Source organism: Marinomonas sp. A3A (assembly GCF_018336955.1).
GTDB classification, from domain to species: Bacteria; Pseudomonadota; Gammaproteobacteria; order Pseudomonadales; family Marinomonadaceae; genus Marinomonas; species Marinomonas lutimaris.
This window is the reverse complement of sequence record NZ_CP025532.1, coordinates 1,920,371-2,035,713: the sequence shown is the minus strand read 5'-3', so window position 1 is coordinate 2,035,713 and position 115,343 is coordinate 1,920,371. Positions and strand designations below refer to the sequence as shown.

The window sequence follows — 115,343 nt, the reverse complement described above, 5'->3', positions numbered from 1 at the left end:
AACCGAAGGGACTCCAACACCCGAACAGAATAAAAAAATTCGAACAATTATTTGATTTCTTTCTGGTGCAAGTTTAGAACCATAAGATGTTCCGATTAATACCGAAGCTACGCTTACAACAAACACCAATGACAACAATTTAATATGCCATATAATAGCCAAGAGCTACGAACCAAAACACAATTAGCATTAGATCTATTAACGCACTATCTCCAGTTTTTGTTTCCCTACCATTCGATTCTGCAACTACTCTGTTACCAACACCAAAGATCACGCCGATAATAAACATCAAGATTAAGGTGGCCGCAAAATGTGTTTTTTCATCCATGGTTGATATTCCCATACTTAGCTAACATTGAAATAGTGCACATGTGCGTTCAGTCTTTTATCTACAGCCTGTTATTTCTAAGCTGTAAACCCTTATTCCTTGATACTAAGAACTTTCAAACCTTCTGCCAACAAAAAGCCTCAAACCACTTCACTTGCAACAACGGAACACCGATACCCTGCTTTGCTGTCGCCTCGTGCGCTGACTTTGTAGATGTATCAGCTGTGACTAGAGCTCTCGCACACTTCCACCACTTGCTGAGTTGTTAACATTTATGTATGGCATCAACTCAGACTGCACCCACACATTTGCATTAGATCCGGTTAATTTCAGATTAATTTTCTGGCCACGGCTAACATAAATGGTGCTTTCAGCATTTGCGCTACTAACTTGACCTCCTGAAAAAGGAGCATCATCAGGTCCTATTAATATTTTTACTTCTGCATTAGCACCAGAAACAAACAAGGTTGGAGTATTATTCATTTTTTCAGGTAAAGCTTCTGTATGACTCTGGATGGATTCACTTGTTGGAAAGAGGGACTGAATTGGGGAGTTGACTATATTTACAGATGAATTTCCATTGTTCACTATGTTTGTGGTAACAACACTTGAATTAACAACGTTATGTGAACCATAAACTACATTTTGTGCTGAATTCATATTACTTGATGAATTCACCGGAAAACGCCAAGCTCCAAATTCAATGACAAGACCTGCTAGTGTAAAAACAAGACCTGTAAGGGTAATCCAAATTTTTGCGTTTTTTTCCACTCTATTCTCCATGAGTTATGTCACTTTTTATTTATTAATATTAACCCTTCACTGATCCCCTTCCAACAACAAAACACCTAAACCACCTCACTCGCGACAACGGTACACCGATACCCTGCTTTGCTGTCGCCGTGTGCGGTGACTTTGTCGATGGACCAGTTGCCTTTCATTTCGGGTGGGAAGGTGTCGTTTAGGGTGAGGATGCCTTCTGCGACGAGTTGGGTTGCCCGTACCTAGTCAATAAGAGCGTCGAGTGTGACGCTGGTACCTTGGCGTTGGCTTTTGATAAGGTCGTCTTGGCAGGCTTGTTGGGCGGTGGTTGGGTTGTCGTAACTTTGGCGTCGTTTATTATACGGTGCGGTGCCGACGTGTACCGTGTGTTCTTCCCCTGTGTTGTTTGTCCAGTTGGCTTTTACGCCGGTGATGGCGCGGCGGCTGGGTCGGTCGAGTTGGCAGTTGATGAATTGCCCTAGTTGGCTTGGTGAATTCTGGCTCATTCCTTTTAATCAATTAGCGTAATTTTTAGTTTGCAGCCAAAAACGCCTAACAACTTAGTGATTGTTTCGAGCTTTGTCATTTATTTAAATTATCATATCGAATTTTTTAAAGAATCAGGCAAGAAAAACAGAGGAATGAGATAACCGTTTGCTAAAAAACACGCGAAGATATCAAGTTAAAATAGGGCTATACAGCCCTATTAAAGTCTTGACCATGAAATCAAAAAAAGGACTCACTTATCATAAAGTCTAAATTTCTAGCTATTAGGATCACGATAGTTTTAAGTTTGTCGGTGCTTGTCGGCAGCTACTTCATATTGCGTCCTGCAGTGTCTTTTGCCGAAGAAAATGCGGTGACATTCCCCGCTCTTGATCAGCTTGAGCATTATACAACGGTTAAACGCGGCATTACTCGAGAGCATATGCTAACCAATCCGGCAGCGCTTACTGCAATAAAAGCAGGAAAACCTGTTCCTGTAGGAACACATGTTGTTCTCGTCGATTATCAAGATGACGTTTTAACTCGCTACCTAGTCGCTGAAAAAATGAATGAAGGCATCGATGATTGGGAATATCAATGGTTCTGGCCAGACAAGTCAGTCAAGACCAGCGAAAATATTGGGCAATGCTACGCTTGTCATCAGCGTTCACGCCGTGATGAACAGTTTATGTTTACTTACCGAGACGCACAGCGATTCGAGCAATGATAAGAAAAATTAGATGAATAGGAAACTGAAGATGAAACAATCAACAGCAATTAAACGTCTTGCATTACCTTCTGCCATGTTGATTTTCCTACTACTATCTTTGGCTTATTGGTGGCTTAACAATATTTCACACGAGCTGTTCGGCAGCATCCTTTTTGCATTCTTATCATGGCACATTGTCAGCAATAGACTTTGGTTTAAGAACATATTCAAAGGACGATACAACTTACGGCGTTCGCTTTCTACCTTGTTGCACCTACTACTAATAGCCAACATGACCGTGTTATTTGTTACCAGCGTCGCTGTATCAAAATCCATTTTTGCCTTTTTTGCGGTATCAGGCACCACCACGATGCAAACAATTCACTTATTTTCAGCGTATTGGGTGATGATAACTGTTGGAATCCATGTAGGACTACACTGGAAACGAGTTATCTCTGGGTTATGTCTCTTGTTGAAATTACCTAAGCCCAATATGATCAGCGCATGGATACTTCGTTTAGCTGCTGCGTTTATTTTTATTTTGGGTATCAATAGTTTAACACCCATTGATATCTGGAATAAATTAACCTTCACATACAGTCTGGCATTCTGGGATTTTACCGATTCAGTATCACCATTCTTCGGACATTGGATCGCAATAATTAGCCTTCCCGCCATAGCAACACACTATGCTATGCTTTTGATAGGGAAATCATCGAGCTTAATTGCCTATTCCAAACAGTTACGAAATTGACTCTTCGAACATTGCAGATGGTTCCTTAGCTTTTAAAGTTTGGTCTGTTTCACGCAACGCTTTTATATCTTTTAATGGGGATTCACCAAAAAAACGACGATATTCTCGACTAAACTGAGAAGGACTTTCGTAGCCTACTTTAAACGTAGTCTCTGTCGCATCTAGATTTTCGGTCAACATGAGGCGACGAGCTTCGTTAAGGCGTAGCTTTTTCTGAAACTGCAGAGGCGTCATAGAAGTCACTAAACGGAAATGTGTATAAAATGCAGATAGACTCATTCCACTGTAAGTCGCCAGCTCACTAACAATGAGCGGTTTAAAAAAATTATTTTTAAGCCATTCAATTGCCTTTGAAACTTGATAGCTACGACTCTCAGCCGTGACAATTTGATGAAGTAAAACACCTTGTTCTGTTGTTAAAAGGCGATAAAGAATTTCTCTCTGGATAATTGGAGCAAGGATTTTGACATTATCGTGTTCGTCTAATAATCCCAGCAGTCGAGTAAACGCATCTAGCAACGACTCAGAAAGGAGACCGACGGCGATTCCCTTTGACGTTTTTATGTTATGACTAAAAAGATGCTTACTCTCTACAATCAACTCAGAAATTACTTGTAAATCTAGTTCCATGATCAAGCCTAGATAAGGTGTATCTGGAGTGGCTTCTATTATGTTAGCAATGATGGGCAGATCTACAGATGATACAAGAAAATGACTCGCATCATAAACGTAACTTTCTTCCCCCAAAAGAACCCGTTTTTTCCCCTGAGCAATCAAACAAATACTAGGATTGTGGGTATAGCTCGTCGGCGGTGTAATCGATTCCCATCGGGTTAACCTAAGACCAGGAATCTCCGTATCAACTTGATTAGCGCCGTTCTCTATCCACTTATTAATCTGCTGAGCGAGTTTTTCTGCTGCAAGAGTTTTGCTTTTTAAGCTACCCATAATCACCCTATTGACGACGTTAGTAATCTTTATTGATTCCGTCATTATTCTACACAACCCAAGTCATAAAAGAATATTAGGCAAATACAAATATCATAAGATTAATCGAGAAACAAAAAATAACCTTACAAAAACAATAGTTTAAATTTTATTTATGCAATATTAAATCAGCCCTCTCTTTCATCTCTAGTGATGAAACTATAGAGCCGAGAGGATTAGGCAATTTTTAAATAATATCAGGCTAACGAGTATCATCGTTAAAGCACTAAACTAAATCCAGATCCTAACGACACCCTAACAACTATTAAGAGGTCACATTCACATAAAACAGTTAATAAATCAGAGGAGCTAAACAGCGAAAACTAGCGGTAGATTGTTCATATCAAGCAACCAAAAGAACACTTAAATGACTAATTTTCAATACTTTTCGAAAGCCTTCTCTTTTCTAATCATCAACTTAGTGGGGACCTTTTTTATGACGACTGCCTCAGCTGCGAACACTCTAAATACTAAAGATCAAGCCATCATCCCAATTGCGGCATTTACTGCAAACGGAGACATCAACAAACTTAAAAAAAGCTTAAATAAAGGCCTAAATGCAGGCCTAACAATCAACGAAATTAAAGAAATTCTGGTTCAAATGTATGCCTACGCAGGCTTCCCTCGTAGCTTAAATGGTCTCTCTGCATTTATGACAGTATTGGATGAACGACAAACAAAGGGTATTACAGATGTTGTGGGGCATGAATCCAAGCCTTTACCGCCAGACCGTACCAGCCTCGAATTCGGTACAGATAACCAAACCAAGCTAATTGGTACGGAAGTAAAAGGTCCATTATTTGAGTTCTCTCCCGAAATTGACACCTACCTGAAAGCGCATTTATTCGGCGATATTTTCGAACGAGATACCTTGAGCTGGAGGCAAAGAGAAATTGCCACCATAGCCGCTTTAGCAAGCTTAGAAGGAGTCAACAATCAGTTAAGTGCTCACTACAATATTAGTATGAATAACAATATATCCATCAGTGAACTTAAGACATTCATTCGTATTATTGAAACGCATTTCGGTACTCAGGTTGCCGAAAACGCTCAACAAGCACTCGAAACGGTACTTGAAAACAAGTAAGAAATATTATGTCAGCACCCACTTCTTTGATGATGTTTCCATAACGTAACTAGGAGCTAATATCATGAAAAAAAATATATCTTCGACTTTAAAGGCCACATTACTATCAAGTATAACAGCGGTTTCAGCAACAAGTATTGAAGCCGAAACCAAAACAGAACAGCAAGTTTATAGAACTGGTGATCTTCAGTCTTTTGAAGGCCCTGACAACCTTTTTACTGGCAACGTTAACGTTAGCATCTTGTTTCCAGAAAATGATGTTGCGAATTACAGTGCTGCGTATGTCACCTTCCAACCAATGGCGCGAACAGCTTGGCATACCCATCCCGCGGGACAGCATATGATAGTAACAAAAGGAGTTGCTATGACTGGAACTCGTGACGGTAAAGTCATTCATTTTCATGAAGGTGAAAGCGTCTGGTGTCCGCCGGGAATAGATCATTGGCATGGCGCTACACCTGATGCTGCAATGACACATCTTGTTATTACAGCGTCAAAAAATGGTGAGAATGTCATTTGGAAAGATAAAGTCACTGACGAGCAATACGAAGCAGCAAGCAAATAAGAAAGCCATCTTAATTTTAAAACTAGACACATTAAGGATTCAAAATGAGTAATAGTATAGGAAACAAAATTATCGTAATAACAGGTGCCTCTAGTGGTATGGGCGAAGCAGCTGCTCGTCATCTTGCCGCTATGGGAGCGAAAGTGGTTCTCGGTGCACGCCGTACAGATCGCATTGAAAAATTGGTTGCTGAGATTAAAGAAAATGGTGGTGAAGCGCTGGCGTTAGCGACTGACGTTACCAATAAAAACGATGTTAAAAACTTAGTTGATACGGCGATTAATACCTATGGACGCATTGACGTTCTGATCAATAACGCAGGAATAATGCCTCTTTCTATGCTGGAAAGTATCAAAGTGGATGAATGGGACCAGATGATTGATGTCAATATCAAAGGCGTTCTATACGGTATCGCTGCTGCATTACCGAAGATGATAGAACAGAAAGCTGGACATATTATTAATACAGCATCTGTAGCAGCTCACCTTATTTTTCCAGCCTCATCAGTATACTCAGCCACTAAATTTGCGGTTCGTACACTAACCAATGGTTTAAGAGAGGAAGTAACGCCATACAACATCCGTACCACATTAATTAGCCCTGGAGCAGTTACAACAGAATTACTTGATCATATTAGTGATAAAGACGTTCAAAGCGCCAACCAAGACTATGTAGGTCAAGTTGGGATACCAGCTTCTAGCTTTGCAGATATGGTTGCCTTTGCAATTAGTCAGCCAGAGAATGTTGATGTGAATGAGATAATTTTCCGACCAACAGCGCAAGCATTGTAATACAAGGGTTACGCACCTTTTCGTAATGCTTCGATATGTCGCTTTGGCGATTGCCCAAAAAGACGAGTATATTCGCGGCTGAAATGAGAAGGACTTTCGTAACCTACTTTAAATGCAGCGCTTGAAGCATCAAGACTATCATTCAGCATCAAGCGCTGTGCTTCATTTAGTCGTAACCATTTCTGATACTGCAAAGGACTCATCGCTGTGTGTTCACGAAAATGATGGTACAAAGTGGTGCTACTCATTTGAACATAAGCAGCCAACTCTTCAATCTGAAAGGATTTTGCATAATGTGCTCTAAGCCAAGTGACGGCTCTTGAAATTCTGTGGGCCTGGCTACCTGTGGAAGCAATCTGCCAAAGCCGACCCGCTAGATCACTATTCAAAAGACGATAATGAATTTCTCTGACAATGAGTGGAGAGAGCGTTGCAACAGCATCTGGTTCATCAAGTAAAGCCAATAAACGAGTAAAAGGCTCCAATAAAGATGTTGTAACCGTTCCTATTGCCGAGCTTCCACTAATAGAACCTTCATAGGGAGGAGGCATGCCATTTTGAGAGATAATATCCGCCATAAGTAGCATATCGAGCTTGAGCATTAGCCCTAAACAAGGACTCTCTGTACTGGCGTCTAGAACTTGCGAACTCGCTGGTAAATCAAGTGAATTCAATAAGAAATGCTGAGTATCATAAATAAAGCCTTGTTCCCCAACCAACAGCTGCTTAGTGCCTTGAACGACAAATAGAACACTTGCCTCAATCGTGCAAGGACAAGGTTCTGTTATTGCTTCTCGTCGAAAAAAAGATAATCCGTCGATTAACGTAGGACAATCTTCCTGCCCTATTGTTTTTTCTTCGATTGTCTTAGCCAAATCATTTTGTATGCTGCTGATATCTCTATTCATGTATTTGCTTCTAATAATGGAAATGCGTTTGCTTGTACGGAATATCTTCAAAAGATAATTTTTTAATAATAGTTTGAGCCAAATCCTAGGTCACGAGAAATTCTGCCATTCAGGAGTATCAGGCAAGAATCAAGCAGGATCCTGCTACCCCCAAATACCCAGAGCTGTAAAACTAGATACTAATGAATACTTTCAGAAAGACGATGCTTAATAACTCTTTGTGATCGACAACTGGTTTGACTAACTTACTTATCTGGAGAATGACCATGGATAAACATACTGAAATTACAAATAATGTGACTCAACAAGATGTTCCTGATGAAGGCCGTCGCAATATGATGAAATTAACAGGGGCAGGCATGGTGGCACTAGGCGTTGCCTCGCTAACCACAGGTAAAGCCTTTGCTTCGTCCATAAAACTAAATAATGACTGGGACAAAAAATTCGCTAAAAGTGACAAGGTTGATCATAAAAAAATAACGTTCAAGAACCGCTATGGTATTACCCTTGCCGCTGATCTTTACCAACCCAAAAATGCGTCTGGCAAACTACCAGCCATTGTCGTTGGTGGCCCTTTCGGTGCGGTGAAAGAGCAATCTTCTGGTCTGTATGCTCAAATTATGGCAGAGCGTGGCTTCGTCACTCTTGCTTTTGATCCATCTTATACAGGTGAAAGTGGTGGTGAGCCTCGTAACATAGCTTCACCAGACATCAACACAGAAGACTTTAGCGCGGCGGTGGATTGTATTGGCATGCAAGCCAATGTGGATCGTGAACGTATCGGGATGATCGGCATTTGTGGTTGGGGTGGAATGGCATTAAATGCTGTCGCGGTCGATAAACGTGTCAAAGCAGTAGTAGCAAGCACTATGTATGATATGACTCGTGTCATGTCAAAAGGCTATAACGACAGTGTCACCTTAGCTCAACGTACACAAGGATTAGAACAACTAAGCCAACAACGTTGGGAAGATGCAGGTAACGCTGCTCCAGCTTACCAAGCCCCCTACAACGTATTAAAAGGTGGCGAGCCGCAATTCATGGTCGATTATCATGATTACTATATGACACCTCGTGGCTATCACCCGCGCGCGGTCAACTCTGGTAACGCTTGGTCACAGACGACACTACTATCCTTTATGAACATGCCTTTACTGACCTATATCTCTGAAATTTCTCCTCGTCCAGTTTTGTTCATCCATGGCGAAAAGGCACATTCTCTTTATATGGGCAAAACAGCCTATGAAAATGCGGCTGAACCAAAAGAGATGATGATCATTCCAGGGGCAAGCCATGTTGATTTATATGATCAAGTGGATGTCATCCCATTCGACAAGCTAACAAGCTTCTTTAAGCAACACCTAGCATAACCGTAATCAGAATAGTTGAAGTAACTTCTGTACCATGCGCGCTCTTTGAGCTCGCGTGGTGCTTTTTTGTAAAAATCGAGGCGTAACAAAAAACTATGGCACTCACAACATCTGATACTCATGATGGAACATCAACAGACAAGACTAATAACACGGCTCATTGGAGTGGCGTTTTTGCCATGTCGCTATGCGTATTTACGCTAATAGCGTCCGAATTTATGCCGGTTAGTCTGCTAACGCCCATTGCCAACGACTTACAAATTACAGAAGGAATGGCAGGGCAAGGTATTGCGATTTCTGGCGCCTTTGCCGTATTAACTAGCCTTTTATTGCCTATGCTAATTGGCACTATGGACCGTAAAAAATTAATGCTAATACTGACAATCTTGATGGGGATCTCTGGAAGCATTGTCGCGCTGGCTCCAAACTACCCAGCTTATATGATTGGTCGTGCGCTCATCGGTGTGGTTATCGGTGGATTTTGGTCAATGTCAGCCGCCATGGCGATTCGGTTAGTTCCATCTAACAAAGTTCCTAAAGCTTTGGCTATTTTTAATGGCGGTAACGCACTAGCAACGGTAGTTGCCGCGCCATTAGGAAGTTATTTAGGTTCTATTATAGGGTGGCGAGGTGCATTTTTAGCCATCATACCTATCGCACTAATCACCTTAATTTGGCAGTGGATCGCATTACCCTCTATGAAGGGAAAGGCACGCGAACCAGGTTCAGGCAATATTCTCAAGGCGCTAAAAAGCCGTGCCGTTGCCTATGGTATGGCTGGATGCGGTGCCTTCTTTATGGGCCAGTTTGCCCTATTTACCTATCTACGCCCTTTCCTTGAAACCGTTACGCAGACTAGCGTATCAACACTATCTCTTCTATTGCTCACCATTGGGTTTTCAGGATTTATCGGTACGTTAATCATCAGTTCAATTCTAAAACGCACGCTATATGGCCTACTTATTGGCATCCCAGTTTTTATGGCTGCCATTGCTCTTATACTTATTCCTGCTGGTAGCTATATTGCACCGGTTGTACTATTGCTCGCAATGTGGGGATTGGTCGCTACGGCTGCGCCTGTGGCTTGGTGGACTTGGCTGGCGAAAGCGATGCCACACAACGCTGAAGCTGGCGGCGGCCTGATGGTTGCCGTGGTTCAATTATCCATTGCATTGGGCTCGACAATAGGCGGCATACTCTTCGATGCAGATGGCTACCAAAGCACCTTTATTGCCAGTGCGGCCGTCTTACTCATTAGTGCCTTTCTGACGCTTCAAGCTTATCGTATGCAGACAAAGTAAAGTATCTATCCATATGCAAAATAAAATAATGAGGTCCCTATTATGAATAAAATTTTTCATATCAACACAGATAACGTAAACACCTTACTCTTAATAGCAGGCCATCAGAAAGCACAAGTCCTGAAGCAAACTTTCCTTTCGTTACTGCTTTTACTAACGCTCGCTAACAGCTATGCAGCGCAGTCAACAACAGAGCCCGCTTCTACTCAACAAGCATCCATAAACTCGGAGGAATCACGTATGTGGATAACCATTGGAGAACGTCGCTTCGCCGCCACCTTAGCCGACACTGATGCGGCACGTGAATTTGCAGCTATGTTACCACTGACTTTAGACATGAATGATCTGAATAGTAACGAGAAGGAAGCCGATTTACCCAAGGCACTGACGACGGATACCTATCGACCTGCTACGATTAAAAATGGCGATCTAATGTTGTGGGGGTCACGCACTATGGTTATGTTTTACAAAACGTTTAATACCTCATACTCATATACCCGTATTGGGCATATAGAAGAGGCAGCAGATCTGCCACAAAAATTGATACGGAGAAGAGTACAAGTAACATTCTCCAGAGATTAATCGTAAAAAGATAAAAAAAGAGCCTCATCTGAGGCTCTTAGTACAAAAGTTGTGCAGCAGCACCCTATCAGAACCAGAAAATGCTTATTTGCGGCTTAAAAATTATCAGTCGTCGTTTGAATCGTCCCAGAAATCGTCGCTGTCATCTAGGTCGCCATAGTATGGTTCGCCATCATCTTCGTCGTCAAACTCATCAAATTCGTCGTATTCATCACTTAGAGAATAATGACTAGCAGTGGCTGGCTCTGAGATAAAGAAAATACTTGGTAGTGTTATGGTTTGTGTAGTTTGTAGATACATTAGACAGCCCTCCATTCTCAGGCTAATCAAACAGGAATCCTAAGCTTAGCAGGGAATATCTGATTTGGTAAAAGCAAATAATCTGAATTAATATTTCTACAAGCTATAGTGATTATTTTAAAATTGATGCCCTCTCAAAGGCCTTTAGAAGGCTTGTTATAGAAGTCTACGGTGTGACAAACAAGGCATTTTTTGTCGACAATCTCTTAATGCTGTCTTTGTTATATTAAATACAAAATAATCAGGCTCTTCTTGCAAATTGGCTAGACTTTCACCAAAGGGCGAGTACAAAACACTATGCCCGTAGGTTTGTCTAGTTTCGTTATGCCAACCACATTGACCAACACCTAGAACGTAACACTGGTTCTCGATGGCTCGTGCCGCCAAAAGAATATCCCAGTGAGCCTTGCCAGTCACATAGGTAAATGCCGCAGGCACTAGCAATACTTCAGCACCTAACTTAGTTAGTTCTCTGTATAGCTCAGGAAAACGCAAGTCGTAACAAATGCTTAAGCCGACTTTAAAACCATCTACGTCGATTACCTTTAAGGCTAACTCACCTGGCTCGATCACATCTGACTCTTTGTACGATGCGGCCTTGTCATCGACAGTGACATCAAACAAATGAATTTTGTCATAGCGCTCAAGTAAAAGACCATCTGGCCCAAACACCCAGCATGTCTGCCTCACTCGCTTATCAGCAACCAGATCACCATTTGGCCTTAATAGTGAAGGATGGGATCCGACCACTAGATAAATTGAGTGTTCTTTAGCGAGTGCTGAGATTTCTATAAATATAACGCTCTGATCATCAGACTCCGCTAAACCTCGCATTCTTTTACCATGAAATAAAAATACATTTTCTGGTAATACAACCAAACGAGCACCATCTTTTACTGCTGAAGCAACAAGACACCTCACTTCATGCAAATTGTCTTGCCAACTGATCGTGCTAGTTAATTGAAGGGCTGCAACACACAAAGCACTCATTATTTCGATTTCTCTAATGGTTGATAGCGGATCGGCGTCATAACAGGATCATTAAATGAGCCTTCTATTTTATATTGAACACTGGTTACTTTAGATAGCTGATCACCGATTAGTTTATCGGTAATAAACAGCAAGCCAGCTAATTGCGGTGTGCCCCATAACAACCCTGCTAATGGCAGTGTTCCACTTATAGGGAAAGTTGCAGTAAGCTTTTCATTTAGGGTTTCCGTCACAATATTGGCTTCCCCCGTAACAACGAGCTCAGCCGAAGGTGCAATAATTGAAATAGGCGATACAGTTTTTAAGACGCCTTTATCAAGAGAAAGCGCACCACTAAATTTGTCATAGGTTAGCCCTGGTTTATATACATCAGAAAAGTCTAACAACAAACGCCTGCTGAGTGCTCCAATATTAAAAATACCTAATGCCTTTAAGAATGCTGGAAGCTCATCCATATTTTTGAAATTACCGTCATTAGCAGAAAAAGCAATACGACCAGAAACAGACTCACGATCAAAGTAGAACGGATGCCCTTTCCAGCTTAAGCCGACATCAATTTTGTAGTTCTTCGAAGAGACAATCGCCTCGTTAGAAAACTTTTTCGTCAATTCAGTGAGATCAGCACCAGTTGCCGAAAGAACTAATTCAACGCTGGAGTTATTGCCTTTGTCTTGCCAAAACAAACTGCCTTTTAGATTACCTGTTTTTAATTTAGACGAAATAGGATCTATCCGGACCACATCGTTATCTCGGGAAATAGCTAACTGCCAGTCACCATAAGGCTTTTCATTAAAATAAAGCTGGTCAACAGACAACATCATATTGGGGATTTGTTTCGCTGAAATTGGCGATGCCTTTGAGACTGGTTCAGAAGGGTCGGATTGTGGCGTATTCCAGCTCAAAAAGCCAAAGTGGAGATTTGGGTTACCATTTTCCTCAGTAAGTAAGGAAAAGTTCATTTCATCGGAGCTGACAAAAAGGGATTTATTTGCAGCCGAGTTATAAGCCACTTTAAAATTATGCCAAGTATTACTAGGATTAACGATTACCTCATCTACAATAAGGTCTACTTTACTTAACCATTTAGGAAGCTCTGGAACTTCTGCACCTTCTGAAGAGGCTGATGTACCACCTGATAAATCAGAAAAAGTAGATTGCCAATCCTGAACATAGAAGCGATCAAAGTCACCGGTCAGAACCAGCCCTTTGGGAATATTTGCACTTAACGTTTGGTTTTTGTTAGGGTTCAGCATCAACTCACCACCAACAAATTCACTATTTTGTAGTAAAAATCTTGCCTTAGATAAGGCCGCATAATCAACATCAATTACAATGTCTTTCTCGTGCTGCATCACTTTTATTCGCAAAGCATTAGCTTCTTGAGCACCTTTTCCAATAGGGGCTGGCAAGTTGAGAGCAACTCCTAATAATTCGCTATCAATCGCTAAATCAACTTGGCCATTCTGGGACTGATTGACCGATAAACGCCCAGTATAAGATGTCTTGCCAGATACTTTTTTAATCGCAGCCTCTGGCAATTTCTTCCACGCAGCAACCTGTTTTATATCCACATCACCAGAAAAATCACCTAAAACCGCAAGTCCGCCATTAGGTGCTACGGCAGAAGACAATTTTAGATGCGATAAACCACCCAAAACTTGAACATCAAATTCTGAGTTAGTTATTCCCTTATCTGAACTGTAGTTTAGATGCCCATTTTTAACCTGAGTAGAAAGATCAATATCATTAATCGTTAAGGGGTTATCTTTAAAATCAAGATCCAATTGAACTTTTGGCTCAACACCTTCTTTAAAAGGGAGCGCGACATCAAAACGCCCTTTGGCTTTGCCATCTAGCTGCCAGTTCGCGAACGGTTGCAGCACAGAGTCAGCTAATGGCGTTGCTCTCAAAGTTGCTAAAATAAGCGGCGCGTTATTGCTAACCTCTCCTTTTAGGTTTAACCAATCCGTAGCCCCATTAGTGATAGGGACTGTTAGCAGTAAATTACTAACGGGTAAATCGAGCAACTTACCAGACTTAACCTGAACAGAAATACCCGTTTTATCAAACTCAAATAGACCATTTACATTGGTTGCTGTAGGCCAGTTCTTATCAAATGTCACATCCGCATCGCTTACAGCTAACTGCACACGAACATGCGGTTCAGCGCCATCAGATAATTCGCTTTGCACTAATACATCGACACTATCAACTTTACCTTTATCTGCGAACGCCTCTTTTATCCAAGACATGATATCGCCACTAAGAGCTTTGGGAGGAAGGTAAGTTAAACGATCAGTAACCGATAAATTACGACCATGTAAATCTAGTGCAATCCAATCAGGCTGGTCTTCTCGCACTTCTAGCCGGAAGCCTCCATTTACATTAGCACCATTACGTTGAATAGCTAGATCACGCCCTTCAACCAAGAAAGTATCTTGCTGTTGCTGCCAGCTCACATAACCTGACAGAAAGTCTGTACGCCAAGACTCATCGTATATAGTGTCAAAGGCTATCTCGCTATCTCTTCCACGAAAGTCAACGTAACCACTTTCATTAGACAGGCTGAATACCGCATTAATATTACTCGCCTTAGGAATGCCGTTATAACCTTTGATAGAAGCAGACTGTAAATTACTTAGAAACTGAAAAGACAACTCATCATTTTCACGCCATAAGCTAACAGAGCCATTTTTGGCCATGCCGCTAGGATCAAGTCCGTTTAAAATTTTTGACGCATTTGTTTCTTCAGGCAAAAAATGAGCCGCTATTTTATGGGCTAATCCTAAATCTGCTCGATCAAAGCGCACATTAGAACGATTTGTCACCGACGACCAATCAAACGATAAATCGGTTGTTGGGTATGTTAAACCATCTTTATCTTTGACGAGTATATTGTGAACATCCATTCGTACACTCGGATGCTTTTGAGAGTAACGAAGTTTAACAGAGGACGTCACCTCATATTGATGACCATCATCAAATGCTACATCTAGCTGCGTTGCTTGTGTTCTTATTTCCAATTCCTTACCAACTAATGCATCCAGCCAGATATCACCTCCCAGCTCAACAGAAGAAAGTAAATATGGATTCTCTGGAAACATATCAGCTAATGGAATAGAAATACGAGGTGCTTTAATAGACGCTTTAACTCGATAACTACCAAACAAACTAAGAGCTTCCTCGATACGAGCACTTATTTGAATCGGAGATTCGTACTCGTCTAAATAAAGTTCTGAGGTTAATAAAGACTCAAATGATTTTTGGAATATATAAACATGAGGAATGCGAACAGAATGCTGGCCAAATTGATCACTATCAATCTGTAATTTGGCATCAAAAATAGAAAAATTTCGTTGTGCGGACAAATAGTCCAGAACACGTTCAACGCCTACGTCATTGCCAACATTACGAGAAGGCTTAGCGCCATTCAATCGCCACTGCCCATCGCTTTCTTGTAAGGCAATTGAAGGACGTACAAAACGAAAATAAGTAAATTGAGGACTCAAACTAAGAATGGATTTAACCGTATCAAGACGCACGCGCATTTCATCAACGCTAATCGAGGTTTTACCATTAGCAAGTAATTTAAAGCCACTAACCGATACCGTCGGATCGACACCTTCAAGGCGTCCATCAATTCCTTCTAACGTAACGGGATAACCCGTAATTTGCTGAAGGTTTCGCTCTATCTGAGGGCGGTAATGATCCATATAAGGAAGAAGCTGCCCTACACTGACCGCAAAAATAGCAAGCAATACTGAGAAAGCAATCGCTGCCCAGAAAGTAAAAAGGATCAGTTTACGCAACAACCAACGCATTTTAAGTCCTTTTTTTGCTAACGCAATACAACATCATATTGATCTTGCGTATAGACAGAGTCCACTTGAAAACGAATCGTTTTGCCAATAAAAGCCTCTAATTCAGCAACAGCAGCACTTTCTTCATCATGAAAGCGTTCTACTACAGTACTTGCAGCCAATACGGTATATGTTTGCGAATTATAGGCACGATCCGCTCTTAAAATTTCGCGAAATACTTCATAACAAACCGTTTCTGGTGTTTTTACTAGGCCACTTCCACGACAAGAGCGACAAGGCTCACATAACGTCTGACCAAGACTCTCACGAGTTCTTTTACGAGTCATCTCGACTAGACCAAGTTCAGAAACACCGGTGATTTTGGTTTTGGCATGATCGGCATCTAATATTTTTTCGAGCATTCGCAGCACTTGACGCTTATGTTCTTCATCTTCCATATCAATAAAGTCGATAATAATAATACCGCCAAGGTTTCTTAATCTAAGCTGCCTTCCTATTGCCGTTGCGGCTTCCAAATTCGTCTTATAGATAGTCTCTTCAAGATTTCGGCTGCCGACAAATGCACCTGTGTTGACATCTATTGTGGTCATTGATTCAGTTTGCTCAACCAACAAATAACCACCAGATTTCAACTGCACCTTACGGTCTAATGCTTTGTGAATCTCATCTTCAACACTGTACAGGTCAAAAATCGGACGCTCACCTGGATAATACTCAATACGATCTCTCAACTCAGGTATAAAGTCTTCGGCAAATGCCCGAAGCTTAGCGTAGTTTTCTTTAGAATCTATGCGAATTTTTTCCGTTGTTAACCCTACTAAGTCGCGCATAGTACGCAAATGCAAAGGAAGATCCTCATAAATAATAGAAGGTGCTTTTGCATTTTGCATTCGACGTTTAACAGACTGCCATAAGCGTGTCAGAAACTTAATATCAGCAAGTATTTCTTCTTCACCTGCGCGCTCTGCCGCTGTTCGCAATATATAACCACTGTTTTCATCAGCATCGGTTAAGGCTTCAGATACCAGCGACTTAAGACGTTCACGCTCAACTTCGTCTTCAATTCTTTGACTAACGCCTACATGTGCCTGATCAGGCATGTAAACCAAATAACGAGAAGGGATAGACAGATGAGTAGTTAAACGTGCCCCCTTAGAACTAATAGGATCTTTCGTCACTTGAACCACAAGCGATTGCCCTTCACGCAAATAATCACCAATCTGATCACTTGGGTTAACAGCATCACGGCTCACTACTTCCGACACATGAATAAACGCGGCTCTTTCAAGACCGATGTCCACAAAAGCGGCTTGCATGCCAGGAAGCACACGAACGACCTTTCCTTGATAAATATTGCCGACAATTCCCTTACGACTTGAGCGCTCAATGTAGACCTCTTGTAATACACCGTTTTCAACTAGAGCGACACGAATCTCCATAGGAGTAACATTAATGAGTACATCTTCACTCATGAGACATTTCCTCTAGCGAATGAATTCCAAATTGGGCTAATAATTGCGCTGTTTCATAAAGAGGTAAACCGACGACTGCAGAGTAAGATCCTGAAATAGAGCGAACAAACACAGAACCTAGCCCTTGGATACCATAAGAGCCAGCTTTGTCTTTGGGCTCATGGGTTTTCCAATATTGTTCTATTTCGACATCTGAAATTTCACGAAACAACACATCACTAATAACACATTGAGTTGCGACATGCTCATGTTCTAAATTACAAAGGCATAACGAGGTAATAACTTGATGGGAGCGGCCGGAAAGAAGCCTTAACATAGATCTGGAATCTTCAAGAGAATCTGGTTTACCTAGGATACAACCATCAACCACGACACTAGTGTCTGAAGCCAAAAAAATAGCAGTCGCATTAAAGTTAGCCTGCTGTTGATATTTTAATGAAGCCGCTTTGGCTTTTTCAACCGCCATACGAACAACATAGTCTTCAGCCTTTTCTTGATGATTTGGAGTCTCATCTATATCGGCAGGCAATACCTCAAATTCTTTCACCAGAAGGCTAAGTAGCTCTTTTCTTCTCGGCGAAGCTGAAGCCAAAACAAGCATAAACTTTCCCTAAAAACGGCCTAACGGATAGCATAAATACGTCGTACGCTACGCAAAATAATAAATGACCAAGGCCACAATAGCCCTGTAATAACCGCAGGCATAAAGATCATTAAAGTTGGCTCAGCATGACCAAGATAATGATCGATCCAGAAATCAAGCAGCTGATTAATACTGACTAGCATGCAGATAAAAAAGCCCTGTTGCCAGCGATGATACATTCGTAATCGCTTGTAAAATACAGCACAGGTATAAGCAATAATGACATAGGTTAACGAGTGTTGGCCTATTATCCCACCTTGCAATAAATCTACCATTAAACCTAGGAACCAAGCCATGCCCACACCAACACGAAATGGCAAAGCAATAACCCAATAAAGGATGACCAGCAAAGCCCATTCTGGACGGAACCAAACGAGCTCTTCTGGAAAAGGCATCGCCTCAAGCATTAATGCTGTTAACAGAGTAATACAAAAAACAAAAATCGGTTTCATTCTCGCCCTGCCTTCGGCTTTTCAATGAGCATGACATGACGGCTACGCCCCAATTGAGCTAAAGGAACAACGTCAACATCCGCATAAGCCTTACCTTGCGTGTACTTAACGCCTCTGACCACACCAACAGGGTAGCCACTAGGGAAACGCTTATCCAAGCCTGAGGTGGTTAATATATCGCCTTTCTTAATATCGACAGAACGAGGAACACTCATCAACTCTAAGCGTTTTAAGTCTCCTGTCCCTCTCAAAATCCCCCTAAACCCTGTTCGAGTAAGCTGCACAGGAACAAAATGACTTGCATCAGCAATCAGTAAAACTCGACTGCTGTATGCTGCTGTTTCCACCACCTGCCCCAGAACACCCGTTGCATCTAATACAGGCTGACCAACGTAGGCTCCCGAAGAGAAACCTTTGTCTATCATTAACTTATGACTGTATGCATTTTGATCAAAGCCAATAACTTCCGCCATGACAATTTTCTCATCTACTCGTTGAGAAGCATCTAGCAACTCGCGTAAACGAACATTTTCTGCCTGGAGGGAATCAAGACGCTGCTGGCGACTGCGCAGTAATAAAATTTCTGACTGCAGGGACTGATTCTCTTTAACCAACCCTTCTCTACTTGCAAGATGTTCACCAGCCCAATTGAGCATTTTCTGAGGTGTGTTCACCACAATCTGAATAGGCGTGACAAGTAAGGTCAAATATGGCCTTACTTGTGCGAACACAGAGTAACGAACATCTGCAGTGATCATCGCCATAGACAAAATAACCAGCACAACAAAACGCGCGCTAGAAACTTTGCCACTATACTGAAGCGAATTTTTAATGGTGCGCTCCTAACTTTTACTCATTGTCCGCAGTAAAAAGCTCAGATGCGTGCTTATCCATTAATTCTAAGGCCATACCGCCACCACGAGCCACACAGGTTAGTGGATCATCAGCAATAATAACGGGCAAGCCAGTTTCTTCACTGATTAAACGGTCGATTTCACGCAATAAAGCACCACCGCCAGTTAACACCAAACCAGTTTCACCAATATCTGCCGCCAATTCTGGTGGAGACTGCTCAAGAACGCCTTTAATAGCCTGAACAATTTGTGCCAAAGGTTCTTGTAGTGCTTCTAGGATTTCAGTACTGCTCAAAACGAACGAGCGTGGAATACCTTCTGCTAAGTTACGACCACGAACATCGATCTGTAACTCTTCACCAGTGTGGTAAGCCATACCGATTTCAGTTTTGATTCGTTCTGCAGTTGCATCACCAATCAAACTGCCATATTGACGACGAACATAAGTTGTAATGGCTTCATCGAAGCGATCACCACCAACTCGAATGGATTCAGATGTCACGATACCATTCAAGGAAATGATAGCGATTTCAGTAGTACCACCACCGATATCAATCACCATAGAACCTGATGCTTCCGCAACAGGAAGACCAGCACCAATCGCCGCAGCCATTGGTTCTTCAATAATGTAAACTTCACGAGCACCTGCGCCTAACGCTGATTCTTTGATAGCTCGACGCTCAACCTGTGTAGATTTGCAAGGTACACAAACCAAAACACGCGGACTTGGTTTTAAAAAGCTATTTTCGTGAACTTTGGAAATAAAATACTGAAGCATTTTTTCTGTAACATGAAAATCAGCGATAACGCCATCTTTCATCGGGCGAATAGCCGTAATATTGCCTGGAGTACGGCCTAGCATACGCTTCGCATCGGTACCAACTGATGCTACTGTTTTCTGATTTCCATTGTGACGAATGGCAACAACTGATGGCTCATCAAGCACAATTCCACGGCCACGAACGTAAATAAGGGTATTTGCCGTTCCTAAGTCAATGGACAAATCGCTTGAAAACATTCCCCTGATTTTCTTAAACATGAATTCTTACACCCTGATAATACGATACGAACAGCGTCAAAATGTAACAACCACGGGGCCAATGGGCAAGTTGATTCAGTGTAAAACTGAAAAAAGTTCCCATGTATTTCATTGTTTACTAAAAAATTTTTAATAAATAAAAAATAAGCCCTGTTTTTACCCCTCTTTGCTTTATAGCAATACAACTAAGAGATACAATGGCGGCCATTTACGATAATCAAAACATCAGGTGGAACATGTCCATAGACAAACAAGACGTGCAAAAAATTGCACACTTGGCACGCCTCGCGCTTACTGAGGCAGATGCCGATCAATACCAACTATCGCTTTCTAGCGTTTTATCACTTGTTGAAGAAATGCAATCTGTTAATACCGATGGCGTTGAACCGTTATCCAATCCGCTTGAAATGACTCAACGATTGAGAGAAGACGTAGTCACCGAAGAAAATCGCCGTGACGCATTCTTAGCGAACGCACCGCAGACCGAAGCCGGCCTTTTCCTAGTACCGAAAGTGATCGATTAAGAGAGACAAGCATGTTCGAACAAAGCATCTCGACATTAGCACAGAAATTACGCAACAAAGACATCTCCAGTGTTGAGCTAACCCGCCTTTTCCTAGCGCGCATAGCCAAACTTGACCCTCAACTAAATAGCTTCATCACCGTTAGCGAACAACGCGCCTTAGAACAAGCTGCGGCAGCCGATGCACTTCTTCAAAGCGGAAAAGGCACCAGTTTGACAGGCATCCCTGTCGCCCATAAAGATCTGTTCTGCACAGAAGGCACATTAACAACTTGTGGCTCTAGAATGCTGAATAACTTTATCCCTCCTTACGAATCCACCGTCACCAGCCGCATTCAACAAGCTGGCGCTGTCATGTTGGGCAAAACCAACATGGACGAATTCGCCATGGGCTCTTCTAATGAAAACAGCTTTTATGGTGCGGTAAAAAACCCTTGGAATTTAGACATGGTTCCTGGTGGGTCATCTGGCGGCTCAGCTGCAGCTATTGCCGCGGGATTGGCTGTTGCCGCAACAGGTACCGACACTGGCGGATCAATTCGCCAACCAGCTTCTTTCTGTGGTATCACAGGCCTTAAACCGACTTACGGTCGTGTTTCTCGTTTTGGTATGATTGCGTACGCATCAAGCCTCGACCAAGGCGGCCCAATGGCAAAAAGCGCCGAAGATTGCGCACATTTAATGCAAGCTATGGCAGGATTTGACGAAAAAGACTCTACATCTGCCGATCAACAAGTCGATGATTATGTAGCGAATTTGAATACCCCGTTGACTGGCTTGAAAATCGGTCTTCCAAAAGAATACTTCGGTGAAGGACTAGACTCTAAGGTTGCTGACGTCATTATGGCGGCCGTCAAAGAGTTTGAAAAACTAGGCGCGACAGTAAAAGAGATTTCACTACCAAATCTACAGCTTAGCATTCCAGCTTACTATGTCATTGCACCTTCTGAAGCCTCTTCAAATTTATCCCGCTTTGACGGTGTTCGATTTGGCCATCGCTGTGACGACCCAAAAGATTTGCTCGATATGTACACGCGCTCTCGCGCTGAAGGCTTCGGTACAGAAGTACAAAAGCGCATCATGGTTGGTACTTACGCATTATCAGAAGGCTACTACGACGCTTATTACTTGAAAGCACAAAAAATTCGTCGCCTTATTAAAGAAGACTTTGTCAAAGCATTTGAAGAAGTGGATGTCATCATGGGCCCTGTTGCACCAACCACCGCGTTTGGTCTTGGTAGTAAAACCAGCGATCCTGTTGCTATGTATCTAGAAGACATCTACACCTTATCCGTTAACCTTGCTGGCATCCCTGCCATGTCTGTTCCTGCAGGCTTTGCTGATGGCATGCCTGTCGGACTTCAAGTAATGGGTAACTATTTTGCCGAAGCCAAGCTATTAAACATAGCGCATCAGTATCAACAACACACTGATTGGCATTTACAAACACCAACTATGGCAAAAGGAGCATAAGCATGAATTGGGAAGTTGTTATTGGCCTTGAGATTCATACTCAGCTCTCTACAAAATCAAAATTGTTTTCTGGCGCAGTGGTTGGCTTTGGTGCTGAGCCAAACACTCAAACCACACTTGTCGATTTAGGCATGCCTGGCGCATTACCTGTTTTCAACAAGGAAGCCTTGCGCATGGCCGTGATGTTTGGCCACGCTATCAATGCTGAAATTGGCATGACATCGATTTTTGCTCGCAAAAACTACTTTTATCCAGATCTTCCAAAAGGCTACCAAACCAGCCAAATGGATCATCCTATTGTTGGTAAAGGCTACCTAGACGTAATGCTAGAAGACGGCACCACTTCTCGTGTTGGCATCACTCGCGCCCACCTTGAAGAAGACGCCGGCAAATCTTTGCATGAAGATTTCCAAGGCATGACAGGCATAGATTTAAACCGCTCCAGCACACCATTGCTAGAAATTGTGTCTGAGCCAGACATTCGCTCTGCAAAAGAAGCCGTAGCTTACGTAAAGATGATTCACTCTATTGTGACTTACCTTGGCATTTGCGATGGCAACATGGCAGAAGGCTCAATGCGTTGTGACATCAACTTGTCACTGCGCCCTAAAGACCAAAAAGAATACGGTACACGCACCGAAATCAAAAACGTCAACTCGTTCCGCTTTATCGAAAAAGCAATCTACACGGAGATCGAGCGTCAAGCAGACATTTTAGAAGACGGTGGACGCATCATTCAGGAAACTCGCCTTTACGATCCAGAGAAGAACGAAACTCGCAGCATGCGTTCTAAAGAAGACGCAAACGACTATCGCTACTTCCCATGCCCAGACCTACTTCCTATTGTGTTAACACAAGAATATGTTGACGGTATCAAGGCAACCTTACCTGAGCTACCAAGCCAAAAAGCCGCTCGCTTCCAAAGTGAACACGGTTTAAGCGAATACGACGCAAACGTTCTATCATCCTCTCGTGCTATGGCTGATTTCTTTGAAAATGCCAACAATGTAGTGAAAGATCCAAAACTAACCGCAAACTGGGTAATGGGTGAACTAAGCAAGCTCCTTAACCAAGAGCAGCTAGACATCGAAAACTCTCCAGTCAGTGCGCAGACATTTGGGGAATTATTGGTTCGCATCAAAGACAACACCATCAATGGCAAAACAGCGAAAGACGTTTTACAAGCGATGTGGGATGGTGAAGGATCAGCAGACGCAATAATCGAAGCAAAAGGCTTGAAACAAGTAACGGATACTGGTGCAATTGAAGCCATGATCCAAACTATTTTAGACGCCAATGCCACACAGGTTGAGCAATACCGTGCCGCTGACGACGACAAGCAGAAGAAAATGATCGGCTTCTTTGTTGGACAAGTTATGAAAGCATCGCAAGGCAAAGCCAACCCAGGCTTAGTGAATCCAATTCTTGTGAAAATGCTAAAAGGCTAACCACCTCAACTAGCTCACTTTACTTATAAGCAAAAACAAAAATCCCGCGCATTTCTTGCGCGGGATTTTTTATTGCAAAACAAACACTATTGACCAACAACAGCTAGCCTTGATGAGCAACCACCCTATCTCGGCCTAATTTTTTCGCCACATCTAAATTCAGCTCTGCCTCTCGAATCAACTCTTCAAGAGAATTCATTGGCCGACAACAAACCCCAACACTACATGTTAGCGATATTTTAGCCTCTGTAAGTTCTTTTTGGCGCAAGCGACTTAAAAAGACCTCTAGCCTTTCGATCAAATCCTGCCCATCAGTTTTAGCCATGATACAAAACTCTTCACCACCAAAGCGACACACCTGCATATCTGGAAAAGCATTACTAATCTCTCGCCCTATAACTTCCAATAAGCTATCACCAACAATGTGACCATACAAGTCATTAACACTTTTAAAACGATCAAGATCAATAATAGCCAACACGACATCAGATGGATCATTACGAAACAAAAGCTCCCATTGATCAAATAAAAAACGTCTATTTTTGAGCTTAGTAAGCGGGTCAATGTTTGCCAAATCACGAATGGTTTCAAGCATTTCTTGCGCCTCTAAACTATGAACCACACGACAATGAAACTCTTCATGGTAAAACGGCTTTTTTAGAAAATCATTCGCGCCCGCCTTAATGAACTTGGCAGACAAAGCATTATCCCCTTCCGCAGACAAGCCGATAATAACCAAATCCTGAAAACGAGAGTTAAATCTAAGCATACGAACCAAATCATACCCATTCACCAAAGGCATATTATGATCAGTAATCAGCATCCTAATTTCTACATCTTCCTCAAGCTTGGCCAATGCTTCTTGACCATTTTCAGCCTCTACAACATTGAAGCGATACTGCTCTAGCAAAATCCGGATAAACAAGCGACTCGTAGACGAATCTTCCGCCACTAACACCTTAATTCCTTGGTTCTTACTTAGACGCTCAATCACTTTAATAACATGATTAAAAGAATATCGACTATCCTTGGTGATGTAATCCAAAACACCTTTATTAAGAAGACTGAGGCGCAATTTATCATCAAAATTCCCAGTTAATACAACGCATGGAATTTTGTTAAATAATACAAGATCAACAATCTCTCCGTTTTTTGCGTCCGGTAAATTTAAATCGACAATAGCGGCGAAAAACTCAGACTCAGAGTCTTTTAGTTTATCTTCTGCTTCTTTATAACAAGCACACAATACTGGCGTAAAAACAGGATTCTGAGACAGCAAATGATGAAGGACCTTCAACACCACAGGACTATCCTCAACCACCAATATTTTTTTCTCTAGCATCATTTGTAAAACCCTATCCTAAAAAGCGATATCTGTACTTTTTAACTATATTTTTTGATTATCCCCTATGACCTACGATTACGATACTCTAAAATGATCATCAAGATGCTGTTTTGTAAATAACCAGCAAAGTTAATAACATAAAGATTACACTTATTCATTCCAAGCAAGGTTGTTTATTATGCAATGTCGGTCAGGTTGTGGTGCATGCTGCACAGCACCTTCCATCACCTCTCCAATCCCTGGAATGCCCAATGGAAAAGCGGCAGGAGAACCTTGCATACAACTGTTAGATGACTATCGCTGCGCTATATTTGGCGATCCCTCAAGACCAAAAGTATGCGCAGACTTTACTGCGGTAGAATACGCATGCGGTAGCAATAGAGAAGAAGCCATCAGCATATTGTCGCATTTAGAAGATGCAACAAGCCCAACAAATACCAGTTCATTAAAAAGGAAATATCAATGACCTCAGCGAAACAGCTACTCTCTTTACTCTGCGTCAGCTTGTTGCTTAGCGCCTGCTCTTCATCTGGCTCAAAAAAACAGTTTGTTGTCGTTCCACCAAGCGAATCACAAATAGAAAGCAGCGTAAAAGATCAAGTATCACTAACGCTGAACGCATTTACACCCGTAGCCGGTCAAGCACTACCCAATCAAAGTGTACTTGAGGCTTACGAAAATCGTGGTTATGACCCAATTTGGATAAAAGATAAAAAAATCAATATGTCGATATACAAACTGGTCGACATACTTGAGCAATCTTATACACACGGTCTAAATCCAATTCACTACCATACAGGCATTATCAAAGAGTATTTAGCACTTAAGCAGCCAACACCTCAGCAATTGGCCGAAATGGACGTTATAAGCACAATCGCATTAACGAGTTACGCTCATGACCTAAGCAATGGCCGCTATGAGCCACAGCTAATTGACCCTAATTGGCAGCTAGACGCACCCAACAACAACTGGAAAGACTTGCTGTATCTAGATTCAGCAACAGACATGGTCAATTCATTGCCATTATTAGCACCTCGCAGCCCACAATACCAAATCTTACAAAAGTGGTTAGTGTATTACCAAGATCTAGCAGCGAAAGAAAAAGACATTTTTGTTAACGCAGGTGTTCCTTTATCTGCAGGCGACGAAGGTCCACGTGTTGCCCAACTAAGAGCAAGACTTGTGCAACTCGGAGACATTCGCTTCTCAACTCGCAAGGTAAACGAAGAGCAGTTCGATACACGCTTAAAAGAAGCCCTTATTCGCTTTCAACAGCGCCACCATCTTACCGCAGACGGAGCCGCAGGCTCGAAAACCATTGAAATGCTCAACATTCCATTAGAAGCCCGCGCAAAACAAATTGCTTACAACTTAGAAAGATGGCGCTGGCTACCAAGCGAACTAGAAGCTAACCGCATATGGGTTGACCTAACAAATTATACAGTGGACATGCACCTAAACGGTGAACTCACCTCGATGAAAGCCGTCATCGGTAAGCCCGATAGAAAAACGCCGGTATTTAAAGGCCTGATGACTTACATGGTAACCAATCCTACATGGCGCGTACCTCACCGCATTGCCAGAGAGAATTTATTGCCTAAGCTACAAGCCGATCCAAACTATCTGGTTAAGCATGGCTACAAGGTTTACTCAAGCTGGAGCATTGGCGCGAAAGAACTAGATTCCACCAAAATCAACTGGAAAAGCATTAGCGAAGACAAGTTAGCATTCCGTTTCGAACAAGAACCAGATGAAGGCAACGCACTTGGCCAATACAAGTTCATGTTCCCTAACAAAAATGAAATTTACTTGCATGACACACCTGCAAAACATCTATTTCGTGAAGAAGACAGAGCTTTTAGTTCTGGCTGCGTTCGCCTAGAAAACCCTACAGAGTTTGCTAAAGAAATAACAAAAGGCAGCAAACAATTTAATGACATGAACAAATCACTAAAAACAGGCAGCAATACGGTTATCACATTGCCAACCTATATTCCTGTATATTTGGTTTACTTTACTGTTGTACCAAATGCCAATGGCATGCTGGAATTCCGTAACGACATTTACGAAAGAGATGCTCTGATGGAAGAAGCAATGGGCTATTCTGCTTTTGGCCCTAGAGATTCAATTTAATCACTTCTATTAGCACTTAAATGCAAAACATAAAAAGCCCCATAAACACAGTTTATGGGGCTTTTTAATAGATCAAGATCAAATGATACTTAAGGCAATTTCATTATTTAACCATAATACAAACAGTCACTTCTTCTCGATCATGATAAAGATGCTTCACTTGATACTGATAACTTACTCCTGCCTTTCTCAACAAATCCTCTATGGTCTGCAAGCATAAAGTCACTTCTTGATAACGCTTTTTCATTGGCAGCTTTAGGTTAAAAATAGCTCTTCTTGTCCAGCTACTCGCCAGCCATTTAGCCATTAACTCTGCGACTTTTATTGGGCGCTCAACCATATCGCAAACCAACCAGTCCACGGTGTAAGGTGGCTCGTATTTAAAACCATCAGCCTTTTCGTGCTCAACCAAACCAGTAGACATCAATTCTTTTTGCATTGGCCCATTATCGATAGCGATAACATGAATGCCTTTTTTAACAAATTGATACGTCCAGCCACCTGGCGCTGCACCAAGATCAACTGCCGTCATCCCTTCAGTCAAATCAGCGTCACGCGATCGCTCAGGAACAAACTGCAAAAAAGCCTCTTCCAACTTAAGTGTTGAACGGCTCGGGCCAGCTGCTGGAAAACGTAAGCGACGAATTCCCATTGGAAACTCACTACGACATGCAGCATAAGACACACCTAAATAAGCAGCTTCACCATCCAACATAAATACATGGTGACGAACACCTACCGCCTTATTTCGCAATACACCAGATTTTTTCCAACCCTCTCGCAAAGGCTTTTCCAGCTTTTTAATCAAGCCAGACAGAGCTTTGGCCTCATTGGTATCAGCCGTTTCAATCCAAATTTCTTCCGCTAACGGCAACTCACGAGCCGCTTCAAGCAATGACTCCACTCTACCGCCTTGCTCTAATTCAATTACATCGTTAACAGCAATAATCTGGCGAGCAAAAATGAGACGATTAAAATCCAACTGCTGGATCAATGTTTCACCAGCGTCCGGCTGATCAAAGTTATACACAACGTAACCTGCATCAGGAACTACCTTAGCGTAGCCATAAAACCCTTTACTACTAGCCACCTCGGATAGCTCTGCCACACAATCTTTTTCGAAGCCTTGACGGCAGTAAACCAAAACATTTTTCATTCAAATTCCTTCTCAGTCAGACATAGCATCTACTGAGTTATATTAATTACTTTTTAGAGGGCCATTTTAATAAAGACTCATCAAATTGAGTCGCAACAAAATCAGATAACTCAGATGAAAAACGCTCCCCTGACTTAGGAAGACTGACGTAACTCTTCACTTCACCCTGCCACTGAAACCGCAAAGAGTAAGCATGTAAATACCCTCTGTCTGCCTCTTCTCCACTGTACCTAAGATCCCCTAAAATAGGCGACCCTAAACTCTTTAATGCAACACGTATTTGGTGCGTTTTACCCGTTAAAGGCCTAACCATAAATACCCTAAGCCCTTGAAATGAGGCAGAAAAAAACTGCGTGACAGCTAGGTTTTGATTGTCTTGAGTCAGCTTCCACTGGCCTCTTCGGCTTGGCACCATACCACCAGCTATGGTCCCTTGTTTCTTTTTAGGCTTTTTTGTAGACAAAGCTAAATAGCGCTTTTCCATCTCATGATTTTCAAACATCTTCCCAAACACGGCAGCTGCCGCTGCGTGACAAGCAACTATCAACAGACCTGATGTCATTTTATCTAAACGATGAACAGGGTAAAAATCCTGGTGCGGATAAGTAATAGCCAGAGCCTGCATCACTCCCAACTCTTCTGACTCCGCATGAAAACTCATACCAGCAGGCTTTTCAATAATCCAATAATCAACAGAGCAAAATAGTATCTGGAGCAAATGAGCCTCATCACGAAAAATAAAGGAAAAATTGATTAGCCAACAAGTTTATCCACAGAGAAAGTGGACAACTCATATGTCAATACAGATAAGTAAATATATTCTAACTTTGATAGTCTGATTGCACAGAAATGCGATTCCGACCACTGCGTTTAGCCTCATACAAACCTTTATCAGCTTGCGCTAGAATTTCTTCATAGCGTGAAACACTTGGAGCAATAGAAGCAACACCAACACTAACGGTTACAGGGATAACAATACCATGCTCAGTCTCGATCAGCATGTTTTCGACCGCCAACCTCATTTGCTCCATAACCACTTCAGCATCCTTCAAAAAAGTACTAGGCATAATGACAATAAACTCTTCACCACCATAACGACCTATTTCATCTTGGGGACGTATAACCGACGCCATCATGGCAGACACTTTTGCCAGAACCAAATCTCCCGCCTCATGCCCAAAGGTATCATTGATTTTTTTAAAGTGATCTAAATCGACAATAGCAAAAACACACGACTCTCTATTGATAACAGAATCGGCAAAAATATTAACCGCATCAGCCAAAACTTTTCTTCGGTTTGAAAGCCCAGTCAACTCATCTATTTCAGCCAAGGTCCGCAGGTGACTATTCACCGACTTCAATCGATTCATCACCAAATTAATAACCATGGCAAAATTGAACGAAAGCCCAAGGAACACCAAAATAATCACGACACTTTGATCGAACGAAGTAAGATAAATTCCTCGTGTACTTAAAAGCTCACACACCAAGAACATCACAATAGACACAACAACTATCCAACACTTGGCAAAACGCTGATCGGCCCTAAAAACGACAAAGGAATAAGCAATAACATTGACAAAAAACCAATGAAATCCGCTATTAGTACCAAAATAAAATAAGCTAAGAATGGATATTTGAGAAATTTTAAGAATAGGCATTAATAATTGAGCACGAGAGAAATACCCAATGTAGTTGTAACGCAAACCAACCAAACCGATCAACAAGCCAATCAAAGAAAAAATAGCAACCGAAGACATCTGACGCAGCGAAAACACAACAAGCATGAACACACAGCTTATGCAGAACATCATGTAGGAAAAATTCACCACATGCTTCTGATTGAGGTCATTCCCAAACTCGTCCTCAAAGCCGATATTTAATAGTTTATATATGATTTTTTTTATCGATGAGAACACAGTACCCTACACTTATTGTCTACATTAAAAGCAATCAAGCTTGAATCGCTATATTTCCCATAAAATATGGTTTCTAGAATGCTGAGGCTAAACGCTACATTCTACAGAATATCAATCACTTTTCATACAAATTCAAACAATGAGAAACATCTTTAAACCCAAAGGTTAAATACTTCAATTCCCTACCATAAAATACCCTTGAATAAAGACAAGCACTTTAAATTTCCGTATTCTAAGCAGGCACAATCAAGCACTTCATTGGCATGAATATTGATTAAATAAACTCATACATCACTAAGACAATCAAAAACATTAACTAATCGGTCAAATATCCTAAATCATCAGCAACATTGCACAAAATTGGTGCGCAGAAGAACCCAAAAAAGCGCACGGTGATTTGTTTTTTTGAAGTGGAACAAAAGAAAGAATAAAAAAGATCGAAAAATGAGCGGCCTCACTTACCCAATCTCTATAAAAAGGTGCTGGAACATTGAAAAAACATAATTTGGTATCACGCCTTGAGCTTGTGAACCTTACCAAACAATACCCTGGCTGCCTTGCCAACGACAACATCAGCATAACGCTGATGCCAGGAGAAATTCATGCACTATTAGGGGAAAACGGTGCAGGAAAAAGCACTTTAGTTAAAACCATTTATGGTGTCGTCGCTCCAGATAAGGGCGATATAATCTGGGATGGCAAAGAAGTTGATATTAAATCGCCATCAATTGCGCGTGATTTAGGCATTGGCATGGTATTTCAGCACTTTTCTTTATTCGAAACACTTACCGTTAGTCAGAATATCGAATTGTGCTTAAGTAAAACGCAATTAAATAAAATTGGCGATTTAGCAAAAAAAATTACTCAACTTTCTGAAGAGTATGGTTTAAACGTTAATCCAAGCCGCTACGTACATTCACTTTCTATTGGAGAAAGACAACGTGTTGAAATCATGCGCTGTCTCGTTCAATCGGTAAAACTGCTGATATTAGATGAACCCACTTCAGTTCTTACGCCGCAAGAAGTAGCTGGGCTATTTGGCGTTTTACGAACATTATCTAAAGAAGGCTGCAGTATTTTATTTATCAGCCACAAACTCCATGAAGTGACAGAAATTTGCCATAAAGCAACTATCTTACGTGGCGGAAAAGTAGTCGACACCTGCGTACCAAATGAAGAAACACCAGCTTCTATTGCCAAAATGATGGTCGGTGACCTTGCAGAACAAGATGCTGGATACGCTAAGAGAGAAGGCAATGAACGAGTCTTTCATGTTGAAAACTTATCTCTTCCAGCCAAACAGCCTTTTGGTACATCTCTGAAGAATATCAATTTCGAATTAAAGTCTGGTGAGATTCTCGGCATTGCAGGGGTTGCCGGTAATGGTCAAGACGAGTTAATGGCGATTATCAGTGGCGAAGACGAACGTAATGTAAAACACAGCCTCTCACTCGACAATCTAGACATAGGCCATTTACATGCCGGTGAGCGCCGTAAACTTGGTATGGCATACGTTCCTGAGGAACGATTAGGACGAGGTGCTGTTCCAGATATGAGCTTAACGGAAAATACCTTATTGACTCACAGCGATGGCTTCTTAAAAAACGGTCTAGTGGAATGGCAAAATGTCAAAGAGTATACCTCTGCCCTAATCGCTAAATATAAAGTGAAATGCCACGGCGAATTTTCAGAAGCCAAAAGTTTGAGCGGTGGTAACTTGCAAAAGTTCATTATGGGGCGAGAAATAGGCCAAAACCCAAAAGTACTTATCTGTGCTCATCCTACCTGGGGCGTGGATGTTGGTGCGGCACTTGCCATTCATCAAGCTTTATTAGAACTTCGTGATCAAGGTGCGGCCATTCTTCTTGTGTCAGAAGACATAGACGAATTATTTTTACTAGCAGATCGCATGGCTGCAGTTTGTGATGGCTACTTATCGCCCGTGGTAAGAACCGAAGTGACCAATATAGACCAAATAGGACAATGGATGGCAGGAACCTTCATTAATAACACATCGAATCGCACCCAAGAGGCCAAGGCATGATCCGCATTCAAGCTCGTACTGAGCCAAGTTCCATCATGAAAGTAGTCTCGCCATTACTTGCTATTACATTAACCCTAATTTTCGGCTGCATTCTCTTTTCGGCTATTGGCAAATCTCCGACTCAAGCCTTACATGTGCTACTAATTGCACCTTTGGCAGACAGCTATAACATCGGTGAAATGTTCGTCAAAATGGGACCTCTGTTACTTTGCGCCGTCGGTTTATCTTTATGTTATCGAGCCAACATGTGGAATATCGGCGCGGAAGGACAATTACTGGCAGGCGCATTAGGCGGTTCTGCGATGGCACTTTATTTTATCGACTCAGAGTCTGCCTTTGCCCTTCCCATTACCTTATTGGCCGGCATTATATCAGGCATGCTTTGGGCGGCTATTCCGACTTTTTTAAAGCTACGCTTTAACTCAAACTTAATTTTAACCACCATCATGTTTAACTACATCGCCTTGTATCTTCTTATTTGGGCCGTACACGGACCTTTACGAGATCCACAAGGTTTTGGCTTCCCTGAATCAGCTATGTTTGCTGACTCAACACTCTTGCCAACACTATTTGAAAGCAGCCGGATTCATCTCGGAATTATTTTCGCCATTGTGTCTGCTTTCATTGCTTGGTTTATATTAAGTAAATCACACCTTGGCTTTCAAATTAGAGTTTTTGGCTCTGATGAACCAGCAGCAAGATACGCAGGTTTCAGTAGTAAAAAATTAAGCTGGTTTGTGATGCTATTTGCAGGCGCCTTAGCTGGGCTGGCCGGTGTCAGTGAAACAACGGGGCCGATTGGGCAATTAGTGCCAAACGTATCTCCAGGCTACGGCTATTCAGCGATTATTGTCGCTTACCTGGGAAGGTTACATCCTCTTGGCGCCATCCTAGCGGCGGTTTTCATGGCAGTGCTTTATATGGGCGGAGACCTAGCCCAAATTGAAATGGGCATTCCCGTTGCCGTAGTCAGCATGTTTCAAGGCGTTTTATTGTTCTTTCTTTTGGCTTGTGACTTTTTTATCAATAATCGTCTCGCCTTTTCGAATCAAGCGACAAACTAGGAGCCTATTTTGGACTCAGATCTAATTGTACAAATATTGTTTGCCGCCGTTAAAACCGGCACACCACTACTGTTCATCGCCTTAGGCGAAGTAATTTGCGAAAAGTCCGGTGTATTAAATCTCGGCCAAGAAGGCATGATGCTCATGGGTGCAGTAGTTGGGTTTCTAGCCGCTTACGGCACAGGGAGCGCGGGTTTAGGCGTGCTTGCTGCTATGCTAATGGGCTGCGTAATGAGCCTTATTTTTGCAGTTCTTGTACTTCATCTTGGCGCAAACCAAGTCGCAACAGGGCTGGCCTTAACCATCTTTGGTACAGGTTTGAGCGCTTTTATCGGCTCAGGTGTAGTTGGCCAAACCATAAAAGGCTTCCAACCCATTGCCGTCCCATTACTATCCGACATTCCTTTTATCGGCAAGATTTTGTTTAGCCATGACATATTGGTTTATTCCTCTTTTGTGATGACTTTTGTGCTCATGTTTGTGGTGAATAAAACTCGTATAGGCCTAACTCTTAAAGCGGTTGGCGAAAACCCACATGCAGCCAATGCTATTGGTATAAAAGTACTAAGAGTTCGCTATTTAGCCGTTATGTTCGGTGGTGTAATGGCTGGTATTTCTGGTGCTTACATGTCCTTAGTTTATACGCCAATGTGGGTAGAAAATATGACAGCAGGACGCGGCTGGATAGCACTCGCTTTGGTTGTTTTCGCTTCATGGCGTGTTGGACGAATCATGCTAGGCGCTTACCTATTTGGTTTGGCAAGTATTATGCATTTGGTCTTACAAGGCTTGGGCTGGTCTATTTCACCAAACCTATTAGCCATGCTGCCTTATGTCGCTACCGTTGTAGTGATGGTGATCATCAGTGCCGATAAATTTAAAGAGAAGCTACTTGCACCTCGATCATTAGGTAAAACCTTTGACCCAAGGCAAATGGCCTAAAAGAGCATAAAAATCACAAGAAATCGTTTTGAAGCATTATTTTTTAGATAATACGTTTTAGGCAATACTTTTTAGACTATATAAAAAAGCCTTCGGGCACAAAGGAGCAAGCAATGAAACTTAAAAGTTTACTGGTGGGGTTAGGTCTTTTAGCTGGAGCAAGTATTGCTCAATCAGCAGAGCCATTGAAGGTCGGTTTTGTCTATGTGGGACCCGTTGGTGATTTGGGTTGGAGTTACGAGCATGACATGGGCCGTAAAGGTTTAGAAGAATATTTTGGCGACAAAGTAAAAACAACTTACGTTGAAAACGTGCCAGAAGGCGCTGATGCTGAACGAGTTATAACTCAACTAGCCAAAGCAGGCAATGACCTGATCTTCACCACCTCTTTTGGTTTCATGAACCCAACAGTGAAAGTGGCAAAACGCTTTCCTAAAGTGAAATTTGAACACGCGACGGGTTACAAGCTTGATAAAAACTTAGGCACTTATGTTCTTCGTACTTATGAAGGTCGTTACATTTCTGGCGTAACAGCAGGTATGATGACAAAAACCAATACTATTGGTTATATCGGCTCTTTCCCAATCCCAGAAGTTATTCGTGACATCAACGCCGCATATATGGGCGCAAAAAGTGTTAACCCTGATGTGAAAATGAAAATTGTTTGGGCCAACACTTGGTACGATCCAGGTAAAGAAACGGACGCTGCAAATGCTCTAATGGACCAAGGTGTAGACGTAATGCTACAGCACACAGATAGTCCTGCTCCACTGATTGCGGCAGAAAAACGCGGTTTACGTGCTATCGGCCAAGCTTCAGATCAAAGCAAGTTTGCCCCTAGCGCGCATATCTTCTCAGTTCGAGACAACTGGACACCTTATTACATCAAAGAAGTTCAGGCTGTTATGGATGGCACTTGGAAATCTCAAGATTTCTGGGGTGGATTCCACGATGACATGCTAACACTAGCATCGATTAATCCGAATCTTCCTAAAGATGTTCGCGCTAAAGTTGATACAACATTAGCATCAATCAAGTCGGGCGAATTCAAACCATTCACAGGACCAATCAAAGATAACAAAGGCAATATAGCGGTTCCTGCTAACCACTCGTTAACAGATCAAGAGCTTGCTCAAGTTAACTGGTATGTTGAAGGCATCACAGACGAAATTCCTCACTAACCCCTGTATTCCTATACTTTTTTATATACGGCCAGCTCTGCTGGCTGTATATTCTCCTGCTTTTTTAAACGACCACTCCACAAACACTGCCGCCCATTCTTTTTCATCTTCGTTTTTATCGTTATATTTAAGAATCCAAGGCAAGCATCAAAAGGTAAAACTATGGAAACACTGATCGAACTATCAAAGAAAATGCCCAAAACTGAGCTTCACCTACACATTGAAGGCACCTTTGAGCCAGAACAGATGTTTGCCATAGCACAGCGCAATCAGGTCGCCTTAAAATACAACACTGTCGATGACCTAAAAGCGGCGTATCAATTTACCAATCTACAAGATTTTCTAGACCTTTATTACCAAGGCATGTCAGTACTTCTTCATGAAGCCGATTTCTATGACCTTACCATGGCGTATTTGAAAAAAGTGCGCAGTGAAAATGTTGTCCACGTAGAGATCTTCTTTGACCCTCAAGGTCATTTGTCTCGCGGTGTCAGTTTTGATGTTCAAATCCAAGGTATTTACAACGCCCTTCAAGACGCGGAGAAAAAATGGGGCATGACATCAAAACTCATTATGTCTTTTCTAAGGCACCTAAGTGAAGAAAGTGCATTTGAAACCCTCGAACTGGCAAAGCCTCATCTAAAATGGATCGATGGCGTTGGGTTAGACAGTTCGGAAGTAGGACACCCGCCGGAAAAGTTCTTACGTGTTTTTGAAGCATGCAAAAACCTCGGATTAAAAGTCACGGCACATGCTGGCGAAGAAGGACCACCAGAATACGTTTGGCAAGCCATCGATCAAATCGGTGTTGATCGAATTGATCATGGCAATAGAGCTTTGGAAGATGACAAGCTAATTGAAGCGATCAAGCAACGCAATTTAACACTAACAGTTTGCCCTCTTTCTAATTTAAAACTTTGTGTCGTTAATGACATGAAAGATCATCCAATTAGAAATATGTTAACACTTGGCCTAAATGCAACGGTTAATTCAGATGATCCAGCCTATTTCGGCGGCTATATGAACGACAACTACGCCTCGTTAATTAATGGCACTAGAATTAGTAAAGAAGAATTATTTCAACTAGCCAAAAATGGCATCACTGGCAGTTGGATGGAAGACCATCACAAAGAACAGCATTTAAAACAACTAAACATCTTGTTCAAATAAGCTGTTTTTTTATCTGCCACATTGATTAAGAAAGATTGAATTAATCACTCTTTTGGTCAATGTGGTAAGATGCCATTTTTTATCTTACCGAATTGAGCCAATCCAATGTCGAATCCAATCCTTCTTGATGATACTTTCTACCGCTTACCTAGTAGCGAACGCTATGACCATGTTTTGAACTTGGTAAAAAAAGGCACCTCTGTATGGACACTTGCTGACGCTGAAGGCTGTTTGATCATAGATCTTGGTAGCGACAAAGTATTACCAATTTGGCCAGCTGAAACCTTAGCAACCACTTGGGGTGAGAAAGATTATCAAGGCTTTAATAGCTTAGAAATTAACGCCGCAGACTGGGCTGAAAAATGGCTACCAGGTATGCAAGGGGATGGTTTTTCTGTCGGTGTAGCACCAAATCTAGCTGGTGAATGTATTGTTTCTTCGGCAGAAGAACATGCCGCTGATCTTAAAAGCTAGTCGCTATTGCTGATAGCAAAGACAAGCACAGTGTACTTTCAATCAAAAAGCTCTCAACTCAAGAGCCATCGAAATAAACTCACACAGTTCGCTGTGTGTGTTTGCTTGTTTGCTGTTTTTCTTATTTATTTTGGTCCGCTGTTCTCACAAATAAGCAATGCACTTTCGTCCCAGCCAACCATGGCGCCAATGTCTATGGAAAACATGGAGATGGAAGCCATGGGTATGCCAGGGCACGACCATGCCAAAATGCTTTCCGAGCAAGCGAACAGCAAGCAAAAACGAGTAAGCTCTGCACATATTAGTCACCACGGGCATCACGCGCACGGTGAAAGCGCTAATTTATTAGAAGCCTGCGGTTATTGTTCCCTGCTCTTTCATCTAAACTGGATGGACGCCAAAACCTTTGAACTTGTTCCACTAACACAAAGCCGTTACCCAAACATGGTAACGACGACTATTTCGCACAAATATAATGTGCCCTTCACCTCCATTCTCCCCAGAGCACCACCTGTAATTTCGGTCTAATTAGTACCATAATTTATATAAAAAAAACGACGCAGCCCTATTCAGATTCAACACTGAACAGATATTTATGTGCGCGTCTTTCATGATGATAGAAAAGTGAGATTGTCACTCAGAGGCGTTATTTTGCCCTTTTCTATAAGACGAGAAATTACAATGTCGACAAAAACGAATAACAAGGCATCCGAATCTTCTTCAAATGCGATACTACTTTTAATTACACGACTGCATTTTTATATTGGCCTTTTCATAGGCCCATTCATCTTTGTAGCGGCTCTCACGGGAACTATCTATGTGATTACGCCACAAATTGAAAACGCCATCTATAAAGATGTTCTAACAACACAAAGCGTGGGCGAGAATAAGCCTCTCTCCCAACAAATTGCAGTAGCGAAATCTCAGCTAACAAAAGATCTGACCCTATTCGCTGTTCGCCCAGCACCAGAAAAAGGTGATACAACACGCGTGATGTTTCTTGATAAAGAGGCTGAGCTATCTGGTGCTAGAGCAATATTTATTGATCCAGTCACACTTGAAGTGACAGGCAACTTACCTGTTTACGGTACAAGCGGTGTATTACCCTTTAGAACGACCATAGACTTTATGCATCGCCAATTGCTCTTGGGAGAGTTCGGTCGATATTACAGTGAGCTTGCCGCATCTTGGCTTTGGATTGCAGCGCTTGGTGGACTTTTCCTTTGGTATAAGGGGGGCAAGAAAAACAAAGCAGAATTCGCGAGCAAAACAGAACATCTGCGTAAGCGCCGCCGCCATTATCAAGTTGGTCTTTGTCTTTTTGTTGGCCTGATCTTTGTTTCTATTACGGGGTTAACTTGGTCAAAATGGGCTGGCGATAACATCAGTACTTTGCGCAATAGCATTGGCTGGATAACACCTTCAGTCTCACAAGACCTGACAACTATAGATCACAATATGATGATGTCAGATGAGCATGCAGATCATCTCAATCATTCAAGTCATCACAACATGCAGACAAAGAAGCAAACGGCGGAAAAATTTGAAAATGTTGATGCTCTGTTTGATGGTGTACTCAAGGCAGCAAGAGACGCAGGAATTGATGCCAATAAGCTAGAAATAAGACCTTCATCAACAAAAGACAAAGCATGGCGAGTAAGTGAGATCGATCGATCTTGGCCGACTCAAGTAGACAGTGTTGCCGTTGATGCTAGTACTATGACTATCACCAGTCGTGCCGATTTTGCCACTTTCCCTATTGTTGCCAAGCTGATTCGCTGGGGCATTGATGCTCACATGGGTGTTTTGTTTGGTGTTGTAAACCAAATAATACTGACGGCATTTGGATTATCCCTATGCTTTATGATTATTTGGGGGTACAGAATGTGGTGGATTCGCCGCCCACAGGCCGGATCAACGTCTAAACCATTATTGCAAGCATGGGCAAGACTGACTGGTCCACAAAAAATAATCACCGTACTAATCGCTATTGCAATGGGTATAAGTATGCCAGTTATGGGCGTTAGCTTACTCGCCTTTTTGTTAATTGATATTTATCGCTGGAAGCGTCAATAATTCTATTTCTAACAACTCAATATTCATCGAGCCAACCACTGGCTCGATGAATATTTTCTACCGAAACACCGAATATCTTCCTTCTGAACACCTTATTTTGGCTTTTTCTGGCCTCTTGGCTTGTTATCAGTAAAATACGTGCTCTTATTTCATCACCATCAGAATACTTATTTTATGGACACGCAGTCACTCGCAACACTTACTGAACACGTTTTGCTTAAGCTAGCCCAACTTCCACAAGGTGCTCAACGACTATTTCATGGGCGAGGACGCTGTTTTCCAGGTTTAGAACAGATCACAGTAGACTGGCTTGAAGGGCAAATCTTGGTAGCTCTATTTAAAGAGCCAACATTCGATGAACTAGACAAACTGAATGAAGAAATCATCAATTGGACAAATAAACCAGAATGGAATGGTAGCAAAGCACAATCGCTATTACTTCAGCACCGAAGCCGTGAACGAAGCCCGACTGAATGCCTCTGGGGGAATTATCAAGAGCAACAGATCGTTAACGAAGAAGGCCTACTTTTTCAGCTCGATCTAGGTAAGAATCAGAACTCTGGTCTTTTTCTAGATATGCGATACGGACGACGCTGGGTAAAAGAAAACAGCCAACACAAACGCGTACTCAATCTATTTGCTTATACCTGCGGCTTCTCTGTAGCTGCCATAACGGGTGGTGCAGATTTCGTGGTTAATCTAGACATGGCTAAAGCGGTTCTGAGCCGTGGCAGAGAAAACCACCGCCTCAATCAACATGATTTAAACTGTGTGAAATTCTTCGCCCATGATATTTTCAAATCTTGGGGCAAAATCAAAAAATATGGCGAATATGATCTTATCATTATAGATCCGCCTACATTCCAGCGTGGCAGCTTTGCTTTAACTAAAGATTATCAAAAAATATTGCGCCGCTTACCTGAGTTATTAACCGAAAATGGTCAAGTACTTGCCTGTGTCAACGACCCAAGCATTCCTGCGCAATTTTTAATTGATGGCATGCGCGAAGAAGCACCAAACTTAGAATATCAATATCGACTCACTAACCCTCCAGAGTTTTTAGATATCGATATCGAAAGCGGACTAAAAGCACTTATATTTCAGAAAAAATCTGATGAAAAGTTAACTAATTAAGGAAGCAACAATGTCTAAAACAACTGTCACATTCGAATACGAGAAAGAAACTAAAAACAGCGTGCGTTATCAAGAAGTACCTGAAGAAGGAAAAGCCCCAATTATGGGGTCGCTTTATGTACAGAAGTGGTTTGCGGGCAACAGCAAGACGCTAGAAATCACCATAGAGAAAAAAGACTAAGCAAAAATTCCTACTCTTAACTATGCAAACCCACTCGCCTTTCAGCCTTTCTACTATCTTATTTTAATGCGATTGAAGAAAGGCTGCTCTCCCTATTATCTCTACCCTAGACGAAAATCCATTTTTTCTCAAAAACACACTCAATATATGAAAAAAATATAAAAAAACCACAGCAAAAAACAAAAAACACACTAAAAATACTTTTTAATCCACAAAAGAAAAGTTGCTATAAAAAAAATAGAAACTAAGCTTATGCTTACTGTTAATTTAGCAAAAAGTGGCAATCTCAGATGAACTTAAAATTAGAATCATTATCAAAAATCAATAAAAAATCCTATTTTCAATTGTCCATATTGATTGCTTTATATTATGCTTTAATTATAAACATTCCATTCTATATCAAGCTATACGATATTTTAGAAAAATCTAATTCTATGAATATTGGTCTTTTTTTATCCATGCCAATTTTTATATTTGCTATTACCAATATTTTATTCAATCTGATTAGTTGGCCCTATATTGCTAAACCAATTTTTATTTTCCTGATTTTAACCTCCAGCATAGTCAGTTATGTGATATATAATTATGGTATATCTGTCGATTATGGAATGATTCAGAACACCTTTGAGACTGATATTGGTGAAGCCAAGTCTTACTTAAGTGTTCACTCTATATTTTGGGTTACTATTACCGGTATCATTCCATCATTAGTGGTGGCTTTTGTGAAGATAAAAAAACGAGTTAGTATAATAAAAAAACTAGTATCAATCTTTATTTCTATTCTTATCATTCTTCTTATCGCTTTTTTTTACTTTAAAGATTTAAGCTATATTGGTCGGAAAAACAGTGAATTGAAAGAAATGATCGTTCCAACCTACTACCTTTCAAGCTCTTATAAATACATAAGAAGCACCTATTTTTCGATCCCAGTGGTTTACAAAAAGATCGGTGAAGATGCAAAGCAAATCTCTAGCAACACGTCAAAAAAGCCAACGCTATTTTTCTTTGTTCTGGGCGAAACAGCACGTTCACAAAACTATCAATTGAACGGCTACCCAAGACCAACCAATGAGTACACTAGCAAACAAAATGTTATTTCATTTAAAGATGTCGCCTCTTGTGGCACAGCAACCGCCGTATCTGTACCTTGTATGTTTTCCGCTCTAACAAGAGAGGAATACCAGGAATCTATCGCCAAGCACCAAGATAATGCTATCGACATTCTTAAAAGGGCAGGTATTTCATTACTTTGGAAAGAAAATGATGGCGGTGATAAAGATGTCGCTGACAATATAACTAAAACAACATTAAATCGTGAAGAAATAAGTGAATTCTGTAATGGCAACAACTGCTACGATATGGCTCTATTGGAAAACTTAGATTCCGACATTAAAAATATGCAAGGCAATAGAATTATCTTTATACATTTGATGGGAAGCCATGGACCAAATTATTTTAAACGCTATCCAGATAATCAAAAAAAGTTCGCACCGGATTGTCAGAGAAATGATGTTGAAAATTGTTCTTCAGAAAGCATTATAAATTCTTATGATAATACTATTCATTATACCGATTTTGTCATTAGCAAACTTATTGACAAACTTAAAGGCGTTAGCGACCAGTATAATACTGGGCTTTTATATCTTTCAGATCATGGTGAGTCACTAGGGGAAAATGGCGTATTTTTGCACGGCCTTCCCTACTCATTTGCCCCAATTTACCAACGCAGAGTTCCGCTCATGCTATGGATGTCTGACGACTTCGAAAAAACTAAAAATATAGATCAAGCTTGCCTAAAAAATGAAGCTCAAAATAGTAGCATATCGCAAGATTACATCTTCCACTCTCTGCTTGGCATAATGGATGTAACAACATCCGTCTATAAGCCAGAGCTGGATCTTTACAAAAAATGCCGAGAAATCAAGTAAAAAATATACGCCATTTTTACCTTTTTTTTACTTTATCTACTATAAATTAGTCACATATAATAATTTATAGAGATAAGATATGCCAAAAGAAAAAAGCTCGATATTACGTGCTCTGTCTCCTCTCAGACCGTATTTGTTTTTTTTAGCTCTCACCCTGCTTTGCTTGTCCCTAAGCCGTTTGTTACTGATGATCTGGAAATATGATCGAATCGATAGTATTGCCGATTGGATCACATTGCTTGGTTTCGGCTTACGTATCGATATCGCGTCCATCTCATACATCATTGGCATACCAGCGGTTATCAGCTTACTTATCTCTGGCATACCCTATATCAATCGTATTTGGGATTTTCTTACTCGAGTCTGGTTAACCTGTACCTTTGTTCTACTCATTTTCATGGAAGCTTCGACTCCAGCTTTTATTGAAGAATACAGTCTAAGACCTAACCGCCTTTTCGTAGAATATTTGCTCTACCCGAAAGAAGTATTTTCTATGCTTATTGAAGGCCATAAGCTCACTTTACTTCTAACCTCATTAATTACCACTATCACTGTTATTTTGGCCTACCAGTTTTTCCGAAAACAGAGCATAACCAACCGTCCGCAACCTAAATGGTTCGAGCGCCCCGTGTTAGTTGCGATCATTTTTTGCCTTGCTTTTCTTGGCGCTCGTTCCAGTCTACAACACCGACCAATCAACCCAAGCTATACCGCATTTACTAATGACCCTCTAGTCAACAGCTTAACGCTTAACTCGACCTATTCACTTATGTATGCGGTGAGTCAAATGGCCGATGAAGTAAGCTCATTTGAACTATACCCAAAAATGAATCAGGACAAGGTGATTACTGAAATTCATAAGGCTATGGGGCTAGAAAAAGATCAGTTTACATCAGAAGAATTTCCGACTTTGCACACACAACAAGCAACGTTACATTTTGATCGCCCAAAAAACCTCGTTATCATTCTTGAAGAAAGCTTAGGGGCACAATTCGTTGGCAGTCTGGGTGGACTTCCTTTAACACCTGAATACGATAAATTAGTGCCTGAAGCTTGGTCATTCAACAATTTATATGCGACAGGAACTCGCTCAGTACGCGGCATAGAAGCAGTTATCACTGGCTTTGTTCCTACTCCAGCGCGAAGCACAGTAAAACTCCCTAATTCACAAACTAACTTTTTCACGATCGCCAAGTTACTTGGTAAGCAAGGTTATGACACCAATTTCATTTATGGTGGTGGGGCTCATTTTGATAATATGAAAACTTTTTTCTTAGGCAATGGCTTCAACTCCATTATCGAAGAGAAAGACTTTGTAAACCCAGAATTTGTAGGCTCTTGGGGAGTAAGCGATGAAGACCTTTTCACGAAAGCCAATCAAGACTTTGTCGCAAAATCAAAGACAGGAAAACCTTTTTTCAGCTTGGTCTTTAGCTCCTCAAACCACGACCCATTTGAATTCCCTGACAACAAAATTGAGCTTTACAATTCACCAAAAGCGACTCGTGAGAATGCTGTTAAATACTCAGACTATTCAATAGGTCACTTTTTTAGACTGGCAAAACAAGAGGACTATTGGAAAGATACCGTATTCTTAGTGGTTGCCGATCATGACGCACGCACCACCCGCTCTGATTTAGTGCCCATTCCAAGCTTTCATATACCTGCTTTAATCATAGGCGATGGAATAAAACCTAAAAGAGATAGTCGATTGGCTAGCCAAATAGACTTAGCGCCAACACTTTTATCATTAATTGGCGTTGATTCCGAACACCCAATGATTGGCCAAGACTTAACAAAAGTCGGTGATGATTATGTGGGACGGGCGATTATGCAATTCAATGAAAACCAAGCTTTCTTAAAAAACGGTAAAGTTGTTATATTGCAGCCGAAAAAATTGCCAAAAACCTTCAGCTATGAAAGTACGATCCTAATACCAGATGAAGACGTCAGTGAGGATTTAATAAACCAAGCCATTGCACATCCACTGTTAGGAACTTGGCTTTACAACGAGAAAAAATACGACATACGCAGAACCAAATAAGTCATCGTCATAAAAATGCCGAACGAAAGCTCGGCATTTTTATATTCAATTGATAACTCAAATTAGGATATTTAGGTTTTAGCCACGCCTTTCTGGTACGACAAAATTTGCCCTTTAAATGGCGACGCTAAGTAATTTGTCGCGCCAGGTTTTCGTTGATGATGAGAATAGCCCAAAAGAATCATTTTTTTACTAAAAGGAGCATGGTGGCCACGGCCAAGGTCCACCAGTAACACCAAACAATTCTCTGCCGCATGCTTTTCAATAAAAGCGGATAAAAGATCGACATGGAACCGTTCATACAAAATATCGCTGCCGATAATACAATCGTATTTGCCTAAGTCAGTACTCGGATCTTGCCAGCTCGCCCTAATAAAAGGTATCGGCGGATCGCCATTCAGTAGCGTATTTGCTTTAAGAAAATTGCCTGCTTCAGGGTGATAGTCCGTGGCCGTAATATTAGCAAATCTATGATTAAGCACCAAGCTTGCCAACCCAATACCACATCCAACTTCTAGTATTTTTAAACCATCAATTTCATGTTCAAACATTAGATGAGCGAGCACTTCACCAGATGGCCAAATCACGCCAAACAAAGGCCATACTGCAGATGAAATGCCAAGGTTTAACGCAATATTGTCGTCATCTGAAAACTCTTGATTATCACGCAGTGTACGCACATGAATATCGGTCTTATCAAACTCAATGGTTTGATAACGAACACGAAAGTGAGACATAGAAGCCCTAGATGATGCACGGAAATAGCAAACGCTATTAAACTGAAACACCATACTAGCTGTGTTATTTAAAATATCCTAAGTTTAGTTCTATCGCCCCTTTTCAGTATCTCATGCTTAATTAACCGACCAGCGCTCCAACAGGATATTAATAAATAGATCTGCCGCAGGAGATACCGATGTTGAACTGCGTTTGACAAGACCAATCGAGCGGTCAATTTTTTGGCCTTTGAGCGGTCTAGAAGTCAATACCGATGCACTACTTAATGGCATGGCTAATTTGGGTACAATAGATATGCCTAAACCCATTTCCACCAAACCAAGTGATGTAGACAGATGCTGAACTTCATAGAAGCTATTCAGCTGCACTTGATCTCTTGCTAGAGATTTATCCAATAAAATTCGGTTACCGCTGGCACGACCTACAGTAATCAATTTATACGGCTCCATATCCGTCCATGAAACTTCATCTAACTCACATAATGGGTGATCTTTACGTAAACAAACCACAAATGGATCATCAAGAAGCGGCGTAAAAGATACTTCTGGATGCTGAGCTATGGCCATATTTATACCAAAGTCCGCATCTCCACGAATAACTGATTCCAAACCATGATTGGCACTTTCGTCCAAAATTTGAATACGAATACCGGGATAACGTTCATTAAAGACATTAATAACACTGGGCAAAAAATAAAATGCAGCGGTGGGGATACAGGCAATAGTGACTTTACCTTTCTGCTGAGAAGCCATGTCTTTTATGCCTAGAACAGACAACTCAAACTCCTCTACCATGCGGCGGGCTTTTGGCAAAAACTCACGACCTACGGAGGTTAGCCAAGTTTTTCGAGTCGTTCGTTCAAATAATTGCGTACCTAAAATAGCCTCTAATTTTTGCATCCTCCGGCTCAAAGCCGGCTGAGATAAAAAGGTTAATTCAGCGGCATCATGAAAATTCCCTGTTTCCGCAATACGTATAAAGATAACCAAATCTTTAAATTCTATTTGATGCATTACCGCCCCCATTGATTCGTTTTACACATCAATTATGACGTATCTTTGCATTTGATGCACGAATATAGATTGTGAGACTTTAGCTACAAGCTATTACAACAACAAAGGTTTATCACAATGTCACAAACCATATCTTGCATCATCATGCGTGGCGGCACCTCAAGAGGACCCTATTTACAGATCTCAGACCTCCCTCAAGACCGGAATGCCTGTGCAGATGTTTTGTTAAAAATTATGGGATCCGGCCATGAACTTCAACTTGATGGCATTGGTGGAGGAAATAGCTTAACAAGCAAAGTGGCGATGGTTGGCGCTTCAACTCACCCAGATGCGGATGTTGATTATTTATTTGCTCAAGTAGGCATAGTAGAGAAAACTGTAGACTTTGCGCCAAACTGCGGAAATATGCTTGCGGGTGTTGCGCCTTACGCCATAGAAACTGGCTTATTCCCGGCTAGCGAAGGAACGACGACGGTACGCATTCATAATCTAAACACCGGAAAGATTATTCATTCAACAGTACAAACTCCTCAAGGCAAAGTAGAATATACCGGAAATACTATTATTAGCGGTACGAACTCGCCTGGCGCCCCAATTCAGTTAACATTTTTGAATGTAGAGGGCGCAAAAACAGGTAAGTTATTACCCACTGGTAGTGCTCTGAACATTATCGATTCGGTAGAAGTTACTTGTATTGATGCTGCGACACCAGTTGTTTTAATCCAAGCAAGTGATCTTGGAAAAACCGGCTATGAAACGCCAGCAGAGCTAGATAACGATATTGAGTTTATGACTCGTTTAGAAGTTATTCGCCTTCAGGCAGGTGAGCTAATGGGTATGGGGAATGTTTCAGACTCTGTGATACCTAAGCCTATTTTACTTTCTCCAGCTCGTTTTGATGGAACCATCAATGCTCGCTACTTTGTCCCACATAAATGCCATAAATCATTAGCCGTTACGGGAAGTATCGCTATTGTGACTGCGTGTTGCCTTCCAGGAACCGTAGCCTCAAAACTCATTGGTGATAAAGACTCCGAGTCCCATTTCACCCTTGAACACCCTTCAGGAAAGATCGAGCTTAGCGCTCAACGCAAGGAAGACAATTTATCTGCGTTAAATAGTGTATCGGTAATCCGTACTGCAAGAAAAATACTCTCAGGTACGGTTTATCTTAATTAACTATCAATACAAAAAATAATAAACGTATTAAACATTCATAAAAACAAGAAAGGTGAATTCAATGAAAAAACTTTCTAAGCTCTTAGGGGTTTCTGTCTTAACTTTTGGCTGCCTATTGGCGTTACCAACAAAAGCACAAGATACTGAACTTCCGTCAACCATTAACTGGACGATTCCATTTGGGGTCGGTGGTGGTACTGATGTTTGGGCTCGCTTTGTTGCTCCACATTTAACCAAAAGCCTACCAGGCAACCCAACTGTGGTTATAAAAAACCAACCGGGTGGCGGCTCTATCACAGGCACTAATCTTTTTTTTCAACGCGCAAAAAGTAATGGCGAGGATATCTTAGGAACATCGGCATCAACACTTTATCCATTTATGTTAGGGGATAAACGTGTTCGCTATAACTTTGACAAATGGATTCCGTTGATGGCTAGTCCAACTGGTGGTGTCGTATACGTACAACCAGATCTAGGTGTTTCTTCTGCCAATGATATTGCGAAACTTAACGGTGTTACTTTACCGTTTGGTTCTCAAAGCCCAACAGGTTTAGAACTACCCGTATTTCTGGCTTTCGAAATGTTAGGGCTTGATATAAAACCCGTTTTTGGAATGAAAAGCCGAGGGGCTGGCCGCCTTGCATTTGAGCGTGGCGAAGCCAAAATAGATTTTCAAACGTCTTCTGCCTACTTAAGCTCTGTCGTTGATCTTGTTGATAATAAAAAAGCGATTCCGCTATTTTCATTAGGCATTCTTAATAATAAAGGCGAAATCGTTAGAGATCCTGCTTTTGCAGACCTTCCGACATTTGAAGAAGTCTATTTCAAAAAATTTGGTAAACAACCATCTGGTATGGAATACACAGCTTATAAGAAATTCTTAGCGGCTGGATTTGCCTTCCAGAAAGTCATTTTCATCCCTGCGGATACACCAAGTGACATCATCCTTACATACCAAAACTCAGTAAAACAGATGCTACAAGATCCTGCCTTTATCAAAGATTCAGAGATACAAGTAGGACCTTATGAAAACGTTGTAGGTATTGATGCTGCTCAATATCTTAGCGATGCCATTACCGTTTCTCCTGAGTTGTACACTTGGATTTCCGATTGGCTAAAAACGAAATTTGATTACAAGCTGTAAGCTGTAGTTTTAAATTAGGAGTGATTGTTAATGATTGAGTTCCTCAGCGCCCTGGATCAAATAATGTCAGTTGCCCATCTAACCTACCTAATTGCTGGTGTATTGGTTGGATTAGTAGTCGGCATTATTCCCGGACTTGGTGGCATCGCCGGTATGTCCTTACTTTTACCTTTTTTATATGGGATGGAACCTTCCGTTGGTCTTGGTATGCTGATGGGACTCGTTGCAGTAATACCTACTGGTGATACTTTTACCTCTGTGTTAATGGGTATCCCTGGTTCAAGTTCATCGCAAGCAACAGTCATGGATGGCTTTCCTCTTGCGAAGAAAGGCCAAGCAGCTCGTGCACTATCTGCCGCGTTCTTATCATCAATGATAGGCGGAGTGGTTGGAGCAATAGTGCTAAGTGTCTTTATTCTCGTCGCTCGCCCTGTTGTTTTAGCCTTTTCCTCAGCGGAGCTCTTTATGCTTACGCTACTAGGACTAAGCGTTGTCGCTGCTCTTTCCGGCGCCAATGTTTACAAAGGCTTAGCGGCTTGTGGTTTCGGTCTTTTGGTAGGCGCTATTGGCGGAGCACCAGCGACAGGCGAGTTCCGCTTCACTCTAGATATCGACTATCTTTACGACGGCATTCCATTGGTAGTGGTTGGTTTAGGGATTTTTGCTTTACCTGAAATTATTAGCTTATTAGTGAAAAACAGTGCGATTGCCTCTTCACCAAATAAACTGGGACATGGCTTAAAACAAGGCTTTAAAGACGTATTCGCAAACCTTCCATTAGTGGGTAAATCCTCTATCTTCGGCAGTTTAATTGGCGCGATCCCAGGCCTCGGTGGATCAGTCGTCGATTGGATGACATACAGCTTTGCCATCAACTCGAGTAAAGACTCATCTCAATTTGGAAAAGGCGACATTCGTGGCGTCATCGCTCCTGAGTCTGCCAATAATGCCTGCGCATCAGGTAGCATGATTCCGACTATTTTGTTCGGTGTACCAGGCTCTGGCGCGGCGGCAGTTTTTCTAGGCGGTATGTTGTTGCTTGGTATCCAACCGGGCGTATCAATGATAACGACCCACCTTGATCTGACGTACACCATTATTTGGTCTCTTGCTCTGGCTAATATTCTAGGTGCAATTTTCTGTATTTGTTTTACGCGTCCTATATCGCTACTCACTTACATCAAATTTTCAGTACTGACACCTATTATTTTGACTCTTATCTTGTTTGCTGCCTATCAGGCAACACGAAGCTTAGGCGACTTTATTTTATTGGGTGTAGTGGCAACTCTCGGTATCATGATGAAAGGGGCAAATTGGCCTAGACCGGCATTTTTAATTGGCTTTGTATTATCTTCTGGAGCGGAGAATTACTTTTTCCAAAGCATTCAATTTTACGGTTACTCTTGGTTTTTACGTCCTGGGGTTATTGCTATTGCCGCACTCATTATTGTCGGTTTTGTCCTGCCCCCTATTCTGAAAAAAAGGAAGCAGAAAAGCGTTTTGAAAGAAGAGCCATCTCCACAAGAAGTCCAAAAAGACAATATCGTCAAAACGGTTTCTTGGACAGATTGGGGGATAATCGCAATTATGAGTGTATATGCCACTTATGCCCTTGCGAATATTTGGGACACATCTATGCTAACAAAAGCATTTCCCATGATTGCCATAGCAATTGTCTTATTTTCCGTAGTAATGATTCTGAGCAAATACATTAAAGAAAAACACACAAGGATACCATCAGACTTATCCATGCATTTGGTGTATATCGCTGGCTTCTTTGTCATTGCTTATGGGTATTACTTATTTGGCTTTATTTCAACAACCTTTGTATTTTCACTCTTGTTCTTGAAACTCTTAGCAAAAGTGTCTTATCTAAAATCAACGATTATTGCTATTGGTCTGGTTATATTCTTAGTCACTATTGGCAGAGTCATGAACGTGGACTTTCCAGAAGGCTTCTTTGACCCTTACCTACTAAACGCAATAAAAACCTTTATCTAAGTACTATCACCTTGAATCCCAATGCATTTTTACTTGCATTGGGATATTTTTTATAAAATATAGCCCCTACTATTCTTTTACAAATAGATCTCATTTCTTTTTCGTGGTAAATTTGCCCCACTTAGGTGCACTTTTCATGCGCAATTTACATTTCCAACGGTAATATTCCGCAAAGTAACAGCGGCCATCCCCACAACCGCCGCACTCTAGTATTACTACAACAACTAAAAAAAGCTCACAGAGCTAATCTTATCGAGGACTATCTATGCAAGAATTCATTGATTTCTTAAACGGAGTCATTTGGAGCCCTGCCCTAATTTATCTATGTTTAGGTGCTGGCTTGTTTTATTCAATACTGACGCGTTTTGCTCAAGTTCGTCATTTCAAAGAAATGTGTTCACTTTTGTTCAACTCCAACGATTCAGACAAGGGCATTTCTTCTTTCCAAGCACTTGCGGTATCACTATCCGGTCGTGTTGGTACAGGTAACATTGCAGGCGTTGCTGCTGCCATTGGTTTTGGTGGTCCAGGTGCTATTTTCTGGATGTGGGTCGTTGCTTTCTTAGGCGCAAGCACGGCTTATGCAGAATCTACTTTAGGTCAACTTTATAAAGTAAGCGAAGGCGGTCAGTACCGTGGCGGTCCTGCGTATTACTTTGAACGTTGCCTTGGCTGGCGCTGGTTAGGCGTATTGTTTGCTTTGTCTTCTATTATTGCCTGTGGTGTTTTCTTACCAGGCATTCAAGCAAACTCTGTTGGCAACGCTGTAGTACAAATCTTCGGTGAAGGTGTTGTTGTATCAAGCTCATTTGGTGAAGTAGGTTCAACTAAATTAGTGGCTCTAGCTGTTATCTTGGTAGTCTTAGCATTCATCATCTTCGGTGGCATCAAACGTATCGCAAGCTTCACTCAAGTAATCGTACCTTTCATGGCACTTGGTTACATTGTGATGGCACTGATCGTGGTTTTCCTAAACCTAGACAAAGTGCCTGGTATTTTCCACCTAATTTTCACGGATGCATTTACTGCTCAAGCAGGTTTTGGTGCCGCGATTGGTTGGGGTGTAAAACGTGGTGTTTACTCTAACGAAGCCGGTCAAGGTACTGGACCTCATGCAGCCGCTGCAGCAGAAGTTCAACACCCTGCGCAACAAGGCCTTGTTCAAGCCTTCTCTGTTTACGTTGATACACTATTCATCTGTACAGCTACAGCTCTGATGATTTTGATCACGCAACAATACAACGTGCAAGGTTCTTTGGCTGACGGTCAATTCATCGTACAAAACGTTGATCCTTCTACTATCATTGCTTCTCCTGCCTTCACTCAAATGGCACTGGCAAGCGTATTTGGTAGTTCAGGTCCAGTCTTTGTCGGTATCGCCTTGTTCTTCTTCGCATTCACCACAATTTTGGCCTATTACTACATCGCTGAAACAAACGTAGCTTATCTACGTCGCGCGTTGAACATTAACGTGTCACTGACCTTCGTAAAACTGCTTATCATGTTCATGGTGGCTTATGGTACGGTTAACACCGCAGGTTACATCTGGAACCTAGGTGACGTTGGTGTAGGCTTAATGGCTTGGTTAAACATCGTTGGTATTATCACCATCTTCTTCATGGCAAAACCAACCATGAAAGCATTGCGTGATTACGAAGACCAAAAAGCATCTGGAGTAACTGAATACACCTTTAACCCGAAAGCCCTTGGTATCAAAGGCGCGGAGTTCTGGGAAAAACGTTACGACAAGCAACAAGCTGAAAAAGCGGCAGAGAACAAATAGTCCCTACGCTTTTAAGCAAAAAACATTGATATAAAAAAGGCCAGCTATATTTACATTAGCTGGCCTTTTTTCGCTATATGCTTCGATTCTAATCAGATACAACGAATTAGCACTAGGGTTTTATATAAGCAAAGCCTTGCGTTTGCTTTTCAATCAACTCCAACACACCAACAGGAACAACCTTTAAATATTCAGGTAAAGATTCGATTGAAATACTCGATCCAGTTAGTGAATTCTGGCACACCGCGAATTCAACACCCTGCTGGGCTAACTCTTTGACAATATCCATATGATTCGGTTGGACTTTTCTATCAAAAGGATGCCCATTGAAAGTCTGCTGATCAAAGATGATCACCGCTTTTGAGTTAACTAATACAATAATTGCAGAAACGGCAACATCCACTACCTTGACAAGATTTCGTACATTCGCGAGAAGCAATGGCCACTTTTCGACTTCATCGATATGAAAAACTACTTTCACTGATTGCATAGTATCCTCATTAAACGGCTAACACGTTTTTGGTTAGTGACCAGCGTAAGGTAAATCCCTCAAACAAAGTAGCAATAAAATAAACATCAGCTCCCATATGTTCGAAGCATGCTATTATTTGCCACCTCTAAAAATTACAAACTATCAAAATGCCCACTAGAATCAGTGTAATGCTATCTATTTACCTATATCTCTTCGCTCTTTTCAGCGTATTCAATGCGAATCTCGCTCTAGCGGACAATCCGATTCGCGTGGGTGGTGATCTCAATTACCCACCTTATGAATTTATCAATGAAGATGGCGAACCTGATGGCTACAACACGGAATTAACTCGCGCTATCGCCGAAGTCATGGGCATTGAAGTCGAAATAAAACTGGGGAGCTGGGACGATATTCGCAGTCGCTTGGAACAAGGCCAACTCGATGTTTTACAAGGCATGGCCTATTCAACAGGACGAACCGAAAAATACGATTTTTCCCCGCCACATGCATTAGTTCATCAATCTATTTTTGCCCGCAAAGGAACTGCGAAAGTAAATGACCTGAACGAACTCACAGGCAAAGAACTAATCGTTCAGCGTGGCGGTGTGATGCATGACTTTTTTCTTCATAGTGACATCAAAGCCAAGTTGATTTTGGCCGACACCCACGCAGCAGCACTGCGCTTACTGTCGGCAGGTAAATACGATTATGCTCTGGTCGCTAATTTACCAGGATTGTACCTTGGTAAAGAGTTAGAACTTTCCAACATCATCCCTGTTGGTCGTCCTTTTGGTGCCAAGCAATATGGTTATGCCGTAATGAAAGGCAATACCGACCTTCTCGCCCAATTCAGTGAAGGTCTCGCCATTCTCAAAAATACTGGGCGACAGCAAAAAATCTACGACAAATGGCTTGGCCCATTAGAGCAAGACGGTTTTCCTTGGAAAAAAATTGGACTAATAACAGGCAGTATCTCTGGAGTCTTGCTGGTGATTCTTGGTGGTATCGTCATCTGGAACCGCATGCTAACCCGAGAAGTAAGCCGTCGCGCCGACGAGTTAAAGCAACAACAAAAGCAATTAATGCAAGCAGACAAAATGGCATCGCTGGGCATTTTAGTATCAGGCGTCGCCCATGAGATCAACAACCCAAGCAGCCTACTTTTGCTTAACTTACCCGTGATCCAAGAGTTTTATGACGATGCCGAAGATATCCTAGAGGCCCATTATCAAGAGCATGGTGATTTTTATATAGCAGGACTCGAATACAGTCGAATGCGCGATGAAATTCCTTCTATGTTGCAAGATATGCTAACCGGCACACAAAAAATTCGCCGAATCGTTAACGATCTTAAAGACTTTGCTCGTGAAACACCTGATGACTTAAAAGAACAAGTTGATCTCAATGAAATTCTAGAAGTCGCTATTCGTCTGGTTGATAAAACCATTCGCCAAAGCTGTGATCAATTCAATGTGGAATATACCCGTCCACTGCCGCGTTTTAATGGTAGCGCTCAAAAGATTGAGCAGGTGATTATTAACCTCATCGTCAATGCGTGTCAGGCACTAGAAACCTCCAATCAAGCCATTACCATTCGAACTTTCCTTAAAGACGAACAACACTTGTGTTTAGAAATTTGGGATCAAGGCAAAGGCATAGAGCCTCATAACTTAACTCGATTATGTGATCCATTTTTTACCACTCGTCGAGAAGAAGGCGGCACTGGTCTTGGCCTCTCTATATCCAGTAAAATCGTCCAAGAACATGGCGGCAGCCTAGTTTATGAATCGATACCCAAGCATGGCACTAAAGCTGTTTTGACCTTTTCAATTGCTTAACTTCATTCGTGACTCTTTGTAAAAGACTTTTTAGGAACTCTTGTATGCAAAAAAACCTTTACCCTCAGTTTGGTATTTTACTAGTTGATGACGAAGAAGCTTTCTTACGCAGCATGAGCATTGCACTCGAACGCAAAGCCGGATTTAGCCACTTATACCAGTGCCAAGACAGTCGTGACGCCATGTCTATGATTGCAGAACTCCCCATTGGCATCGTCCTATTAGACATGACCATGCCTTACATTTCCGGCGATAAGCTACTACAAAAAATCGTAGCAGAATATCCAGACATAAATGTCATTGTCATTAGCGGCTTAAATCAGCTAGAAATCGCATTAGATTGTATGCGACTTGGCGCCTTCGATTATTATGTAAAAACCACCGAAGAGCAGCGTCTAATAGAAGGTATTAAACGTGCTGTGCGTATGCAAGAAATGCACGTCGAAAATCAAGCACTGCGCCGCCATGTATTAACGAATACATTAGAACAACCTAACGTATTCGCCAATATCATAACTCAAGACAAAAACATGCATGCAATTTTTCAGTACCTTGAATCAATTGCATCAAGCCAACAACCCGTGCTGATAACAGGTGAAAGCGGCGTTGGTAAAGAGCAAATAGCTCAAGCTATTCATGAGCTAAGTAATACCGCTGGACCATTAGTAAGTGTCAATGTCGCTGGATTAGACGACAACGTCTTTTCTGACACCTTATTTGGTCACCGTCGTGGCGCCTTTACCGGAGCAGACAGTTCTCGCTCAGGTATGATTGAACAAGCTACGGGCGGCACGTTGTTTTTAGATGAAATTGGCGATTTAAGCCCAACATCACAGGTCAAATTATTACGTCTATTACAAGAAGGTGAATATTACCCCCTAGGCAGTGACCGACCTAAACGCCTGCGTGCCAGAATAGTCGCCGCCACTCATCAAAATCTAACAGATAAACAGGCCTCTGGAGCTTTTCGAAAAGACCTATACTATCGCTTGAAAATCCATCATGTTGAGATCCCGTCCTTGCAGCGACGAGTCGATGACTTACCTCTGTTGCTAGACTTTTTTCTCACACAAGCCGCAGAAGAAATGGGCAAAAACAAACCCACTATCCCCAAGGAACTGCCGATTCTATTGGCCAATTACCAGTGGCCGGGCAACATAAGGGAACTAAAAGCACTCGTTTATGACGCCGTAAGCCGTCATCAGTCTAAAGTTCTCTCGATGGAAACCTTTCGTCACGTGTTGACGAAAGAAAACCTCTCATTACAACAAGCAAACCTTGAAAACACTAGCGCACGAGTGTTCTTTCCAGCCGAGCAACCATTACCATCCATGCAAGAAATCAACGACCTACTCGTTGAAGAGGCCATGAAGCGAGCGCAAGGTAATCAATCCCTAGCATCACGTCTAATCGGTGTGTCTCAACCCGCCTTGAGTAAACGCTTGAATAAAAAATCAAGTTAGCCTGCGCAAACAAACCCATATAACTTTGGTTATAGCTATAACCGCAGTTATATGGCACTCAAGATATTGATATATATAGCTTTCAACTAACATTTTGACAATATAACTATTCTTTATGGAATACCCTTTCAAATCTAAAAAATTTGACGATACAGAATTTAATTACAATTAAATCAATAAGTTAAATACTCTACAGTCAATTGGCACAATGGTTGCTCTTATTTATTGCAAAATCACATACAAAACAACAATAAACGAGAGCACCATGATAGAAAACACCATCGAAGCCGTTCGCTCCGAACACGACTTGCTTGGCGACAGTGATGTCCCTGCCAACGCTTACTATGGCATTCAAACACAACGCGCTTGTTTGAATTTTGATCTCAGCGGCATCCCCCTTCACCACTTTCCAGAGCTTGTTATTGCCATCAGTATGGTGAAATCGGCCTGCGCTGGTGCGAACCGAAACCTAGGCTTTTTAGACGATGATCGTTATCACGCTATTGTTGACGCCGTTACAGACATTCAACAAGGGCATTTTCACGATCAATTTATTGTCGATATGATCCAAGGTGGCGCCGGCACATCAACTAACATGAATGCCAACGAAGTCATTGCCAACATCGCGCTTGAAAAGCTTGGTTATGAAAAAGGCCAGTACCAACACCTTCATCCAAACAATCATGTCAACATGTCGCAATCGACCAACGACGCTTACCCGACTGCCGTTCGTTTGGCCATTTTGCTCAAACACGGTGATTTAGTAACAGCGCTCGCCTCATTGCGTGATGCGTTCAAAGCAAAGTCAGTAGAATTTGCCGACATCATCAAAATGGGACGCACCCAGTTACAAGACGCAGTGCCAATGACTTTGGGTCAAGAGTTTCAATCTTTTGCTTCGACCCTGACAGAAGATATCGATCGTATTGCTGGTTTATCAGAACTACTGAAAGAAGTGAACCTAGGTGGCACAGCCATCGGTACGGGAATCAATACCGACCCAGAATACGCTGCGATGGCAGTCAAAAACCTGTCTAACATCTGTGGCTTCCAACTCGTTCCTGCATACGATTTAGTTGAAGCCAGCTCTGATATGGGCGCATTCGTTTTGTTCTCCTCCATGCTCAAACGTCTTGCTATCAAACTCTCGAAAATATCCAACGATTTACGCCTCTTAAGCATGGGACCTCGCTGCGGACTTAACGAAATAAACCTTCCGCCACAACAACCTGGCAGCTCCATCATGCCAGGTAAAATTAACCCAGTGATTCCAGAAGCCGTCAGCCAAGTGGCATATCAAGTTATCGGCAACGATATGGCCATTACTATGGCAGCAGAAGCAGGTCAACTTCAGCTAAATGCGATGGAACCCCTTATCGCCTATAACGTACTGGAATCTATGCGCATGTTGAAACAAGCCATGGACATGCTAACAACCCGTTGTGTCATCGGTATCACAGCGAACAAAGAGCACTGCCAGCAGCTTGTTGATCAAAGCATCGGCGTGATCACCGCCGTTGTTCCCTATATCGGCTACGACAACGCTAGCCGTATCGCTAAGACAGCGCTTGCCACAGGACGTGGAGTTTTAGACTTAATTCGTGACGAGCAACTCATGACTGAAGACGATATCAGCGAGGTACTTAAACCCACCAATATGATTCGCCCTCAAACTCGACGTATTAAGCGTTAATCACCCTGACAAATAACAAATAAAAAGGCATTAAGATGACAGACTCTCAAACAACGAAAAAAACAAGCTTCTGGGGCAAAATGCCACTTTGGCAAAAAATCTTAATTGGTATGGTTCTCGGAATCATAGCGGGCTCCATCATGGGACCAGATGCAGAAATACTAAAACCGCTTGGTACCTTGTTTATTAAAGCCATTAAAATGCTCATTGTACCCTTGGTATTTTGCTCCTTAGTTGTTGGCGTTACCTCCATGCAAGACACTCGAAAAATGGGTCGAGTAGGATTAAAATCCATCGTACTGTATTTAGGAACAACCGCCGTAGCTATCACTATCGGCCTAGGTTTAGGAACGATATTTAGCCCTGGCGCTAGTTTGAATATGGACGCTTCTGCAGTTTCTCAAGCGACAAAAGAAGCTCCGACATTGGTTCAAACACTACTAAACATGATCCCAACCAATCCTGTTGATGCGCTCGCTGCAGGCAATATTCTACAAATCATAGTATTTGCACTGGGTTTAGGTATTGCGTTAACACTGTCTGGCGAGAAAGGAAAACCAGCCATAGCTGTATTTGAAAGTCTTGCAGAAGCTATGTACACACTAACCGGCCTAGTTATGAAACTAGCACCTTATGGCGTATTCGGTTTGATGGCTTGGGTGGCTGGAAAATATGGTCTGGAAATTCTACTACCGCTCATAAAAGTCGTTGCAGTTGTTTATCTTGGCAGCATCATTCACGTGGTTATTTTTTATAGCGGTTTGATTAGTGTATTAGGACACCTCAATCCATTGCCTTATCTAAAAGGCATTGCCAACCCTGCCGCCGTAGCCTTCACCACTACTAGTAGCTCTGGTACATTACCTGCAAGTATTAAAGCGGCTCGAGAAGAACTAGGTGTATCAAAAGGTATTTCTAGTTTTGTATTACCCTTAGGCGCAACAATAAACATGGATGGCACTGCGCTTTATCAAGGTGTTTGCGCTCTGTTTATCGCTCAAGCATTTGGTGTTGATTTGGAGTTTTCGGACTACATTGTCATTATCGCCACGTCGACGCTTGCTTCCATAGGTACAGCAGGTGTTCCGGGTGCAGGCATGATCATGCTGTCTTTGGTGTTAACAACCGTTGGCTTACCAATTGAAGGCCTCGCTATTATTGCTGGTATAGACCGAATCCTAGACATGGCTCGTACAACAGTAAACGTATGTGGTGACTTGATGGTCTCAACTCTCGTTGCGAAAAGCGAAAATGAATTGAATGAAGACATTTACTCTGCTCAACCAACGTCAGATTTAGCGAAGATTTAATTCTTTATTGAAAACAAAAAAGAGCCAGTTGACCTTAATGTCATCTGGCTCTTTCTATAGATTCAAACTGACAATAGAAAACAATGCCGCCACCAGCGCATAAACAAACAGCGGAATAATCGTCCGCTTAATAATAAATCCTTCTTTGTTGCTCACACCCAAGATTGTCGATACGGCAATAATATTATTAATGCACACCATATTCCCCATAGCTGCGCCAGCAGATTGCAAAGCAAGTACCAGACTAACAGGCAAACCGACCTTCTCTGCAATACCTAATTGAATACCACCAAAAGTTAAGTTTGACACGGTTGCCGACCCGGAAAAAAAAGAGCCGAGCGCCCCAAGTAGCGCCGCCGCATAACCCCAACTATCGCCCAGTAATCCTGAAAATGCTTGAGCTAATAACAACATTGGAGCTTGGCTTCCACCTTGCATCATCAAATTAACCATCACCAATGCGCCAATTAGGGACAACATAGGCAAAAATAAGCGCTGACCAGTGTCCCGTAAAGCTGCAAAAACAAGCCCTTTTGACATACTAAACAAAGGGATACAAACCAATGAAACAATAAGAAAAGGAATCACTGCTGGAACATAAAGGCTTTTATATTGCCAATTTACATTCATACCCAAAATATTGTTGATGCTAAATACCAAAGCCCTACTTACCTCAAAATCAGCATCACCTAAGCGCCAAATTAACCATGGTGTCATATCATTCAGTAAAGCTTTCACGCCCAATTGAGGAATACGCGAAACAGCTAGAATGGCAATTAACAACACAAAAGGCAGAAAAACCTTCATGATCGTTTTTGCTTCCATCACCTTAGCTGGCAATTCTGTATCTGTTGTTTTCTTTAATCCTATGCCCTGTTTTGCTAATAAAACACTTAATCCCAAACCAACAGCACCGCCAATTAACGAAGGAAACTCATAATTCCATTGGGCAAACACAACATAAGGAACCGTACAGGAAAGGATACTCAGCAAGATAAATAAAGTATTTTGACGAATCGCATCCCATGTCACTACAAAGGACAAAGCGATAAAAGGCACAAAAAAAGCAGCAAGACTATTGAGTAATGCCGTTTGCTTGGCGATATCCATAAGCTGCATTTCTGATAATGACAAGCCTGATAGACCAAACCAGATTGGCGTACCCACCGCACCAAAAGACACAGGAACCGTATTCATAATCAAGGTGAAAATCGCCACCGGAATAGCAGGAAAACCCAAGCCAATCAAAATAGGGGCAGCAATTGCCGCAGGCGTTCCAAACCCTGACGCCCCTTCAATCATAAAAGCAAAAGCCCAACCTATAATCATCAACTGAGCTACTTTATTCGCACTAATGCCTTTTAACCACTGACTAAGTAAGACTTCAGCGCCAGAAAAAAACATCACCCGATTTAATAAAATCGCCCCCGCAACGATGGAAATAGGCGTCAATACGGACAAAGCACCAGCAATTACATTCGCACGTAACAAACCAGCATTCGCCTGAAAAAATACCAGCTGAATAAAAGCAACCAGAACCGCCACGGCGGGCAAAGCAATATGTGAAGGCACAGCATTACGCTTTGTCATCGCCCAAATTAGTAATAAAATCGGCAATGCAGACAAAATAGTATTCATGCTTTTCCTTGCTCAGTGATGGAGCCATCCTTCGTATCTACAGAAATCATCAGGAAAGATAAACCGTTTTCTTTCATCCTAAGGTTTTATGTCGTATCTTTTACTGATATAAATCATAGTTAAAGAAAATGACAAAAATTATGTTATTCAATCTTATATTGAAATACACAATAAAACGCCTTACCAAGTTAAGGCACTATAAATAAAAGCCAACATCAGCCCAAGCGTTTAACTAAATTTAACTATCTCATCCTCGTGTTTATGGGTCCACTTCCCTCTTGGCTTATCTAAGTACTGAAAATACTCATTTGTAAACGCACCTTGAATACAAACATAACCTCTACGTAGGAAATTAACCTCTTGGTTGTCCAATATTTCGTTTAATACAGTAGGTCCTGTAGTGTTGTAGACGCCTTTCTTTTTCAGTCCCTTGTATCCATTAATATTGAGGACAATCTTATCTATAACACTTTTATAATGCGTATTTTTGGCTATTGTCGCTAAGAAAAAATTAGTGAATTCGGCATCATTCTTTTTGTACTTAATATAAAGAGCATCATATTTTTCCTTCAGAATCATACTAATCGGCCAAACTAGTGTGGCATCTATATCCATATAAATACCACCATTATTATACAAGTTTACCATCCGCCATAAGTCGGCTTGAGCCGCACCATCGTTCAGCTTTAAGTACGCCCGATAGACATCCAATGGCGCATGCTCTTTCATATATAACTCACGCTTTTCTGTACTCACATAACGATAATCATAATCTAAAGACATTAAGCGATTAAAAAGATAATTCATATAAATAGGTAAAGTGCAGCGACTTGAATAATTTGTCTGCCAGATCACTTTTGGAATAGCTGAAGCATTGCGGCTTTTCAGTTTAGCTTTGGAAAATTCAGGTATTGTGAAGCGAAAATTAGGCAACAAAAAATGAAAAGGATGCGAGACTACTTTAACTAGATTACCCACTAACCGGATACATCGATTTGAAACCATTCTTAAAAAAGTGTTCATCAGATAGACCTATTCTAGAATTCAAGACAAGTGGCTCGCATTGAATATTCATGCAAATGACCACTTTGAAAGAACACACTATCTCAGTGAGGTTACAAATAAATGTCAAAGTCATAGCTTTCTAAACATCGGAAGGCAAAAGATTCATCACCCTAATCATCAACTTAGGGTTAACTCACATAACTTTTTCCAAAAAACAAACTAAGGGGCGTTTCTTTGAGAAGGATCTTGAGTGAAGGCTCGAATCATATCTTGAGGATTAATCTTCTCTTTGTGATCAGCTGCTGCTTGCGCCCACCAAATTAGCTGATTAAACGTGCGCCCAAAATAACCAAACCATTCAGCTTGGTCTTCACTCTCTAGCAAACCTCCGTCTTCTGAAAAGACATCTTGTGCTTTCGGCACATGAATCATAGACGACACCGGCAAGCAGCCTAATTCAGACAAAAAGGTTCTCATACCGATTGCCGCTCGCATACCACCCCATTGTCCTGCGGAATACGTCACAATGGCACAGGGCTTGTAAGAAAACAAAGAACTACCAAAATGATTCAGCAAGTTCGCTAACGCAGGGCTCATCGAATGATTGTATTCTGGGCTCACCATAATATAAGCATCAGCGGATGCTATTTTCTTGGCCAACTCATCTAATTGCGGTGGAACCTGACTCTTCGAATAGGAAAAATGAGGTTTGAAAATAGGTTCAAGTGGAAACTCTAAAGCATCAACCAGCTCTATTTCATGACCGCCATACTGAGATGAAAAAGATGCTAAGCAGGCTTTAGCCACTCTTTCACCTAAACGAGCTGGACGTGGTGGTGTGCTGTTTCTAACAGTACCGAGGAACATCAAAATCTTCATGAAAATCACCTATTAAAACTCATCGTATCTAGATGCTTTAATGGCATCCTTCAACAAAAAATGAAATAAAAACTACATGAAAGCAAATATTTAAAAGAAATAGTTCAGCACTGGTAAATTACCAATGAAAGCTCTATTGTTTAATATTCTATAAAAATCATTGTGATAGGGAACTGTATGCCTAAAATGCATCAAACTACCCCCTATATATAAGCATCAAACAAGAGAATCGCGATATGAAACAGAAGGACTTCCGAAAGCTAGGCTGCACAGAATGCTCAACTGGATGTGACTTAGGCTTCGACTTCACTATGGCGTTTCAGCCGATTATTAATAGCCAAACCAAAACTATTTTTGCGCAAGAAGCACTTGTTCGTGGCTTAAATCAAGAAAGTGCATTTCAGGTTTTTCAAAACGTCAATAAAACTAATCGCTATCGTTTTGACCAAAGTTGTCGAGTGAAAGCAATCAAACTTGCAGCAGAACTAGAAATCCACAAACACTGCTTTCTCAGCATTAACTTCTTACCCAACGCAGTTTACAAGCCAGAACTTTGTATTCGAACGACGCTAAACGCCGCAGAAAAATACCAATTTCCAAAAGAAAAGATCATTTTCGAATTCACTGAAAATGAACAAATCACCGACAGCAAACATTTAGAATCCATCATTCAGCATTATCAGCAACAAGGCTTTTTAACCGCCACGGATGACTTTGGCTCAGGATTCAACGGTTTAAACCAACTTGCCGACCTTAAGACAGACATCACCAAAATCGACATGGCGCTCATCAAGAACATCGATCAAGACAAAAAGCGTCAAATTATCGTACGAAACTTAGTCAACCTATTTAACGAACTTAATATGATAGTCGTCGCAGAAGGTGTCGAGACAAAAGCCGAATATCATGCACTGCAAGACATGGGCATTCATCTGTTTCAAGGTTACTATTTCGCTCGCCCAAGCTTTGAATCTCTTCCTGAAATCAACTGGGATTGACCCAGAACAAAGCGTAAAAAAGTAGATAACCTCTATTGATAGACAACCTTAAAACGCTCTAGCACCAGCAGCATATCTTCTGCTGGTTCAATATCTAACTCCTCGCATTCGGCAGAGAAAAATGCCCAGTGCGCTTCACGCCACCAAGCTAAAGATTTATCGCCCTCGCCTTCTGCAGCAGCAAACTCTTCGCTAACATCACAATATCGGCATTCTGTGACGGAAGTTGTTTCTATGATACACACAGGCTTGCCGTCCCAGTCAGTCACAACTTGCAAGTGACCAACCTCAGGTATGACTTCACCTTCATGGCTATACCAATATTTCATACTGCACGAGGCTTGCTTTTCACCTCGCACAATTAAATCAGCGCAAACATTGGCATTGAACTCGTCGGAACAATAATAATCTGCACTAAAAGACGTGTATTTTTCGGCAACCTCTAGAGGTAAAGAATGGAGAAAGCTATCCAAATACGCTTTGCTTCTTTTTTCCATGAAGTCTTCAACCTCCCTTTGCATCCCACCACCCCCTACAAAATGAGCGTTTACTTCAATCTTGTTAGGCCAACTAAAACACAAACAATACCACCAACCATGCCAACCCAAGCTTCTACTGGTGTCTCACCACTTAGTGCACGAGTTACTTGAGAAGTAGCTGCATCATATATGTTGTAGCCCCATACCGCTAAAGCAGCACCAGCGATCACTAAAATGATGCCGATAATTTTATTGTTCATATTCACTCCAAATGATTAATAGTTTTAAAAAATAACTCAAGCATCATGACACAAACAAGGCAACGATCTGCAATCAATTGCTCCAAACCCTTAAAACATTAGCATTTTACAGTTAGAATGGCGGCGATTTAACACTTATCCTACTTCACCTATTTTAAGAGCAAGCGAGCATCCACATGAAGATATTGATAAACCTCATCCGTAACCTACTAGGCTACATCATCATAGCGGTTGATCTTATTACCCGTGGGTCGAAGAAAAAGCGTGAACCAGAGAAACAAAAAGAGATAAACCAAGAGCTTAAAAACTTCTCACTTTATCAATTCGCAGCCTGCCCATTTTGCACAAAAACTCGCAGAGCAATGTATAAGCTTAATCTTCCCATCGAAAAGCGTAACGCGCCTGAAGGGTCAAAACACCGTACAGAATTGCTTGAAGGTGGCGGTAAAGTAAAAGTGCCATGCTTGCGTATTGAGCAAGATGGCAAAGTCCAGTGGATGTACGAATCCTCCGAGATCATCAGCTACCTAGAAAAACGCTTTGCATAAACCTATTTTATAAAGCAAAGCGAAAACGACTCAAAGCCCAAAAAAATGGCTTCTGGAAACAGAAGCCATTTTTTATTAATGATAAAAACTACTCACTTGGTGCTTGAACATAATTTCGCCAATTATGTTGTTCTTTAAAACCCAGCACGTCACGGATTTTACGATTCGAAAACAAGGCTTCATACTCACCCATTTCTCGGGTAAGCGGCACACTTGGAAAAAACCGCTCAGCTAACTCTTTCGTAGGAATAATCGCGCCATTGTGGTCGTTACCCGCATTAAACACTTGAAAACCTAAACCGTCTTTTTGCAAACATAAATCCACAATCTGCCCAAGATCACGAGCATCGATATAACAAAAAGCATTCCGACGACGTACTTCGGGATGTTTAAAATAATGTGGAAACAGTTCAGCGTATTCATGAGGCTCGATCACATTACCTATGCGCAGCGCATAAATATCAATTCCTGAACGACGCTGAAAACTACGTGCTGTTTTCTCGTTAACTACCTTAGACAAACCATAGCTATCCATAGGGTCGACATCATAATCTTCTTCTAATGGCAGTGAATGAGGATTGGTTTGTCCATCAGAAAAACAAATACCATAAGTGGTTTCTGACGACGCAATAATCACTTTTTTAATACCAAGTTTTACAGCCGCTTCAATAACGTTGTAAGTGCCGATGGTATTCACTCGAAAGGTTTCGTTATCTGGATTAATCAAGATTCTTGGCACCGCAGCAAAATGCACCACCGCGTCAAATGTAGGCACACCTGTACCAGGCTCTAACTCATCAAAACCAGCATACGAACTCATAGCGTTAAACATCTGACCAGAGTCGGTAATATCGGCGATCAGATTATCGACCTTAGGATGATCCAGTGGCGTCAAATCAACATTCAACACTCGATGACCTTGATCAAGAAGATAAGCCACCGCATGCTTGCCAGCTTTCCCCGATCCACCTGTAAATAATATGCGTTTTGCTGTCATAACCTAACCTCCATGAATTCTAATTATTATTGAAAGACTCGACTTCATTCTTAGATAAATAACGCCATTGTCCAACATCAAGATCCAAGCAAACCTTACCTATCTGCTCTCGATGTAAACCAACCACTCTATTGCCAACAGCTGAAAACATGCGCTTAACCTGATGAAACTTGCCTTCGGTGATGCTTAAAAGCACCTCTTTTGGAGTAATAATTTCTAGCTTAGCTGGACGCGTTAACCCCAGCTCACCTTGGAGTTTCAGGCCTTTTTCGAACTGAGCGATAAGGTCTTGGCTGAGCTCTGTTGGAATCGCTTGAGACAACTTAACTCGATAGATTTTACGGCAATCGTTCGTTGGCAGTGTAATATTAAAAGACCAGCGCCCATCATCGGTAATCAGCACCAAGCCAGTTGTGTCAGCATCCAAACGCCCAGCAATATGAAGCTCAGAGACTTTATCAACCTCTAGATAATTAAACAGCGACGGATAGACCTCATCAATATTGGAGCAAACCGTTCCCGCTGGTTTATTCATCAAAATGTAGCGAAAATCACGCGTTTTAAGCTTAACGCCATCCAAGAGTACTAAATTATTTTCATGCACCTGAGTCGCTTCGTTTGTCGCAACTTCACCATTTACGAAAACTTCACCAGAATGAATGCATTGGATTGCTTCCATTCGGGTCAACTCAGTACTTTTACAAACAAACTTATCAAGACGCATAACAGGCAACATTAGATAGTAATAAAGCCAGACATTATCCCCTCTGACAGACCTTTATCAACCTAGATCACACAGAAAGACGCCTTGTTGATGGCCATTACATAAGAGCCTCTTTCTCTTTTTTGTATGAGAGATATTCGTTTCACTAAGTCATTAAACATAAAAAAGTGAAAATAAAGCGAAAAAGGTGAAAAAAAAATGAATTAAAACAAAGAAAAGTGAAAACACATGAACTGTTACGTCCATTACAAACTCTTACTAGTCCTTTACGTTACAATAAAAAACATAGCGCTTTACCAAATGGACGCAGTAAATTTGCAGTGAAGTTTTTACCCCACTCATACCATATTCCCGTCCTTTCTGTGCGTCACCATTACCTATTTTAAATAGGTAGAGATAAATAATTTTAACGATCTCTGATTAATATATAGCTGGCCATATGGACATAAATCTAAGTGATAAATACTACCTTGCTGAAGGGAGCTGTCGTACAGTTTATAGACACCCTAATAATCAAGAGTTATGTATCAAAATAAATCATAATCCAGAAAAAGACAGAAACATAACCGAAGTTGTGTTCTACAAAAAACACAGCAAGCAAAGCTTAGACTTCATCACCAATTTTGCAGGAACAATAGACACTAACCTTGGAAAAGGCGTAGTCACACAAATCGTTCTTGATTATGATGGGAATGTTTCAAAAAGTCTGGAAGATTATATGGAAGAGCAGACTATTACGTTAAAACAAGCTCTGTCTTATATAACTGATTTAAAAGATAAAGTATTCAAATATGGTGTGCTGCTACACGATGACGGAATACAGAATATCTTAATGCGTAAAAATCAAGATGGCACTTTCACTCCAGTATTAGTTGATGGGTTTGGCCCTCGAGACATGACAGTGAAAGCACTTATATACATGGTTTTACGCCCTTTAGCCAAACATAAAAGCGCAAAAATCATTAAGAATATGTCAAAAAGAGCCTCGTTATTTAATATTCATTTGTCGAAGCTTAATCCGCTATTATAAACGAGCAAAGAAATTCATCTCTTTATCCGTTTCTATAAGCAAAAGCCACTTATCTATCGCTAGAAAAGTGGCTTTTTTATTCTCGTTCAATCCCCACTGAATAAGACTATCTCAACGATGCCAAATACGCTCTCCAGCCGTTCAGGTGGGTGATATCTTGTGCGCCTTCGATTCCATATGGCTCGCAGATAAAGCCTGCCACTTGGCTGCCGTCGGCGAGTTTTATTTTGCCAATGCCGAGTGGTGCGGGGATGCCTGCAACGAAGCTACCGAAGTTTGCTGTTGGTACGGACCAGATTTCTACTTCGATGGCGTCGCCCTTGTCTTGATCAAGGATCAATCCTGGACGAAGCGGTGGCCCACCAGCCAGTGCGTACATACGATAATTCGGGGCTGTGGTGGTTTTGGCTTTTAGGGTGGCACCACGTTCTGTTAATTGCCTGTTCAGCGGCTGACCTTCTAAATGCGCGCCACATACCATGACATCGATGGTTTGATTATTGCCAACTGGTGTCGTGTTGCTCGGCATCGCCATTGCCTCTAAAGCCCCTTTTTTCATTGGAAGCGCTTGCTGAATGCGGTTAGCAATCGACATCAACATACGATCACTAAAAGTCGGCCCAACGAGCGTGATACCAAATGGCATGTCGTTATCTGTCATTACCGTCGGTACGGCGATGGAAGCCAAGTCAATCAAGTTCATAAAGTTGGTGTAATAACCCAACTCACTATTTCGTTTAACCGGCTCTGCTAGCATTTCTGCCACGGTAAAGTGACGACCTGCCGTTGGCGTAAGCAAACAATCGACCTGCGCCATTTGCGCTAGGCAAATTTGCTTCAAATCATTAATGCGATATTGTGCTTTAAACAATGATGTTGCTGGCGGTTTGCCACCCGGTGCGATGATCTCGCGTACCACAGGGAAAATCGCATCTGGGTTCTCATCGATTAATGGCTGAGTAGCAATATAACGCTCGGATACCCAAGGACCTTCGTACAAAAGTTGGGCGATTTCATCGAACGGCGCATAGTCGATCTCTTGGAAAGCAAAGCCCTGTTCTTTCAATAAATCCAAAGTTTGCAAATACGCTTTTTCGTAGCTTTCGTCACCGAAGAATTTCAATTGATGAGCTGGAATCACGCCGACTTTTAACGACCCCGTACGTAAACCATAATGACGCGCTTGGTTATCAAATGGGTTCTGACGGCTGTAGCCGTCTCTCTCATCAAAACCTTCAGCCACTGCTAAGGCGATGTTGGCATCGTCTGTGTTGTAGGCAAAAATCGTCATACAATCCAAACTACGACAAGCCGGCAACATCCCCGTAGCCGATAACAAACCGATGCTCGGCTTCACGCCAACCAAGTTATTGAAACAAGCCGGAATACGACCGGAACCGGCCGTATCTGTCCCTAAGCTGAAACTAGCCAAGCCAAGCGCCACAGAAACCGCTGAACCAGAACTGGAACCACCACTGATATAGTCGTAATTAAACGAGTTATGGCACGCGCCGATGGGCGAGCGCGTACCATTTAACCCCGTCGCGAACTGATCCAAATTGGTTTTACCGACAGGAATCGCGCCAGCATTAATCAGCTGTTGTACTACGTGAGACGATTCTTTTGGCGTGTAGGCAAAGGCTTCGCAACCCGCTGTGGTTGGAATGCCTGCCAAATCGATATTGTCTTTAATGGCAAACGGAATCCCCCACAAAGGATGGGACGCCATGTCTTTGTCTTTTAACGCGTCCAGCCAAACCGCTTGCTCGACTTCGCTTAATAAATGAATCCAAATATTGTGATCCGCATACTCAGCCGCGCGCTCACGAATGTCCGCCATCACACTGGCTGGTGTGGCAGCGCCTGTTTTATAAGACTCGCGCAATGCACTAAATCCCATGTCCAATGTGTTCTCACTTGTATCGTTCGTCGTCATACTGATGCTCATGCTTCTTTCTCCACTAATTCTTCCAAAACAACAATGGCTTGGCCGGCGTTGACGCGGCTACCGTCTTTTAGTAACAAATCCGATACCACGCCTGCGGCGGGTGCGTAGATAGGAATTTCCATTTTCATGGATTCTAAAATCACCAGAAGCTGCCCCGCCTGTACTTGATCGCCTTCTTTCACTTGGGTTTGCCAAACACTGCCTGACACAGGGCTATCGACGACGGTAGCGTCTTCGTTCCAAGTGATGTCGCTGGCGACGGCTTCGGTTTCGTCCGTATCAAAATGGAACTGTCCATTGGCGTGCCAGCGCGCTAACTCCGCCTCAAAAGCTTGATTACGCACTTGCTTGAATTCATCAATGTTGTTTTGGTTTTCATCAATAAAGCTTTGGTAGTCAGCCAAAGAAAAGGTGCTCTCCTCAATGCGAATACCATAGTTATCGTGCGGGAAGTCTTTACGGATTTGATCCAACTCTTCATGGCTCACTTCATAGAAACGAATCTGATCAAAGAAGCGCAACAACCAAGGCTTGGTAAACGCGCTTGTTTGGCGATAGCGATTCCACATTTGCAACGTACGACCGACAAATTGATAGCCGCCAGGGCCTTCCATGCCATATACACACAAGTAAGATCCACCGATACCAACGGAATTTTCCGCTGTCCATGTACGCGCAGGATTGTATTTAGTCGTCACCAAACGGTGTCGTGGGTCAACTGGGGTCGCAACGGGGGCACCAAGGTACACATCCCCCAAGCCCATCACCAAATAACTGGCACTGAACAGTATGTCTTTCACATCGTTAATACTGTCTAAGCCGTTAATACGACGAATAAATTCTAAGTTACTTGGACACCAAGGGGCATTCGAGCGTACAGATTGGGCATATTTATCGATGGCTTCTTGGCAGGCCTTATCATCCCAAGACAGTGGCAAATAAACCGTTCTAGAGGGAACTGTCAGTTCATCAAGCTGGCTACTCAAGGCTTGCTCAGCTGACTCCAAATGGTCCAATAAATCGGTGTAGCTCAAATACTGGCTGTCGTAGTGAATTTGCAAAGAGCGAATCCCTGGAGTGAGTTCTCGCATGCCTTTTAATGGGTTTTTCTCTAACCATTGCATTAAAGCATGAGCGCGGAAACGTAAGCGGATATCTAACATTTGCTCGCCATATTCCACCAGCAAGAAATGATCGCCCGCAGCACGATAAACAATTTCATCGCCAAAACGATCTGCCGATAGGGTTTTCAGAATCGGCGTCTGCACTTCACAAGAGGCAATGTTTCGCTCAAATGCAGCTAGATTAGCCAAGCCTTCATTTTGCGAGGCTTCTAACGCCACAGCGTCTTCTAAGGTCACAGGAATAAAACGAATTTTATCGCCAGCACGTAATTGACCCAGCTTCCAAAGATCCGCGGTAATCACAGTCGCAGGACAAACAAAGCCACCAAGAGACGGACCATCTGGACCAAGAATCACCGGCATGTCACCCGTAAAATCTACACTACCAAAGGCATAGGCGTTATCGTGAATATTAGATGGGTGCAAACCTGCTTCGCCACCGTCGTTGCGCGCCCATTTCGGTTTTGGGCCAATCAAGCGAACACCGGTTCGGCTGGAGTTATAGTGAATTTCCCAGTCCGTGCCGAAGAACATTTCTATGTCTTCTGCCGTAAAGAAATCAGGCAAACCATGAGGGCCGTAAATCACACGTAATTCATGCTGATTGCCCAGCACAGGAACTAACTCAGCAGGTAAAGCGTTAGAAAACAATGAACCCTGAGATTCAAGAGTATGCAGCACATCGCCTGTTTGAATAGCGCGACCATTGTGTCCGCCAAATTGCCCTAAGGTGAAAGTCGATTTTGAGCCCAAATAATCTGGGCAATCAAAGCCACCCGCTACGGCCAAATACGCCCGTGCGCCTTGTTCTTTGATTCGGCCCAAGGTTAAGATCTCACCCGCTTTGATGGTCACGACTTGGTTTTGCTCAATCACTTGTCCATCGACCTTCGTGTCAATCATAGCACCACAAACCACCACGCGCGTTTCAAAACTGAACTTCAAGCTCGGCCCTTGCAGAGTAATTTCCATAGCAGCGGCGGAATCAGGATTGTTAAGCAAGCGATTTGCTAAGCGGAAATGATAATTATCGAACGGGCCAGACGGTGGTACGCCCACATTCCAATGGTGCTGACGACCAGGAAAATCTTGCAGCGTGGTTTGTGTGCCGCCACTTAAAACGTCAATGCGCGCAGGCTGATAAGCAAACTCGTTGAGGTAACGAGTGCTAACTTCACCGCGTAATAACACAGGGTCGGTCACCAAGTTTTTCAGGTAATCAAGGTTGGTTTCTGTGCCATATAACCTGCAATCCTCTAGCGTGGCTTTTAGTTTGGCAAATGCAGCGTCACGATCCTCTTGATAAACAATCACCTTGGCAAGCATGGGGTCAAAATAAGGTGATACCTCAATACCCGTTTCGATCCATGAGTCGATACGAACGCCAGCATTTTTTTCCTCTACAGGCCAAGCAACCTGACTCAATAAGCCAGCACAAGGCTGAAAATCTTTATAAGGATCTTCCGCATATAAACGCACTTGCACCGCATGGCCATGCGCTTTAAGCGAAGTACGTTTCTCTTCCAGCGCAAGGTCTTCACCAGCGGCAAGGCGCACCATCCATTCCACTAAATCCACACCATAGACCATTTCGGTAACGCCATGCTCAACCTGCAAACGGGTATTTACTTCAAGGAAATAGAATTTATCTGTGTCCATATCGTAGATAAACTCTACCGTACCGGCGTTACGGTACTGAACAGACGACAATAATAATTCGGCGGTTTGATGAAGTTGTTTACGTACGTCGTCGGTTAAATTTGGCGCAGGACATTCTTCGACAACTTTTTGGTTACGACGTTGGCTGGAACAATCACGTTCGCCCAGCGCTAATGCGCCGCCTTTACCATCGGCAAAAATCTGCACTTCGATATGACGGGCGCGAGCAATAAATTTCTCTAAAAAAACGCCATCGTCGGCAAAGTTATTGGCACCTAAACGACGCACGGAATCAAAGTTGTCTCGTAGCCCTTTCTCATCGTGGCATAAATACATACCAATGCCACCGCCACCCGCCGTGCTTTTTAGCATCACAGGGTAACCAATCTCGCAGGCAATTTGGCAGGCACTTTCTAAATCGGTAAGCAATTCAGAGCCTGGCGATAATGGCACATTGGCTTTTTGCGCCAATTCGCGTGCTCTGTGTTTCAGACCAAACTCCACCATCTGTTCGGCGGTGGGGCCAATAAATGCAATGCCTTCTTCTTCACAACGACGCACAAAGGTCGCGTTCTCGCTCAAAAAACCATAGCCTGGATGAATCGCCTGAGCGCCAGATTGTTTGGCTATACGCAGGATTTTCTCCATATCCAAGTAGGTGTCGCTGGCACCACCCTCGCCTAAGGAAAAAGCTTCGTCGGCGCGCTTAACGTGTAGGCTTTTGGCATCGGATTCGGCATACACGGCCACCGAGCCAATCTTCATTGTGTTGAGGGTGCGAATAATACGTGTCGCGATGGCGCCACGGTTGGCAATTAATACCTTGTTAAACATAGTTCAACCTTCGCCGGGCCGTCCCGGAGCGAGATAAACATCAGTGGTCGTCCACTGAGCTGACTAAAATTATCGACTCTATCGGTCGTGACAGAGTGCTTTATGACAGAGAGCTTCATTAACAAAGCCAGTATTAAACAAGCCATGCCCATGGATGGGCATACTAGGCCATCAAATACAGGGATGTATTTTGGCCGGCGGTTTATATACAGGCTTTGTTATAAACTTCGTACTGGCGCAAAATTCAGCAATACTATTATTTATCCCAAACGAGCATGTCGACTGGTGTTGGGTTATAACCGTTACAAGGGTTATTTAATTGCGGACAGTTTGAAATCAGCACGACGATGTCCATTTTGGCGACCATTTCCACATATTTACCTGGTGCAGAAATACCGTCTTCAAAGGTCAAACCACCCGCTTCCGTAACAGGCACATTCATAAAAAAGTTGATGTTGTGACTAATGTCACGCTTCGATAAACCAAACTCTGGGTTTTCAGCAATCGCCAACATCCAACTATCTCGACAAGCGTGCATACAGCGTTTTTCCAAGTCGTAACGCACAGTATTACTTTCCGTCGCGCAAGCGCCGCCCAAGGTATCGTGACGACCACAGGTATCGGCAACGATTTCCAACATGACATTGTTTTCATTAGAACGAATCTCAGACCCAGCGGTTAAATACACATTGCCTTGTTCGCGAATGGTGTCCGTTGCGCTGTAACGCTCGGCAGGATCATTGGCGTTGTAAAACAAGGTATCTGCCGCTTGGTTGCCTTCTAAATCAACAATCCGAAAGGTGCTGCCAGCTTTCACGACGCCAATAAAGTAATCACCTGCATCAATATGGTAAGTTGTGTTAGCGCTTTCTGGGGTTAATTGACTTTCTTTAATCATAATTAGGCCTCCGCGCCAGTGTCTGTGCTCATATCGGCACCAAGGTAATAGAGTTCGTTGTTGGCAAAACCACGTTGATTTTCAGGACGAGACATTTTGCACAAATCGTCTTCTGCCACTGGCGTGGCTTTCTCTAACAGAATAGAAATCGGCTTTTTGGGGTAGCTGGTTGCTTTGTTTAATGGATGCGGACAAGTATGCAGCATTACTAAGGTGTCCATTTCAAAGCGTAAGGTAACGCTGGAACCCGCTGGACTATTGCCTTCCACTAACGACATATTGCCGTCAGCATCGGTACCAACTCGGCTAAACAAGTTTAAATTCGCAGCAATATCGGCTTTAGTTAGACCGTATTTAGCCATTTCCACTAACATGGCGTCGTGACCATTTTGCATCCAACCATTGCGGTCGTTTTGATAATCACGCTTGCCCCATTTCGCCTCGATATGCGAAGCATGACTATTACCACTGACCGTCTCGTGCCAACCAATGGTGTCTTCAATGATGGAAGCAAATATGCGCCCCATATCGGAGTACAAACAATGACCTTTGGTCAGTTTAAAAGTATGTTGACCTTTTAAGGTATCGGGCGCGTTGTAACGCTCCAAAAGGTTTTCTGGGTTATAAAACACCATACCAACATTGGCATCGCCTTCAATATCGGTCAGGGTCATTTGCATTCCGCGACGCACGCGAAGCGACCAATGGCTCGCGGCTGGAATAATGGTTTCGTATTTGTTCATAATGTCTTTTCCTCTGCGTTCTATTCCATACTCGAAATGGGCTGCTCCGCCGTATTAAGCGGTCGAATACGTTGATCTATTTCTTCAAAAAGTGGCGTTGCCGTATGCCCGACGGGCAAGTCATAGGTAATAGAGGCGCCATAAGCATTAGGGGAATGAGGATCATGACGCAGCTTGTCGAACACCCATAAACGTGTGCCGAGGTAGAAACCTTCTTTCAGGTCATGAGTGACCATAAAAATGGTCAACTTGTGCTTGCGCCATAATTCCAACACCAAGGTATGCATATCTGCACGAATACCAGGATCCAGTGCGCCAAAAGGTTCATCCAGCAGTAAAATTCGTGGTTTACAGATCACCGCTTGAGCAATGGCAAGACGCTGCTTCATGCCACCCGATAATTCGTGTGGATAGCGGTGCAAAGCATGACCTAGACCCACTTGTTCTAGCATTTCACTGGCCTCTTGCTTGGCCGCTTTTTTCTCTTTGCCAAACAAGTAGCCGGTAATAGACGATTTTTGAAACCCTTTTGCAGCGATGACGTTTTCCAACACAGTCATGTGCGGGAAAACAGAGTATTGCTGAAACACAATGCCGCGATCCGAGCCAGGCTCATTCGGAATCGGCTTACCATCCAGAAGCAATTCGCCTTCTGTGGCCGATTCAATGCCCAAAATCATTTTCAAGAAAGTACTTTTGCCGCAACCAGATGCACCAACTAAGGTAATAAACTCACCCTCTTCGACATTGACATTAACCCGTTCAAGAATGACATCTTGGCCGTAGCGTTTGCCGATGTTTTTGGCTTGAATCATCGTTTCTTTTGATGCTGTCTTGCTCATGATTTTGCCTCCAAACTCCAAGGAAAGAGTCGACGGTTTAATTTACTGAGTAAGAAATCCACCAAGAACGCCAAGAATGTAATCCACGCCACGTAAGGCAAAATCACATCCATAGACAAATAACGGCGCACCAAAAATATCCTGTACCCAAGACCATCTGTTGACGCAATGGCTTCCGCCGCGATTAAAAACAACCAGCCAGCCCCTAAAGACAAGCGAATCGCATCAATCAATTTCGGCATAATTTGCGGCAATACCACACGGATCAGAATCTGGCTTGTACTCGCCCCCAAGGTTTGTGCTTTAACCAGTTGTTCTGCTGGAATTTCCTGTGTACGACGTTGAATATCTCGAGCGATAAAAGGTGTTATTCCTATTGCGATCAAGGTGATTTTTGATACTTCACCAAGGCCAACAACAATAAATAATATCGGTAGCAAAGCCAGTGGCGGCACCAATGACACCACGGTTAGTAAAGGCGAAAAGCCCGCAGCAAAAATAGGCAAAGCGCCTGTTAATAAACCAACAAACAATCCGACGAATCCCGCAATAAGCACGCCCAATCCCAAGCGCATCAAGCTACTTGTGGTATCTTGCCAAAACAGCAATTCCCCCGAACGCTTGCTTGGCTCAAACGCCATGCGATACATGGATTCACCCATTTGGCTAAACGCAGGCAGAAGCTTGTCATTTGGGTTAATGGCTAATCGCGCATCGGAACTCACCATGTACACTATGATTAATAAGGCGAATGGCAGCAGCCCAAGTAAGATAGTGTTGGTTCGGTTTGGCTTATAATTTATAAGTTTTTTCATGCTTTTATCCCATGGCGCTCCACTTAAACATCCTTAATAAACAGAGCGTTTACTTTGGATGGTTACAGTTGGCCGTCAGCTGCCATTTGCATGTAAGTTGGGTCAAAGCGAAGTTTGATGTAATCAGGGTTACCAAACACACCTGCTGGTGTCTCAATACCAATGGCACCCGCATCTGGTGCGCCATCGCCTAATAAGCCATGATCAAAGGAGAATTGTGCAACATGCTGCATGGTTGCAATCAGCTCTTTGCTGTTAGTCAAAGCCAATGCAGATTGTGGTGTATAAAACATTTTCGTGCTGGCTAGTTGAGAGTCGTAACCTGCTAAATCCGTTTCAGAGGCTTCTGCCATGGCGGTACGAGCATCGATTGCCGCTTGATCATTGCCATTCATCAATGCCATGACTTCATACCAAGCACCGACTAATGCCTTCCCTAAATTAGGATTTGCCTTCAGCGTATCCGTATTAGCAACGAGCATATCGATGATTTCACCTGGGATTTGTGAAGAATCAAACACCTTGTTTGAATTCGGCATAGAGGTGATTTCACTTAACAATGGATTCCACGTCACTACTGATGTCACGTCACTTGTACCATATATAGACACCATGTCGGCATCAGAGGTATTGATAACATTGACATCCGCTTCGCTCATACCAACAGAATCCAATGCTCGAGCGAGCAAGTAATGAGACACACTCAATTCAACCAAGTTGACATCTTGGCCTTTAATATCGGCTAACTTCTTTTTGTCTTTTAAGATAACGGCGTCATTACCGTTTGAGAAATCACCAACAATTAATGCCGTACTATCAACACCGCCAGCAGCGGGAATCGTTAGCGCATCCATATTGGTCATAGCACAGGCATCAAACTGGCCTGCGGTGTATTGGTTGATAGATTCGACGTAATCGTTGATTTGCACTACATCGATATCGATGCCGTATTTATCACCCCATTTTTTGACAATATCTTCTTGTGCAGCGTAGGCCCAAGGCATCCAACCCACATAGATAGACCAACACACTTTAAATTTATCGGCAGCAAAGGTGTTTGCAGACAGGAGAAGCGTAAACAGTAAAACGGTTACTTTTTTTGCGGAGTATTTCATTGAAGTTACCTTTTCAGTTTGTTTAATTACACACGGAGTACCCTTGGCAATATCGCCATGTGGTCTCCCGGGCTTTTGTCCCGCCGTGTAACCCTGAAACTGTCAAGGTCGAAAGCTCTCGGACCAGTCACTTCGACCAAATCGAAATCGGAACCCTAGCTCTCTATTGGTAATCTAAATTGTGATGTCCGACTTTCCAAGGGTACGAACACTTCAGTAAAAGCAGATACTGTGCCAACAATTATATATTCTTGTTTTGCATAAATTATTTAATAATATTGTAGAAATAACTAAAGAGAGAACACTCAAAAATGAACTAAATAAGATCATCAAAATTGAAACGCACTATAAAAAAGCACACCTAATTTGTTTGTAATGCTTGTATTTACCCTAACGAAATTAGTCGTCATCCATAACAATCAGGCTAATTACAACTTTCAAACAACCAACGACGACTTTTACGTTATACTGCACCATCTTTTCTTTTCGACACACCTTACGACAATCTGTCAGAGCACCTTATGCCATTTGCAAAACTAGGATTATCCAGTCCTCTTGTTCAAGCTATTACTGAACTGGGTTACAAAACCCCCACTCCAGTCCAGAAACAAGCGATTCCCATCATCCTTTCAGGTAAAGACTTAATCGCCACAGCACAAACAGGAACAGGTAAAACCGCTGCTTTTGTCCTGCCATTGCTAGAACGATTCACTAAAGCAGGAACACTTCGCGGCAAACGCATCCGTGTACTGATTCTCGTGCCTACTCGTGAGTTAGCGGTTCAGGTTGAAGCAAGTGTGGCTCAATACGCTAAACACACCAAGCTGACCTCTATGGCCGTGTATGGTGGTGTGGATACCGAAGCTCAAAAAGAGCGTTTAATTGAAGGCGTTGATATTCTGGTCGCCACTCCAGGCAGATTGCTCGATTTGGCTCATCAGCGTGCGCTGCACTTTGATGAACTGAAAGTCATGGTGTTGGACGAAGCAGACAGAATGGTCGACATGGGTTTTGTTGGCGATATCAACAAGATCATGGAACGCTTACCTGAAAACCGTCAGAACTTATTGTTCTCAGCAACAATGACAGACGATGTTCGCGCCCTTGCCTATGATTTTTCAGACAGTAAGATGACTGACCTAGCGGCTGAAATCTCAATTTCTCCTAACGTACGCGCGGCAAAAAATATCAAACAGTGGCTAATCACTGTCGATAAAGACACCAAGTCAGCCCTATTAAGTCATTTGATTAACGAGCAAAAATGGGATCAGGCACTTATCTTTATCGAGAAAAAACACGGTGCCGCTAAGCTCGTCGATCAATTAGCAAAACGTGGCATAGTCGCTGATTGTATTCACGGTGATAGAAGCCAAGCCATGCGTGAAAAGATTTTGGCGCAATTCAAATCTGGCGAACTAAAATACCTAGTCGCAACAGGCGTTGCTGCTCGTGGTCTGGATATCGGTGAATTAAGCCGTGTGATCAATTACGACTTGCCGTTCAAACCAGAAGAATACATCCACCGCATTGGCCGAACAGGTCGTGCTGGCGCATCTGGCGAAGCTATTTCTTTCGTTGCCATGGGTGACTTTAAAAACCTTTGCGCCATAGAGAGCCGACTAAAGCACATCATTGACCGCAAAGAGATTGACGGTTTCCCTGTGAGAAAAGTCGTTCCAATCTCAATTCTGAATTACGTTCGCAAGGCAAACCGTTAAAGTTACGCCTTGTTGTATGTTTTTATAGAAGATCCGCTTTAGGTAGAGCTTTCTACCTAAAGCAATCTCCCCCCTTTACGATAACCTGAAAACACATGCATAAAAAGTGCACTTATGCATACAAAAGTTTACAAAGATAGGCGCTTTGCTGTATATCTAAGCTATGAATTATGATGTTGGTAAAAAAGTAAAACGATGAAAGACAATATAACGGTATCCATTTCTTCAGTTGATGGAACAAAACACTTTAGTTTCGGAAAACGGACACGTCATACATTCAAATTTTTCAGTTACATTATTTTCCTTGCGATCTTGCTTACTGCAGGAATCATTTACTACTTAGTTAACGATGCAGAATATTCAAAACTTAAATTACTCGAACTGGAAAATAAATCTTCCTCTTTGACCAAAGAAATATCCTCGCTTACTGCATTAAAACTAAGTTTGGAAGCAGATCTATCGGAACGAGAAGAACGTATTCAGGGAGTCTCTGATCGGCTAAATGATTTAGAGAAAGTTCTTGGCATGGATGATCAAGAAAATGTTGAACTTGAATCAAGACTAGATACGGCCGCAATGAACTCATCATTGCGAATTGCCATGCTGACGCAAATACCAAGCGGACCACCAGTAAAAGATGCCAGAACCTCGTCAGGTTATGGTTCAAGACAACACCCAGTGCTTGGCACAATAAGGATTCACCGTGGCCAAGACTTCGCGGTAAATACAGGAACGCCTATTTATGCGCCAGCGGACGGAACAGTAGAAGTAACCAGACCCAGTAACGAAGGCTCAGGGAACTTCTTGCGTTTATTACATGGATACGGATTTTCCAGTTCTTACTCACACATGAGTAAATTTGCTGTTAACAAGGGCGATTTTATCAGAAAAGGCGATTTGATCGGTTATTCAGGCAACAGTGGATTAACCTCAGGACCGCACTTACATTATGAAATACGCTTCATTGGACGAGCGCTAGATCCCAAGCCCTTCATAGTTTGGGATGTTGATAACTTTGATACTATTTTTGAAAGTGTAAGGGGCATACGATGGGAATCTTTGGTGGGCAAAATAGAGTTAAGAGTCAGTCAGCAACTACAACTCTCATCGCAGAAGGCTGCACAATTAACGGGCACATAAGTGTCGCAAACCACTTACAAATAGACGGTAACGTCGAAGGCCAGATTGAAGCCAAAAATCAAATTAAAATTAGTACATCAGGTAATGTTCAAGGGGAAATAACTACAGAACGCCTGATCATTAATGGCAATTTTGAAGGCATCTGCCACGCAACCTATATTGAAATTTTAAGCTGTGGCCGAGTCAGTGGCACGGTTTACAGTGACAACTTGAGTATCGAACCAGGCGGAAAATTTATGGGGATCACCAACCCTTCTGACAAGGTCGTTGAAAAACAAGAAAGCCTAAGTAGCCTAGACGACATAAAAGAGATAGCTGATCAAGACCATCAAGAAGACAATATGGTCTTGATCAGTAAAAACAAAAACACCTAACTTAAAATCACTTTTGTAGTTAAGCGTTAACTAGGCGAAAAAGCCTTCAATAGTTCGGCATTGGTTGGATATTGTTGCAACAACTCAACCAATTTCTGAGCACCTTCAACCGGTTTAAGGTGCGTAAGCGAACGACGTAAGGCGCGCACCTTCTCAAGATCTTTCGCATCAATAAGCAATTCCTCTCGGCGTGTACTGCTTTTCGCAATATCGATAGCAGGAAAGATTCGATGACTCGCCGCTTCTCGTGATAATACAATCTCCATGTTCCCCGTGCCTTTGAACTCTTCAAAGATCACTTGATCCATTTTACTGCCAGTATCCACCAAAATAGTCGCTAGAATCGTTAACGACCCACCATTTTCTATCTTTCTTGCGGAGCCAAACAACTTACGAGGAATTTCTAAGGCTCTAGTATCAAGTCCACCAGACATGGTTCGACCACTACTCTTTCTGTCGGCATTATGGACCCGTGAGAGCCTTGTTAGAGAGTCAATCACAATCATCACATCATGACCTTCTCCCGCTTGCGTGCGAGCAATATCAAGCAAATCATCGGCGACTTTGACATGTTGGGCGTAACTTTCATCCGAAGACGAGGCATGCACTTCTGCTGATACACCACGCTTAAAGTCCGTTACTTCTTCAGGACGCTCATCGATAAGCAAGGCATAGAGTTTTATCTCTGGATAAGCCGTACCAACCGCCTGACAAATATGCTTTAACGTGGTCGTTTTACCTGAACCTGGGGGTGCAACAATCAAACCTCGTTGCCCCATACCGATTGGCGTAACCAGATCCATCGCTCGCATCGAAAGATGTTGAGAACCAGTTTCGAGACGAATACAGGGTGAAGGATGCACCGCAACACCATTTAGAAAACGTTTTTGCGGATCATTCGGATATAAATCCTCGGCCACTTCATCGACAGGGTTAGCGTCTGAAGATCGCTTACCTTTCAAACTTAATATTTTTCTCGTCATAATGTGGTCTTATAGTCTAGGATAATTATGTGTTTGATTTATTGATAAAAATAATACTACCTTACCATATAGCCGATGATTTTTTTACTGCTCATAATGCTTAACCTTCGTTATAATGGTGATAGATTAAATTTATAAAACAATAAAAAGCTCGTATCTACACTGACACAAGATTTCAGGCTTAGCACAGGGGGATACGCGTTGCTCCGCTTAGACTTACGGAAACTTTTTTTATTACTTACTATCGCAGCTGTGCTACTCACATTTGCCAATAGCTATTATGTGACCTACCAAGTTCAAAAGCAGTTACTGATCGACTCAACTCTTGAAGCCAATCGTGTTTACGCAGCTAAACTAGCAGAAACCACCAATAATTTTTTACAAAATGCTCAAAAGCAATTAGCTTACAGTGCAAATATTTTATCAACAGATTTTGATAACGAAGCACTTCTAGAGTCAGAAGCCAAAAGACTATATCAGCAATCAAGCTTCTTTAACTCTGTTTCAATTATTAATTCAAAAGCAATTATCACGACTGTTTTTCCACTTACAGTTCCTGTGAAAGGACTCTTATTACCAACTGAAGCACGCCAATCCTTTAATACTCGAAAACCAATAGTAGCAGATCCATTTCTATCGCCTTCTGGCAGTTATCTAGTCAGTATTTCTCATCCTATTTATACAAAGAATCGCGAATATTTAGGCTATATTGCGGGCACCATTTACCTACACCAAAACAATGTATTCTTTAACCTACTCGGCCAACATCCTTACAGTGACGGTTCTTATATCTATGTTGTAGACCGACACAAAGAAATAATTTATCACCTGCATAAAAATCGAATTGGAGATCATGTTCAAAACAACCCGGTTCTTAATGCCTCCATAGACGGTAAATCAGGCAGTGCTCGCGTTATAAACTCATTAGGTATATCTATGTTAGCTGGCTATGCACATATCGAACGAGCTGGCTGGGGAGTCATTACACAACGTCCTTTTGATAGTGTTATGGCTGAATTAGATGTGCAATTAACGGAAGTAATTTGGAGAAGCTTACCCGTATTACTATTAACACTTTTAGCTATTTGGGTCGCCAGTATATTTATTACAACGCCTTTACAAGCATTAGCGCACCACGCTAGCAACATGCACGATACTGATGCCGAGCATAATATTTTAAATATTAAATCTTGGTATTTTGAGGTTTATGAACTTAAACGCGCAATTCTTCGCGGTTTAGGCGCCTTGAATAACAAAATCAATCAACTAAATATAGACACTAATACCGACCCTTTGACAGGTTTGTACAATCGTCGCAGCTTAGATCAGATATTAGAACAATGGCGGGAAATCAAACAAAGCTTTGCTGTAATTGCGTTAGATATCGACCATTTCAAAGTAGTTAATGATCTGTTTGGTCATGATGTAGGCGATGAGGTTCTAAAGCAGTTGAGCTGGCTAATGAAAGAGACCTGCGATAAAAACGCGATCATTTTTCGTAATGGCGGAGAGGAATTCTTAATCCTATTACCATCGACCAAACAGTCTGTTGCGCATCTTTTTGCGGAGAAATTGCGTGTAAAAATTGCACAACATGAAATACCTATAGCAGGTAACATCACTGTTTCCTTAGGCATTTCATATTGGGATAGCAATAGCAACGATACAATTAAAATAACGCTCAAGAAAGCGGATATCGCTTTGTATCAAGCAAAACGACAGGGCCGAAATTGCTCTATCGTTCACAGCTAATTATCTAGTCTTTTTAAGGCTCGGCCTCTCGGCTCATCACCTTCATAAAGCACAATATCAGAATGCAAAAACTCGGCCGCCTCAGCGGAGCCTTCTACTTTAACTGCACTACGCTCTAACATTTCAGCTTCAAACTCGGTGAGAACACTTGATCGAATACCCGCTTCGCGCCACTGAGATTTTGACCAGCAGCCTTTGGATATTTCCCGAGCCAAGGCCAACGCATCCAACAAAGCCTGATTCGCCCCCTGACCTTTGAATGGACTCATCGGATGAGCCGCATCGCCAATCAGTGTCACTTTATCGCCTTTCTCTAGTAGTTCTGCAGTAAGTAATTCTCGGTCGTAAACCGGATAACCTGACACTTGTGCCGCTTGAGTAGTCGATAGAATCTGAGGAATAGGATCATGCCACTGAGTTCTGCGACAGGCTTCGTCTTTTAAAGCCTGAACACCTTGAGCACTCAAGGCTTTCGCGTCCTCTTCTGACATAGGGAAACTCAGTTGCCACATCACAGAATCAGCGTCATAAGGCATAATATAAATGCGTTCATTGCCATTAGCGGTTTGAAATACCGTTGCCGAATCTAACAAATCGTTCTCAAGACCATCTAAATCGGCCAAGGGGCAAATCCCCAAAATCACGATACAACCAAGATAGCGTAGAGGTGTTTTTTCCTCACCAATCAATAAACGGCGCACCGCACTGCGAATACCATCCGCACCAACAACAAGATCCGCCTTAGCGTGAGTTAACTCACCATCCACCAAAAAGCTGAGATAAACATCATCCCCCTCTTTAAAATCAACTAACTGATGCCCCCATTGTACGACATCGCGCCCACCTAACTGTTCAAGCAAGGCTGAGCGTAAAGACTGACGAGCAATGTGAATATTGGTTCGCTTTGGAGAGGTTGTCGCATCGGACTGCAGCCATTTTCTCATGCCCCATTCACCGACAACTTTCCCTTCCGGCGTATGAACAACGTGTCGAGTTGAAACCACACCTTTTTCTAACGAGAAAATGCCAAAGCCCTCAATCGCCTTGCTAGCTTGCTGCAAGGTCAAACCATAACCTTGCGAACGAGCATCAAAGCCGTGATCACGTTCATACAGCGTGAAAGGAATGCCGCGATGCAGACAAGCAACGGCCAAAGCTACGCCGCCTATACCGCCACCAATAATAGCAACATGAGGATATTTTTCAGTATCTGGTTCAGGGTAACTAACAGAGGCAACCAAGCCTGAGCCAGCACAATTTGAACAGGATTCAAGATGCCCTTTAGGCCGAACTGGAGCTGGCCCTTCGCCTTTCAATCTTTCAAATTCGCTCAACTCTTTTAGATAAAGCAAACGTACTTTTTTGCGCAACCTACGGCTTCTTTTACCACGCCCCTGACATTCTGGACAAACAGCCCAATTCGTCTTTTCATCTTCCAATTTATTTACTTCTTCTTTATGTAACCTGATTATGACTTTCGCTTTCAGAACGGAATCTAGTAACCAATCCAAGGAATGCTGTGGCAAATAGTACAATTGTATCCATGCGTTTTACTATTGCTGTAACAATTTAATGCGAAAAAATTAAGATTCTTTTCAATGACATCCGACTCATACACCGATTTTCAGCCATGAAACCTTAGAGTACTGGCGCCATGCGGTCGTGTAAGTAAAAAAGTGCTGCTACACTCTTAACCAACATCAATTTATCAACACATCACACTGTAGAGGTTTTTTAAGCTATCTGTCTAATAATCAAAGGGGAAAAAAATGAACAACAGTTTCGACACCCAGCAACAGATCACTGCTAATGGCGAGCAATTTCATATTCATTCCTTGAAAGGGCTTGGAGACAAAGCCAAGCAACTGCCGTTTTCTTTAAAAATATTACTCGAGAATCTACTGCGTAACGAAGATGGCGTTAATATTAAAGAGCAAGACATCCAAGCGTTATTAGATTGGGATCCTCAAGCGAAACCCTCCTCCGAAGTGGCTTTTACCCCTGCCCGTGTTGTCATGCAAGACTTTACCGGCGTCCCTGCCATTGTGGATTTAGCCGCCATGCGTGATGCTATGGAAAAGCTGGGCGGCGATCCTGCAAAAATAAACCCGCTATCACCAGCCGAACTGGTTATTGACCACTCTGTACAAGTCGATGGTTATGGCAATGCAGCGGCATTTAATTTAAATAGCAAACTGGAATACGAACGAAACCAAGAACGCTATGAGTTTTTGCGCTGGGGACAAACCGCCTTTGATAACCTGAAAGTCGTGCCACCAGCGACAGGTATTGTTCACCAAGTAAACTTAGAATATTTAGCTCGCGTGGTATTTAACGAAGAGCGTAATGGCAAAAAGTTTGCCTACCCAGACACGCTAGTGGGCACTGATTCGCACACCACCATGATTAACGGCTTAGGCGTGCTTGGTTGGGGTGTAGGCGGGATTGAAGCCGAAGCCGCTATGCTTGGCCAACCGATTAGCTTACTAATCCCTCAGGTCGTCGGTGTGAAATTAAGTGGCCGCCTACCTGAAGGCACCACAGCGACAGATCTCGTTCTTACTGTCACTGAAATGCTTCGTAACCATGGTGTGGTTGGGAAGTTTGTCGAATTTTACGGCGACGGCCTTGCCGACTTACCACTTGCCGACAGAGCCACTATTGCGAATATGGCACCAGAATACGGCGCAACCTGCGGGATCTTCCCTATTGATGATGAAACCATTAATTATCTTCGTCTAACAAACCGCGATGAACAGCAGCTTAACCTCATTGAAGACTACGCAAAACACCAAGGCCTATGGCGCAATGATGGCGATGAAGCCAACTATACCGATAAACTTGAACTTAAATTGAATGATGTTGTACCTAGTCTCGCCGGCCCTAAACGACCACAAGACAGAATAGCTCTTGATAAAGCGGGTGACATTATTCGAGATCATCTAAAAGGCTTTCAAGACGGAAGAATGACTCGTCAAAATAAAAGCAGTGAAGAACAAGCCAGAATAGAAGGTGAAGGCCCAGCCATTCATCCTGATGAATCCGTTGATGAAGCGCCAATAAAAGGCGCAGCCGTCGTCAATTTTAAAGGCCAAGAATTTGAATTGAATGACGGTGCCTGTGTGATTGCTGCCATTACCAGCTGCACCAACACCTCAAACCCAAGTGTTATTTTAGCGGCAGGTTTGGTCGCTAAAAAAGCCAAACAATTGGGTATTAATGTAAAACCTTGGGTGAAAACCTCATTGGCGCCAGGCTCTAAAGTCGTAACCGACTATTTAGAAAAAGCCGGATTAATGGATGATCTAGAAAGCCTTGGCTTTAACCTCGTCGGCTATGGTTGCACCACCTGTATTGGTAACTCTGGCCCACTAGCGAATGAGATATCCGACGCTATCCAAAAACACAAACTCATCGTGAGTTCTATTTTATCTGGTAATCGAAACTTTGAGGGGCGTATTCACCAAGACGTGAAAATGAACTTTCTGGCCTCTCCTCCCCTTGTTGTCGCCTACGCCATTGCAGGCCGTACCGATATAGATGTCTACAAGGAGCCTCTAACGCAAGACGCGAACGGTAAAGACATTTACCTGAAAGACATTTGGCCTAGTGTTAAAGAAGTCAGCGATCTCGTTAAAAACACCGTTACCAAAGACATGTTCGCCAAAAGCTACGCCAACGTATACGAAGGCGACAGCCACTGGCAGCAAATTCAAATACCAGATGGTAAACTTTACGACTGGGACAACGCGTCCACCTACATCAAAAAAGCCACTTTTTTTGATGGCATGAGCATCGATCCTCCGGGCATTCCAAGCATTAAAGGTGCTCGCTGTTTAGCCAAACTGGGCGACTCAGTCACCACCGATCATATTTCTCCAGCGGGTTCGATTAAGGCCGACTCTCCAGCCGGTTTATATCTGCAAGAACACGGCGTAGAAAAAGCGCAGTTTAATTCTTATGGCTCTCGCCGAGGCAACCATGAAGTTATGGTACGTGGGACTTTTGCCAATGTAAGACTAAAAAACCTACTGGCTCCTGGCACAGAAGGCGGTGTTACTCGCACTCAACCTGACAATAACCTAGCCAGTATTTACGATGCGGCAGTGAAGTATCAAGAAAACAATACGCCACTTATTATCTTAGCGGGTAAAGAATACGGCACTGGTTCATCGCGGGATTGGGCGGCTAAAGGCTCATTATTGTTGGGTGTAAAAGCTGTAATTGCAGAAAGTTATGAACGAATTCACCGCTCTAATTTAATTGGTATGGGCGTTTTGCCCTTGCAGTTTAAAGACGGTGACAGCCATGAATCACTTGGTTTAACGGGACAAGAACAATTTGATATAAATGGCTTGGACGATAATACCAATGAAGTCACCCTAGAGGCGACGAATAGCAAAGGTGAAAAAATACACTTTGGTGCTGACGTCCGAATAGATACGCCGAAAGAGTGGGATTACTACAAACATGGCGGTATTTTACAATACGTTTTACGCAGCATGCTCAACTAACCTGCCCTGCATTACCTATAGAAATATACCGCTCTATATTTAGAAACAAACTCCATCAGCCTAGCTAGTAATGAGCTAGGCTGACTTACTTATCATTCACAAGTTTATCTCTGAAAATCAAACTTTGGTTTGGCCAATTTTCTTAACCATATTAACGCTAACGGTTTCATAACCCATTTCAGCGTATAAGTTTTGTGCGGCATTATTGTGAGAAAACACATGTAAGCCAATATTAACGATATTATGCGTTGCCGCAAAATCTTCTATTTCCTTTAGAGCAAGCTTGGCATAACCCTGACGGCGATGCTCTGCCTTGATTTCTAAATCGTAAATAAACACCGTACTCGTGGTGCTACTGTTCTCTAATGACAACCATATCATACCGACTGTCTCATTCACTTCAGGTACTTTCATTTCAAAAAAATGATTGTTATCTGTTTCTATACCACGCGGTAACAGCCTTTCGATATCACGCCTAGATCGAGTTAATGATCCTGTTTTCTGCCAGCGGCCAGATTCCACATTTTCTCGTGCATACTGTACGATCAGCTCTTCGATATAAGAGGCAAAAAAGGGCTTTGACATTGACACCAAGAAAGACATAACGACTCCAATTCATACTAGACAAAACAAACTCACCTATTCAGTATTCATCATTTTTACAAAAACAGAAGCTTTATTTGCAGCATTTAGTCACCAAGCAAAACCCAACCCCTTGCTATTACTGGCTTCTAAAGGTGAGAGACTTGGTTTTCTCTTCGACTATTCCCCAACGGAATTTATCAACCCAAGCAACGCTGGCGTCTACACCACAGAAAACCTAGCACGCATGGCAGAACAGCTGAAACCAAACGGCGTATTCGCAAGCGTCGACTCCCACCTATTGCCCCTTGACAACCCGTTTCAAAGCGGACAATCAACTAACTCGGTTTATGTTTGTGTGAAGGAGTAAGGCAACTCTTACAAGTAACATGGCCGCTAGCCCCTAGTACTTATTCACTATTCGCCCCACTCTCCCAACAAATTCAATAACGCGCTCAGAAAATTTCGTAATTGAAGCAATCACCTAAACAAACAATCATTCGTAGGGATAAAAAATAACAATAGTCTGGAGTTCTGATATGAGCGAATTTTTCAAAACTGTGCCGGTTATCAAATACGAAGGTGCGGATTCAAGCAACCCTTTTGCTTTCAAACATTACGATGCGAACAAGATGCTAATGGGTAAAACCATGGCGGAGCATTTACGCGTGGCGGTGTGTTATTGGCACTCGTTCTGTTGGCAAGGTAGCGATGTCTTTGGCGCGAATACTTTTGATCGCCCTTGGTTTAAAGCTACATCTGAGATGGAAGCGGCAAAGCTAAAAACCGACGCGGCGTTTGAGTTTTTCACAAAGCTGGGTGTTCCCTACTACAGCTTTCACGATGTGGATGTCAGCCCAGAAGGCCGTTCAATCAAAGAATACATTAATAACTTTGCGCAAATGGTCGACGTTCTACAAGCCAAGCAAGAAGCCACTGGCATCAAGCTATTGTGGGGAACGGCGAATGCCTTTTCCAACCCAAGATATATGTCTGGCGCAGCGTCCAACCCGAACCCTGAAATCTTCGCTTATGCTGCGACTCAGGTGTTTCATGCGATGAATGCGACCAAAACCCTTAAAGGCGAGAACTATGTTCTATGGGGCGGCCGTGAAGGCTACGAAACTCTATTGAATACAGATCTAAAACGCGAACGCGCTCAGCTTGGTCGTTTCATGCAAATGGTGGTTGAGCACAAACACAAAATCGGTTTTGAAGGCACTTTGTTGATCGAACCAAAACCAGCGGAACCTACTAAACATCAGTACGATTACGATACTGCGACGGTATATGGCTTCTTAAAAGAGTTTGGCCTTGAAAAAGAGATCAAGGTCAATATTGAAGCCAACCACGCGACCTTGGCGGGTCACAGCTTCCACCATGAAATCGCCACGGCTTGTTCCTTGGGCATTCTTGGTTCCGTTGACGCCAACCAAGGCGACGCACAACTCGGCTGGGATACAGACCAATTCCCAACCAGTGTGGAAGAATACACGCTTGTTACTTATGAGATTCTAAAGTCTGGCGGTTTCAAAACGGGCGGTTACATGTTCGACACCAAGTTACGTCGTCAGTCGATGGATCTGGAGGATTTATTCCACGGTCACATTGGTGCAATGGATACCTTGGCGTTGTCATTAGAACGCGCGGTAAAAATGATCGAAGATGAAAAATTGGCGAACATTGTTGATCAGCGTTATGCGAAATGGAACGATTCTTTGGGTGCAGACATTTTAGCTGGCAAGCATACCCTGCAAGATCTGGCGGAATATGCTGAGAAAAACAACATCGATCCTAAACCAGTTTCTGGTCGTCAAGAGATGCTAGAAAACATGGTGAATGGCTACATCTTTAAATAAGAGTTTAAATAAGCCGTTAGATAAAAATTTAGCGGTTTAAAACAAAAAACACAGGCCAACGAAAGCTGACCTGTGTTTTTTATTACTTAATTTTACGAAAAATATTAAGAAAAGATCACGCCTTTCTTCAATAAAAAGCAGCCGTAACCTCGGCCTTCGCCAGTCACAACAAAAGCATAGGCTTGTTTAGCGGCTTCGTAAAAAGCAAAGCGCTCTAACGAGCCCATTTCAGCGTTGTCACTGTCAGCCACTTTTAATACGGCGGAGAATTCTTGCTGCACTTCTGGCATCACAGATTCGTCTTCACCGACCACTTGCATACGCGTCACAGGTTGATCAACGAAGGTATCTAATGGCAATACCGATAGAATCGCCTTTGCAGCTTGAATAACGTTCACGCCATCTAAACGAATAACGGGCTTTCCAGCCGCCATAGAAGCCGCAGGAAAGTTACGATCAACCAAAACGATGTCATCACCGTGGCCCATGGTGCGTAACACGTTCAGTAATTCACCACTTAACAAAGGATCTATATTTTTTAGCATGTTTTTTCCCTAATTACAGATAGGCTGAAAGCAAATATTGATAATCTATTTTTGCTGCACGATGGCGGCTTTATGCTGCAAGCGACTTTGTTTTTGATCGATGATGACAGCTAGAATAATCACCACACCTTTAATCACCATTTGCCAAAATTCACTCACGCCCATCATCACCAAACCATCGGCCAAAATACCAATAACAAAAGCGCCAATTAGCGTGCCCATAATGGTGCCGCGGCCACCAGCCAAAGAGGTTCCACCTAATACCACTGCGGCAATGGCGTTCATTTCAAAAGAGACACCTGTTGCAGGGTGGCTCGCGACCAATTGCGAAGATACAACGATGCCCGCAATCGCTGCACAAAAACCTGAAATGGTGTAAACCCAAACTTTGACGCTGCGAACTTTCACGCCAGACAATTCGGCAGAATGTTCGTTGTCACCAATAGCAAAAACATGGCGACCAAATTGCGTTCTTTTCGCGATGTAGGCAATCACACCAGCTAGGATAAACATCATCCAAATCGCGTAAGGCAGACCCAATAATTTAGCAGAACCAATCAATTCAAAACCCGTATTGCCAAGTTGTTCATTTCCAGACAAACCGGTAAAAGTTTCACCACCAGACAACAACATGGACGCGCCACGAACGATATACATGGTGCCCAAGGTACAAATGAAAGGCGCGACGTTATAACGCGTTATCAAGATGCCATTTATCGCGCCAATCAAACCACCGATAACCAAGACAATAGGCACAATCAGCCAAACGCTTGGAAAAATAGCGATACCAAAAATAGGTAACACGATCCCTTTGGTAATCAACCAACCCGCGACCATGCCACAAAAGCCCAGAATCGCGCCGATTGAAAGATCAATGCCTGCGGTAATAATGACGAAGGTAATACCAAGTGCCAAAAAGGCGTTGATGGCAATATGCTTAACCATGATGACCACGCTACTTGCCACCAAAAAGCCCGGCACCATAAAGGTGAAGAACGCCAGAATTAAAAATAACGCAATAAAGGTTCGCATTTTTAGTGCAAGTAATAACAAGCTTTCGCCGGAAAAAACAGACGATTGTTGAGATGCAGTATTTTGAGAAGTTTTCATATTAAAGTCCTTGCGCGCTTGCTGACACAAGTGCAGATTCTGTTGCTTCAGAACGAGCGATATTGGCGGTTAATTTGCCTCCGGACATCACCAGAATGCGATCAGAAACAGCCATAATTTCTTTGAGGTCGGAAGTCGAAAACAACACGCCAATCCCCTGTTCAGATAGCTTTACCATCATTTCAAACACATCGCCTTTGGCACCAATATCAATGCCGCGAGTGGGTTCATCCAATAACAAAACTTTCGGACTGGTTAACAAGGTTCGACCAATCACCACTTTTTGTTGGTTACCACCACTCAATGCACGTATTTCAATATCAGGAGAAGATACCTTGATAGACAAATCACCAATGGCGGACGTTACCGCTTCGGCTTCGGCTTTTTCATCAATCGAAAAACGATGCTTGAGTCGACGCCATAAGCTAGAAATCGTCATGTTGTTGCTCACTGACGAAATGGGGAAAATGCCGTTCTTTTTACGATCTTCAGGAACAAGACAAATCCCATAACGAATGCGATCACTGGTGTCCATTTTGGCGGGTACTTTATGCCCTGCAATCTCTACCTCGCCTGAGTATTCCTGTAAGCCAAGTAGACATTCCATTAGTTCAGTTCGACCTGCCCCCATGAGTCCATAAACGCCAACGATTTCGCCGGATTTCACATCCATTGATACATCATCAACCAAAGTAAGACCCATTTCGTTGATCAGCTTGATGTTTTTTACGTCTAGTACTGGCTTGCCAAATTCACGACCCGGTTTCAAGAAATTAGACACAGGGTCGCTACCCAACATCTCTCTGACAATCCACGGCACATCGATGTCTTTGACTTCCGCTTCAGACTGAAAATGCCCATCACGTAAAATCGTAATGTGATCGCCGATCGCCATTAACTCTTCTAAACGATGGGAAATATAAATAATAGAAACGCCCTGAGCGGTTAAGTCTCGAATGACTTTAAACAGCAACTCGACCTCGGTTTTACTCAGCGCAGACGTCGGCTCATCCAGAATCAGCACATCCGCTTCATCAGCCAAGGCTTTGGCGATTTCAATCAACTGCTGCTGGCCAACTTTCAAGTTAGACAGCAGTTCAGATGGCGCGATGTCTTGATCAAGGCGCGCCATGAGCTCAGCGGTGACTCTGTGTTGCTCAGCGGTATCAAGCGGCATCAGACCATGCTGTTTTTCTCGTCCCAAGAAAATATTTTCAGCAACGGTTAAGTTGCCAAACAAATTTAGTTCTTGGTGAACCATGCCAATACCTTTGGCAGCCGCATCACGAGTATGCTGGAAAGACACGGCTTCATCATTTAGATAAATAGTGCCTTTGCTTGGCTGTTGAACACCCGCCAGAATTTTCATCAAGGTGGATTTACCCGCGCCATTCTCACCGATGATGACGTTCACTTTGCCGCGATAAACTCGGTAATCTACTTCGTTTAACGCAATAGTGCCTGGATAAATCATGGAGATTTTTTCAGCGCGAATGACGACGTCTACGTTAGCTTGGCTCATCATTTGCCTCCACGAGTAATCTGCATTGGCACAACATCACTGATGGTATTTTGATCTATGGTAATCGCTGCAATGACCGTGGCTTTTTCGCCGACCCAACTAGAGTCTGGCTCGCCAACCGATGCCATGGCACGATTATTAAACTCTCGTGAGATTTGAGCAAAACGAATCTGGTTTTTGAAATCATCAAATACAACGTATTTGGACGCATCACGAATTGCATTGCCTTTGATAATACGTCCCACTTGCAGATCTATATTGGTATCGCCAACTTTAATCGTTATCGCACCTCTCATTTTGCCTAAATTAACACTGTCGATGGTGCCATCTAAACGGACAAAAAAGCTTTGCTTGGTGTTAATTTGCTGCGCATCCAACTGGGATTTAATACTTTCCCATGGTGTGAATTCTTGTGTCGCTTCAGGGAAGACTTTTGGCTCCCAAAGCTGATCGGCCACTTCAGACAAACTGAAGTCTGCGAAGCTAACGACGGCATTAGGGTCTTTAGGAATAATAGGATTGCCGTCAGCGTCTAAGTCCGTAACGGTACAGGCTGTCAGCAAATTAAGGCACGCAATGAGCCCGATAAATTGAAAGAGTTTTTTATAAGACATAATGATACCCAAGGAGCCGAAGCTCTCAAAAATGAGAGCTTCGAGTCAGGTTGTTATTTTTTTAGAGCGAAGTTGCTTAAATTTTTCGCATTAGAACTATCAATCAATACACAATCCATTAGTTGTTTTTCTGGCAATCCTGTTGAGCCAGTACGAATGTATAGATCTGCTTGTTCAGCAACGCGTTGTGCCTGAGCGTAAGCTGGCTGCATGATGGTTGCCTTGATGTTAGAGCCTTTAAGAATGGAATCACGCGCATAATCTAGGCCGTCAAAACCTACGATGAAAACGTCTTTACGGCCAGCTGCTTGCAATGCGGCCTCTGCACCCAAAGCCATAGAATCATTACCAGTGATCACGCCTTTGATATTTGGATTCGCTTGTAAAATTGACTCCATACGGCTGAATGCTTCAGTTTGGCTCCAGTTAGCAGATTGGCGAGCAACCATCTTGAATTCTGGGAAGTTATCAAGAATGTCGTGGAAACCTTCGCTACGTACTTGCGCATTGGTGTCTGACTCTGGTCCCACCAGCTCAACGTATTGACCACCGTCGCCCATCAACTCGGCAAATTTTTCACCTGCAAGCTGAGCACCTTGGAAGTTATTCGATACGATTTGAGTGACAGCGATACCAGTTTTATTGATTTCACGGTCATATAAGAAAGCTGGGATACCGGCTTTTTTCAAACGCTCTAGCGAACCAATACTTGCGTCCGCATCAGCATTGTCCAAAATAACCGCTTTGGCTTGACGAGCAATCGCTGTTTCAATCAATTGGTTTTGTTTGTTTACATCACCGTCATGAGAAGCAACCAAGGTGTCATAACCCAATTCTTTTGCTTTCGCATCCGCGCCTTCAGCACCAGCTTTAAAAAATGGATTGTCATGGGATGGGGTAATGATGGCAATCAAACCGTTACTAGCCAAAACGCTGGTACTAGCCAAGGTCAATAATGTTGCGGCAAGGCAAGATTTCAAGAAGGTTTTCTTTTTCATTGTATGTCTCCGGTATGCTTATTTTTATTAAAATATTCGAATAGCAAACGATTGCGTAATCGTTTGCTATTTTTATATTAAGCGTATGGAGCTTGTCAATAAATTCTTGACCGATAAGAAAAAAATCATATTTATCAAACGGTTAAGACAATAAAGCCATGAAAATATGGTGTAATTTAACTACAAAAAATCAAGCAGCTGAATTATAAGGATTTTTCTGTATAAAAAGACTTCTTACAAGCTCTATTCTCAACCTTAAAACGAGTTTTTCGTCTAAAACCGAGCAGTGACTTCAAAAAGCTGAAAGTAAAATACACAGAAAATAACAAGAAATCGGAGCTATTTTGCAGAAACAGCAGCTACCGACGAACGAACCACCAAGTTCGGCTCTAACATAATCATTTTGCCTTCTTGACGAGGATTCTCAATCCGCTCAATCATAGTGCTGATCGCTAATTCGGCTAACCGCTCTTTGGGCTGATTGATGGTGGTTAGCGGCGGACTAAAATAAGCAGAATACATACAATTATCATAGCCGATGATAGACAATTGCTGTGGAATTTTAACACCAGATAATTGTGCTTCACTCATAGCCCCCATCGCCATGGCGTCATTACCAACAAACACCGCGCTAGGTAAATTCTGACAAGATAATAATTGGCGCATCCCTAATTTACCGCCTTCAAATTCGAAGTCAGATTCAATCACCCAGTCGTCTTGAATGGCCAGATTTGCTTGTTCCATGGCTTCAATAAAACCGTCTAAACGCTGCTTCGCCGGCAGCTTTTCTAACGGACCACCAATGTATGCGATGCGTTTATGGCCTTGTTCAATTAGATGCTGAATCGCCAAATGCGCGCCTTTCACCGAGTTATCTTGTATACGATCCACATAATCGTCAGATGGACCCCAATCCATGACAACCATAGGCAAATTACGCTGTCCGATCAAAGAGCTAAACAGCGAATCATCATAGGCGGAACACATAACCAAAATGCCATCAACACGTTTTTGCGTCAGCATTCTCAGGTAGGAATTGGTTTTTTCGAGTTCGCCATCGGTATTACAAAGCACAAGGTTGTAACCTTCTCGGTAACAGCACTTCTCGACTTCATTGACCAATTCGGCAAAAAAAGGATTCAAAGTAGTGGTGACTAACATGCCAAGGCTTTTGGTATTCTTTACCTTTAAACTGCGTGCTACGGCGCTAGGAGCATAGTTCAGCTCTTCGGCGGCTTGCAAAACTCGTTCTTGCGTCGTCTTGGCTACAAAACGCGTTTTATTCAAAACATGAGATACGGTAGTTGTCGATACACCAGCCCGTAACGCAACGTCTTTGATTGTCGCAGACAAACTTACACTCCCCTTTCATGAATCGTTTTGATTGAATTGTTTAGCCGCCAAGTTTTCCAAACAATGATAAATAGATCAAGCGCTTACCGCTCGTCTTTATCAGGAAAACAACTACTTAGAATCCAATACCATTTCAGGAAGTATACTTAACGACATCGATAAAATGCATCAAGAGTTTTTTCTAATGTCTGATTTGCCTATTTTACTGGGCACTATTTTTTTGAAAAATAGCTCTTATGAGTCTTTACCCATCCGCGACGAAACTCGATATTCACCCGGCGTCATACCCAAGTTTTTGCGTGACACTGTGTACATGTATTGCACCGATGGATAACCACAGGTTCGGGCTATTTCATCGAACGGCAAATTGGTTGAAGTGATCAATTCACAAGCTCGGTAAAACTTGGTCATGTGCAGTTGTTCGTGCATTGAGCAGCCAATTTCGTCGATAAAGCGGGTTTCTAGGTTAGTTCTTGATATACCAATGTAATCCACTACTTGCGCCACTTTCACTCCTCGGCACGCATTGTGACGAATAAAATGCATGGCTTGAATGACATAAGGATCGTGCAAAGCACGATAATCAGACGATTGTCTTTCGGTAATGCCAATTGGATCTACCACTACCAGTGAGTCTTCAACGGAAAAACCTAACAACATACGATGCAGCATTTTTGCCGCTTCATAACCCATTTGCTTACTTCCTTGTTCAACAGAAGACAAAGCAGTTCGGTTTAAGTATCTCGCCATGCTTTCGTTATCGATCCCAACAATGGCAACTTGTTCCGGCACGAGGATATTCAGATGATCACAGACTTGTAATAAATGACGTGCGCGGGAATCCGTGACGGCAATAATGCCAATGGGTTTAGGAAGATCAGTCAACCATGTTTCTAGCTCGTGTTGAGCAGTTTCCCAGATTTCAGCCGATGTGCAGAAACCTTGATGGACATGAGGTTCAAATCCGTCAGAGCGAACTTGCTCCACAAACGCATGCTCTCGCTCACTGGCCCAACGACTGTAAACCGTACTTGGTAAGCCATAAAAGGCAAACTGAGGCAGCCCTTTGCGTTTCAAATGCTGAAACGCACAACGCACTAATGCCGCGTTATCCGTCGCCACATAAGGCAAACGAGGGTAATCTTTTTTATGATGATAAGAACCACCAACTGCCACGGTAGGAATATTAGTATCTTTTAAGATTTCTTCGACTTCAGGGTTATCAAAATCGGCAATAATGCCGTCCCCTTTCCAATGCTTTAGCGCATCAAGGCGAGAGCGAAAATCATCTTCAAAGTAAACATCCCAGTCACATTGCGCGGCTTGTAAATATTCACCAATACCTTCAATGACTTGTCGGTCGTAAACCTTATTAGCATTGAACACCAGATTAAGTCGGTAGCGTTTTTCAAACATACAAAAGCGTCTCTAATTTTTATTTTTGCTGGCTCGATAATACTCGCTGAGAGTACATTAGTTCTAGAGAATGATAAAAATCAGAAAGGGAATAACAGAAATCGTAATGAAAGAAAGCCTGTAAAAAAGAGCGGTATCACAAGACACCGCTCTTGCTGATTAAAGTCCTTTTAATCTTTGATATAACGCCTGAAAACGCTCGCGTTTCTCAGCATATCGAGCGGCACCAGTCTGGTTCGGCAGATAACGCTTAATTAACGCCGGTTTCGTACACACTTCGCTTACTGTCTCTTGACCTTGATAACCTATCACCGCCAGTCGGGCAGCGCCCAGTGCTGGACCAACTTCACCACCTTCGCGATAATCCATTGGCACATTAAACACATCAGCCAACATCTGTAACCAATAAGTACTTTTCGCACCACCGCCAATCACATCAATGCTTTCGCTAATATTTTGCGCGGACCGTACTGCATCTAAGCCATCCAGCAAAGCAAAGGTAACACCTTCCAGTACTGCATGAACAAGATCCGCTGCGGTGGTTTCATGGGTCATGCCCCAAAAGACGCCTTTCGCATTAGGATCATTATGTGGTGTTCTCTCTCCACTTAAATACGGCAAAAAAGTGAGATTATTGTCGTGATCTATTCGATTTTCAGCCGCTAATAAAGCGGCTTCTACACTGCTAAACTGAGCTAATTTCGTCACCCAATTAATACAACTCGCGGCGCTCAACATCACCGACATAGTGTGCCAAGTATTAGGAATAGCATGTCCAAAACTGTGCAAAGCGGCGGCTGGATTGGCCGTAAAACCATCACTTACTGCAAAAATAACTCCTGATGTACCAAGCGACAACATGGTTTGCTCAGGCGATATAATCCCCATACCCACAGCGCCAGCGGCGTTGTCGCCACCACCCGCCACAACAGGAACAATCGGCATAGACCAGTGTTTTGCTAAATCGTCATAAATCACACCAGTGATTTGAGATCCTTCAAATACGTTTGGCATTTGCTCTGCCGTTAATCCTGTGGCGCTCAACATGGTGTCACTCCAAGAGCGTTGTTCCATGTTTAGCCATAAGGTGCCAGAGGCATCGGATACATCGGTCGCAAACTCGCCCGTCATGCGAAAGCACAGGTAATCTTTTGGCAACAGCACTTTCGCGATTTGCCCAAAAATCTCTGGCTCATGCTGTTTGACCCAAAGCAATTTAGGCGCGGTAAAACCTGGCATCACTAAGTTACCAGTAATTGCCTGCACTTCTGGGCAGCGCCTTTGCAATAACAAACATTCTTCGTGGGAACGACCGTCATTCCATAAAATCGCAGGTCTTAATACATCGCCTTTTTTATCCAATAATGTAGCGCCATGCATCTGGCCTGATAAGCCAATGGCTTTAACGCCCTGCAAATCATGCTCTGCCGCTAACTGCAACATGGCTAAGTCCGTGGCTTGCCACCAGTCTTCTGGGCTTTGCTCAGACCATAAATCAAACGGGCGAGATACTGACAAAGGCGATGAGCAGCTTGCTACGACGTTTCCGTCTTGCGCCATTAAAATCACTTTGACACCTGAGGTGCCGAGGTCGATGCCGATATACATTAAAAAATATCCTTCATTTTGTTAATCGTCATGATTATTGCTAAACAACTTCTGTGGATCTTGTAGGTCAGATGAGCCGAGGAACGAAGGCGTGATCTGACAGTTAACGGTATACGTAACATCTCACGCCTGATCACGGTCGTACCTCCCTCATCAGGCCTACAAAACCTATTCAAGCTTCGCACACGAAGTTTTACTGTGCTTTCTTGGTTTTCACATCCAGCCAAACGGCGAGTAATAAAATCATGCCTTTGACGATTAATTGCCAAAAAGTCGGCACATCGAGCATGCTCATGCCGTTGTCTAAACTCGCCATAATTAGCGCGCCCATGATGGCACCGAATACGGCACCAACGCCGCCTGCCAAACTGGTTCCGCCGATGACACAGGCAGCAATGGCATCCAGCTCTGCCATATTTCCGGCCGCAGGAGAACCCGCACCAAGTCGAGATGTCAGTATCAAAGCCGCGACAGCGACCATCATGCCGTTAAAGCCAAACACCAACATTTTGGTCCGCTCAACGTTCACGCCAGACATGCGAGTCGCTTCGATATTGCCACCAATGGCATAGACACGACGACCAAACGCCGTACGCTTGGCCACATAAGTGGCAATAAGGATTAATCCTCCCATGATCAAAATGGGCGTTGGGATACCTCGATAACTTTCTAAGGCATAGAGCAAAACGAGTAAGACAGCGACCGCGACAAAAGCTTTTGCGTATTCAAACTTTGCCGCTTTATTTTCAACACCGTGTTGTTTTCTTGCCTTACGTCGAGCATAAACTTTTGCCACCAAACCTAAGCACAACAAGCCAACAACACTAATGCCCCAACCGGAAGGAATATAGCTTTGACCAATGATCGCCAGTGAACTAGACGTTGGAGCAACCGTGGCACCGTCAGTCAAACCCACCAAAATACCGCGAAACGCCAACATTCCCGCCAAGGTAACAATGAAAGATGGCACGCGTTGATATGCCACCCACCAGCCATTAAACAAGCCTAAAACCAAACCTGCGACGACGGTTACTAACACGGTAAGTAAAATCGGAAAGTTAAACCAAACATCCAAAATCGCTGCAATCCCACCCAATAGGCCCATCATAGAGCCAACCGACAAATCGATTTCAGCACTAATGATGACAAAAACCATACCAATGGCGAGCACACCCACTATGGCTGTTTGACGAATTAAGTTCGAAATATTCCGTGGCGAAATAAACGCACCATCTGTCGCAATAGAAAAGAAGACGACAATCAGCAGCATCGCCGCTAACATCGCAAACAGTTGTAATTGACTGGTTTTTATTGTTTTAAACATTTGCTACACCTTCTTTGATCGCGCAGTTCATAATCATTTCTTGGGTCAAACCTTGATGGTCAAATTGCCCTTTCAAGCGCCCTTCATGCATCACTAATACTCGGTCACTGATACCAATCACTTCGGACAATTCAGACGACACCATGATGATCGACATGCCTTGTTTGACGAGGGCAAACATCAGTTTATAAATCTCATATTTTGCGCCCACGTCGATGCCGCGAGTTGGCTCATCGAGAATCAAAATTTTCGGATGGGTTAATAAACATTTGGCGATAATGGCTTTTTGTTGGTTGCCACCGCTGAGGTTTTTAATCGACAAATCAGCGGACGCGGTTTTGACTTTTAGCTGCTCAATATAATCGTCGATGTCATTACTTTCTTTGTCTTCATTCACCGCACCAAACCAAGAAGAGTATTTCCCCAACACGGATAAAGTAATATTGCGGCCAACATTCATAATGGGCACGATACCGTGACGTTTTCGATCTTCTGGCACCATGGCAATGCCTGCTTCTAACGCCACCCGCTGAGAACGAATGTTGACGATTCGCCCTTCTAGCTCGATCTCTGCTTCATAGTCACCATCGTAAGAACCATAAAGACACTGCATCAGCTCGGTACGGCCAGAACCAATTAAGCCCGAGATGCCGAGAATTTCCCCATGGCGTAATTCAAAACTGACATCTTCGACTTGCGCTCGGGTCGCGCCAGCTTGTTTGGCGGTGGCGTGTTTGACACGTAAAACCACCTCGCCAATGTCATGTTCTTCTCTTGGAAAAAGCTCGTCTAGCTCTCGCCCAACCATCATGCTGATGATGTCATTTTGTGTCAGCTGAGCCGCTGCTTTGGTATCAATATGGTCACCATCACGAATCACGGTGACCCAATCAGACAAGGCCAATACTTCATCCAATTTATGAGAAATATAAATGCACGCAATACCTTGCTGTTTCAATTCGCTGACGATGTTCAATAGAATGTCGATTTCCGTTGTCGTCAAAGACGAAGTCGGTTCATCAAGAATCAGCAGCTTGACGTTTTTATTCAGCGCCTTGGCAATCTCGACCAATTGCTGCTGACCCACACCAAGATCACGTATTGGCGTATCGGGCAATACGTCTAGTTTCACTCGCGCTAATAATTCCGACGTACGACGATGCATTTCCTCGTCATTGAGTCGTGCAAAAGAACCAAGCTCATTACCAAGAAAAATATTTTCCATCACCGACAATTCTTTAACGAGCGCCAATTCCTGATGAATGATGACGATGCCCAGCGCTTCGGTATCTCGGATTGTCGATGCTCTTACAAGATTACCTTCAAAGAAGATTTCTCCTTCGTAAGAACCAAACGGCCATACGCCGCTTAACACCTTCATCAAGGTCGATTTACCCGAACCATTTTCACCGCAGATAGACAAGACTTCACCACGATCAAGCTGAATGCTCACGCCATTCAAGGCACGAACACCCGAAAAGCTTTTTACAATGGAACGCATGTCCAATAATGTTTGCTTCATATTTACACCCTTATGAAAAGCAAATGGCGCTCAATTGAGCGCCATACATTAGGAAAACTAAGGATTGTAAACATCATTACGAGAATGGAATCCGTCAGCAATGACAGTTGAATCTAGGTTGTCTTTGGTAACCGAAATCGGCGTTAACAACACGGCATCCACATCTTTTTTGCCGTTGTTAACAGAGCCATTCACCTTGATTTTTTCACCACGAGCTAGCTTAACCGCCATTTCAGCACTGGTTTTTGCCAGTTTCGAAATCGGTTTGTAAACCGTCATAGTCTGTGTGCCAGCAACAATACGACGCACTGATGCTAAATCAGCATCTTGACCAGAAATCACCACTTTACCACTCAAACCTTGTGCAGCTAGTGCTTGGATCGCACCACCAGCGGTAGAATCGTTAGACGCTACAACCGCATCAATTTTATTAGCATTGGCAGTAAGACCATTTTCCATAATATTTAACGCAGCCTCAGCAGACCAACCCATTGCCCACTGGTCACCGACTATATTGATCTTCTTCGAATCAATCGCAGGTTGCAGTACGTTCATTTGGCCTTGACGGAACATCTTCGCGTTGTTATCTGTTGGCGACCCTCCCATCAAAAAATAATTACCTTTTGGTTTACGCTTCAGTAAAGCTTCGGCCTGCATTTCACCCACACGAATATTGTCAAAAGACACATATAAATCGATGTCGGCGAATTTAATCAATCGGTCGTAGGCCAGTACTTTAATACCTTCAGCTTTGGCTTCTGCCAAAACATTACCGAGTACTTCACCGTTTTCTGGCACAATAACTAACACATCGACACCACGGGAAATCATGTTTTCAATTTGAGAGATTTGTGTATTTGCATCACCATTGGCAGATTGTGTGTAAACCTTAGCGCCCATAGATTCGGCCGCTTCAGTAAACAAATCTCGGTCTTTCTGCCAGCGCTCTAATCGTAAGTCAGACATCAACAAACCGATTTTCTCACCCGCCGCCAATGCAGGAAGAGATGTTGCTGCACAGAGTGTTGCCAGCAAACTTATGGAAAGGATTTTTTTCATCTTTTCATTCCTTGTTATTTTTATTAAAAGTGAACGATCTCCTGATGGAGTGAGACGAATGTAAATCGACGCTTTAATAAGCGGTATTATCTTTTTTTGTTTCCGTTTAGCGTTTTTACAAAAAAGCCCTTTGGACGCTAATCCAAAGGGCTTTGATGATACATAAGAGCAGCTTTTGAACGAGCTAACTAAAACTCTTCTTCAATTTGGTTAATAAAGATAAGCACTAAAAACAACACGACAATAAAACGAAACGCAGAAGCTTGCCCATTCCAAATCTGCGACTGCCACATTAAGAACCATTCTGCGCCAATGGTCATAAATCCGGTAAACCAAAGCAACACACCAAGTGCTAAACCAAAATTTGCCAGTGCTTTTGCAGCATTAAACTGTTTTTTATCTAATTTTCTCTTTTGCCACATATTCCATGCACTCAACGCACACAAAATACCAACTAAAGCTTCAGTCAAGATAATTAACCAATAAAATCCGTGATGCAAAACAGGTTCATCGACTGAACGATATTTTAACTCATTCCACTCAAACGTCGTGTCCATGGTTAATACATGCTGCACAAAAGCAAAGTTAGACCCGTAATCCACAACATTATTAAAAGCCACCACCCCTGCGAACAGAGCAACACAGCCAACTAACACGATTTTGATTGTTCTTAAATGATTCATCTGATCCTATCCTTTTGAGATGATTGATATATTATTTGTTAAAGCGAAAGAATCTATATCAAAGCTATGAAGAGTAAGCAAATATTGAATTTAGCCGTAGCTGTTTCGCTGAATACAAACGGATATACGATAATAAGTACTCCGCCTCTTGCCCATCGTCTACAGATACATCACTATTTAGAGCCTATCTAAAATACCGTTTAGATCACGATTGTTAACAAGAAAGCGTTAAGCAAAGCACACCTACATGACACAAGGACGCTAAGAACTACAATGAATCTACTCAAAAAATACACTGGTTGGTTTGTGCTTGGCACCTTGGTTTTTTATCTCTTATCTGTTGCTCACTTCATCCCTGTGTTACTTCCTACCTTATTAGCGTGGGGGGCTAATATCGCCATGTGGCATACTTTAGCGCCAAGCGCGAAACGTCAAGTCACTTGGCTAATGGCAATAGGAATAGCAGCATTGCTGTTCGCAGGGTCAAAAGGCACATGGATGACTTGGCAGCAGGTTTTTGCAGTGAACCTGCCGATGTTGGCCATGTTTGTTGCCGTTTCATTTTTAGATTTAACCAACTCGACAGATGAAAAACGCCCTTTACCAAAAGGCTTCAGTGCCATATTCAACACGGCTATTGGCGTTCAAGTATTAGGCGCTGTGATTAATCTATCGGTGATTATGGTGTTCGCAGATCGCATGAAGGGAATAATCAAATTAAGTCCAGTACAACAATTTATACTGACTCGTAATTTTTCTGCTGCGGCTTGGTGGTCACCCTTCTTCGTGGCAACGGGTGTAGCTATAATCTATGCACCAGGCATGCAGTGGCAAAAAACACTTATTCCAGGCATTGCAATGGGATTAGTTGCCATCATTTTTTCCAGTATCGAGGCGTATAAACGTACAAAAGGCGATTTCAACGGCTATCCAATTCGCCGTGAAAGTCTTTTTATTCCTATGTTTTTAGCTTCGAGCGTTATATTTTTTCACTTTATTTGGCCCAATATCAGCATACTAGTACTTATCTGCCTTTTGGCGCCAAGCGCGACTCTGTTACTAATGCGCACTGCCTCTAGAAAAGCAAGCCTACTGCATTTCGTGAACCACAAGCTGCCACAGATCGGCAGTCAATTTGCTCTATTTCTCGCGGCGGGAATATTTTCAAATGGCATTAGCGCGATAATATTGAGTTATCCAGAGTTCTTTAATTTAGAAAGCTTTACGTTTAGCCCGCTGCTCTTTTCATTTGTTCTCGCGGCTATGATCGCCGTTGGTATAATAGGCATTCACCCTGTGGTGAGTATAGCGATTGTTAGCCCAATGCTGCTGCCACTGCATCCAGATCCTACTCAATTAGGCTTTTTATTCTTAAGCGCTTGGGCTATTTCCGCAGGCAGTAGTGGATTAACGGGGCTGGGATTATTAATGACTAGCCGCTATCAAATACCAACCAAGACTATAGTCACTAACAGTATCTACTACGCTATTTTTATGTGGCTACTGTGCTCACTTGTGAATGGATTTTTCTTGTAAAAAGTCTTGTAGAAAGAGCTATAGGTAACTGATATACCCCTTGATTTAACGGTAAAAGAGTCTTATAAAATTTTGCCTTTTTGACCAATACGTCTAAGGTGTGAAGTACTTTGATGAGATATTTAAAACCTAAATTGAGGTTTAACGACCAAGCAATAAACTAAAAAATAGATCGAAGCTTTAATCAGGAAAATTTTAGTGTTGGCTGGAATATAAAATAAGAACTGGCTTTGCTTGAAGTTTTTTGAAATGGTTGTGGGAGCACTTGTGTGAACTTAAAAGTGAACCTGCGAATTTTGAAATGGTTGCGGGAGCACTTGTTTGAACTTAAAGGTGAACATACGAATTTTGAAATGGTTGCGGGAGCAGGATTCGAACCTACGACCTTCGGGTTATGAGCCCGACGAGCTACCAGACTGCTCCATCCCGCGACAAGTTAAACTATTGATATAGCTTACTTTTTGGTAATTTATTTCTGAATATTTGTATGACCAAATCTGATATTTGGTTGCGGGAGCAGGATTCGAACCTACGACCTTCGGGTTATGAGCCCGACGAGCTACCAGACTGCTCCATCCCGCGACAAATTAAGCTATCAATTTATATAGCTTATATATAGAAATTAAAGATAAATCATGTTGCCAAAATAATACTATAAATTGGTTGCGGGAGCCTTTTCTTAATTAAAAAGTGAACCAACGACCTTTTAAAAATGGTTGCGGGAGCCGGATTCGAACCAACGACCTTCGGGTTATGAGCCCGACGAGCTACCAGACTGCTCCATCCCGCGCCATGCTAAACTATTGATACAGTTTAGATTTTATCTTTTAATGCTGAGGAAATTATGTGACTAAATTAATATGAATGGTTGCAGGAGCCTTTTCTTAATTAAAAAGTGAACCAACGACCTTTTCAAAATGGTTGCGGGAGCCGGATTCGAACCAACGACCTTCGGGTTATGAGCCCGACGAGCTACCAGACTGCTCCATCCCGCGACAAATTAACTTTCTTTACATCACTAACAACTTCATTCGATTAGTTTTGGCTGGAGCCCTTTTCTTAATTAAAAAGTGAACCAACGACCTATTGTTTTAAAACGGTTGCAGGAGCCCTTTTCTTATTTAAAAAGTGAACCAACGACCTTTTTTAAAATGGTTGCGGGAGCCGGATTCGAACCAACGACCTTCGGGTTATGAGCCCGACGAGCTACCAGACTGCTCCATCCCGCGACTAATCATCGTTAACAACAATCATTCATCAATTCTTGTTGGTTAAGCTAATTCGCTCAACCCTTGCCAACGAGGTGCGTATTATAGGTAGATTAATCTAAGAGTCAAGCTCTGCAAGAGAACTAGATAGGATTAGTTGAAAAAAACTCTTTCTGCCTCATTATCTACCTATACCAAACAGACTCAGCCTCTAATTAGATATAGAGAAGCTTAAATACTTGTATCCTACGCTACCACAAGGTAAAAGGTAGCCATCCAATATTTTCGACCAATAGGTTAGGAGCCAATCATGCCCAGCAATATTGAAGCCATTCTGAAAAAATCAGCAATCCCCACTGAAGCCGATGCCCTACCCGGTAGAAGTACGCCTTTAAAAATTTCAGGTATACACGTTGTCAACAATGAACCGTTTGTCCGCTCTGAAAAACCTAATGAATCCGAGGTTATTCTTGGAATGGGTTGTTTCTGGGGTGCCGAGCGCAAACTATGGAATACTCCCGGCGTTATCGTCACTTCTGTTGGTTATGCTGGCGGCTTTACACCCAACCCAACTTATGAAGAAGTTTGCTCAGGACAAACAGGACATAGCGAAGTCGTACAAGTTGTGTTTGATACCTCTATTATCTCGCTAGAGGGCGTGCTTAAGGTTTTCTGGGAAAACCACGACCCAACTCAAGGCATGCGCCAAGGCAACGACATAGGCAGTCAATATCGCTCTGTTATCTATACAACCAATGATAAAGATATGCCAATTATTGAAGCTAGTAAGGCTGCATTCCAAAAAGAATTACTTACTGCAGGTCACGGCATGATCACCACAGAAATCGAACCGCTTGAAACTTATTACTTCGCTGAAGAATATCATCAGCAGTATCTTCATAAAAATCCGAACGGTTACTGCGGACTAGCTGGAACTGGCGTGAGCTGCCCTATCGGCTTAGGCGTATAGTTTTTAAGTAATTGAAATAATCACTTTCTAAATTGAATAAGTTACAGAAACGAAAAGGCCGAATCGCAAAACGATTCGGCCTTTTTAGTAGCGTCTATTTCAAAGAAAAGTTAGCCATCAATGTTGATGTTGTACTCTTGATCGTTGTAGATGACTTTGATGGAGTCAGCAGCAGTAACACTGCCACTTCCATTTGAATCAAAGTTAGAACCAGAACCAAATGTAGCGACATCGCTGCCATCCACTTTTACATGTTTATCCGTAACAGTAACATGAGCTGACAAGAAGCTCGCAATCGCATCTGCGGACGCATCAGCACCTGGGTCACCAGCTACGCCAGTCAGAAGATCTGTTAAATCTAGCGCATCGTCCTTAGCATTGAAGTCTGTAATGGTATCGATCGAAGCATTATTTAACACGAACAAATCAGCTCCTGCCCCACCAGTTAAGGTATCATTACCTGACCCACCGATTAGAACATCATTATCATCGCCGCCAAGTAACGAATCATCACCAGCGCCACCAATTAAGATGTCATTGCCTGCTCCACCAGAAAGGTAATCATTACCACTTCCGCCATCTAACAAGTCATTACCAGAACCTCCATAAAGCTCATCGCTTCCTGCTCCGCCGCTTATGCTGTCGTTGCCACTTCCACCATCTATCCAATCATTACCATCATCACCAGTAAGAAGGTCGTTACCGCCCCTACCATATATAGTATCGTTCCCGCCGTTACCATGGATAGTATCATTGCCACTCTTCAATAAACTAGAGTCGCCACCATAAAGGGTATTACTCCAACCACCATCATTCCAATTTGTATTAAATATATTTCCATCATAACCAGCTCCTGTTTGTATTGAAGAGGTTCCTGCATATACTTGATCAACCAAATGGCTCATATCTTCAAAAGTAGTATCACTTGACTCAGTAACCGTACTACCTGTTCCATTTACAGTAATATTGATGGTGTTAAGAACAGAATCGCCGTCGTTATCAATCACTGTATATTGATAGCTCACAACTTTAGAGTGCCCTTTTCCTAAAGAACCAATAAGTGCAGCACTGGCAGTAAAGACATAGCTTCCATTTGAGTTAGTAACAAAGGTTCCATTGTTGTTACTGGTCGTATTTTCTATCACTTTATCTAAGCCATCCGCACCAGCATCTATTTCAAGCATACCTGACATGGAACTCGTTAAGACTGAGCCAATAGGCTCAACATGAGCAGCTATATTATAGGTGACTGTTTTATTTTCAGGTGTTGTAACAGTATTTGTTATAGCGCCATCCACCAAGAAACCATCAAGGTAAACATTATAACTAACACCACCGACAATAATTGTCTTACTGCTATTTTCTAGCGTTAAAACATCTCCGCTGTTAGTCGTGTTATTCGCCGTTTCATTAATAGTTAACAATGATGATAGATTTACTGTGACTTGCTTGCCACCAATGGTCAAGGTGACATCCACATTAAAGTTTGAGTGCGAAAATGAATCCTCACTCTGAGAAGTCGCATTATTTCTATGGGTAATCGAAGCGACAATTACCTCATCATCAATTGAAACATTGCTATGTGCAACCGATTCACTAACGACAACACTACTATATATGCTATCCGAGTCAGATGTTTTCCCCCAAATTATCGCATCCTGATATGAATCATTGTCTGTGTTATTAAACTGCATCCCATCAGAGTTATTATTACCATTGCGATCGTAATAATAAGAAGAAGAAAAACCAGCAGCCAAATTACTAACAGAGTAGGAATCCACCCCTTCTAAATTAAACGTCGCATTCATTGTTACAGCACTAGGTGAATCGTCTTCAATAGACACAGTAACTGTTTGTGTCGTTACAGCTAATCCATCACCCACTTTAATCTCGAACGGCACAGAAACAGTGTCTTCCTCACCAGCCGAAGGTTGATCTAGAGCTCCTTCCAACGTCACGCTATAAGAGCCTTTTCCTGAACTATCAAGATCTCCGTTCAATGTAACGACCAAAATGGTTTTGTCTCCAGCTGATCCTGTTAACGTATGACCATCATCGCTCAACGTCCAAGTCAGCTCCACTCCACCTGATTTCAATTGTATATCTTCGTTCGGTAGAACTAACGATACCGGTAAATTATCACTCTCATGAACAAAGAACTTACCTGATGTGGTTGCGCTATTTGTCGTATCCGGATTCCCTAGATTATCAGGGTTGCCATTAACCAAACCTTCTTCCGATACAGAAACTGCGGTATGAATTGTCGCGCTATCCGTACCAGTATCAGAAGTATTGCCATACCTATCACTAAGTGTCGCACTGACATTGATATCTTTGCCTTCCCCAGGGTTCGCAAATGTTGTCGCCACAAACCCCGCTGCAATAGAGGCCGCATTCAATACGATACTAGTACTTGTTGTTCCATTACTTACCGTAATCGTATTACCAACCACTGCACCTTCTGGCAAAGTCACTTTTACATCAATTGCACCATTCAATTCATCAGCACTAATCACGCCATCATTATTCGAATCTTCGGTAATTTCAACAGTGGGAGCTTCACTAGCAACACCAGCTAATTCAAGCTTAACTGTAGTGGTTGCACTATCTCCATCACTATCGATAGCCGCTATTGTAAACTGAATATCTTTAGCTATATTCTGATATTGCAGAACATCCCAAGCGCCTGTTTTTTCACTTAACTTAACTTCAAATACTTTATGATCATCAGTATCTTTCGCTGTAAGGGTATGGCCATCATCACTAAAAGTAACGGTATAACCTAAATCATCGACCAAGCCAGTTAATTTGAAATCACTAATACCATCAGCTGAGCTTGCGGTTACTTGACCAGTTGCACTTGCGATAGGCTGAGCAGAATCGACCCCGATAAAAGAAATAGACTGTATAGCAAAATCACTATTAGTCGCATTATTGGAGTTCGTTCCGTTATCAACTGCAATGAAATGCACCTCATCAAAACCGCCCGGAATTGAGGTTAAATCTGTCGTCAAATGACCACCTAATGAATCCGCAGTAAAGTTAGTCGTAGAACCCACTTCTTTACCATCACGATAAAATACTGCTTTTGCAATTTCATTCGCTGCATCACCTTGTTCACCACTGATGAAAAGAGAACTTAATTGCGCATTAATACCAAATGCTAAATGTCCAGGCTCAAGTTTAAATACAATCTCTTCCGATTGACCATTTCGAATAGAAATTTCACTTGCTAGCTCGTCAATAGAAGATGAGGCTTCAGGACTATAAACAGACAGACCACGATAATCTGTTTGGAAGACTTGCGCCTGGGTTAGGTTGCCATTTGTATCAAACCCAATAGCTTGAATGGTAAACCCATCAGCTTGATATATAGATCCATTAACAGTATGTCCTGAGTTCGCAGAATCGGAAGGGCTCCATGCCGCACCAGTTACCGCGAAGCTATAACTACCAGTGACAACTTGAGTTACGCCTTGCGTCGAGACATGGTAACCCTCTGCCGGCTCATTTTGAGAAATAGTGACACCGTCATCTTCAAATTTAAGATGTGAACCAAGATCAACCTCAACATAACCCAAATCTCCTGCTGACGTATTACTGTCTCCATCTGCAGCTGTTATAGCTAATTTAACACCCAAATCTTTCAATGAAACCTGTTCATCAGAGCTGTTCGTATCAGGGTGTGAAACTGCTTGATATTGGATCATAGAGACCTTGCCATCACCATCAACAGTAACTTCGAATACCTTCGTTCCACTTTCTGTCAAACCAACTAATTTACCGCCATCTAATGACAAACTAATCTCTTCACCCGTCCTGGATACAGTAAAGCCAGTGGCAACTGAAGATTCTGCAAGCTTAATTTCATAAGCAACATCACCACGGCCATCCGTACCGTAACCGATATCGAACACTTTAGAAAAATCAGTCGTAGTAGCAGAAACAGAATTCTCAGCAACTAGATCTGAGTCATCCGTAAGCACATTAAGTTTAGCAAGGGCTTCATTATTAACAGTAATAGTTGGAACTGTATCAGTATCAACAAATTCAGCTGCATAAGATCCAACAGCAGTACTGCCGCCTACTTTCTCTGTCGTTATAGCTTCCGCTCTAATAGTGAACGCATCAGAATTTTGCGGCACAGTCATTTTTAACTGAATTCCGGTTAAATCTTTTCCATCCGGATTACTAATAACCCAACCTGTATCACCAAGAGTAAGAGTAACGCCTGCACGCGCTCCAACAAGCTCAACATCAACACCATCAGGAATACCAGAGAGCGTAATACCAGAAAGTGTTTCACTACCATCCGTATCAGTAAGTTCAGCAGATACATCAACCAAAAACTCTTGGCTAGTAGCTATTGTTTCAATTGTTGTGTCATCTTGATTAGGGCCGTCAAGTGTACCATTACCATAGATAACACCTTCTATTTGATTGCTGCCACTAATCAATGTTTGGTTATCATATTTAACAACAATACTGTCGATAGTATTAAAATTACCATTTCTATTATTTGGACCGAAACTTACATCAAAACCTGTAGTATCACCTGATAAGAAAATATAATCCTTCATTGCATCAGGACTCTGCTGAGAAACAGATCCACCTAATACAGAATTAAGATCTCTAAACTCCTCACGCCCATTCCAATCAGACTGTGTATAGAACCAACCGCTATCTGGATGAACGACAAATATATCAGCGTAACTTGAAGACCCATGAGGATTGCCATCCCCGTAATACTCTACTACGCCAGGATGTTCAGAGTCTGGGTTTGCAATTTCTGGTACTGAATCACCTTTAGTCAACCACACACGAACGCCATCACCAATTTTGATAATTTGGCCGTTTTGAACATCAAAACCACCTGGTTGACCACTACCACCGTTAACTTGAGTAATGCCACCAGTATTAGAGCCTTCATTCGATTCTGAAGCCGTTATAGTAAGCTCGACCTTAGGTGCATCAGCAACTGGAACGACATTAATATCCAAATCCGCACTTTCGCCTGTAGATGTTGTATAGCTAACCGTCGGAACATCACCAGACCAATCAGCAGCTGGCACAAATTCATAAGAACCATCTGCTCGAAGTGTTAACGAACCGATGTCTTTATCCGAATCATCACCAGAACCTTTGACTACAACCGTGTCACCAGCTTGATAAGTAACATTATTTATAGAATACGTTGCAACAGTAAAAGCACTATCTACATCTGAATCATTAGACAGAACGCCGTTTGCCGCATTTACAGAAAGAGTTGTATCTTCATTAGTCAATCCTTTATCGCTAACAGTCACTGTCACATCATCAACAGCTGTAACCTCAATAGACAAGGTGGAAGTAACATCCGTACCAGAGCCATTAGTAACAGTATATGAAATGTCAGGCACAGAACCGTTATAATCTTGTTCAGGGATGAAGCTATAACCACCATCAGCAGAAAGAGTAAAGGTACCAACACCAGAAATAGTAGCTATCTTAGAATCGGAATCCGTCAGACTATAAGTCTGCCCATTCACAGTAAAAGAGCTGACTGAGACCGTAAAAATGCTAGCTAGATTAGTAACATTATTAAGCACATTACCTGATGTCACATGATCTTCAGCAGTGGAAACATTTTCATCACCGTCAGAGAAATCATTGTCAATGATACCAATTGTTGCGGAATCAGAGGCAACAACACCATCTACCCCCTTGATAGCTAATTTGAAATGCTCTACCCCTTCAACAATGGCATCATCAACTATTGGGATGCTGATATTTATAGAAATCACACCAGCAGGGATGGTCACATTTCCATTTTCAGTTATAGATAACATCACCGTATCACCAGATGAATTAACATAACTAGCAGTCATATTCTGAAGATCAACATCATCAGCACTTGCAGCGCTATCGAAGGTAGGTAATAACTTGATCGTCACATCAGAACTTGTAGCTTGAGTCAGAGTGACAATAAATTCAGCATTATCACCCTCTATTGGAGCGCCATTATCATTTATATAAGCGATAGTTAAAGTATCAAATTTCGCACTGTCTGTTCCCGGTTCAGAAACATTACCGGCTTTATCAGTAACAGTTGCATCAACTACCAAGGTAGAACCATCTTTAAGACGATCAAACTCAAACTGCACTTTTCCAGCCGTTATTTGCTCCTCCGTCAATACCATAGGCTCTTGCCCAGTTACGGTTAAAGTATCACCAGCAACTGCACCTGTTGGCAAACCTATCTCGACATTTACTTTACCTACTAGTTCAGCATTACTAATTACACCATCGTTATTAACATCTTCCGTGATTGTAACGGTTGGAGCTTCTGTAGCTGTTATATCAACAGTTGCAGTATCAGCACCTATTGCAGATTGATTACCATGAGCATCTGTCTGGAAGGCAGATACGGTTATGGCATCTCCGTCCATGACATTTTCAGTCCATGCTATAACTCCATCACTATAACTAAACGAAATTTGAGGAGTGCCGTTCTCATCAACTAAATCACTATTAACATTCAGAGACAAAGAAACTGTACGTTCCTGACCATCACCATTAGCAATAGTAAGAGTAACAACACCTCCAAGCTGCAACTTCTCACCATTTACAGCCACCTCAACTTGAACGTTATCATCACCCAATTCAGCTTTACTAATAAATTCATCATTATCAACATCGTCAATAATAGACACCTTTGGCGTATCTAAGTCGTTGTCTATAATCGTCGCTGTGCCGCTCTCGCCGCCCACATTCAACGTGAACGTTTCATTCGCTTCGTCGATCGTGTCATCGGTCGTCGCGACCGTCGCCGTGAACTCGGTCACGCCCGCTGGCACTGTGATCTTGCCACTGTCCGCATCGTAAGTGACACCACCGCTGAACGTCACGTTCGACAGGTCTGTGTCGTAGTCGTCGCTGCCCGCTGTGCCGTTCGTCAAGCTGAAGTCGTACGTTTGATCCGAGGTGCTTTCATTGCTTAACGTCACGGTGAACACCGCGCCTTGACCTTCAATCACAGTGTCACCGTCCGCATTAACCGCCGTACTAACGATGCTCACCACTGGCGCATCTTGCGCGTCGTCGATGGTCACGGACGCGCTGCCGTTATCAGAAGACACGGTCGCATCCGCACCGCTCACGCTGTCGATGCTGACTGTGAAGGATTCTGCTCCTTCGTAGATGCCGTCATTGATGGTCGTGATGTCGAGGTCCGCAGTCGTTGAGCCCGCTGGGATCGTCACGCTCGCGACGCCTGTGAAGTCACTGCCGTCTGCCGCCACACCGCTGTAGGTGAAGTTCACGACAACCGCTTCATCAGCCTCTTGGTCGATGCTCACGGTGAAGCCT

The 115,343-nt window shown here is 42.5% G+C and carries 95 protein-coding genes, 5 tRNA genes and 1 riboswitch; of the genes, 44 read left to right on the top strand and 56 right to left on the bottom strand.

Annotated features, from left to right (window positions below; translation table 11 throughout):
- Positions 1–139: 139 nt before the first annotated feature.
- The 3 genes from CYL31_RS09400 to CYL31_RS09390 all read right to left on the bottom strand — a co-directional run bounded on the left by CYL31_RS09400 (position 140) and on the right by CYL31_RS09390 (position 1,596).
- Positions 140–328, bottom strand: coding sequence for a hypothetical protein (locus CYL31_RS09400; RefSeq protein WP_212918646.1), 189 nt, complete (start codon positions 326–328; stop codon positions 140–142).
- A gap of 228 nt (positions 329–556) precedes the next feature.
- A complete protein-coding gene (locus CYL31_RS09395) occupies positions 557–1,099 on the bottom strand; it encodes a hypothetical protein (RefSeq protein WP_212918645.1) in 543 nt (180 codons plus the stop codon).
- A 233-nt stretch (positions 1,100–1,332) separates the two neighbouring features.
- The gene (locus CYL31_RS09390) at positions 1,333–1,596 is read right to left on the bottom strand and encodes a hypothetical protein (protein ID WP_212918644.1); all 264 of its coding nucleotides are present in this window, start codon (positions 1,594–1,596) and stop codon (positions 1,333–1,335) included.
- A 287-nt stretch (positions 1,597–1,883) separates the two neighbouring features.
- On the opposite strand from CYL31_RS09390, the gene CYL31_RS09385 reads away from it, so the two are divergent.
- On the top strand, positions 1,884–2,303 hold the full coding sequence (locus CYL31_RS09385; RefSeq protein ID WP_212918643.1) for a hypothetical protein: 420 nt from the start codon (positions 1,884–1,886) through the stop codon (positions 2,301–2,303).
- A 31-nt stretch (positions 2,304–2,334) separates the two neighbouring features.
- The gene (locus CYL31_RS09380) at positions 2,335–3,039 is read left to right on the top strand and encodes a DUF4405 domain-containing protein (protein WP_212918642.1); all 705 of its coding nucleotides are present in this window, start codon (positions 2,335–2,337) and stop codon (positions 3,037–3,039) included.
- Here the strand turns inward: CYL31_RS09380 and CYL31_RS09375 are convergent.
- Positions 3,028–3,987, bottom strand: coding sequence for an AraC family transcriptional regulator (locus CYL31_RS09375; protein WP_212918641.1), 960 nt, complete (start codon positions 3,985–3,987; stop codon positions 3,028–3,030). The two genes, CYL31_RS09380 and CYL31_RS09375, sit on opposite strands and share 12 nt — an antisense overlap.
- A 475-nt stretch (positions 3,988–4,462) precedes the next feature.
- Between CYL31_RS09375 and CYL31_RS09370 the strand changes: the two genes are divergently transcribed.
- The 3 genes from CYL31_RS09370 to CYL31_RS09360 all read left to right on the top strand — a co-directional run bounded on the left by CYL31_RS09370 (position 4,463) and on the right by CYL31_RS09360 (position 6,469).
- Entirely contained in the window at positions 4,463–5,113 is a 651-nt protein-coding gene (locus tag CYL31_RS09370) for a carboxymuconolactone decarboxylase family protein (RefSeq protein ID WP_212918640.1), read from the top strand.
- A 64-nt stretch (positions 5,114–5,177) separates the two neighbouring features.
- Positions 5,178–5,678, top strand: a complete 501-nt coding sequence (locus tag CYL31_RS09365) for a (R)-mandelonitrile lyase (protein ID WP_212918639.1) — start codon at positions 5,178–5,180, stop codon at positions 5,676–5,678.
- A gap of 44 nt (positions 5,679–5,722) precedes the next feature.
- Complete coding sequence (locus CYL31_RS09360) at positions 5,723–6,469, top strand: SDR family oxidoreductase (RefSeq protein WP_212918638.1); 747 nt, start codon at positions 5,723–5,725, stop codon at positions 6,467–6,469.
- A gap of 8 nt (positions 6,470–6,477) precedes the next feature.
- Here CYL31_RS09360 and CYL31_RS09355 read toward each other — a convergent pair whose 3' ends face one another.
- Entirely contained in the window at positions 6,478–7,377 is a 900-nt protein-coding gene (locus CYL31_RS09355; RefSeq protein ID WP_212918637.1) for an AraC family transcriptional regulator, read from the bottom strand.
- 266 nt (positions 7,378–7,643) lie between these two features.
- On the opposite strand from CYL31_RS09355, the gene CYL31_RS09350 reads away from it, so the two are divergent.
- From CYL31_RS09350 to CYL31_RS09340, 3 genes are all read left to right on the top strand, one after another.
- A complete protein-coding gene (locus tag CYL31_RS09350) occupies positions 7,644–8,747 on the top strand; it encodes an alpha/beta hydrolase (protein WP_212918636.1) in 1,104 nt (367 codons plus the stop codon).
- A gap of 95 nt (positions 8,748–8,842) precedes the next feature.
- Positions 8,843–10,048: an MFS transporter gene (locus CYL31_RS09345; protein ID WP_212918635.1), complete on the top strand. Its 1,206-nt coding sequence runs from the start codon at positions 8,843–8,845 to the stop codon at positions 10,046–10,048.
- Between the two features lie 42 nt (positions 10,049–10,090).
- On the top strand, positions 10,091–10,630 hold the full coding sequence (locus CYL31_RS09340; RefSeq protein WP_212918634.1) for a cyclophilin-like fold protein: 540 nt from the start codon (positions 10,091–10,093) through the stop codon (positions 10,628–10,630).
- A gap of 105 nt (positions 10,631–10,735) precedes the next feature.
- Here the strand turns inward: CYL31_RS09340 and CYL31_RS09335 are convergent, their stop codons facing one another.
- The 8 genes from CYL31_RS09335 to CYL31_RS09300 all read right to left on the bottom strand — a co-directional run bounded on the left by CYL31_RS09335 (position 10,736) and on the right by CYL31_RS09300 (position 20,201).
- A complete protein-coding gene (locus tag CYL31_RS09335; RefSeq protein ID WP_212918633.1) occupies positions 10,736–10,930 on the bottom strand; it encodes a hypothetical protein in 195 nt (64 codons plus the stop codon).
- 156 nt (positions 10,931–11,086) lie between these two features.
- Entirely contained in the window at positions 11,087–11,920 is an 834-nt protein-coding gene (locus tag CYL31_RS09330; RefSeq protein WP_212918632.1) for a carbon-nitrogen hydrolase family protein, read from the bottom strand.
- On the bottom strand, positions 11,920–15,741 hold the full coding sequence (locus CYL31_RS09325; RefSeq protein WP_212918631.1) for a YhdP family protein: 3,822 nt from the start codon (positions 15,739–15,741) through the stop codon (positions 11,920–11,922). The genes CYL31_RS09330 and CYL31_RS09325 overlap by 1 nt, the downstream gene beginning before the upstream one ends.
- Before the next feature lie 17 nt (positions 15,742–15,758).
- Positions 15,759–17,213 carry a ribonuclease G gene (gene rng, locus CYL31_RS09320; RefSeq protein WP_212918630.1) on the bottom strand — a complete coding sequence of 485 codons (1,455 nt, stop codon included), beginning with the start codon at positions 17,211–17,213 and terminating at the stop codon, positions 15,759–15,761.
- Positions 17,206–17,814, bottom strand: coding sequence for a Maf family protein (locus CYL31_RS09315; RefSeq protein ID WP_212918629.1), 609 nt, complete (start codon positions 17,812–17,814; stop codon positions 17,206–17,208). Before CYL31_RS09315 ends, rng begins: the two co-directional genes overlap by 8 nt.
- A 20-nt stretch (positions 17,815–17,834) precedes the next feature.
- Entirely contained in the window at positions 17,835–18,308 is a 474-nt protein-coding gene (mreD, locus tag CYL31_RS09310) for a rod shape-determining protein MreD (protein WP_212918628.1), read from the bottom strand.
- Entirely contained in the window at positions 18,305–19,090 is a 786-nt protein-coding gene (gene mreC, locus CYL31_RS09305) for a rod shape-determining protein MreC (RefSeq protein WP_283248221.1), read from the bottom strand. Before mreC ends, mreD begins: the two co-directional genes overlap by 4 nt.
- A 67-nt stretch (positions 19,091–19,157) precedes the next feature.
- On the bottom strand, positions 19,158–20,201 hold the full coding sequence (locus CYL31_RS09300) for a rod shape-determining protein (RefSeq protein ID WP_012069640.1): 1,044 nt from the start codon (positions 20,199–20,201) through the stop codon (positions 19,158–19,160).
- A 236-nt stretch (positions 20,202–20,437) separates the two neighbouring features.
- On the opposite strand from CYL31_RS09300, the gene gatC reads away from it, so the two are divergent.
- Genes gatC through gatB form a run of 3 tightly spaced genes read left to right on the top strand, consistent with a single transcriptional unit; the run spans position 20,438 to position 23,645 of the window.
- Positions 20,438–20,725, top strand: coding sequence for an Asp-tRNA(Asn)/Glu-tRNA(Gln) amidotransferase subunit GatC (gene gatC, locus CYL31_RS09295; RefSeq protein WP_212918627.1), 288 nt, complete (start codon positions 20,438–20,440; stop codon positions 20,723–20,725).
- An 11-nt stretch (positions 20,726–20,736) separates the two neighbouring features.
- Positions 20,737–22,197 carry an Asp-tRNA(Asn)/Glu-tRNA(Gln) amidotransferase subunit GatA gene (gatA, locus tag CYL31_RS09290; RefSeq protein ID WP_212918626.1) on the top strand — a complete coding sequence of 487 codons (1,461 nt, stop codon included), beginning with the start codon at positions 20,737–20,739 and terminating at the stop codon, positions 22,195–22,197.
- Between the two features lie 2 nt (positions 22,198–22,199).
- Positions 22,200–23,645 carry an Asp-tRNA(Asn)/Glu-tRNA(Gln) amidotransferase subunit GatB gene (gene gatB / locus CYL31_RS09285; RefSeq protein WP_212918625.1) on the top strand — a complete coding sequence of 482 codons (1,446 nt, stop codon included), beginning with the start codon at positions 22,200–22,202 and terminating at the stop codon, positions 23,643–23,645.
- Positions 23,646–23,748: 103 nt separating this feature from the next.
- Here gatB and CYL31_RS09280 read toward each other — a convergent pair whose 3' ends face one another.
- Positions 23,749–24,990, bottom strand: coding sequence for a GGDEF domain-containing response regulator (locus CYL31_RS09280; protein WP_249411750.1), 1,242 nt, complete (start codon positions 24,988–24,990; stop codon positions 23,749–23,751).
- Between the two features lie 150 nt (positions 24,991–25,140).
- Positions 25,141–25,269, bottom strand: coding sequence for a hypothetical protein (locus tag CYL31_RS20820; protein WP_283248230.1), 129 nt, complete (start codon positions 25,267–25,269; stop codon positions 25,141–25,143).
- On the opposite strand from CYL31_RS20820, the gene CYL31_RS09275 reads away from it, so the two are divergent.
- Together CYL31_RS09275 and CYL31_RS09270 are read left to right on the top strand one after the other, a co-directional pair.
- Positions 25,214–25,456, top strand: coding sequence for a YkgJ family cysteine cluster protein (locus tag CYL31_RS09275; RefSeq protein WP_249411773.1), 243 nt, complete (start codon positions 25,214–25,216; stop codon positions 25,454–25,456). The genes CYL31_RS20820 and CYL31_RS09275 overlap by 56 nt on opposite strands.
- Entirely contained in the window at positions 25,453–27,123 is a 1,671-nt protein-coding gene (locus CYL31_RS09270) for a L,D-transpeptidase family protein (protein ID WP_212918623.1), read from the top strand. Before CYL31_RS09275 ends, CYL31_RS09270 begins: the two co-directional genes overlap by 4 nt.
- 103 nt (positions 27,124–27,226) lie before the next feature.
- Here the strand turns inward: CYL31_RS09270 and rlmM are convergent, their stop codons facing one another.
- The 3 genes from rlmM to CYL31_RS09255 all read right to left on the bottom strand — a co-directional run bounded on the left by rlmM (position 27,227) and on the right by CYL31_RS09255 (position 30,066).
- Positions 27,227–28,279 (bottom strand): 23S rRNA (cytidine(2498)-2'-O)-methyltransferase RlmM, encoded by a 1,053-nt coding sequence (gene rlmM / locus CYL31_RS09265; protein WP_212918622.1) that lies wholly within the window; start codon positions 28,277–28,279, stop codon positions 27,227–27,229.
- A gap of 46 nt (positions 28,280–28,325) precedes the next feature.
- Positions 28,326–28,997 carry a TIGR01621 family pseudouridine synthase gene (locus tag CYL31_RS09260; RefSeq protein WP_212918621.1) on the bottom strand — a complete coding sequence of 224 codons (672 nt, stop codon included), beginning with the start codon at positions 28,995–28,997 and terminating at the stop codon, positions 28,326–28,328.
- 103 nt (positions 28,998–29,100) lie between these two features.
- Positions 29,101–30,066: a GGDEF domain-containing protein gene (locus CYL31_RS09255; protein ID WP_249411749.1), complete on the bottom strand. Its 966-nt coding sequence runs from the start codon at positions 30,064–30,066 to the stop codon at positions 29,101–29,103.
- Between the two features lie 622 nt (positions 30,067–30,688).
- Here CYL31_RS09255 and CYL31_RS09250 point away from each other — a divergent pair.
- The 12 genes from CYL31_RS09250 to CYL31_RS09195 all read left to right on the top strand — a co-directional run bounded on the left by CYL31_RS09250 (position 30,689) and on the right by CYL31_RS09195 (position 44,436).
- Positions 30,689–32,242 (top strand): ABC transporter ATP-binding protein, encoded by a 1,554-nt coding sequence (locus CYL31_RS09250; protein ID WP_212918619.1) that lies wholly within the window; start codon positions 30,689–30,691, stop codon positions 32,240–32,242.
- The gene (locus CYL31_RS09245; protein ID WP_212918618.1) at positions 32,239–33,306 is read left to right on the top strand and encodes an ABC transporter permease; all 1,068 of its coding nucleotides are present in this window, start codon (positions 32,239–32,241) and stop codon (positions 33,304–33,306) included. The genes CYL31_RS09250 and CYL31_RS09245 overlap by 4 nt, the downstream gene beginning before the upstream one ends.
- A gap of 9 nt (positions 33,307–33,315) precedes the next feature.
- The gene (locus tag CYL31_RS09240; protein WP_212918617.1) at positions 33,316–34,248 is read left to right on the top strand and encodes an ABC transporter permease; all 933 of its coding nucleotides are present in this window, start codon (positions 33,316–33,318) and stop codon (positions 34,246–34,248) included.
- A 113-nt stretch (positions 34,249–34,361) separates the two neighbouring features.
- Positions 34,362–35,429 carry a BMP family ABC transporter substrate-binding protein gene (locus CYL31_RS09235; RefSeq protein WP_212918616.1) on the top strand — a complete coding sequence of 356 codons (1,068 nt, stop codon included), beginning with the start codon at positions 34,362–34,364 and terminating at the stop codon, positions 35,427–35,429.
- 162 nt (positions 35,430–35,591) lie between these two features.
- On the top strand, positions 35,592–36,599 hold the full coding sequence (locus CYL31_RS09230; RefSeq protein WP_212918615.1) for an adenosine deaminase: 1,008 nt from the start codon (positions 35,592–35,594) through the stop codon (positions 36,597–36,599).
- Between the two features lie 105 nt (positions 36,600–36,704).
- Entirely contained in the window at positions 36,705–37,073 is a 369-nt protein-coding gene (locus tag CYL31_RS09225; protein ID WP_212918614.1) for a DUF2750 domain-containing protein, read from the top strand.
- 30 nt (positions 37,074–37,103) lie between these two features.
- Entirely contained in the window at positions 37,104–37,601 is a 498-nt protein-coding gene (locus CYL31_RS09220) for a DUF2946 domain-containing protein (protein WP_212918613.1), read from the top strand.
- Positions 37,602–37,754: 153 nt separating this feature from the next.
- Entirely contained in the window at positions 37,755–39,149 is a 1,395-nt protein-coding gene (locus tag CYL31_RS09215) for a PepSY-associated TM helix domain-containing protein (RefSeq protein WP_212918612.1), read from the top strand.
- Positions 39,150–39,323: 174 nt separating this feature from the next.
- Positions 39,324–40,283 (top strand): class I SAM-dependent methyltransferase, encoded by a 960-nt coding sequence (locus CYL31_RS09210; protein ID WP_212918611.1) that lies wholly within the window; start codon positions 39,324–39,326, stop codon positions 40,281–40,283.
- A gap of 10 nt (positions 40,284–40,293) precedes the next feature.
- Positions 40,294–40,464, top strand: coding sequence for a hypothetical protein (locus CYL31_RS09205; protein ID WP_012069620.1), 171 nt, complete (start codon positions 40,294–40,296; stop codon positions 40,462–40,464).
- A gap of 290 nt (positions 40,465–40,754) precedes the next feature.
- Positions 40,755–42,392 (top strand): phosphoethanolamine transferase, encoded by a 1,638-nt coding sequence (locus CYL31_RS09200; protein ID WP_212918610.1) that lies wholly within the window; start codon positions 40,755–40,757, stop codon positions 42,390–42,392.
- A 79-nt stretch (positions 42,393–42,471) separates the two neighbouring features.
- Positions 42,472–44,436, top strand: a complete 1,965-nt coding sequence (locus CYL31_RS09195; RefSeq protein ID WP_212918609.1) for an LTA synthase family protein — start codon at positions 42,472–42,474, stop codon at positions 44,434–44,436.
- A 71-nt stretch (positions 44,437–44,507) separates the two neighbouring features.
- On the opposite strand, the gene CYL31_RS09190 is transcribed toward CYL31_RS09195, so the two are convergent.
- A complete protein-coding gene (locus CYL31_RS09190; RefSeq protein WP_212918608.1) occupies positions 44,508–45,173 on the bottom strand; it encodes a class I SAM-dependent methyltransferase in 666 nt (221 codons plus the stop codon).
- Positions 45,174–45,290: 117 nt separating this feature from the next.
- Positions 45,291–46,187 (bottom strand): LysR family transcriptional regulator, encoded by an 897-nt coding sequence (locus CYL31_RS09185; RefSeq protein WP_212918607.1) that lies wholly within the window; start codon positions 46,185–46,187, stop codon positions 45,291–45,293.
- Between the two features lie 117 nt (positions 46,188–46,304).
- On the opposite strand from CYL31_RS09185, the gene CYL31_RS09180 reads away from it, so the two are divergent.
- From CYL31_RS09180 to CYL31_RS09165, 4 genes are all read left to right on the top strand, one after another.
- Positions 46,305–47,366, top strand: a complete 1,062-nt coding sequence (locus CYL31_RS09180; protein ID WP_072840901.1) for a 4-oxalomesaconate tautomerase — start codon at positions 46,305–46,307, stop codon at positions 47,364–47,366.
- Positions 47,367–47,427: 61 nt separating this feature from the next.
- Entirely contained in the window at positions 47,428–48,510 is a 1,083-nt protein-coding gene (locus CYL31_RS09175; RefSeq protein WP_212918606.1) for a Bug family tripartite tricarboxylate transporter substrate binding protein, read from the top strand.
- A gap of 30 nt (positions 48,511–48,540) precedes the next feature.
- Positions 48,541–50,511, top strand: coding sequence for a tripartite tricarboxylate transporter permease (locus CYL31_RS09170; protein ID WP_212918605.1), 1,971 nt, complete (start codon positions 48,541–48,543; stop codon positions 50,509–50,511).
- A 265-nt stretch (positions 50,512–50,776) separates the two neighbouring features.
- Entirely contained in the window at positions 50,777–52,294 is a 1,518-nt protein-coding gene (locus CYL31_RS09165) for an alanine/glycine:cation symporter family protein (protein ID WP_212918604.1), read from the top strand.
- Between the two features lie 112 nt (positions 52,295–52,406).
- Here the strand turns inward: CYL31_RS09165 and CYL31_RS09160 are convergent, their stop codons facing one another.
- Positions 52,407–52,784 (bottom strand): DsrE family protein, encoded by a 378-nt coding sequence (locus CYL31_RS09160; protein WP_212918603.1) that lies wholly within the window; start codon positions 52,782–52,784, stop codon positions 52,407–52,409.
- A gap of 170 nt (positions 52,785–52,954) precedes the next feature.
- Between CYL31_RS09160 and CYL31_RS09155 the strand changes: the two genes are divergently transcribed.
- From CYL31_RS09155 to CYL31_RS09140, 4 genes are all read left to right on the top strand, one after another.
- Positions 52,955–54,604 carry a transporter substrate-binding domain-containing protein gene (locus tag CYL31_RS09155; RefSeq protein WP_249411748.1) on the top strand — a complete coding sequence of 550 codons (1,650 nt, stop codon included), beginning with the start codon at positions 52,955–52,957 and terminating at the stop codon, positions 54,602–54,604.
- Between the two features lie 44 nt (positions 54,605–54,648).
- Positions 54,649–56,067: a sigma-54-dependent transcriptional regulator gene (locus CYL31_RS09150; RefSeq protein ID WP_212918601.1), complete on the top strand. Its 1,419-nt coding sequence runs from the start codon at positions 54,649–54,651 to the stop codon at positions 56,065–56,067.
- A gap of 265 nt (positions 56,068–56,332) precedes the next feature.
- Positions 56,333–57,760 (top strand): aspartate ammonia-lyase, encoded by a 1,428-nt coding sequence (locus CYL31_RS09145; protein ID WP_212918600.1) that lies wholly within the window; start codon positions 56,333–56,335, stop codon positions 57,758–57,760.
- 35 nt (positions 57,761–57,795) lie between these two features.
- Positions 57,796–59,070: a dicarboxylate/amino acid:cation symporter gene (locus CYL31_RS09140; protein ID WP_212918599.1), complete on the top strand. Its 1,275-nt coding sequence runs from the start codon at positions 57,796–57,798 to the stop codon at positions 59,068–59,070.
- Positions 59,071–59,124: 54 nt separating this feature from the next.
- On the opposite strand, the gene CYL31_RS09135 is transcribed toward CYL31_RS09140, so the two are convergent.
- The 3 genes from CYL31_RS09135 to CYL31_RS09125 all read right to left on the bottom strand — a co-directional run bounded on the left by CYL31_RS09135 (position 59,125) and on the right by CYL31_RS09125 (position 62,592).
- Positions 59,125–60,708, bottom strand: coding sequence for an L-lactate permease (locus tag CYL31_RS09135; RefSeq protein ID WP_212918598.1), 1,584 nt, complete (start codon positions 60,706–60,708; stop codon positions 59,125–59,127).
- Positions 60,709–60,936: 228 nt separating this feature from the next.
- Positions 60,937–61,731 carry a glycosyltransferase family 32 protein gene (locus CYL31_RS09130; protein ID WP_212918597.1) on the bottom strand — a complete coding sequence of 265 codons (795 nt, stop codon included), beginning with the start codon at positions 61,729–61,731 and terminating at the stop codon, positions 60,937–60,939.
- Positions 61,732–61,932: 201 nt separating this feature from the next.
- The gene (locus CYL31_RS09125; protein WP_212918596.1) at positions 61,933–62,592 is read right to left on the bottom strand and encodes an NADPH-dependent FMN reductase; all 660 of its coding nucleotides are present in this window, start codon (positions 62,590–62,592) and stop codon (positions 61,933–61,935) included.
- 236 nt (positions 62,593–62,828) lie between these two features.
- On the opposite strand from CYL31_RS09125, the gene CYL31_RS09120 reads away from it, so the two are divergent.
- Positions 62,829–63,590 carry an EAL domain-containing protein gene (locus CYL31_RS09120; RefSeq protein ID WP_212918595.1) on the top strand — a complete coding sequence of 254 codons (762 nt, stop codon included), beginning with the start codon at positions 62,829–62,831 and terminating at the stop codon, positions 63,588–63,590.
- Positions 63,591–63,622: 32 nt separating this feature from the next.
- Here CYL31_RS09120 and CYL31_RS09115 read toward each other — a convergent pair whose 3' ends face one another.
- Positions 63,623–64,111, bottom strand: coding sequence for an ASCH domain-containing protein (locus tag CYL31_RS09115; RefSeq protein WP_212918594.1), 489 nt, complete (start codon positions 64,109–64,111; stop codon positions 63,623–63,625).
- A gap of 26 nt (positions 64,112–64,137) precedes the next feature.
- On the bottom strand, positions 64,138–64,329 hold the full coding sequence (locus CYL31_RS09110; protein WP_212918593.1) for a DUF3185 family protein: 192 nt from the start codon (positions 64,327–64,329) through the stop codon (positions 64,138–64,140).
- Between the two features lie 176 nt (positions 64,330–64,505).
- Here CYL31_RS09110 and CYL31_RS09105 point away from each other — a divergent pair, with 176 nt between their 5' ends.
- Positions 64,506–64,877 (top strand): glutathione S-transferase N-terminal domain-containing protein, encoded by a 372-nt coding sequence (locus CYL31_RS09105; protein WP_212918592.1) that lies wholly within the window; start codon positions 64,506–64,508, stop codon positions 64,875–64,877.
- Between the two features lie 88 nt (positions 64,878–64,965).
- On the opposite strand, the gene CYL31_RS09100 is transcribed toward CYL31_RS09105, so the two are convergent.
- Positions 64,966–65,874: an NAD-dependent epimerase/dehydratase family protein gene (locus CYL31_RS09100; protein WP_212918591.1), complete on the bottom strand. Its 909-nt coding sequence runs from the start codon at positions 65,872–65,874 to the stop codon at positions 64,966–64,968.
- Between the two features lie 19 nt (positions 65,875–65,893).
- Positions 65,894–66,598, bottom strand: coding sequence for a pseudouridine synthase (locus CYL31_RS09095; RefSeq protein ID WP_212918590.1), 705 nt, complete (start codon positions 66,596–66,598; stop codon positions 65,894–65,896).
- 439 nt (positions 66,599–67,037) lie between these two features.
- Here CYL31_RS09095 and CYL31_RS09090 point away from each other — a divergent pair, with 439 nt between their 5' ends.
- On the top strand, positions 67,038–67,628 hold the full coding sequence (locus tag CYL31_RS09090) for a YrbL family protein (RefSeq protein WP_212918589.1): 591 nt from the start codon (positions 67,038–67,040) through the stop codon (positions 67,626–67,628).
- 106 nt (positions 67,629–67,734) lie between these two features.
- Here CYL31_RS09090 and atzF read toward each other — a convergent pair whose 3' ends face one another.
- The 7 genes from atzF to CYL31_RS09055 all read right to left on the bottom strand — a co-directional run bounded on the left by atzF (position 67,735) and on the right by CYL31_RS09055 (position 77,606).
- Positions 67,735–69,576 carry an allophanate hydrolase gene (gene atzF / locus CYL31_RS09085; RefSeq protein ID WP_249411746.1) on the bottom strand — a complete coding sequence of 614 codons (1,842 nt, stop codon included), beginning with the start codon at positions 69,574–69,576 and terminating at the stop codon, positions 67,735–67,737.
- Positions 69,573–73,193 carry an urea carboxylase gene (gene uca / locus CYL31_RS09080; protein WP_212918588.1) on the bottom strand — a complete coding sequence of 1,207 codons (3,621 nt, stop codon included), beginning with the start codon at positions 73,191–73,193 and terminating at the stop codon, positions 69,573–69,575. Before uca ends, atzF begins: the two co-directional genes overlap by 4 nt.
- Positions 73,194–73,449: 256 nt before the next feature.
- Positions 73,450–74,091 (bottom strand): urea amidolyase associated protein UAAP2, encoded by a 642-nt coding sequence (locus tag CYL31_RS09075; protein ID WP_212918587.1) that lies wholly within the window; start codon positions 74,089–74,091, stop codon positions 73,450–73,452.
- Positions 74,092–74,093: 2 nt separating this feature from the next.
- Positions 74,094–74,834 carry an urea amidolyase associated protein UAAP1 gene (locus tag CYL31_RS09070; RefSeq protein ID WP_212918586.1) on the bottom strand — a complete coding sequence of 247 codons (741 nt, stop codon included), beginning with the start codon at positions 74,832–74,834 and terminating at the stop codon, positions 74,094–74,096.
- A gap of 20 nt (positions 74,835–74,854) precedes the next feature.
- A complete protein-coding gene (locus CYL31_RS09065; protein ID WP_212918585.1) occupies positions 74,855–75,676 on the bottom strand; it encodes an ABC transporter ATP-binding protein in 822 nt (273 codons plus the stop codon).
- Positions 75,673–76,491 (bottom strand): ABC transporter permease, encoded by an 819-nt coding sequence (locus CYL31_RS09060; protein ID WP_212918584.1) that lies wholly within the window; start codon positions 76,489–76,491, stop codon positions 75,673–75,675. Before CYL31_RS09060 ends, CYL31_RS09065 begins: the two co-directional genes overlap by 4 nt.
- A gap of 62 nt (positions 76,492–76,553) precedes the next feature.
- Entirely contained in the window at positions 76,554–77,606 is a 1,053-nt protein-coding gene (locus CYL31_RS09055; protein ID WP_212918583.1) for a putative urea ABC transporter substrate-binding protein, read from the bottom strand.
- A gap of 62 nt (positions 77,607–77,668) precedes the next feature.
- Positions 77,669–77,776, bottom strand: a riboswitch (guanidine-I (ykkC/yxkD leader).
- 351 nt (positions 77,777–78,127) lie between these two features.
- On the opposite strand from CYL31_RS09055, the gene CYL31_RS09050 reads away from it, so the two are divergent.
- The 3 genes from CYL31_RS09050 to CYL31_RS09040 all read left to right on the top strand — a co-directional run bounded on the left by CYL31_RS09050 (position 78,128) and on the right by CYL31_RS09040 (position 80,838).
- Positions 78,128–79,324, top strand: coding sequence for a DEAD/DEAH box helicase (locus CYL31_RS09050; protein WP_212918582.1), 1,197 nt, complete (start codon positions 78,128–78,130; stop codon positions 79,322–79,324).
- 312 nt (positions 79,325–79,636) lie between these two features.
- Positions 79,637–80,464: a M23 family metallopeptidase gene (locus tag CYL31_RS09045; protein ID WP_249411745.1), complete on the top strand. Its 828-nt coding sequence runs from the start codon at positions 79,637–79,639 to the stop codon at positions 80,462–80,464.
- Positions 80,374–80,838 (top strand): bactofilin family protein, encoded by a 465-nt coding sequence (locus tag CYL31_RS09040; RefSeq protein ID WP_212918580.1) that lies wholly within the window; start codon positions 80,374–80,376, stop codon positions 80,836–80,838. Before CYL31_RS09045 ends, CYL31_RS09040 begins: the two co-directional genes overlap by 91 nt.
- A gap of 26 nt (positions 80,839–80,864) precedes the next feature.
- Here the strand turns inward: CYL31_RS09040 and rho are convergent, their stop codons facing one another.
- Positions 80,865–81,821: a transcription termination factor Rho gene (gene rho, locus CYL31_RS09035; protein ID WP_212918579.1), complete on the bottom strand. Its 957-nt coding sequence runs from the start codon at positions 81,819–81,821 to the stop codon at positions 80,865–80,867.
- 201 nt (positions 81,822–82,022) lie between these two features.
- On the opposite strand from rho, the gene CYL31_RS09030 reads away from it, so the two are divergent.
- Positions 82,023–83,573, top strand: coding sequence for a sensor domain-containing diguanylate cyclase (locus CYL31_RS09030; protein WP_212918578.1), 1,551 nt, complete (start codon positions 82,023–82,025; stop codon positions 83,571–83,573).
- On the opposite strand, the gene CYL31_RS09025 is transcribed toward CYL31_RS09030, so the two are convergent.
- On the bottom strand, positions 83,570–85,099 hold the full coding sequence (locus CYL31_RS09025; RefSeq protein WP_249411744.1) for an FAD-dependent oxidoreductase: 1,530 nt from the start codon (positions 85,097–85,099) through the stop codon (positions 83,570–83,572). The two genes, CYL31_RS09030 and CYL31_RS09025, sit on opposite strands and share 4 nt — an antisense overlap.
- A gap of 243 nt (positions 85,100–85,342) precedes the next feature.
- Here CYL31_RS09025 and acnA point away from each other — a divergent pair, with 243 nt between their 5' ends.
- Positions 85,343–88,087: an aconitate hydratase AcnA gene (gene acnA, locus CYL31_RS09020; protein WP_212918577.1), complete on the top strand. Its 2,745-nt coding sequence runs from the start codon at positions 85,343–85,345 to the stop codon at positions 88,085–88,087.
- A gap of 117 nt (positions 88,088–88,204) precedes the next feature.
- On the opposite strand, the gene CYL31_RS09015 is transcribed toward acnA, so the two are convergent.
- Positions 88,205–88,690: a GNAT family N-acetyltransferase gene (locus CYL31_RS09015; RefSeq protein ID WP_212918576.1), complete on the bottom strand. Its 486-nt coding sequence runs from the start codon at positions 88,688–88,690 to the stop codon at positions 88,205–88,207.
- A 518-nt stretch (positions 88,691–89,208) separates the two neighbouring features.
- Here CYL31_RS09015 and xylA point away from each other — a divergent pair.
- Positions 89,209–90,528 (top strand): xylose isomerase, encoded by a 1,320-nt coding sequence (gene xylA / locus CYL31_RS09010; protein ID WP_212918575.1) that lies wholly within the window; start codon positions 89,209–89,211, stop codon positions 90,526–90,528.
- A gap of 104 nt (positions 90,529–90,632) precedes the next feature.
- Here the strand turns inward: xylA and CYL31_RS09005 are convergent, their stop codons facing one another.
- From CYL31_RS09005 to CYL31_RS08950, 12 genes are all read right to left on the bottom strand, one after another.
- Complete coding sequence (locus CYL31_RS09005; RefSeq protein ID WP_212918574.1) at positions 90,633–91,073, bottom strand: RbsD/FucU family protein; 441 nt, start codon at positions 91,071–91,073, stop codon at positions 90,633–90,635.
- A gap of 45 nt (positions 91,074–91,118) precedes the next feature.
- Positions 91,119–92,183 (bottom strand): ABC transporter permease, encoded by a 1,065-nt coding sequence (locus CYL31_RS09000; RefSeq protein ID WP_212918573.1) that lies wholly within the window; start codon positions 92,181–92,183, stop codon positions 91,119–91,121.
- A 1-nt stretch (position 92,184) separates the two neighbouring features.
- Positions 92,185–93,705, bottom strand: coding sequence for a sugar ABC transporter ATP-binding protein (locus CYL31_RS08995; RefSeq protein ID WP_212918572.1), 1,521 nt, complete (start codon positions 93,703–93,705; stop codon positions 92,185–92,187).
- A complete protein-coding gene (locus CYL31_RS08990; protein WP_212918571.1) occupies positions 93,705–94,319 on the bottom strand; it encodes a DUF2291 family protein in 615 nt (204 codons plus the stop codon). The genes CYL31_RS08995 and CYL31_RS08990 overlap by 1 nt, the downstream gene beginning before the upstream one ends.
- A 53-nt stretch (positions 94,320–94,372) precedes the next feature.
- On the bottom strand, positions 94,373–95,317 hold the full coding sequence (locus CYL31_RS08985; protein WP_212918570.1) for a D-ribose ABC transporter substrate-binding protein: 945 nt from the start codon (positions 95,315–95,317) through the stop codon (positions 94,373–94,375).
- 339 nt (positions 95,318–95,656) lie between these two features.
- Positions 95,657–96,670: a substrate-binding domain-containing protein gene (locus CYL31_RS08980; RefSeq protein WP_212918569.1), complete on the bottom strand. Its 1,014-nt coding sequence runs from the start codon at positions 96,668–96,670 to the stop codon at positions 95,657–95,659.
- A gap of 234 nt (positions 96,671–96,904) precedes the next feature.
- Positions 96,905–98,086, bottom strand: coding sequence for a XylR family transcriptional regulator (locus tag CYL31_RS08975; RefSeq protein ID WP_212918568.1), 1,182 nt, complete (start codon positions 98,084–98,086; stop codon positions 96,905–96,907).
- A gap of 159 nt (positions 98,087–98,245) precedes the next feature.
- Positions 98,246–99,694 (bottom strand): xylulokinase, encoded by a 1,449-nt coding sequence (gene xylB / locus CYL31_RS08970; RefSeq protein ID WP_212918567.1) that lies wholly within the window; start codon positions 99,692–99,694, stop codon positions 98,246–98,248.
- A 193-nt stretch (positions 99,695–99,887) separates the two neighbouring features.
- The gene (locus tag CYL31_RS08965) at positions 99,888–101,018 is read right to left on the bottom strand and encodes a sugar ABC transporter permease (RefSeq protein ID WP_072840857.1); all 1,131 of its coding nucleotides are present in this window, start codon (positions 101,016–101,018) and stop codon (positions 99,888–99,890) included.
- The gene (locus CYL31_RS08960) at positions 101,011–102,540 is read right to left on the bottom strand and encodes a xylose ABC transporter ATP-binding protein (RefSeq protein WP_212918566.1); all 1,530 of its coding nucleotides are present in this window, start codon (positions 102,538–102,540) and stop codon (positions 101,011–101,013) included. The genes CYL31_RS08965 and CYL31_RS08960 overlap by 8 nt, the downstream gene beginning before the upstream one ends.
- Before the next feature lie 57 nt (positions 102,541–102,597).
- On the bottom strand, positions 102,598–103,599 hold the full coding sequence (gene xylF / locus CYL31_RS08955) for a D-xylose ABC transporter substrate-binding protein (protein ID WP_212918565.1): 1,002 nt from the start codon (positions 103,597–103,599) through the stop codon (positions 102,598–102,600).
- A gap of 188 nt (positions 103,600–103,787) precedes the next feature.
- Positions 103,788–104,282 carry a DUF2165 family protein gene (locus tag CYL31_RS08950; RefSeq protein ID WP_212918564.1) on the bottom strand — a complete coding sequence of 165 codons (495 nt, stop codon included), beginning with the start codon at positions 104,280–104,282 and terminating at the stop codon, positions 103,788–103,790.
- Between the two features lie 273 nt (positions 104,283–104,555).
- Here CYL31_RS08950 and CYL31_RS08945 point away from each other — a divergent pair, with 273 nt between their 5' ends.
- The gene (locus CYL31_RS08945; RefSeq protein ID WP_212918563.1) at positions 104,556–105,818 is read left to right on the top strand and encodes a hypothetical protein; all 1,263 of its coding nucleotides are present in this window, start codon (positions 104,556–104,558) and stop codon (positions 105,816–105,818) included.
- Positions 105,819–106,172: 354 nt separating this feature from the next.
- On the opposite strand, the gene CYL31_RS08940 is transcribed toward CYL31_RS08945, so the two are convergent.
- From CYL31_RS08940 to CYL31_RS08920, 5 genes are all read right to left on the bottom strand, one after another.
- Positions 106,173–106,249 (bottom strand) — tRNA-Met (locus CYL31_RS08940).
- A gap of 74 nt (positions 106,250–106,323) precedes the next feature.
- Positions 106,324–106,400 (bottom strand) — tRNA-Met (locus CYL31_RS08935).
- A gap of 131 nt (positions 106,401–106,531) precedes the next feature.
- Positions 106,532–106,608: transfer RNA gene (locus tag CYL31_RS08930), tRNA-Met, on the bottom strand.
- Positions 106,609–106,736: 128 nt separating this feature from the next.
- Positions 106,737–106,813: transfer RNA gene (locus CYL31_RS08925), tRNA-Met, on the bottom strand.
- A gap of 157 nt (positions 106,814–106,970) precedes the next feature.
- Positions 106,971–107,047 (bottom strand) — tRNA-Met (locus CYL31_RS08920).
- 289 nt (positions 107,048–107,336) lie between these two features.
- Between CYL31_RS08920 and msrA the strand changes: the two genes are divergently transcribed.
- Positions 107,337–107,996: a peptide-methionine (S)-S-oxide reductase MsrA gene (gene msrA, locus CYL31_RS08915; RefSeq protein WP_212918562.1), complete on the top strand. Its 660-nt coding sequence runs from the start codon at positions 107,337–107,339 to the stop codon at positions 107,994–107,996.
- Positions 107,997–108,106: 110 nt separating this feature from the next.
- Here the strand turns inward: msrA and CYL31_RS08910 are convergent, their stop codons facing one another.
- A complete protein-coding gene (locus CYL31_RS08910; protein WP_249411743.1) occupies positions 108,107–115,333 on the bottom strand; it encodes a DUF5801 repeats-in-toxin domain-containing protein in 7,227 nt (2,408 codons plus the stop codon).
- Positions 115,334–115,343 lie beyond the last annotated feature (10 nt).

Excerpts from the sequence above, each read along its gene's own strand:
- CYL31_RS09400 (WP_212918646.1), bottom strand. The coding sequence starts at position 328 with ATGGATGAAAAAACACATTTTGCGGCCACCTTAATCTTGATGTTTATT.
- CYL31_RS09390 (WP_212918644.1), bottom strand. The coding sequence starts at position 1,596 with ATGAGCCAGAATTCACCAAGCCAACTAGGGCAATTCATCAACTGCCAA.
- CYL31_RS09380 (WP_212918642.1), top strand. The coding sequence starts at position 2,335 with ATGAAACAATCAACAGCAATTAAACGTCTTGCATTACCTTCTGCCATG.
- CYL31_RS09375 (WP_212918641.1), bottom strand. The coding sequence starts at position 3,987 with ATGGGTAGCTTAAAAAGCAAAACTCTTGCAGCAGAAAAACTCGCTCAG.
- CYL31_RS09370 (WP_212918640.1), top strand. The coding sequence starts at position 4,463 with ATGACGACTGCCTCAGCTGCGAACACTCTAAATACTAAAGATCAAGCC.
- CYL31_RS09365 (WP_212918639.1), top strand. The coding sequence starts at position 5,178 with ATGAAAAAAAATATATCTTCGACTTTAAAGGCCACATTACTATCAAGT.
- CYL31_RS09360 (WP_212918638.1), top strand. The coding sequence starts at position 5,723 with ATGAGTAATAGTATAGGAAACAAAATTATCGTAATAACAGGTGCCTCT.
- CYL31_RS09355 (WP_212918637.1), bottom strand. The coding sequence starts at position 7,377 with ATGAATAGAGATATCAGCAGCATACAAAATGATTTGGCTAAGACAATC.
- CYL31_RS09350 (WP_212918636.1), top strand. The coding sequence starts at position 7,644 with ATGGATAAACATACTGAAATTACAAATAATGTGACTCAACAAGATGTT.
- CYL31_RS09345 (WP_212918635.1), top strand. The coding sequence starts at position 8,843 with ATGGCACTCACAACATCTGATACTCATGATGGAACATCAACAGACAAG.
- CYL31_RS09340 (WP_212918634.1), top strand. The coding sequence starts at position 10,091 with ATGAATAAAATTTTTCATATCAACACAGATAACGTAAACACCTTACTC.
- CYL31_RS09335 (WP_212918633.1), bottom strand. The coding sequence starts at position 10,930 with ATGTATCTACAAACTACACAAACCATAACACTACCAAGTATTTTCTTT.
- CYL31_RS09330 (WP_212918632.1), bottom strand. The coding sequence starts at position 11,920 with ATGAGTGCTTTGTGTGTTGCAGCCCTTCAATTAACTAGCACGATCAGT.
- CYL31_RS09325 (WP_212918631.1), bottom strand. The coding sequence starts at position 15,741 with ATGCGTTGGTTGTTGCGTAAACTGATCCTTTTTACTTTCTGGGCAGCG.
- rng (WP_212918630.1), bottom strand. The coding sequence starts at position 17,213 with ATGAGTGAAGATGTACTCATTAATGTTACTCCTATGGAGATTCGTGTC.
- CYL31_RS09315 (WP_212918629.1), bottom strand. The coding sequence starts at position 17,814 with ATGCTTGTTTTGGCTTCAGCTTCGCCGAGAAGAAAAGAGCTACTTAGC.
- mreD (WP_212918628.1), bottom strand. The coding sequence starts at position 18,308 with ATGAAACCGATTTTTGTTTTTTGTATTACTCTGTTAACAGCATTAATG.
- CYL31_RS09300 (WP_012069640.1), bottom strand. The coding sequence starts at position 20,201 with ATGTTTAAGAAAATCAGGGGAATGTTTTCAAGCGATTTGTCCATTGAC.
- gatC (WP_212918627.1), top strand. The coding sequence starts at position 20,438 with ATGTCCATAGACAAACAAGACGTGCAAAAAATTGCACACTTGGCACGC.
- gatA (WP_212918626.1), top strand. The coding sequence starts at position 20,737 with ATGTTCGAACAAAGCATCTCGACATTAGCACAGAAATTACGCAACAAA.
- gatB (WP_212918625.1), top strand. The coding sequence starts at position 22,200 with ATGAATTGGGAAGTTGTTATTGGCCTTGAGATTCATACTCAGCTCTCT.
- CYL31_RS09280 (WP_249411750.1), bottom strand. The coding sequence starts at position 24,990 with ATGATGCTAGAGAAAAAAATATTGGTGGTTGAGGATAGTCCTGTGGTG.
- CYL31_RS20820 (WP_283248230.1), bottom strand. The coding sequence starts at position 25,269 with ATGCAAGGTTCTCCTGCCGCTTTTCCATTGGGCATTCCAGGGATTGGA.
- CYL31_RS09270 (WP_212918623.1), top strand. The coding sequence starts at position 25,453 with ATGACCTCAGCGAAACAGCTACTCTCTTTACTCTGCGTCAGCTTGTTG.
- rlmM (WP_212918622.1), bottom strand. The coding sequence starts at position 28,279 with ATGAAAAATGTTTTGGTTTACTGCCGTCAAGGCTTCGAAAAAGATTGT.
- CYL31_RS09255 (WP_249411749.1), bottom strand. The coding sequence starts at position 30,066 with ATGCTTGTTGTGTTTTCGCTGCGTCAGATGTCTTCGGTTGCTATTTTT.
- CYL31_RS09245 (WP_212918618.1), top strand. The coding sequence starts at position 32,239 with ATGATCCGCATTCAAGCTCGTACTGAGCCAAGTTCCATCATGAAAGTA.
- CYL31_RS09235 (WP_212918616.1), top strand. The coding sequence starts at position 34,362 with ATGAAACTTAAAAGTTTACTGGTGGGGTTAGGTCTTTTAGCTGGAGCA.
- CYL31_RS09230 (WP_212918615.1), top strand. The coding sequence starts at position 35,592 with ATGGAAACACTGATCGAACTATCAAAGAAAATGCCCAAAACTGAGCTT.
- CYL31_RS09225 (WP_212918614.1), top strand. The coding sequence starts at position 36,705 with ATGTCGAATCCAATCCTTCTTGATGATACTTTCTACCGCTTACCTAGT.
- CYL31_RS09215 (WP_212918612.1), top strand. The coding sequence starts at position 37,755 with ATGTCGACAAAAACGAATAACAAGGCATCCGAATCTTCTTCAAATGCG.
- CYL31_RS09210 (WP_212918611.1), top strand. The coding sequence starts at position 39,324 with ATGGACACGCAGTCACTCGCAACACTTACTGAACACGTTTTGCTTAAG.
- CYL31_RS09205 (WP_012069620.1), top strand. The coding sequence starts at position 40,294 with ATGTCTAAAACAACTGTCACATTCGAATACGAGAAAGAAACTAAAAAC.
- CYL31_RS09200 (WP_212918610.1), top strand. The coding sequence starts at position 40,755 with ATGAACTTAAAATTAGAATCATTATCAAAAATCAATAAAAAATCCTAT.
- CYL31_RS09195 (WP_212918609.1), top strand. The coding sequence starts at position 42,472 with ATGCCAAAAGAAAAAAGCTCGATATTACGTGCTCTGTCTCCTCTCAGA.
- CYL31_RS09190 (WP_212918608.1), bottom strand. The coding sequence starts at position 45,173 with ATGTCTCACTTTCGTGTTCGTTATCAAACCATTGAGTTTGATAAGACC.
- CYL31_RS09185 (WP_212918607.1), bottom strand. The coding sequence starts at position 46,187 with ATGCATCAAATAGAATTTAAAGATTTGGTTATCTTTATACGTATTGCG.
- CYL31_RS09180 (WP_072840901.1), top strand. The coding sequence starts at position 46,305 with ATGTCACAAACCATATCTTGCATCATCATGCGTGGCGGCACCTCAAGA.
- CYL31_RS09175 (WP_212918606.1), top strand. The coding sequence starts at position 47,428 with ATGAAAAAACTTTCTAAGCTCTTAGGGGTTTCTGTCTTAACTTTTGGC.
- CYL31_RS09170 (WP_212918605.1), top strand. The coding sequence starts at position 48,541 with ATGATTGAGTTCCTCAGCGCCCTGGATCAAATAATGTCAGTTGCCCAT.
- CYL31_RS09165 (WP_212918604.1), top strand. The coding sequence starts at position 50,777 with ATGCAAGAATTCATTGATTTCTTAAACGGAGTCATTTGGAGCCCTGCC.
- CYL31_RS09160 (WP_212918603.1), bottom strand. The coding sequence starts at position 52,784 with ATGCAATCAGTGAAAGTAGTTTTTCATATCGATGAAGTCGAAAAGTGG.
- CYL31_RS09155 (WP_249411748.1), top strand. The coding sequence starts at position 52,955 with ATGCTATCTATTTACCTATATCTCTTCGCTCTTTTCAGCGTATTCAAT.
- CYL31_RS09150 (WP_212918601.1), top strand. The coding sequence starts at position 54,649 with ATGCAAAAAAACCTTTACCCTCAGTTTGGTATTTTACTAGTTGATGAC.
- CYL31_RS09145 (WP_212918600.1), top strand. The coding sequence starts at position 56,333 with ATGATAGAAAACACCATCGAAGCCGTTCGCTCCGAACACGACTTGCTT.
- CYL31_RS09140 (WP_212918599.1), top strand. The coding sequence starts at position 57,796 with ATGACAGACTCTCAAACAACGAAAAAAACAAGCTTCTGGGGCAAAATG.
- CYL31_RS09135 (WP_212918598.1), bottom strand. The coding sequence starts at position 60,708 with ATGAATACTATTTTGTCTGCATTGCCGATTTTATTACTAATTTGGGCG.
- CYL31_RS09130 (WP_212918597.1), bottom strand. The coding sequence starts at position 61,731 with ATGAACACTTTTTTAAGAATGGTTTCAAATCGATGTATCCGGTTAGTG.
- CYL31_RS09125 (WP_212918596.1), bottom strand. The coding sequence starts at position 62,592 with ATGAAGATTTTGATGTTCCTCGGTACTGTTAGAAACAGCACACCACCA.
- CYL31_RS09120 (WP_212918595.1), top strand. The coding sequence starts at position 62,829 with ATGAAACAGAAGGACTTCCGAAAGCTAGGCTGCACAGAATGCTCAACT.
- CYL31_RS09115 (WP_212918594.1), bottom strand. The coding sequence starts at position 64,111 with ATGCAAAGGGAGGTTGAAGACTTCATGGAAAAAAGAAGCAAAGCGTAT.
- CYL31_RS09110 (WP_212918593.1), bottom strand. The coding sequence starts at position 64,329 with ATGAACAATAAAATTATCGGCATCATTTTAGTGATCGCTGGTGCTGCT.
- CYL31_RS09105 (WP_212918592.1), top strand. The coding sequence starts at position 64,506 with ATGAAGATATTGATAAACCTCATCCGTAACCTACTAGGCTACATCATC.
- CYL31_RS09100 (WP_212918591.1), bottom strand. The coding sequence starts at position 65,874 with ATGACAGCAAAACGCATATTATTTACAGGTGGATCGGGGAAAGCTGGC.
- CYL31_RS09095 (WP_212918590.1), bottom strand. The coding sequence starts at position 66,598 with ATGCGTCTTGATAAGTTTGTTTGTAAAAGTACTGAGTTGACCCGAATG.
- CYL31_RS09090 (WP_212918589.1), top strand. The coding sequence starts at position 67,038 with ATGGACATAAATCTAAGTGATAAATACTACCTTGCTGAAGGGAGCTGT.
- atzF (WP_249411746.1), bottom strand. The coding sequence starts at position 69,576 with ATGAGCATCAGTATGACGACGAACGATACAAGTGAGAACACATTGGAC.
- uca (WP_212918588.1), bottom strand. The coding sequence starts at position 73,193 with ATGTTTAACAAGGTATTAATTGCCAACCGTGGCGCCATCGCGACACGT.
- CYL31_RS09075 (WP_212918587.1), bottom strand. The coding sequence starts at position 74,091 with ATGATTAAAGAAAGTCAATTAACCCCAGAAAGCGCTAACACAACTTAC.
- CYL31_RS09070 (WP_212918586.1), bottom strand. The coding sequence starts at position 74,834 with ATGAACAAATACGAAACCATTATTCCAGCCGCGAGCCATTGGTCGCTT.
- CYL31_RS09065 (WP_212918585.1), bottom strand. The coding sequence starts at position 75,676 with ATGAGCAAGACAGCATCAAAAGAAACGATGATTCAAGCCAAAAACATC.
- CYL31_RS09060 (WP_212918584.1), bottom strand. The coding sequence starts at position 76,491 with ATGAAAAAACTTATAAATTATAAGCCAAACCGAACCAACACTATCTTA.
- CYL31_RS09055 (WP_212918583.1), bottom strand. The coding sequence starts at position 77,606 with ATGAAATACTCCGCAAAAAAAGTAACCGTTTTACTGTTTACGCTTCTC.
- CYL31_RS09050 (WP_212918582.1), top strand. The coding sequence starts at position 78,128 with ATGCCATTTGCAAAACTAGGATTATCCAGTCCTCTTGTTCAAGCTATT.
- CYL31_RS09040 (WP_212918580.1), top strand. The coding sequence starts at position 80,374 with ATGGGAATCTTTGGTGGGCAAAATAGAGTTAAGAGTCAGTCAGCAACT.
- rho (WP_212918579.1), bottom strand. The coding sequence starts at position 81,821 with ATGACGAGAAAAATATTAAGTTTGAAAGGTAAGCGATCTTCAGACGCT.
- acnA (WP_212918577.1), top strand. The coding sequence starts at position 85,343 with ATGAACAACAGTTTCGACACCCAGCAACAGATCACTGCTAATGGCGAG.
- CYL31_RS09015 (WP_212918576.1), bottom strand. The coding sequence starts at position 88,690 with ATGTCTTTCTTGGTGTCAATGTCAAAGCCCTTTTTTGCCTCTTATATC.
- xylA (WP_212918575.1), top strand. The coding sequence starts at position 89,209 with ATGAGCGAATTTTTCAAAACTGTGCCGGTTATCAAATACGAAGGTGCG.
- CYL31_RS09005 (WP_212918574.1), bottom strand. The coding sequence starts at position 91,073 with ATGCTAAAAAATATAGATCCTTTGTTAAGTGGTGAATTACTGAACGTG.
- CYL31_RS09000 (WP_212918573.1), bottom strand. The coding sequence starts at position 92,183 with ATGAAAACTTCTCAAAATACTGCATCTCAACAATCGTCTGTTTTTTCC.
- CYL31_RS08995 (WP_212918572.1), bottom strand. The coding sequence starts at position 93,705 with ATGAGCCAAGCTAACGTAGACGTCGTCATTCGCGCTGAAAAAATCTCC.
- CYL31_RS08990 (WP_212918571.1), bottom strand. The coding sequence starts at position 94,319 with ATGTCTTATAAAAAACTCTTTCAATTTATCGGGCTCATTGCGTGCCTT.
- CYL31_RS08985 (WP_212918570.1), bottom strand. The coding sequence starts at position 95,317 with ATGAAAAAGAAAACCTTCTTGAAATCTTGCCTTGCCGCAACATTATTG.
- CYL31_RS08975 (WP_212918568.1), bottom strand. The coding sequence starts at position 98,086 with ATGTTTGAAAAACGCTACCGACTTAATCTGGTGTTCAATGCTAATAAG.
- xylB (WP_212918567.1), bottom strand. The coding sequence starts at position 99,694 with ATGTATATCGGCATCGACCTCGGCACCTCAGGTGTCAAAGTGATTTTA.
- CYL31_RS08965 (WP_072840857.1), bottom strand. The coding sequence starts at position 101,018 with ATGTTTAAAACAATAAAAACCAGTCAATTACAACTGTTTGCGATGTTA.
- CYL31_RS08960 (WP_212918566.1), bottom strand. The coding sequence starts at position 102,540 with ATGAAGCAAACATTATTGGACATGCGTTCCATTGTAAAAAGCTTTTCG.
- xylF (WP_212918565.1), bottom strand. The coding sequence starts at position 103,599 with ATGAAAAAAATCCTTTCCATAAGTTTGCTGGCAACACTCTGTGCAGCA.
- CYL31_RS08950 (WP_212918564.1), bottom strand. The coding sequence starts at position 104,282 with ATGAATCATTTAAGAACAATCAAAATCGTGTTAGTTGGCTGTGTTGCT.
- CYL31_RS08945 (WP_212918563.1), top strand. The coding sequence starts at position 104,556 with ATGAATCTACTCAAAAAATACACTGGTTGGTTTGTGCTTGGCACCTTG.
- msrA (WP_212918562.1), top strand. The coding sequence starts at position 107,337 with ATGCCCAGCAATATTGAAGCCATTCTGAAAAAATCAGCAATCCCCACT.